The 115,343-nt window shown below is 66.8% G+C and carries 103 protein-coding genes and 4 tRNA genes (1 of these 107 running past the window's edge); 45 read left to right on the top strand and 62 right to left on the bottom strand.

All coding sequences use genetic code 11. The features are described from left to right. The 5 genes from E3T19_RS00970 to E3T19_RS00950 form a co-directional block, all read right to left on the bottom strand. Positions 1–748, bottom strand: the 5' portion of a protein-coding gene (locus E3T19_RS00970) for an ABC transporter ATP-binding protein (protein WP_088457283.1). The gene continues 74 nt to the left of window position 1, outside the view; the window shows 748 of its 822 coding nt (coding positions 1–748); its start codon is at positions 746–748; its stop codon lies off the left edge, out of view. A 128-nt stretch (positions 749–876) separates the two neighbouring features. Then, the gene (locus tag E3T19_RS00965; protein ID WP_088458120.1) at positions 877–1,416 is read right to left on the bottom strand and encodes a pyridoxamine 5'-phosphate oxidase family protein; all 540 of its coding nucleotides are present in this window, start codon (positions 1,414–1,416) and stop codon (positions 877–879) included. A 96-nt stretch (positions 1,417–1,512) separates the two neighbouring features. Continuing rightward, positions 1,513–2,712, bottom strand: coding sequence for an N-acetylglucosamine-6-phosphate deacetylase (nagA, locus tag E3T19_RS00960; protein ID WP_134407844.1), 1,200 nt, complete (start codon positions 2,710–2,712; stop codon positions 1,513–1,515). Between the two features lie 37 nt (positions 2,713–2,749). Beyond that, positions 2,750–3,223 carry a PTS glucose transporter subunit IIA gene (locus E3T19_RS00955; protein ID WP_088457285.1) on the bottom strand — a complete coding sequence of 158 codons (474 nt, stop codon included), beginning with the start codon at positions 3,221–3,223 and terminating at the stop codon, positions 2,750–2,752. Then, entirely contained in the window at positions 3,220–3,453 is a 234-nt protein-coding gene (locus E3T19_RS00950) for a glucose PTS transporter subunit EIIB (RefSeq protein WP_088457286.1), read from the bottom strand. The genes E3T19_RS00955 and E3T19_RS00950 overlap by 4 nt, the downstream gene beginning before the upstream one ends. Before the next feature lie 237 nt (positions 3,454–3,690). On the opposite strand from E3T19_RS00950, the gene E3T19_RS00945 reads away from it, so the two are divergent. From E3T19_RS00945 to E3T19_RS00935, 3 genes are all read left to right on the top strand, one after another. Then, positions 3,691–4,434 carry a GntR family transcriptional regulator gene (locus E3T19_RS00945; RefSeq protein ID WP_088457287.1) on the top strand — a complete coding sequence of 248 codons (744 nt, stop codon included), beginning with the start codon at positions 3,691–3,693 and terminating at the stop codon, positions 4,432–4,434. A 134-nt stretch (positions 4,435–4,568) separates the two neighbouring features. Continuing rightward, positions 4,569–5,810, top strand: coding sequence for a PTS transporter subunit EIIC (locus E3T19_RS00940; protein ID WP_088457288.1), 1,242 nt, complete (start codon positions 4,569–4,571; stop codon positions 5,808–5,810). Between the two features lie 97 nt (positions 5,811–5,907). Beyond that, complete coding sequence (locus tag E3T19_RS00935; protein ID WP_088457289.1) at positions 5,908–6,693, top strand: glucosamine-6-phosphate deaminase; 786 nt, start codon at positions 5,908–5,910, stop codon at positions 6,691–6,693. Here the strand turns inward: E3T19_RS00935 and E3T19_RS00930 are convergent. After that, positions 6,690–7,331 carry a hypothetical protein gene (locus E3T19_RS00930; RefSeq protein ID WP_134407843.1) on the bottom strand — a complete coding sequence of 214 codons (642 nt, stop codon included), beginning with the start codon at positions 7,329–7,331 and terminating at the stop codon, positions 6,690–6,692. The genes E3T19_RS00935 and E3T19_RS00930 overlap by 4 nt on opposite strands. A 68-nt stretch (positions 7,332–7,399) precedes the next feature. On the opposite strand from E3T19_RS00930, the gene E3T19_RS00925 reads away from it, so the two are divergent. The 5 genes from E3T19_RS00925 to E3T19_RS00905 all read left to right on the top strand — a co-directional run bounded on the left by E3T19_RS00925 (position 7,400) and on the right by E3T19_RS00905 (position 9,689). Continuing rightward, a complete protein-coding gene (locus E3T19_RS00925; protein ID WP_134407842.1) occupies positions 7,400–7,840 on the top strand; it encodes an Lrp/AsnC family transcriptional regulator in 441 nt (146 codons plus the stop codon). Positions 7,841–7,875: 35 nt separating this feature from the next. Continuing rightward, entirely contained in the window at positions 7,876–8,625 is a 750-nt protein-coding gene (locus tag E3T19_RS00920) for an AzlC family ABC transporter permease (RefSeq protein WP_103478451.1), read from the top strand. Continuing rightward, positions 8,622–8,933: an AzlD domain-containing protein gene (locus E3T19_RS00915; protein ID WP_088457293.1), complete on the top strand. Its 312-nt coding sequence runs from the start codon at positions 8,622–8,624 to the stop codon at positions 8,931–8,933. The genes E3T19_RS00920 and E3T19_RS00915 overlap by 4 nt, the downstream gene beginning before the upstream one ends. Before the next feature lie 237 nt (positions 8,934–9,170). After that, positions 9,171–9,380 carry an RNA polymerase sigma factor gene (locus E3T19_RS00910; RefSeq protein WP_088457294.1) on the top strand — a complete coding sequence of 70 codons (210 nt, stop codon included), beginning with the start codon at positions 9,171–9,173 and terminating at the stop codon, positions 9,378–9,380. A gap of 54 nt (positions 9,381–9,434) precedes the next feature. After that, entirely contained in the window at positions 9,435–9,689 is a 255-nt protein-coding gene (locus tag E3T19_RS00905) for a zinc-ribbon domain-containing protein (RefSeq protein WP_134407841.1), read from the top strand. A 164-nt stretch (positions 9,690–9,853) separates the two neighbouring features. Here the strand turns inward: E3T19_RS00905 and E3T19_RS00900 are convergent, their stop codons facing one another. Beyond that, positions 9,854–10,702, bottom strand: coding sequence for a methyltransferase domain-containing protein (locus E3T19_RS00900; RefSeq protein ID WP_166788756.1), 849 nt, complete (start codon positions 10,700–10,702; stop codon positions 9,854–9,856). Positions 10,703–10,877: 175 nt separating this feature from the next. Here E3T19_RS00900 and E3T19_RS00895 point away from each other — a divergent pair, with 175 nt between their 5' ends. Together E3T19_RS00895 and E3T19_RS00890 are read left to right on the top strand one after the other, a co-directional pair. Then, on the top strand, positions 10,878–11,408 hold the full coding sequence (locus E3T19_RS00895) for a TetR/AcrR family transcriptional regulator (RefSeq protein ID WP_134407839.1): 531 nt from the start codon (positions 10,878–10,880) through the stop codon (positions 11,406–11,408). Then, positions 11,405–12,073: a GAP family protein gene (locus tag E3T19_RS00890; RefSeq protein WP_166788755.1), complete on the top strand. Its 669-nt coding sequence runs from the start codon at positions 11,405–11,407 to the stop codon at positions 12,071–12,073. Before E3T19_RS00895 ends, E3T19_RS00890 begins: the two co-directional genes overlap by 4 nt. Positions 12,074–12,204: 131 nt before the next feature. Here the strand turns inward: E3T19_RS00890 and E3T19_RS00885 are convergent, their stop codons facing one another. Together E3T19_RS00885 and E3T19_RS00880 are read right to left on the bottom strand one after the other, a co-directional pair. Next, the gene (locus tag E3T19_RS00885; protein WP_166788754.1) at positions 12,205–12,666 is read right to left on the bottom strand and encodes an SRPBCC domain-containing protein; all 462 of its coding nucleotides are present in this window, start codon (positions 12,664–12,666) and stop codon (positions 12,205–12,207) included. Between the two features lie 486 nt (positions 12,667–13,152). Then, positions 13,153–13,695: a hypothetical protein gene (locus tag E3T19_RS00880; RefSeq protein ID WP_134407836.1), complete on the bottom strand. Its 543-nt coding sequence runs from the start codon at positions 13,693–13,695 to the stop codon at positions 13,153–13,155. Between the two features lie 94 nt (positions 13,696–13,789). On the opposite strand from E3T19_RS00880, the gene E3T19_RS00875 reads away from it, so the two are divergent. Beyond that, positions 13,790–15,013, top strand: coding sequence for a hypothetical protein (locus tag E3T19_RS00875; RefSeq protein WP_166788753.1), 1,224 nt, complete (start codon positions 13,790–13,792; stop codon positions 15,011–15,013). Positions 15,014–15,160: 147 nt separating this feature from the next. Here the strand turns inward: E3T19_RS00875 and E3T19_RS00870 are convergent, their stop codons facing one another. Together E3T19_RS00870 and E3T19_RS00865 are read right to left on the bottom strand one after the other, a co-directional pair. Next, complete coding sequence (locus tag E3T19_RS00870) at positions 15,161–16,105, bottom strand: hypothetical protein (RefSeq protein WP_134407834.1); 945 nt, start codon at positions 16,103–16,105, stop codon at positions 15,161–15,163. Between the two features lie 52 nt (positions 16,106–16,157). Continuing rightward, positions 16,158–16,661: an ImmA/IrrE family metallo-endopeptidase gene (locus E3T19_RS00865; RefSeq protein ID WP_134407833.1), complete on the bottom strand. Its 504-nt coding sequence runs from the start codon at positions 16,659–16,661 to the stop codon at positions 16,158–16,160. 456 nt (positions 16,662–17,117) lie between these two features. Between E3T19_RS00865 and E3T19_RS00860 the strand changes: the two genes are divergently transcribed. Next, positions 17,118–17,408, top strand: a complete 291-nt coding sequence (locus E3T19_RS00860; protein WP_134407832.1) for a hypothetical protein — start codon at positions 17,118–17,120, stop codon at positions 17,406–17,408. Between the two features lie 128 nt (positions 17,409–17,536). On the opposite strand, the gene E3T19_RS00855 is transcribed toward E3T19_RS00860, so the two are convergent. From E3T19_RS00855 to E3T19_RS00825, 7 genes are all read right to left on the bottom strand, one after another. Then, on the bottom strand, positions 17,537–17,752 hold the full coding sequence (locus tag E3T19_RS00855; protein WP_134407831.1) for a hypothetical protein: 216 nt from the start codon (positions 17,750–17,752) through the stop codon (positions 17,537–17,539). 46 nt (positions 17,753–17,798) lie between these two features. Beyond that, positions 17,799–18,371, bottom strand: a complete 573-nt coding sequence (locus E3T19_RS00850) for a hypothetical protein (protein ID WP_134407830.1) — start codon at positions 18,369–18,371, stop codon at positions 17,799–17,801. Beyond that, complete coding sequence (locus E3T19_RS00845; protein ID WP_134407829.1) at positions 18,371–21,448, bottom strand: type I restriction endonuclease subunit R; 3,078 nt, start codon at positions 21,446–21,448, stop codon at positions 18,371–18,373. The genes E3T19_RS00850 and E3T19_RS00845 overlap by 1 nt, the downstream gene beginning before the upstream one ends. Continuing rightward, the gene (locus E3T19_RS00840) at positions 21,448–22,518 is read right to left on the bottom strand and encodes a restriction endonuclease subunit S (protein WP_166788752.1); all 1,071 of its coding nucleotides are present in this window, start codon (positions 22,516–22,518) and stop codon (positions 21,448–21,450) included. The genes E3T19_RS00845 and E3T19_RS00840 overlap by 1 nt, the downstream gene beginning before the upstream one ends. 134 nt (positions 22,519–22,652) lie before the next feature. After that, positions 22,653–24,632 (bottom strand): class I SAM-dependent DNA methyltransferase, encoded by a 1,980-nt coding sequence (locus E3T19_RS00835; protein ID WP_134407827.1) that lies wholly within the window; start codon positions 24,630–24,632, stop codon positions 22,653–22,655. A 651-nt stretch (positions 24,633–25,283) separates the two neighbouring features. Then, positions 25,284–25,634: a helix-turn-helix domain-containing protein gene (locus tag E3T19_RS00830; RefSeq protein WP_166788751.1), complete on the bottom strand. Its 351-nt coding sequence runs from the start codon at positions 25,632–25,634 to the stop codon at positions 25,284–25,286. Positions 25,635–25,865: 231 nt separating this feature from the next. Beyond that, on the bottom strand, positions 25,866–26,477 hold the full coding sequence (locus tag E3T19_RS00825; RefSeq protein WP_134407825.1) for a helicase associated domain-containing protein: 612 nt from the start codon (positions 26,475–26,477) through the stop codon (positions 25,866–25,868). A gap of 385 nt (positions 26,478–26,862) precedes the next feature. Between E3T19_RS00825 and E3T19_RS00820 the strand changes: the two genes are divergently transcribed. The 4 genes from E3T19_RS00820 (at position 26,863) to E3T19_RS00805 (ending at position 29,696) form a co-directional block, all read left to right on the top strand. Continuing rightward, entirely contained in the window at positions 26,863–27,168 is a 306-nt protein-coding gene (locus E3T19_RS00820) for a hypothetical protein (protein WP_134407824.1), read from the top strand. A 196-nt stretch (positions 27,169–27,364) separates the two neighbouring features. Then, on the top strand, positions 27,365–28,324 hold the full coding sequence (locus E3T19_RS00815) for a metallophosphoesterase (RefSeq protein ID WP_134407823.1): 960 nt from the start codon (positions 27,365–27,367) through the stop codon (positions 28,322–28,324). Then, positions 28,305–28,649 carry a hypothetical protein gene (locus E3T19_RS00810; protein WP_134407822.1) on the top strand — a complete coding sequence of 115 codons (345 nt, stop codon included), beginning with the start codon at positions 28,305–28,307 and terminating at the stop codon, positions 28,647–28,649. The genes E3T19_RS00815 and E3T19_RS00810 overlap by 20 nt, the downstream gene beginning before the upstream one ends. 129 nt (positions 28,650–28,778) lie before the next feature. After that, the gene (locus E3T19_RS00805; protein WP_134407821.1) at positions 28,779–29,696 is read left to right on the top strand and encodes a hypothetical protein; all 918 of its coding nucleotides are present in this window, start codon (positions 28,779–28,781) and stop codon (positions 29,694–29,696) included. 4 nt (positions 29,697–29,700) lie between these two features. On the opposite strand, the gene E3T19_RS00800 is transcribed toward E3T19_RS00805, so the two are convergent. Then, positions 29,701–29,982 carry a hypothetical protein gene (locus E3T19_RS00800; RefSeq protein ID WP_134407820.1) on the bottom strand — a complete coding sequence of 94 codons (282 nt, stop codon included), beginning with the start codon at positions 29,980–29,982 and terminating at the stop codon, positions 29,701–29,703. 495 nt (positions 29,983–30,477) lie between these two features. On the opposite strand from E3T19_RS00800, the gene E3T19_RS00795 reads away from it, so the two are divergent. Further along, the gene (locus tag E3T19_RS00795; protein WP_134407819.1) at positions 30,478–31,143 is read left to right on the top strand and encodes a hypothetical protein; all 666 of its coding nucleotides are present in this window, start codon (positions 30,478–30,480) and stop codon (positions 31,141–31,143) included. Positions 31,144–31,169: 26 nt separating this feature from the next. Further along, the gene (locus tag E3T19_RS00790) at positions 31,170–33,059 is read left to right on the top strand and encodes a hypothetical protein (RefSeq protein ID WP_134407818.1); all 1,890 of its coding nucleotides are present in this window, start codon (positions 31,170–31,172) and stop codon (positions 33,057–33,059) included. Between the two features lie 245 nt (positions 33,060–33,304). On the opposite strand, the gene E3T19_RS00785 is transcribed toward E3T19_RS00790, so the two are convergent. Then, positions 33,305–33,394: transfer RNA gene (locus tag E3T19_RS00785), tRNA-Ser, on the bottom strand. Positions 33,395–33,470: 76 nt separating this feature from the next. Between E3T19_RS00785 and E3T19_RS00780 the strand changes: the two genes are divergently transcribed. Together E3T19_RS00780 and radA are read left to right on the top strand one after the other, a co-directional pair. Next, positions 33,471–34,253: an SGNH/GDSL hydrolase family protein gene (locus E3T19_RS00780; protein WP_088457298.1), complete on the top strand. Its 783-nt coding sequence runs from the start codon at positions 33,471–33,473 to the stop codon at positions 34,251–34,253. Positions 34,254–34,285: 32 nt separating this feature from the next. Continuing rightward, positions 34,286–35,650 carry a DNA repair protein RadA gene (radA, locus tag E3T19_RS00775; protein ID WP_134407817.1) on the top strand — a complete coding sequence of 455 codons (1,365 nt, stop codon included), beginning with the start codon at positions 34,286–34,288 and terminating at the stop codon, positions 35,648–35,650. 9 nt (positions 35,651–35,659) lie between these two features. On the opposite strand, the gene E3T19_RS00770 is transcribed toward radA, so the two are convergent. From E3T19_RS00770 to E3T19_RS00745, 6 genes are all read right to left on the bottom strand, one after another. Beyond that, positions 35,660–36,061, bottom strand: a complete 402-nt coding sequence (locus E3T19_RS00770) for a dehydrogenase (RefSeq protein ID WP_370291565.1) — start codon at positions 36,059–36,061, stop codon at positions 35,660–35,662. Positions 36,062–36,138: 77 nt separating this feature from the next. After that, positions 36,139–36,771 (bottom strand): DUF4232 domain-containing protein, encoded by a 633-nt coding sequence (locus tag E3T19_RS00765; protein ID WP_088457301.1) that lies wholly within the window; start codon positions 36,769–36,771, stop codon positions 36,139–36,141. A 53-nt stretch (positions 36,772–36,824) separates the two neighbouring features. Beyond that, positions 36,825–39,434, bottom strand: a complete 2,610-nt coding sequence (locus E3T19_RS00760) for a bifunctional UDP-sugar hydrolase/5'-nucleotidase (protein WP_166788750.1) — start codon at positions 39,432–39,434, stop codon at positions 36,825–36,827. 245 nt (positions 39,435–39,679) lie between these two features. Further along, positions 39,680–42,781, bottom strand: a complete 3,102-nt coding sequence (locus E3T19_RS00755) for an ExeM/NucH family extracellular endonuclease (protein WP_134407815.1) — start codon at positions 42,779–42,781, stop codon at positions 39,680–39,682. A gap of 287 nt (positions 42,782–43,068) precedes the next feature. Next, positions 43,069–43,581, bottom strand: coding sequence for an amino-acid N-acetyltransferase (locus E3T19_RS00750; RefSeq protein WP_088457303.1), 513 nt, complete (start codon positions 43,579–43,581; stop codon positions 43,069–43,071). 123 nt (positions 43,582–43,704) lie between these two features. Next, positions 43,705–46,230, bottom strand: a complete 2,526-nt coding sequence (locus E3T19_RS00745; protein ID WP_088457304.1) for an ATP-dependent Clp protease ATP-binding subunit — start codon at positions 46,228–46,230, stop codon at positions 43,705–43,707. Positions 46,231–46,537: 307 nt separating this feature from the next. Here E3T19_RS00745 and E3T19_RS00740 point away from each other — a divergent pair, with 307 nt between their 5' ends. From E3T19_RS00740 to E3T19_RS00725, 4 genes are all read left to right on the top strand, one after another. Then, positions 46,538–47,185: a hypothetical protein gene (locus E3T19_RS00740; protein ID WP_133159766.1), complete on the top strand. Its 648-nt coding sequence runs from the start codon at positions 46,538–46,540 to the stop codon at positions 47,183–47,185. Further along, positions 47,185–47,415 (top strand): helix-turn-helix transcriptional regulator, encoded by a 231-nt coding sequence (locus E3T19_RS00735; protein ID WP_088457306.1) that lies wholly within the window; start codon positions 47,185–47,187, stop codon positions 47,413–47,415. The genes E3T19_RS00740 and E3T19_RS00735 overlap by 1 nt, the downstream gene beginning before the upstream one ends. 111 nt (positions 47,416–47,526) lie before the next feature. Next, complete coding sequence (locus tag E3T19_RS00730; protein WP_103479280.1) at positions 47,527–49,050, top strand: hypothetical protein; 1,524 nt, start codon at positions 47,527–47,529, stop codon at positions 49,048–49,050. A gap of 9 nt (positions 49,051–49,059) precedes the next feature. Beyond that, positions 49,060–50,037, top strand: coding sequence for a pirin family protein (locus E3T19_RS00725; protein WP_088457308.1), 978 nt, complete (start codon positions 49,060–49,062; stop codon positions 50,035–50,037). Between the two features lie 21 nt (positions 50,038–50,058). On the opposite strand, the gene cls is transcribed toward E3T19_RS00725, so the two are convergent. The 16 genes from cls to tilS form a co-directional block, all read right to left on the bottom strand. Continuing rightward, positions 50,059–51,513, bottom strand: coding sequence for a cardiolipin synthase (gene cls, locus E3T19_RS00720; RefSeq protein ID WP_088458123.1), 1,455 nt, complete (start codon positions 51,511–51,513; stop codon positions 50,059–50,061). Between the two features lie 11 nt (positions 51,514–51,524). Further along, the gene (locus tag E3T19_RS18830) at positions 51,525–51,701 is read right to left on the bottom strand and encodes a hypothetical protein (protein WP_165787932.1); all 177 of its coding nucleotides are present in this window, start codon (positions 51,699–51,701) and stop codon (positions 51,525–51,527) included. Between the two features lie 42 nt (positions 51,702–51,743). Next, positions 51,744–51,896 carry a hypothetical protein gene (locus tag E3T19_RS18825; protein ID WP_165787931.1) on the bottom strand — a complete coding sequence of 51 codons (153 nt, stop codon included), beginning with the start codon at positions 51,894–51,896 and terminating at the stop codon, positions 51,744–51,746. 5 nt (positions 51,897–51,901) lie between these two features. Beyond that, the gene (lysS, locus tag E3T19_RS00715; RefSeq protein WP_134407814.1) at positions 51,902–53,443 is read right to left on the bottom strand and encodes a lysine--tRNA ligase; all 1,542 of its coding nucleotides are present in this window, start codon (positions 53,441–53,443) and stop codon (positions 51,902–51,904) included. 56 nt (positions 53,444–53,499) lie between these two features. Continuing rightward, entirely contained in the window at positions 53,500–54,375 is an 876-nt protein-coding gene (panC, locus tag E3T19_RS00710; protein ID WP_370028177.1) for a pantoate--beta-alanine ligase, read from the bottom strand. Between the two features lie 2 nt (positions 54,376–54,377). Then, on the bottom strand, positions 54,378–55,166 hold the full coding sequence (locus E3T19_RS00705) for a Rossmann-like and DUF2520 domain-containing protein (RefSeq protein WP_088457311.1): 789 nt from the start codon (positions 55,164–55,166) through the stop codon (positions 54,378–54,380). Further along, entirely contained in the window at positions 55,163–56,809 is a 1,647-nt protein-coding gene (locus E3T19_RS00700) for a PH domain-containing protein (protein ID WP_088457312.1), read from the bottom strand. The genes E3T19_RS00705 and E3T19_RS00700 overlap by 4 nt, the downstream gene beginning before the upstream one ends. Beyond that, positions 56,806–57,231 (bottom strand): PH domain-containing protein, encoded by a 426-nt coding sequence (locus E3T19_RS00695; RefSeq protein ID WP_370028287.1) that lies wholly within the window; start codon positions 57,229–57,231, stop codon positions 56,806–56,808. Before E3T19_RS00695 ends, E3T19_RS00700 begins: the two co-directional genes overlap by 4 nt. Positions 57,232–57,331: 100 nt before the next feature. Continuing rightward, the gene (locus E3T19_RS00690) at positions 57,332–57,820 is read right to left on the bottom strand and encodes a DUF3180 domain-containing protein (RefSeq protein WP_134407813.1); all 489 of its coding nucleotides are present in this window, start codon (positions 57,818–57,820) and stop codon (positions 57,332–57,334) included. Then, positions 57,817–58,467 (bottom strand): 2-amino-4-hydroxy-6-hydroxymethyldihydropteridine diphosphokinase, encoded by a 651-nt coding sequence (gene folK / locus E3T19_RS00685; RefSeq protein ID WP_088457315.1) that lies wholly within the window; start codon positions 58,465–58,467, stop codon positions 57,817–57,819. The genes E3T19_RS00690 and folK overlap by 4 nt, the downstream gene beginning before the upstream one ends. Further along, positions 58,464–58,859: a dihydroneopterin aldolase gene (gene folB, locus E3T19_RS00680; protein WP_088457316.1), complete on the bottom strand. Its 396-nt coding sequence runs from the start codon at positions 58,857–58,859 to the stop codon at positions 58,464–58,466. The genes folK and folB overlap by 4 nt, the downstream gene beginning before the upstream one ends. Next, entirely contained in the window at positions 58,856–59,662 is an 807-nt protein-coding gene (gene folP / locus E3T19_RS00675) for a dihydropteroate synthase (RefSeq protein ID WP_134407812.1), read from the bottom strand. The genes folB and folP overlap by 4 nt, the downstream gene beginning before the upstream one ends. Then, positions 59,659–60,237, bottom strand: a complete 579-nt coding sequence (gene folE, locus E3T19_RS00670) for a GTP cyclohydrolase I (RefSeq protein WP_174776268.1) — start codon at positions 60,235–60,237, stop codon at positions 59,659–59,661. The genes folP and folE overlap by 4 nt, the downstream gene beginning before the upstream one ends. 10 nt (positions 60,238–60,247) lie before the next feature. Then, entirely contained in the window at positions 60,248–62,260 is a 2,013-nt protein-coding gene (gene ftsH, locus E3T19_RS00665) for an ATP-dependent zinc metalloprotease FtsH (RefSeq protein WP_088458124.1), read from the bottom strand. Positions 62,261–62,344: 84 nt separating this feature from the next. Continuing rightward, the gene (gene hpt / locus E3T19_RS00660) at positions 62,345–62,905 is read right to left on the bottom strand and encodes a hypoxanthine phosphoribosyltransferase (RefSeq protein WP_088457319.1); all 561 of its coding nucleotides are present in this window, start codon (positions 62,903–62,905) and stop codon (positions 62,345–62,347) included. A 21-nt stretch (positions 62,906–62,926) separates the two neighbouring features. After that, entirely contained in the window at positions 62,927–63,922 is a 996-nt protein-coding gene (tilS, locus tag E3T19_RS00655) for a tRNA lysidine(34) synthetase TilS (RefSeq protein WP_088457320.1), read from the bottom strand. Positions 63,923–63,967: 45 nt separating this feature from the next. On the opposite strand from tilS, the gene E3T19_RS00650 reads away from it, so the two are divergent. After that, complete coding sequence (locus E3T19_RS00650; RefSeq protein ID WP_088457321.1) at positions 63,968–64,459, top strand: inorganic diphosphatase; 492 nt, start codon at positions 63,968–63,970, stop codon at positions 64,457–64,459. Positions 64,460–64,537: 78 nt separating this feature from the next. On the opposite strand, the gene E3T19_RS00645 is transcribed toward E3T19_RS00650, so the two are convergent. Further along, entirely contained in the window at positions 64,538–65,920 is a 1,383-nt protein-coding gene (locus E3T19_RS00645) for an NlpC/P60 family protein (protein WP_241979894.1), read from the bottom strand. Then, a complete protein-coding gene (locus tag E3T19_RS00640; RefSeq protein ID WP_134407811.1) occupies positions 65,913–67,358 on the bottom strand; it encodes a peptidoglycan DD-metalloendopeptidase family protein in 1,446 nt (481 codons plus the stop codon). The genes E3T19_RS00645 and E3T19_RS00640 overlap by 8 nt, the downstream gene beginning before the upstream one ends. 286 nt (positions 67,359–67,644) lie before the next feature. Between E3T19_RS00640 and E3T19_RS00635 the strand changes: the two genes are divergently transcribed. The 3 genes from E3T19_RS00635 (at position 67,645) to E3T19_RS00625 (ending at position 68,013) form a co-directional block, all read left to right on the top strand. After that, positions 67,645–67,717, top strand: a tRNA-Glu gene (locus E3T19_RS00635). A 78-nt stretch (positions 67,718–67,795) separates the two neighbouring features. Next, a tRNA-Asp gene (locus E3T19_RS00630) sits at positions 67,796–67,872 on the top strand. Positions 67,873–67,940: 68 nt separating this feature from the next. Next, positions 67,941–68,013, top strand: a tRNA-Phe gene (locus E3T19_RS00625). 128 nt (positions 68,014–68,141) lie between these two features. On the opposite strand, the gene E3T19_RS00620 is transcribed toward E3T19_RS00625, so the two are convergent. The 8 genes from E3T19_RS00620 to E3T19_RS00585 all read right to left on the bottom strand — a co-directional run bounded on the left by E3T19_RS00620 (position 68,142) and on the right by E3T19_RS00585 (position 78,915). Beyond that, on the bottom strand, positions 68,142–68,396 hold the full coding sequence (locus E3T19_RS00620) for a hypothetical protein (RefSeq protein WP_134407810.1): 255 nt from the start codon (positions 68,394–68,396) through the stop codon (positions 68,142–68,144). A gap of 492 nt (positions 68,397–68,888) precedes the next feature. Beyond that, the gene (locus tag E3T19_RS00615) at positions 68,889–69,632 is read right to left on the bottom strand and encodes a hypothetical protein (protein WP_241979887.1); all 744 of its coding nucleotides are present in this window, start codon (positions 69,630–69,632) and stop codon (positions 68,889–68,891) included. 143 nt (positions 69,633–69,775) lie between these two features. Next, entirely contained in the window at positions 69,776–70,294 is a 519-nt protein-coding gene (locus tag E3T19_RS00610) for a hypothetical protein (protein WP_134407808.1), read from the bottom strand. 47 nt (positions 70,295–70,341) lie between these two features. Further along, on the bottom strand, positions 70,342–71,121 hold the full coding sequence (locus E3T19_RS00605; RefSeq protein WP_134407807.1) for a hypothetical protein: 780 nt from the start codon (positions 71,119–71,121) through the stop codon (positions 70,342–70,344). A gap of 139 nt (positions 71,122–71,260) precedes the next feature. Then, on the bottom strand, positions 71,261–71,800 hold the full coding sequence (locus E3T19_RS00600; RefSeq protein WP_240632273.1) for a hypothetical protein: 540 nt from the start codon (positions 71,798–71,800) through the stop codon (positions 71,261–71,263). Positions 71,801–72,047: 247 nt separating this feature from the next. Further along, positions 72,048–72,818: a hypothetical protein gene (locus E3T19_RS00595; protein ID WP_134407806.1), complete on the bottom strand. Its 771-nt coding sequence runs from the start codon at positions 72,816–72,818 to the stop codon at positions 72,048–72,050. Between the two features lie 13 nt (positions 72,819–72,831). Next, positions 72,832–78,435, bottom strand: coding sequence for a DUF6531 domain-containing protein (locus E3T19_RS00590; protein ID WP_134407805.1), 5,604 nt, complete (start codon positions 78,433–78,435; stop codon positions 72,832–72,834). 198 nt (positions 78,436–78,633) lie between these two features. Then, positions 78,634–78,915, bottom strand: a complete 282-nt coding sequence (locus tag E3T19_RS00585) for a pyrophosphorylase (protein ID WP_134407804.1) — start codon at positions 78,913–78,915, stop codon at positions 78,634–78,636. Positions 78,916–79,144: 229 nt separating this feature from the next. On the opposite strand from E3T19_RS00585, the gene E3T19_RS00580 reads away from it, so the two are divergent. The 17 genes from E3T19_RS00580 to E3T19_RS00500 all read left to right on the top strand — a co-directional run bounded on the left by E3T19_RS00580 (position 79,145) and on the right by E3T19_RS00500 (position 104,077). Then, entirely contained in the window at positions 79,145–82,036 is a 2,892-nt protein-coding gene (locus E3T19_RS00580) for a hypothetical protein (RefSeq protein ID WP_134407803.1), read from the top strand. Then, complete coding sequence (locus E3T19_RS00575) at positions 82,033–83,364, top strand: ABC transporter substrate-binding protein (RefSeq protein WP_134407802.1); 1,332 nt, start codon at positions 82,033–82,035, stop codon at positions 83,362–83,364. Before E3T19_RS00580 ends, E3T19_RS00575 begins: the two co-directional genes overlap by 4 nt. 64 nt (positions 83,365–83,428) lie before the next feature. Continuing rightward, positions 83,429–87,745, top strand: coding sequence for an FtsK/SpoIIIE domain-containing protein (locus E3T19_RS00570; protein WP_134407801.1), 4,317 nt, complete (start codon positions 83,429–83,431; stop codon positions 87,743–87,745). A gap of 79 nt (positions 87,746–87,824) precedes the next feature. Continuing rightward, positions 87,825–89,792, top strand: coding sequence for a serine/threonine-protein kinase (locus E3T19_RS00565; RefSeq protein ID WP_134407800.1), 1,968 nt, complete (start codon positions 87,825–87,827; stop codon positions 89,790–89,792). Between the two features lie 104 nt (positions 89,793–89,896). After that, complete coding sequence (locus E3T19_RS00560; RefSeq protein ID WP_134407799.1) at positions 89,897–90,688, top strand: transglutaminase family protein; 792 nt, start codon at positions 89,897–89,899, stop codon at positions 90,686–90,688. Between the two features lie 163 nt (positions 90,689–90,851). Beyond that, positions 90,852–91,481, top strand: coding sequence for an acyltransferase (locus E3T19_RS00555; RefSeq protein WP_241979885.1), 630 nt, complete (start codon positions 90,852–90,854; stop codon positions 91,479–91,481). A gap of 241 nt (positions 91,482–91,722) precedes the next feature. Continuing rightward, positions 91,723–92,346, top strand: coding sequence for an acyltransferase (locus E3T19_RS00550; RefSeq protein WP_241979898.1), 624 nt, complete (start codon positions 91,723–91,725; stop codon positions 92,344–92,346). Beyond that, positions 92,343–93,041, top strand: a complete 699-nt coding sequence (locus tag E3T19_RS00545) for a hypothetical protein (RefSeq protein WP_134407797.1) — start codon at positions 92,343–92,345, stop codon at positions 93,039–93,041. Before E3T19_RS00550 ends, E3T19_RS00545 begins: the two co-directional genes overlap by 4 nt. Before the next feature lie 13 nt (positions 93,042–93,054). Then, positions 93,055–94,317 carry an MFS transporter gene (locus tag E3T19_RS00540; RefSeq protein ID WP_088457329.1) on the top strand — a complete coding sequence of 421 codons (1,263 nt, stop codon included), beginning with the start codon at positions 93,055–93,057 and terminating at the stop codon, positions 94,315–94,317. After that, positions 94,314–95,330 (top strand): hypothetical protein, encoded by a 1,017-nt coding sequence (locus E3T19_RS00535; protein ID WP_134407796.1) that lies wholly within the window; start codon positions 94,314–94,316, stop codon positions 95,328–95,330. Before E3T19_RS00540 ends, E3T19_RS00535 begins: the two co-directional genes overlap by 4 nt. After that, complete coding sequence (locus tag E3T19_RS00530) at positions 95,327–96,241, top strand: glycosyltransferase (RefSeq protein ID WP_088457331.1); 915 nt, start codon at positions 95,327–95,329, stop codon at positions 96,239–96,241. Before E3T19_RS00535 ends, E3T19_RS00530 begins: the two co-directional genes overlap by 4 nt. Before the next feature lie 277 nt (positions 96,242–96,518). Continuing rightward, positions 96,519–97,217, top strand: coding sequence for a hypothetical protein (locus E3T19_RS00525; RefSeq protein WP_134407795.1), 699 nt, complete (start codon positions 96,519–96,521; stop codon positions 97,215–97,217). A gap of 88 nt (positions 97,218–97,305) precedes the next feature. Then, positions 97,306–99,981, top strand: coding sequence for a WecB/TagA/CpsF family glycosyltransferase (locus E3T19_RS00520; RefSeq protein ID WP_088457333.1), 2,676 nt, complete (start codon positions 97,306–97,308; stop codon positions 99,979–99,981). A gap of 193 nt (positions 99,982–100,174) precedes the next feature. Continuing rightward, positions 100,175–101,173 (top strand): glycosyltransferase family 2 protein, encoded by a 999-nt coding sequence (locus E3T19_RS00515; protein WP_134407794.1) that lies wholly within the window; start codon positions 100,175–100,177, stop codon positions 101,171–101,173. Further along, positions 101,170–101,895: a hypothetical protein gene (locus tag E3T19_RS00510; protein WP_134407793.1), complete on the top strand. Its 726-nt coding sequence runs from the start codon at positions 101,170–101,172 to the stop codon at positions 101,893–101,895. The genes E3T19_RS00515 and E3T19_RS00510 overlap by 4 nt, the downstream gene beginning before the upstream one ends. After that, positions 101,892–102,734, top strand: a complete 843-nt coding sequence (locus E3T19_RS00505; protein WP_088457336.1) for a hypothetical protein — start codon at positions 101,892–101,894, stop codon at positions 102,732–102,734. Before E3T19_RS00510 ends, E3T19_RS00505 begins: the two co-directional genes overlap by 4 nt. Next, a complete protein-coding gene (locus tag E3T19_RS00500; RefSeq protein ID WP_088457337.1) occupies positions 102,731–104,077 on the top strand; it encodes an O-antigen ligase in 1,347 nt (448 codons plus the stop codon). The genes E3T19_RS00505 and E3T19_RS00500 overlap by 4 nt, the downstream gene beginning before the upstream one ends. 49 nt (positions 104,078–104,126) lie before the next feature. On the opposite strand, the gene E3T19_RS00495 is transcribed toward E3T19_RS00500, so the two are convergent. The 10 genes from E3T19_RS00495 to E3T19_RS00450 all read right to left on the bottom strand — a co-directional run. Beyond that, positions 104,127–106,040, bottom strand: coding sequence for a DUF4082 domain-containing protein (locus tag E3T19_RS00495; RefSeq protein ID WP_088457338.1), 1,914 nt, complete (start codon positions 106,038–106,040; stop codon positions 104,127–104,129). Between the two features lie 36 nt (positions 106,041–106,076). Next, positions 106,077–107,276 (bottom strand): glycosyltransferase, encoded by a 1,200-nt coding sequence (locus E3T19_RS00490; protein WP_134407792.1) that lies wholly within the window; start codon positions 107,274–107,276, stop codon positions 106,077–106,079. Then, positions 107,273–108,538 carry a glycosyltransferase gene (locus E3T19_RS00485; protein WP_134407791.1) on the bottom strand — a complete coding sequence of 422 codons (1,266 nt, stop codon included), beginning with the start codon at positions 108,536–108,538 and terminating at the stop codon, positions 107,273–107,275. Before E3T19_RS00485 ends, E3T19_RS00490 begins: the two co-directional genes overlap by 4 nt. Then, positions 108,535–110,064: a lipopolysaccharide biosynthesis protein gene (locus tag E3T19_RS00480; protein WP_134407790.1), complete on the bottom strand. Its 1,530-nt coding sequence runs from the start codon at positions 110,062–110,064 to the stop codon at positions 108,535–108,537. The genes E3T19_RS00485 and E3T19_RS00480 overlap by 4 nt, the downstream gene beginning before the upstream one ends. Further along, positions 110,055–111,161, bottom strand: coding sequence for a DegT/DnrJ/EryC1/StrS aminotransferase family protein (locus E3T19_RS00475; protein WP_241979883.1), 1,107 nt, complete (start codon positions 111,159–111,161; stop codon positions 110,055–110,057). Before E3T19_RS00475 ends, E3T19_RS00480 begins: the two co-directional genes overlap by 10 nt. Then, positions 111,158–111,793, bottom strand: coding sequence for an acetyltransferase (locus E3T19_RS00470; protein ID WP_088457342.1), 636 nt, complete (start codon positions 111,791–111,793; stop codon positions 111,158–111,160). The genes E3T19_RS00475 and E3T19_RS00470 overlap by 4 nt, the downstream gene beginning before the upstream one ends. Beyond that, complete coding sequence (locus E3T19_RS00465; protein WP_088457343.1) at positions 111,790–112,947, bottom strand: DegT/DnrJ/EryC1/StrS aminotransferase family protein; 1,158 nt, start codon at positions 112,945–112,947, stop codon at positions 111,790–111,792. The genes E3T19_RS00470 and E3T19_RS00465 overlap by 4 nt, the downstream gene beginning before the upstream one ends. Then, positions 112,944–113,939, bottom strand: coding sequence for an NAD-dependent epimerase/dehydratase family protein (locus E3T19_RS00460; protein ID WP_134407789.1), 996 nt, complete (start codon positions 113,937–113,939; stop codon positions 112,944–112,946). Before E3T19_RS00460 ends, E3T19_RS00465 begins: the two co-directional genes overlap by 4 nt. Beyond that, the gene (locus E3T19_RS00455; RefSeq protein ID WP_088457345.1) at positions 113,936–115,015 is read right to left on the bottom strand and encodes a Gfo/Idh/MocA family protein; all 1,080 of its coding nucleotides are present in this window, start codon (positions 115,013–115,015) and stop codon (positions 113,936–113,938) included. Before E3T19_RS00455 ends, E3T19_RS00460 begins: the two co-directional genes overlap by 4 nt. A gap of 93 nt (positions 115,016–115,108) precedes the next feature. Next, positions 115,109–115,343, bottom strand: a 235-nt coding sequence (locus E3T19_RS00450) for a DUF4082 domain-containing protein (RefSeq protein ID WP_134407788.1), incomplete at its 5' end; no start/stop codon positions are given.

The following is a 115,343-nucleotide window of genomic DNA, read 5'->3' as shown; positions in this document are numbered from 1 at the left end:
ACGCCTGGGTGGGGTCGGTGAGTTCCTGCACGAGTCGGCCGTCGGCGAGGAACAGGACCCGGTGGGCGTAGGCCGCCGCCCGGGCGTCGTGGGTCACCATCACGACCGTCTGACCGAGGTCGTCGACCGACCCGCGCAGGAACCGCAACAGGTCACCGGCTGATTTCGAGTCGAGGTTGCCGGTGGGCTCGTCGGCGAACACCACGGCCGGCCGGGCCACCAGGGCTCGGGCGCAGGCCACCCGCTGCTGCTGGCCGCCGGAAAGTTCGCTGGGACGGTGGTGCAGGCGGTCCTCGAGCCCGACCGCCGCGACGATCGCGGCGAGATGCGCCCGGTCCACCGGGCGCCGGGCGATGTCCAGCGGCAGGGTGATGTTCTCGGCGGCGGTGAGGGTGGGAATCAGGTTGAACGATTGGAAGATGAAGCCGAGCCGGGTGCGGCGAAGCGCCGTCAGCTGCCGCTGCGACATGCGTCCCACGTTCATCTCGTCTACGATCACGGTGCCGGCGGTGACGGTGTCCAACCCCGCCATGCAGTGCATCAGCGACGACTTCCCCGACCCCGACGGGCCCATGATCGCGGTCAGTTCGCCCCGGGCGAAGTCCACGTCGATGCCGTCCAGGGCGCGCACCTCGGTCTCGCCGGTGCCGTAGGTCTTGACCAGGCCCCTGGCGTACGCGATCACGGATGCCGGCGGTGCGGTGAGCGAGCGCGCAGGGTGGTTCGAGGTGAGCGTATGGGCGGTCATGTACGGTCCTTCACGGTCGGAGCGCGGGCGCGCTGGGGTCGATCCCCAGTGTTGCCCTTCTCTTCGCATCGCGGCATCGGGACGAACCCTGACTCGACCCTGAGCGAACCCTGAGCGCCGCTCGCGGGCTAGCCAGGAAGGTCGTAGCGATGGCGGATGTGCCGGCGGTCGGCGCTGGCCTGCCAGAACTCGATCTCGGTGGGGCGCAGCGCGTAGAGCTGCCAGGCCGGGTTCGGTGCCGCATCGGCGGCCGGGCGTGCGGCCCAGTCCCGGGCGGATGAGTCGGCAGAGAGCTCGACGACCGGGCCGACCAGTCGCACCTGGCGGCCGAGCTGGGACCAGTAAAAGTTCATCGCCGCCTGCGGGTTGGCCGCCAGCTCGCGGCCCTTGCGGGAGGTGCGTGCGGTGGCGAACTGCCATCCGTCGTCGTCGAGGTCTTTGAGGATGAGCATCCGCGACGACGGCGCCCCGGCCCCGGAGCCGGCGCTGGCCCCGACGGTGGCGAGGCTGAACGCGTGCGGCTGACGCACCCCGGCGGCGAGCGCCGCCTCGAACCAGCTGAGGAACAGCTCCACCGGGTCGGCCGGGGCGGTGGCCGGGTCGAATGCGGGCAGGTCGTCGGGGAAGTCGGGCAGGGCCCGCAGCCGCGCTCTCAAGGTGTCACTCACGTTCGCGAGCCTACCCATCCGCCGGCGAGCCGTGAGCAAAGCACCGAAAACTCGAGAATTCTGGGGCTTGACGCACGGTCCGCGAGTCCCGCGCGCCTAAACCCAGGCGCCCTCGAGGAGGGTCGCGTGCACGTGCAAGTCGGCGTCGAGCAGCACCAGGTCGGCGCGGAGGCCCGGCAGGATGCGGCCGCGGTCGACGAGGGCGAGCAGGTCGGCGGGATTCTGGGTGGCGGCCCGGATCGCGAGCGGCAACGGCACCCCCGCGGTGAACACGGCGTACTGCACTGCGTGGCTGAGGGTGAGGACACTGCCGGCGATGGTGCCGTCCATCAGCCGCGCCTGGCCGTCCACCACCCGCACATCCAGGGCGCCCAGTTTGTAGTCGCCGTCAGCGGCGCCGGCCGCGGCCATGGCATCCGTCACGAAAACCGGGCGGGCGGGACTCTCGGTGATCAGGCGTACGACGGCCGGGTGCAGGTGCACCCCGTCGGCGACCAGCTCGGCGAACACCGCGGGGTCGTCGAGCAGCGCCAGAGCGGCGCCCGGCGCGCGGTGGTGCAGCGGCCGCATGGCGTTGAAGACGTGGGTGCCCGCGGTTGCCCCGGCCGCGATCGCCGCCTGCGTGAGGTCGTAGTCCGCGTCGGTGTGGCCGACGGCGGCCACGGCGCCGTGCTCCACGATGCGCGCAACGGCGGCCAGGCCGCCCTCAAGCTCCGGGGCGATGGTGACCATGCGCACCGCGCCGCCGCCGGCCCCCATCAGCCGCTCGACGCTCGCCGGGTCCGGCAGCAGCAACAGGTGCTCGGCATGCGCGCCCCGGTGCGCGGGGCTCAGCCACGGGCCCTCCAGGTGGATGCCGGCCAGCAGCCCCTCGTGCACCAGCTCCGCGAGCGCCCGCACTAGGCACTCCATCTCGTCGATGGGCGCGGTCACCAGGCTGGCCATCATGGTGGTGGTCCCGTGGTCGCGGTGGGTCTGCGTGATCCGCCTCGCGACGACGGCGCTGTCCGCATCGTTGAAACTGACCCCGCCGCCACCGTGGTTGTGGGCGTCGATGAAGCCCGGCGCGAGCACCCCGGCCGGCAGCGAGACATCCGCGGACCGAGGTGGGTCGCCGGCTCCGCAGCCGACGATCAGGCCGCCGCGCACCTCGACCCAGCCGGGTGAGTACTCCCGGTCGGGCAGGATCACCGTGCCGGCGGCGAGAAGCAGCGGCGTCTCGGTGCCCGGTCCGGCATCGCCCGGCAGCACAGGTGCATGCTCTGCAGTGGCGGGTCGCGAAGTGAGCGGTGTCATGAACGGGTCTCCTGGGTTGTGATTGGCGAGCTGCGGGTCAGCCGCGGACGGTGAGGAAGGTGTCTCCGGCCGCGAGCTCCAGACCGGCGGCCACGGCGTCGGCCAGGGTGATGTTCTCCGCCTGGCGCTCCAGGATGATCACCGGCACGATCGGGTCGCGGCCGCTCGCGACGATGGCGGGAACGTCAAAGCTGACGATCACGTCACCGGCGGTGACGGTGTCGCCCTGCTGGGCGCGCAGGGTGAACCCCGCACCCTTCAGCTGCACGGTGTCGATACCGAGGTGCACGAGCACCCCGACGCCCTCGGGCGCCACGATCACATAGGCGTGCGGGAACACCTTGAGCAGTTTGCCGCTGATCGGCGCGATCGCGTCGACGACCTCGCGAGGAGGGTCGATCGCCCCGCCGGGCCCGACGATCGCCTGGGCGAAGGTGGGGTCGGGCACCAGGCCGAGCTCGACGGCCCGGCCGGGAACCGGCGCGAGCACGATCAAGGAGGCGACGCTCACCTGAGGTCCTCGATGTCGTCGGCGAGGTTCTCGGCCTCGGGGCCGACGATGACCTGCACGATGGTGCCGGACCTGAACACACCGTGCGCACCGGCGGCCTTGAGGGCGGGTTCGTCGACCAGCGTGGGGTCGGTCACTTCGGTGCGCAGCCGGGTGATGCACGCCTCGATGTCGACGACGTTGTCGGCGCCGCCGAGGCCGGCCAGGATCTGCTCTGCCTTGCTACTCATTAGTTACTCCTCGGAAATGTTTAAGGATCTGTGGGATGGATCGGTCGACAAGGAGGCTCTCATCTGCGAGACGCCTGTGCGGGCCGGCCCTTGACAAACCGACCGCCGCACCTCCATTATCGAGTAATTGGACCGTACCAGTACGGACCACAAAGCGGAAGTGGTCCGGTTGGTTGTCAGCTGGATCACAGAAAGCACGCTCACCGAACGCCAACACCCCGGAAAGGTGATGAAGTCGTGACACACCTCGACGGCCCGGTCCTCGCCAACGGCGCCGTGCCCAAGCACGTGCAGTTGCGGTCCATCCTGCTCGAACGAGTCGAGACCACCCTGGCACCCCATGCCGCGATCCCGCCGGAGCGCAAGCTCATGACCAAGTACGGCGTGAGCCGGTCAACGGTGCGGGAGGCGATCCGCCAACTGGTCGACGAGGGCGTGCTGTACCGCATCCAGGGCAAGGGCACCTTCGTCGCCGGCGAGCGCGTGCAGAGCGACCTGCACCTCGCCTCGTTCACCGAAGACATGCGCCGGCGCGGCCTCGTGCCCGCCACCGTCGTGATGGGGTCCAGGTTGATCGATGCGCCCCTCGAGGTGCGTGCGGCGCTGGGCCTGAGGGCCGGGGCGCAGGTGCAGCAGGTCGAGCGCCTTCGGCTCGCCGGCGGCATCCCGATGGCCTTCGAACGCGGCTACTACCCCACCGGCCTGCTGCCCGACCTTGGCAGCCAGGACCTCACTCGTTCGCTCTACGCCACCTTCGCCACCGAGTACGGCCTGCGCATCGACCACGCCGAACAGACCGCGTGGGCCGAGACCGCGAATGCCGAACTCGCCGAACCACTCGGCATCGACGTGGGCGTTCCCCTTCTCGTCTTCCTCCGTACCTCGTCGGCGGGGTCCACCCCCGTTGAACACGTCACCTCGTGGTACCGGGGCGACCGCTACCAGATCCACATGACCCTCGACCTCAACCACGAACTGTAAGTCAGCCTGCTCCGCCCCACCCGGGTGGCCTGCCGAGCTCATCGGCAGCGCCAGCATGCCTTCCCGCAGCCTCTGTCCGCACACCATTCACCCGTCCACAAGACACACCACGAGCACCACCACAGGAGGAATCCATGTCCAGCACCACCGTTGATGCCGGAACGGGACGAAAAGTCCCGGGCCTCGCCCAACTCCAGCGCGTCGGTCGCAGCCTCATGCTGCCCATCGCAGCCCTGCCCGCCGCCGGCCTGTTACTGCGTCTGGGCCAACCCGACCTGTTGGGCGCTATCCCTGGTTTCGAAACCGGCGCTGCGGTGATCGGAGCTGCCGGCGGCGCACTGTTCGACAACCTCGCGCTGCTCTTCGCGCTCGGTGTGGCGATCGGCTACGCCAAGAAAGCGGATGGCTCAACAGCCCTGGCCGCCGTGGTGGGCTACCTCGTTTTCACGAACGTCGGCAAGGCCATGTCGCCCTTCGTCATGGGCCTGCCCGCCAAGGGCGCCGAACAGGTGCTGGTTGACTACAACGTCCTCGCCGGTGTCCTCATGGGCGTCGTCTCCGCGGTGCTGTGGCAGAAATACCACCGCATCAAACTGCCCAGCTATCTGGCCTTCTTCGGCGGACGCCGGTTCGTACCGATCGTCACCGCCGTTGTGGCCCTGGTGCTCGGTGTCCTGCTCAGCTTCCTCTACCCGGCGTTCAGCGGCGGCCTGACCAACTTCGGCTCGTTCGTCAGCTCGAATGACGTCTGGGGCGGGTTCCTCTACGGCACCTCCAACCGGCTGCTCATCCCGGTGGGCCTGCACCACATCCTCAACTCCGTGATGTGGTTCGTACTGGGCGATTACAACGGCGCCACCGGCGACCTGCACCGCTTCTTCGCCGGCGATCCCACGGCCGGCTCCTTCATGACCGGGTTCTTCCCGATCATGATGTTCGCCCTCCCCGCCGGCGCCCTGGCCATCTGGCACGAGGCCAAGAAGTCGCAGAAGAAGATCGTCGGTGGCATCATGCTCTCCGGCGCCCTCACCGCCATGCTCACTGGTGTCACCGAGCCGCTCGAATTCTCGTTCATGTTCGTCGCCTTCCCGCTCTACGCCATCCACGCCGTGCTTACGGGCACCTCGCTCGCCCTGGTCAACTTCCTGGGCATTCGCGACGGCTTCACCTTCAGTGCCGGCGCGTTCGACTACATCCTCAACTTCGGCCTGGCCGAAAAACCGCTGCTGCTTATCCCCATCGGGTTGGCCTACGCGGCGCTCTATTACTTCCTGTTCCGGTTCGTCATCCGCCGCTGGAACCTGAAGACGCCGGGCCGCGGCGACGACATCGTGGAGGAGGGAGCCCCCGACTCCACCTCGAAGACCGCGGTCTAGCCCGCCCGGCCGGTGTCGCGAGCAGCGCTCGCGGCACCGGTCGGCACCATCGTTTCTCGCACCATCCACCATTTTCAAATCGCACCTGGAGCATCCCTTGGCTGAAGTAGTCGTCCTCGAATCCGAGACCAACGCCGGCATCATCGCCGCCGCATCGATCAGAGCACTGATCAGCCAGAAACCGGATGCCGTCCTCGGCCTGGCCACCGGCTCCACGCCGATGTCGCTGTACAGTGCCCTCGCCGAGTCGCTGCGGAGCGACCCGCTGGACGTGAGCCGGGTGCGCGGTTTCGCGCTCGACGAGTACGTGGGCCTGCCCAGCGGACACCCGGAGAGCTACCGGGCCGTCATCACCCGTGACGCTGTGCTGCCCCTGGGTCTCACCCCCGGCAACATCCGGGTGCCAAATGGCGACCTGGCCACCCTCGAGTCCGCGGGCAGCGAGTACGAGGCCGCCATCCGCGCTGCCGGCGGCGTCGACGTGCAGATCCTCGGCATCGGCCGCACCGGTCACGTGGGCTTCAACGAGCCCGGCTCCTCGTTCGCCTCGCTGACCCGGGTCAAGACCCTCACCGAGAAGACCCGGATCGACAACGCCAGGTTCTTCAGCTCCCCTGACGATGTTCCCGTCCACTGCATCACCCAGGGCCTGGGCACCATCCGCCGGGCACGGCACCTGATCCTGCTGGCTTTCGGCGAGGAGAAGGCCGAGGCCATTGCCGCGGCGGTGGAGGGTCCGGTCACCTCCAGCAGCCCGGGCTCCGTCATCCAGCTGCACCCGCACGTCACCGTGCTCGTCGATGAGGCCGCGGCCTCCCGCCTGGCCAACCTCGACTACTACCGGTACACCTACGCGAACAAGCCGGCCTGGCAGGTCATCTAACCGGCCACCAGGCCGAGCAGCGCCGCGACGACGGCGGCCGCACCGAGCAGCATCACCACGCCGTACCCGCAGGTGCTGAGCAGGGCCTGGCCCCGCACGCCGATCCGGCCGCCGGCGAAGGCCCCCACCGCGACCAGAATCAGTTGCCAGGCCAGGGAGGCCACCAGGGCGCCGGCCACGAACACGGCCGGCGTCCGGTGCAGGCCGAGGGACGGCGGCAACGCCGCCGTGAGCGCTCCGAAGTAGAGCAGCGTCGCCGGGTTGATCGCGGTGAGCCCGGCGAACGTCGCAAAGACCCGGCCCGGCGACGGCGGTCGCGGCTTGTCGCGCGGCACGGTCGCCGCGGGCCGGCGGCGCAGCCCGAGACCACCCAGCAGCAGGAGGATCAGCCCGGCGCCCACGGCCGGCGCCGCTCCCCACGAGGCGAAAACCGGTGCGGCGGCCGCACCGATCGCCAACGCGGCCACGCAGTAGAGTCCGTCTACCAGAGCCACCGCCAGCGCGGCCACGGCCCCGGCGCCGAAGCCGCCCGCCAGAGCCTCCCACATCAGGAGCACGCCGATGGCGCCGAGCGGCACGGCCACGCCCCACCCGGCCAGCAATCCGCCGACGAACAGTGGCCCCAGCTCGATCTCCATGCCCACGATCCTGCCTCGCCGCCGACCCGGCCCTTAGATTTTCGCGGCGGCACGGCTACAATCGCGGCATGGACGACCTCGACGGCGAAATCATCGGCATTCTGCGCACCGATGGGCGCATTTCTTTCAGTGCTCTCGGGGCCGCGGTGGGGCTGAGCACGAACGCGGCTGCCGCGCGGGTGCGGAAACTCGAAGCGACCGGGGTCATCGTGGGATATCGGGCCGTGCTGGCCGATGACGCCCCGCTGGGTCCACTCGGGCTGGAGGCCTTCATCGACGTGCGGCTCCGCGCCGACGCGGACTCCGACTCCTTCCTCCTCGCCGCGCTGGCCGAGCCGGAGGTGCGCGACGCCGCGCATGTGACAGGTCCGTATGATTACCTGCTGCACGTCTGGGTCAACGACACCACGCACCTGAACGAGTTGCTGCACCGCCTGAAAAAGCAGGCCGGGGCCGGCCAGACCCAAACCCGGCTCGCCCTGCGCCCACCCGCCACCGCCAGGGAATGACCCGCGCCGGGCGCCGCTTCGGCTAAAATCGGCCGGTGTCCACGTCCCTGCGCCAGTCCCCCGGAGCCCGGGTCGGCCTGTCCATCGCCGTGGCCACCGGCCTGTACGGCGTCTCGTTCGGCGCCCTGTCCGTCGCGTCCGGGCTGACCGTGTGGCAGACCCAGGCGCTGAGCCTGCTGCTGTTCTCCGGCGGCTCACAGTTCGCGTTCATCGGCGTCATCGCCGGCGGCGGCACGCCGGTGGCCGCCGCGAGCGCGGCGGCATTGCTGGGCATCCGCAACGCGGTGTACGGGATGCAGATCAACGTTCTGCTGCAGCCGCGCGGGTGGTGGCGCCTCGCGGCCGCGCAGGTGACCATCGACGAGTCGCTGGCCACCAGCACCGGTCAGACCGACCCTCTCGAGCAGCGACGGGGTTTCTGGGTGGCCGGGGTCGGCATCTTCGTGCTGTGGAACCTATTCACCCTGGTCGGCTCCCTGGCCGGCGACGCGCTCGGCGACCCCAAGCGGTGGGGCCTGGACGGCGCCGCTGTGGCCGCGTTTTTGGCCCTGCTCTGGCCGCGGCTGCGGTCGCGGGACGCCGGCGCGATCGCTGCGGCCTGTGCGCTCGCCACGATCCTTGCCGTACCGTTCGTGCCACCTGGCGTGCCGATTCTGGTGGCAGCCGTGGTGGCTGCCGCGGTCGGCTGGTTCGGCTACCGGGCCGGACCCGACGGTGAGGGCCTGGAGCCCGATATCGACCCGTATCCCGACACCGTGCAGACCGACCGGACGGACCCCTCGTGACCCTGTGGTTCTGGATCGTCGTCGCCTGCGTCGTCGGGTTCCTCACCAAGCTCCTCGGCTATCTTGTGCCGAAGAAGTGGCTGGCGAATCCTCGGGTGGCCCGGGTCGCCGGCACCCTCACCATCGGCCTGCTGGCCTCCCTCACCGTCGCCAACTCGGTGGCGACCGGGCAACAGCTGGTGCTCGACGCCAGGCTGGGGGCCCTGGTGGCCGCCGCCGTGGCCCTGTGGCTGAAGGCGCCGTTCCTCGTCGTGGTGATCGTGGGTGCGGCAGCGGCGGCCGGGCTCCGGCTGCTCGGCCTGCCGTAGTCCTGGGCGGGATCGGCCCCGCCCGTGTGCTAGTGTAGGAAGTTGCGCGTCGATCCTTACCACGATCCGACCACTCCGCTGCCCCAATCCATGGCCGGAGTCACGCACCGCTCGAACGGGTACTACCCGCTCGGACGCACTCGACCGGGACTTACGGTCGATCACCTACGCTGTTCGAATTTCGGCGCACGCAATGCTGCGCGCCGCCTTCACACGTCATAACGAAAAGTACGATTCATGTTCACAACCACTCATACCCTCGACCACGCCACGGACGCCATCGACACCCTGTCGCCGGAACACCGCCAGGCGATTCACCTCGCCTACTACTCGGGCTTCAGCAACAATCAGGTCGCCGACCTGCTCGGCGTGAGCGTCGACGTCGCCGATTCCCGTCTGAGCGAGGGCCTCACGCACCTGCGTTCGGCCCTGCGCGTCGCCGCCTGACTACTACCGGGAGTCGGGCAATCCTTCTCCTGACACCCTCGGAAGGAACCGACAATGTTTCTCCTCTTCGGCATCAATGCCTCGCAGAAGGTCATCAACGTCGTCACGTTCGTCTGCACATTCTGCGGGGAGCGAGCGCCGCAAAATGTCGTGAAGTCTGCGAACCGGTTCACGGTGTTTTTTCTGCCGCTGTTCTCGTTCTCCACCAAATATTCCAACGAGTGCACGAACTGTGGTGGACAGACCCGCCTCAGCGCCGACCAGGCGCGACATTCACTGGACTGGGTGCAGTCCCGCATGTCTTCCTAGACGCTGCGACAGGCGCTCCGGGCGCCTCGAGACCGGTGCGCCACCTCCTCGTCGCTCTCGGCTACGGTCACCTCTTCTAGTCCGCGCAACTGTTGCCCATCCGGGCACTTGCGCCCGGTACACCGGCAACAGTTGTCGGCGGGCTTCGGCTGCTGCAGAGCCGGCTACGGGGTTGATCGCTTCTCGAACACCCACAGGCCGTTCGTGGCCGGGAACCACGGCCGGTCGCCGCTTGTGACTCTGAGGCAAGAGAGGGCGTCGACGTATCCCTGCTGGGTGACCGCCTCGCTGTGCACGAGATCGAAGCCCAGGTCCCCTGCGTATTGGCTGTACCCGCCCAGAGTGAAGAGCTGATAACGCTCCAGGGCTTCCCGCGGGAAGGTCTCGATGCCCCAGGTGAGCGTGAGCAGAAACTCGGCGACGGCATGCCGGGTGCCGGTCAGGCTCCGCCCGCGCAGGTGCAGCGCCCGCAACAACGGGTGCGGGCTGCGCCGCAGGTAATCGTGGAACGCCTCGACGTCCTCGTCGGACAATCCGTCCACGGTCGCCAGCTCCGTGGGCCGTTCCGGCATGACACCGTCGCGGATGATCAAGCGGCCCCGACCGCGCAGGCTCTCGCGGCACCGGGTCACGGTGAGTGCCAGCGCGTCGTACCCGCGCAGGATTGGCTCGGTATTCGGCGACGTTCCGTAGGAGTAGACCTCATGCAGCAGGGCGCTCACGACGATCGTGTCGAACGGCTCGTCGAAGAGCTGCGGCACCTGCTCGGCGTAGCCGCGCCGCACCTCGTGCAACATCCCGAGCGCAGTCAGCCTGGTGATGGCGTCCGGCGCGGCGTCCAGGGCGGATGTCCGGAAGCCGGCACCCGCGATCGCGGCGGTGAGCTCGCCACCGCCGGCTCCGACATCCAGCACCAGGGGGCCACGCAGGTGCGGCAGCACCATCCGCGCCTTGTCACCGAGCGAGGAGCCCATCCGGTCGAAATAGCGAGGCTCCAGCGCAACTGTCGGCATGGGTAGGCGTGCTCCTCGCGGGCGGTGGTCGGGAAGGCTCAAGGCTAGCGAAAACGACGGGTCGACGTCCGGCTCCGGTGCGTCCCGGGCCGGCTCGCCACCTGCCGGGCGAACGCGGAGTGGAATCAACTGTGAAACCGACCGTCCGGACGGTCTTTCTTGATACGATGCTCGCATGGATCGCAAAGCACTCATTCTCGGCGCCGCCCGACAGCTCACACTAGATCGCGGAGTCGTCCCCTCGCTGAACGAGACGGCGAGCAAGGCCGGCGTCTCGAAGGGTGGCCTCCTGCATCACTTCCCCTCCCGGGCGGCGCTTGTGCAAGGACTGGCTGTGGCTGCCCTTGAGGAAATCGACGCCATAATGGTCGCCGCATCGACGGAGGGCCGAGCGGCGGAGACGTGGTTGCGAATCTCGGTGCCGGCCGGGGAGGACGTGGCGTTGTTCCGGGCGCTGGCCATCGCGCACCGTGCGGTCGAGACGCCCGGAGACGACGTCGCGGCCGCATCGCGGGAGGCGATCGCGCGGTGGGAGTCGATGATCCAGGACGACACGGGAGACGCAACTCGAGCGCGGATCATCCGTCTAGTCGGAGACGGACTCGCCGCGAACGTCGTCGCCGGCATCGAAACCGCCCCCACGGAGGCGGAGCTCGACGCCCTGATCGACGTCCTCGTACGCGGTCCGGGGCCGGACAGGCGGTGAGCGCGCCTCTTCTGCTCGCGATCGCCGGGCTCGCGGTGCTGGACTCGTTCAACCCGGCCACGATCGTCGCAGTGACACTGATCCTCCTTGCCGCCCCCCGGCGCCCCGCGCTGACGGCACTGGTGACGGTGCTCGGTGCAGCACTCACCGTGTTCGGCGCCGGCGCTGCTCTGTTCCTCGGCGCGGGCGCAGCTGCCGGAGCGGTCGACGGCATCGTACAGGGCATCCGATACGTCGCCTTCGCCGCCGCAGGCCTCGTGCTGATCCTCGCCGGCATCCGGCGGTTCCGCACCAGACCCCGCACCCCCATCGCACTGCCCGCTTGGTTCACGCCCTGGACGGCGCTTCCGTTCGGCGCGCTTCTGACCGGCGCCGACCTGCCCAACGCGTTTCCGTACTTCATCGCGATCGAACGCCTCCTCAACGCCGGTGTCACTACCGGGGCAGGGCTGCTGATCCTCGCTGGCTACGCCGTGATCTACTGCCTCCCCTGCCTCGTGCTTCTCACCGTGGGCATCCTCTCCCGCCGGCGGACGCACGCTTTGCTGTCCCGCATCACCACGCGCCTGGGCACCGGTGACGTCACGGCATCGCCGGTGATAGCAGTCGCGTTGATTCTGCTCGGCGGGGTGGTCGCCTCGCTGCCCTTCTGGGCGCTGCGCTGAACGTAGCGTCGATCCAGATCTCTTCGATGATGACCTGGACGCCGTCTCGGTAGCTCTCGATAACGCAGAACGAATTTCAGCAGTGTCCGATCTGCGGCCGACTCATCGAGCGACTCCCCCGTGATCGTGAACTACTGGGCAACATCCTCGAGGAGGATCGCGAGCTCGTCGAGTTCGACGTCCCAGCCCTCTCGGTTCTGCTCGAGACGTTCGCGACGGTAGCGGGTACCGCCGGGGAGCGTATCGAAGCCCGATTCGATCACCGTGACATCCGTCCCGGTACCAGCATCGGCGATGGTGAAGCGCACGTGCGTCGAGTACTCGTCGAGCTTTTCGGCGGGGATTCCGGACCAACGGAAGCCGAACGAGTCGTCGGGCACCACCTCGGTGATTTCGATCGGGAAGCTGCCGTAGTCATCCCAGTCGATGCTGCCGGTAGCGCCGGGCTCGAGCGCGGCGAACATCACAGCGTCTCCGAACCACTGGACCATCACCTCGGGGTCGGTCAGCGCCATCCAGACGCGCGCGCGCGAAGCCTCGATGTGGACGGTGCGGGTCACGGTGTGGCCCTTGATTCTTGCGTGATCAGACACGGTGTTTCCTTCACGTTCGAGCTGAGCGCGACGGGACATTGCCCGCCGAGCGGCGCGTGAACCAGTTCCGCAAACGCGCCTCATCGAGCGTACCCATGATTGCGAACCTGTTCACGGGCGAGAGAACCGCGCGAGCTCGATCAGTTGTGGGATTTCCGTGGGGTGTGACCGCGTCCGGGGACAAAAAAACCCCGTGATCACAAGGATCAACGGGGTTTTTCGTGGCGGGTTGTTCCTATAACTCACAGGCCGTTAGATCAGTGGGCAGTTATCCGGCACTTTCGCGCACATCCTCTGCGCTTGGCCGATTAATCCTCTCCGGTCCAGCCTGCACGGTTATTTTGGGTCTGCGCTCGGGCGCTGAGGCAAGTGGCTCTTTAGGGTCTAGCGGACCGGCCACCGCATTGATTCGGTTGTTTCAGCCACGACGGATTAGAGGCGGGCACGGTTTCACTAGCGGTGGCCTGTACCGACCGACCTACGGATCTACCGCAACCGCGCGCGGGCAGCGTCTCGCACCCTGGGGTTCGGGTCATCCGCAATGATCTCGAGGAGGATGTCACCTCCTGCCGCCTCCCGCACATACTGCAGTCGTTTGTCGGCACCGCGCAGCCCGATCAAGGAGAGCAGCTCGGGAGCGCCCCCTGGACCGCTCGGAGTCCAGTACGGTCGCGCGCCGAAGATCGGCAGGCTGTTGTCGACACCGTACGCCTGCAGCCACTGGCGTGCCATGACCGCGGGCATGCCGCCCATATCGGCCAGGTGCATTGCGACTTTGCGACTATTCTCCTTGGCAACCAGATCCTCGCCGTCAGTCAAGTCCTTCGGCGAGGGCTTGGACTGTGACAGCCCGGCGCCGCCAATGAGCAAACCGAGCGCCACTAAACCCCAAAGTACTCCTGCGCCGAGGCTGTTCTGCCCCCAGGCGACAATGCCAACAATCAGCGCGGCGATACCGAATACCCCACCGAAGAATGATCGCATGACGCTCATTGAAGCACACAGGATGGTCTGAGCGTGGATGGTCACAGATCCCGGTCAACTACGCGACCACACCGGGAGCACTTGGAAAGCGGGAAGCCGCTCCGCACTCCAGACGCGACAGCGACCTAAGCTCAACGGTATGAACCCGGGCCCTCCCTCTGCCAGCGCTCCCCATCCCGATAACGCGCTTGTCACAGCGCTCGTGGCAGCGGTCAAACAGCTCAACCGAACCCTCCTCCGAGACTTTGCCGGCCCGATTGGCGACGTCCCTGACTCATCGCCAACGTTCCGGCCTTCCGGTGCGCTCGCCGACGTGTCGGAGCTTGCAGAGGTTGTGCTCCGGGCCGCCGGCGGGATTGCCGATCCTTGGTTCGAGAAGACGCGTTGGTCAGTATCCTTCTCCTTCGACGGTGTCCCCTGCCGAATGCGACATACAAAGCTTGGAGTCCGTATCGATATGCACTCCGCGGAGGGCGTCGACACCGACGAGCTAGGCGCGAAAATCGACGACAGATTGACGAAGGCAGTCCATTTTCTCAATAGCAAGGTCGTGGCTCCTGCAATTGCGGCGCAGATCGACAGAGGCGCGGCGAGTGTCCAAAACCAGTACGCGCGCTACCGAGGAATGGTTGACTACTTCTCCAGCAAACTCGACGTTGCACTCGTCGCGCACACTCAAGGACTTACCGATTCCCCGACTACGCGCACCGGAGGTGGAAGCGCCGAATCCGCGATCGACTTCATTCAGAGCCTCATGGTCGCGGGTCGACGGGCCCAGCGACGCGAACACGAAATCGCCTACCTGGCCACCGCACTTGTCGCCGGCTATTTCTCCTACTTACAGCATGTCCTTATTCTGCTGAGTGGATTCTCGCCAAGAGCGCTCGAACCGGAATTCCGGTTGGTTGACCTGCTTGGCTCACGGTGGGCAGATCAATTCTCCATCGCATACAACGACGTTACCGAGCCAGAGACCAATCAAGTTCTCGCCGCTTTGAAGAGCCTCGCCAACGACTACCGCAACCCCTTATTGCACGGCAGCCGCCCCGAGGACGGCATCGTGGCCGAATGGGCCCCTGGCCGATTCAGCCTTGTCACGCGCGAAGGCCGACTCAGCGGTGACCACTACCTGTGGAGATCGGGGTTGGCCTTGGGGGATGCGCACGTGATCCTGGGAACGATTGGAAAAGTGGACTCCTTCCTGAACAAGCATCCGTATTGGGGCTGGGTCACAAGCGGCCTCCCTGTCCCGTTCGACCGGAGATCCGTCGCCCGTGCAATTCACGAAGCCGAGAACGGCCACGCCGGCCACTTCACGGACGTCACCAATGATGCATACGATCATTTCGTAAATATGGACTGACTTGTCCAAGGGCGGCCGAGCGCATGACCTCGGCAGGAGGTGTGCCCACTTTGAGCCGTAAAATTGGCATCGGCCTACCGACTACGTCTCTCCCTGGGGCGTGGCATTGATCTCGCCCAGCTTCACGGCTCGAGTGCGGGCAACTCCCTACCCGAGTGGCGCGCTGCTGGCCTCCAACGAAGTTCCCGGCTCGTTTTGAGGCACTTGGCTCTCGGCGCCCTCAAGCGAGAGTTCCACCTGGCGAAGAGCTCCCATCGCATCGATCGGCTCAGCGCGGAATGACTCCTGGCTGGAGTCGGGGAGGTACAGTGCAAAGGGCCAGTGCTGATCTGCACTGCACGCACGACAGACGTCGATGATCCCCATCGCCTCAAGAGGCTTCCCGTTAAGTTTCCCCATCGCGATGTTCACCGAGTCGTGGTGCTCTCGATCTACAGCGAAGACGGGGTACTCGCGGCTCTGCCAGACTCCCTTGAGGACGTGGGCGCCGCGGAAAACGAAGTCGGCAATGGTCTGAAGAGAGCTACCGGCCTTTGAGGCGTCAGCGTGGTGCGCCGCCAGCGCCATCGCCCACGCCACCTCGATGGATACCGTGAAGTAACGTCGCGACGCCAGTCCGTTAATCCTGAATCCCGTGTCGATGCTGGGCCCGAAATAGTCGTACATAAATGCAGTGTCCGAGCGCCGACCCTTGAGAGCTTTGTCGTTGAGGACCACGACTGCGGCATCCGACGCCTCCGTGCCCGGTTTCCTCGGAATAGTTGACTCGCTGTCCGGCCCTGGGAATGTTGCGATGAATGCCCCACCCTTCAGTGCCAGGTTCGCATCCTCAAGAACCTGGTCCTCATATTTCTTGACGGCGTCTAACCAGATACGAACGGCCCTACCTACGGCTTGCTCGTCCCTGACCTCGACCTCAAATATCAGTTCGTCGCCGATCGCTTTCCAGAGATGAAATTCCGTGCTCAACCCATCCTGAGCACTCTGCTGGCGCTCCGCATCATTCACGAACTGCGGAAACTCGCGATAAAAACTCAGAAATACTTTCTGCCAACCGGGCTTTGTCTGCTTGAAATGGGTCGATCCAACCAAGTCACAAGAGAGGAAAAGCTTTGACTTGTCGTTACTTCGTCGGGGCACCAAATTAGATACCTAAGACCTGCGCACGAACTTCGGCGGCCTTAGGCGATACGCCAAAAACGTTGGCCACTGCCCACCAGTCGGACCCATGGACGGCATGTGACGCCTTGAACTTGTCCGCAGGCATCAAGAGGGACGCAGCAAAGAAATTGGCTTGAGTCTCCGCTTTGTTGCGGGTGCCCCGCCCGAAGGTCCTGGGACCCTCGAAGGCTGGCTGCAGGTAATGCAAGAAGTAGTGCCCGAGTTCATGAGCCATAGTGAAGCGGTCGCGCCGATCGGATGTCATCGGGGGAAGGTGGACCGTGAAGTCGCCCCTTGTCCGAACGCTAAGTGCTTCACCGGCGTACACCGACGGAGACACGTCGACATGGCCGCCGAGAATCCCGATCAGCCGCTTCAAATCCGCTTGTCCAGTCTCTGAGTAGATACCGTGGTGCGTCCCTACGCGCTCGGCGTACTCGGAGATCGCACGATTCGAGAGAGGTGACTCAATCAGTACGTCGCTCATTATTCTCTCCTACCCCTGGTTACCTATTCTACGCTGCAGAGATCTCACCGATGGCGCCCTCGCATGCCACGAATCTCCACACGCCCAACATATCTAGCACCTGTGACATACCCAAGAGCGGCGGTCGCTTCGCCGATAACAGCCCATATGTCACCAGCCCCGACCCCGTCGAGGGGTCCGCGGGCACACAGACGGGCACCGCCCCGGGTACTGCGATCGCTTGCGCAACCGTAATTGTCTTTTTCGGGACACCTCCGCGATGGCGGAGAAAGTGGGGCGGCGCCCGGAATCGAGCGTAGCCGAGAGGCTCCGCGCCCCGGTCCGTCCTGCTCCCCCAGTCCGGGGCGCGTACTGCTCCCGGCCTGGCAGACCACACGCCCCAGGGGCAACGGGTAGGCGGAGAGCCTGGGCTGTGACCGCGCTTGGATCCGTCGATTCGTACGTTAGCCTGCACTTATGGGGCGACGACGCGGTGGGCTTGGGGCTGGCATCGTCGGCGCCGGCGTGTTGCTCAATGCAGCGTCGAACCTGCCGAAGAGAGCGCATCATCGGTGGATGGTTCCTCTATTTCGGCTGTCCGGTTGGAGCTTCGTGGCGGCGATGGTCGCATTCTTTGCCTTTGCTGTCGTCTCCGCCATCGAACCCCACTTCGGATTGCCGGTCCTCTACGTCATGGTTTGGTGCGCAGTCCTCAGCTTCTTTTTTCTCTGGGGCGCCCTGATCGCCGCGCTGAGCCCTCCCAAGTAACGTGTCGCTCCAGGCTCGTCAGGCTGGACACTAGGGCGTCGAGGCTCCCCCGCATTATGAGCAGTTAAGCCGGCTTTGCGTCGACCTCAGCGTCGCGGCGGCCAACGGCGGCCGCCTGAGAGATCGGCCTAGCCCTGCTCCACTGTCCAACCTCGATCAGCCGCCAGCACAGTCAGGTAGACGCGACGGATCTTCCAGAGGCCGTTCGCCTTGGCCGGTTCCTGCCACGCGCCCTCTGGGTCCAGGTCGCCATCAGCTTTCATCCCCCGGAGCGTGGCACGAAAGTGCTTGGCCGATTTGCCGACGATTTCTGCTGCCTCAGCCGCGGTGAGTTCATTCTTCATACCGGAAGCTTGTCATGCCGCCCCATTGCTTTGTCCTGACTGACTTCTACTTGACAGTTGTCCAGAGGGCTTTCAGCCCTTGGAAGAGTAGGACGACCAGCCCAATCGCTGTTCCCTCTGCGAAGCCTTCCTTTGCCCGTGACAGAGAACGGCGGCGGCGGCGCTCGCGCGGCACCTTGAATTGTGCCTGGGGTGGATGCAACTCCAATTCCGTCAGGAACCACTCATCCGGGACCGCTCCCTGACCCCACTCGACGAGCTTGCTCGCCACCTGCACGCCTATGTCGCGTGATCCGCGATCCGATGTCGCAGCCATCATGAGTTGCGCTTGGGACATCGTCCACTGTGCGACCGGCGATTCCTCATTCGGTAGCTCATGTCGCAGTCTCAGCACGGCGAGGGCGTAGTCGAGCTCCGGATTTGCGAACATCCTGATAAACACAGGCTTCTGTTGCCATCGAACGGCGCTCTCCATTGTTTGGAGCACGCGTGAGATTGCGTCGTGGGTGGCGGCCTTACGCGCCTCTTCGGCACGACGCCGACTTTCAACAGTGAATATGACGAGGGACACGACCACCGCTACAGCACTGATCGCCGCAGCAACCGCCGTCCAGTCCACTAGGCAGCGTCCTTGCAATCCCGGTACAGCGCCCGCCCGATCAGTTCAATAATCTTCGCGAGCTTCACATCACTGTTCAGCGCCTCCGCCACCATGGACTCGAAATTCGAGCCCGACGTGACGATCGCGTTGGTGACAGTGCTGCCCAGGTCGGGGCTGGACAGGAACTGTTGCTCGGTGTTCGCGGCGATCTGGGTGGTGATCTTTGCGTTCTCACCAGCCTTGCCCTTGACGTGAGCGTAGAAGCCCATCATGTCGGCAGCCGTCAGCCCGTCGCCGTCGAACAGTTGGTTGAGCTGGTTGACCGCCTCGAACAGCCGGGCGAGCACGGGATCCACGGGTTTCTTCGACCCAGACGCCGTCATCGGATCCAGCACGCCGTCATCGAGGCTGATGCTCTGCGTCTCGTGCTTCTTGATGCCGTAGCCGATCAGCTCGACGCCGGCCAGGTCGATCGGGCTGCGCCGGTTATCCTCCCGGATCACGCGTGCGAGCGCCCGGTAGTAGATTGCGTGCTTCTCCACCGACGTGTCTTCGTAGTTGATGATCTGCGACAAGAAGTCGTAGGCATTGACGAACGCAGTCAGGTCCCCACGAAAGAGGTCCAACCGATCCACCTCGACGCCGTCACCATCGAGAAGGGCCACGTCGTAGCGCTTGTTGAAGCGTTCCTTGCCCGGTGCTACGGCTGCTGTGAGGGCGTTATTGCCTTTCTTGAACACCTCAACGGATGCCGCGGCGTCGACCTCGTATTCTTCGTAAATGTGCATGGCATCGAGCTTGTCCTTGATGTCGTGCACAATGTTCGGGTCGGACACCGCGGACAGCTTCGCCTCCTTGAAGTACGGGTCGAAGGACTCGCGGATGACCTCGGGATCATTCACGAAGTCGAGCACGAACGTGGTGTCCTTGCCCTTGGCCATCCGGTTCAACCGCGACAGAGTCTGCACGGCGGTAACGCCCGAGAGCTTCTTGTCGACGTACATGGCCACGAGCAGCGGCTGGTCGAACCCGGTCTGGAACTTGTTGGCCACGAGCATGACCTGGAAGGAGTCGGTCTTGAACGCCTCCGGCAGCGACCGGCCCTTGAGCCCGGGATTCATGTTGATCTCCGTGAACGCGTCGGGGCTCAATGCCTCGTCCAGCACTTCCCCGGAGAAGGCGACGAGGGCGCGGACGTCCACGTGGCCCGTGCGTTTCAGGTACTCGTCGAAGGCGAGCTTGTAGCGCACGGCCTCCTTGCGGGAGCCGGTGACGACCATCGCCTTGGCCTTGCCGTTCAGCCGCCAGCCGACGTTCTCGCGGAAGTGCTCGATGATGAGCGCAGCCTTCTGGGTGATATTGAACTCGTGCAGCCGCACCCACTGCATAAGCTCCTTCACCGCCTGTGTCTTTTCGACCAGCGGGCCCTCGGAATCGTACTCCTGGCCGTTGTGGGCCAGCTTGAACGCGACCTTGTACGGGGTGTAGTTGCGCAACACGTCGAGGATAAATCCTTCCTCGATGGCCTGCTGCATCGTGTACAGGTGGAACGCCTGCGGCAGCTCCCCACCCTCAGGAACACGGCCGAACAGTTCCAGGGTCTTCGCCTTCGGCGTGGCCGTGTATGCGAAATAGGAGATGTTCGACGCGTTCGCACGGTTCTCCATGTCGGCCGCGAGCAGCGCCTCCATGTCGATTTCACCGCCGTCAGCGAGATCCTTGAGCTCCTCAGAGTTCAGAACGGACTTCACCTTGTTCGACGTGGTGCCAGTCTGCGAGGAATGGGCCTCGTCCGCGATGATCGCGAAGTTGCGGCCGGCGAGGGTGCCCTCGAGTTTGGCCAGTTCGGCCATCGCGAATGGGAACGTCTGGATGGTGACAACGATAATCTGTGCGCCCGTGGTGAGCGCCTCCGCGAGCCTGGACGACTTCGACCCGGCAGCCTTTCCGTCGATGCCGACGACCACGCCGGTCTTTGCGTCGATCTGCTTGATCGCATCCTGCAGCTGGGTGTCAAGCACGGTGCGGTCGGTGACCACGATCACCGAGTTGAACACCTTGCTGCCATCAGCCCGGTGCAGAGTCGACAGCTGATGCGCAGTCCACGCGATCGAGTTCGTCTTGCCCGACCCGGCCGAGTGCTGGATCAGATACCGGTGTCCCGGCCCCTCGGCCTTGGCGGCTTCGATGAGCTTCGTCACCGACTCCCATTGCTGGAACCGAGGGAACAACAACGTTTCCGTCTTCTCGACTACCCCGGTCACCGGGTCGATGGTCTTCTCCACCTGCAGGTGCATGAATTGGCCCAGGATTCCCAGCCACGCATCCTTCTGGAACACCCGCTCCCACAGGTACGCCGTCGCCGACCCGTTCGGGTTCATCGGGTTGCCGGCCTTGCCGTCGTTGCCCTTGTTGAACGGCAGGAAGAACGTGTCCTGACCGCGTAAATGCGTGGTCATGAATACTTCGGAGTTCGACACCGCGAAGTGCACGAGCGCCCGGTGGCCGAACGAGAGAAGCGGTTCCCCCTTGGGATTCCGATCCGTGCGGTATTGCGCGATCGCGTCCTGCGCGCTCTGCGTGAAGTCCGTCTTCAGCTCCAGGGTGGCCACCGGCAGGCCGTTGACGAAGAAGACCAGGTCGATGCTCTTCTTGTTCACGGTGGAGTAGAACACCTGCCGCATCACCCGCAGGCGCATCTTGCCGTAGTCAGCGGTCGTCTTCGGGTTTAACCCGTCCGCTGGTTTGAACTGCGCCATGCGCAAGGACACCGGCGTGAACTTGAACCCCCGCCGCAGCACCGACAGAGTTCCACCCTGCACCCCACCCACGCTATCGAACGGCGCGTCGAGCGACTTCACCAGCCGGTCGAGCAGCACATCGCGCGACTTCTGCTGAACCGATGCCGCGTCCGCCGGCTTCACAACCTTCGCCAACGCGTCGGGCTGAGTGTCGGTCAGCCACCCGAACACATCCGCCGGGAATAGGGCCCGATCCTTGTCATACCCGGTGCTAGTCGGCGAGTACTCCCACCCCTGCGACTCCAAATACAAAGCCAGTTCCTCTTCGAATGGCTTCTCGTTGTGCTGCCCCATCAGAGCCCCCTCACATCAATCTTCCCCGTGACCGCCGCACTGATCAGAGCTTGTCGGCGCTCCATGAGAACTTCGGCCATCTGACGCGCCTTGACGCTCAAGGCCACGAATTCCTGGCGAGCCTCAACGAACCTCTTCAGTACGGCCTTTTGCTCATCAAGTGGCGGAAGCGCCAACCGAGCCTCTCGAACCACTGCCGTATTGAGTCGCGATCTCGTTGAGCCCCTACTAAGGACTCGAAACTGCTCACGCAATTGCGGCGACGAAAGCATCCACGCGAGGAACTCCGGAACCAGGACAGAGGTTGGGCGGACTCTGTAACAGTCGGCTTTCACGATCGCCGGCCCGAGACCAAGGGGAACAATGGTGGCTCTTCCCAGCGGCATTTTTTCGTCGCCAAGGCCAGCAACGAGCACGTCACCCGCAACAACCGCATGGTTTCCCAGCTGTGCGGCATATTCCAGTGGGATGAAAGCTTCGTCGACACTCTTGAACTCAAACACGCCTATGTTGCCCAAACGAATGACACGAGCGCCAGAGTCGGAGTAGTGGGCCGACGTGAGGGACGACCCGAATGGTCCATCAACAATTGAAGACACGACGCGACGAAGCTGAACTATCGGACACTCGCGCTCGAGGCCTGCCACCAGACCCGACCATTGGGCGTCTAGCCGCTCGGTCAGTGCCTCGACCAGTCGCTCCTGCTTGGCGATGAGCGCGTCAATCTGCCCGGTCTCCCGATCCAGATACTCCGCAATCTGCCCCTGCTCAATTGGGCGGGGGATGTATGCGTCAACGGTTCGCAGCGCGCTAAATGGAACTTCCGTCGTGCGGACACCAGAATTCCCCCCCGCCCCAATGCCACGTTCGCGTCGGATAAGTTCTCCTGTGAAGTGCGATGACTTCATGAGGTACATGATATAATGCGGATTTGTTCCAGGACAGGGCCGCATCACCTCGTAGTGGTAGGTGACTAAACCATCTTCAGCTGCGACCCCCATCGCTCCGGAGCGAATACTCATCTTGTTGAATACGATGTCGCCTCGGCGGCAGACCTTGTAGGCGTCCAATGAATCAGCCCGAGGTGGCCGATTCATCAGCTCACTTTGGCGGAGAACTCCTCTGGTTTGAGAAACAGACAAGAGCGGCAAGTCAATTCCTGGGCATCGCTCGTCTACCCTCCGAACGGCCGAACCGAAGCGTGTCACTTACTTTCAACCTCCGCCAGCAGCACCGTGATCTCCTGCACGAGCGTGTTGAGGTCCGCGTCGATGTCTGCGAGGGGGCGTGGCGGTACGTATTTGTAGAAGTGTCGGGTGAACGGGATTTCGTAGCCGATTTTGTCCTTGGTGCGGTCGACCCAGAAGTGCTCTACGTGTGGGGCGACTTCTCTTGCAATGTAGGCGTCGATGTCCTCGGTGAGTGGCACGTTTTCCGTGTCACGAAGGTTGGTGTCGGGAACCGGCTTGCCTTTGCTGTCGGTGACTACCGGCGCGGTCTCGTCTCGTTCGGAGAGTCCCGCGATGAGGGCCTTCAACTGCGGCGCGGTAAGGGTGACGCCGGCACCGGCTAGAGCCTTCTTGATGCGGGTGGTGAAGACGGCGGCATCCGTCGTGGGCTCCCGAGCTGTGCTGAGATCCAGGAGTGCGAGCTCGACCGGCTCGGCCACTGCGGCGAGGTTCTTGGCTACGAGGGCGAGCTCCAAGCGTTCCGGGGTCACTTCCCAGTTGAATTGCTGGGGCCGTTCGACGGTGATGGTGGTGTAGCCGAAGTCGTCAATCGCGAAGATCTTTGAGGCGTCAGTATTCATCGCTTCTGCGTCTTCGCCGTTGGTGCCGTAGAGCTGGACGATGTGTTCGATTTGTTCGGGATTGATGAGGCGGCGTTTGGAGCCAAGACTCTTACGCATTTTGACCCACTGGTCAGTGGCATCGATGAGCTGCACCTTGCCTTTGCGACTGGTGGGTTTGTCGTTGTCGAGAATCCAGATGTACGTGGCGATGCCGGTGTTGTAGAACAGGTCGGTGGGCATGGCGATGATGGCGTCGAGGAGGTCATTCTCGATGACGTACTTGCGGATGTTGGACTCGCCGGAGCCGGCACCGCCGGTGAAGAGCGGGCTGCCGTTGAGGACGATGCCGACCCGGCCGCCGCCTTCGGCTTTCGGGCGCATCTTCTTCACCAGGTGCAGGAGGAAGAGCAGCGAACCATCGGAGACGCGCGGGAGACCCGGTCCGAAGCGGCCGTCAAATCCGCGCTGGTCGTATTCCTTCTGAACGAACGCCTGCTGTTTCTTCCACTCGACACCGAAGGGCGGGTTACTGATTCCGTAGTCGAAGGTCTTCCCGAGGTGGCCGTCGTCGGTGAGGGTGTCTCCCCAGATGATGTTGTCGATCGCCTGGCCTTTGATGACCATGTCAGCTTTAGCGATAGCGAAGGACTCGGCGTTCAGCTCCTGACCGACAAGGGTGAGAGACGCTTGCGGGTAGTGGTCACGCACGTAGTCGTCGGCGACGCTGAGCATCCCGCCTGTTCCCGCGGTGGGGTCGTAGACGGTGCGGACCGCGCCAGGCACGCTGAGTGACTTGCTGGGGTCTTCATCGGGGTGCTCGGTGAAGAGAAGGCTGACGATCAGGCGCACGACCTCGCGCGGGGTGAAGTGCTCTCCCGCAGTTTCGTTGGAAGACTCAGCGAATCTGCGGATGAGTTCCTCGAAGATGAGGCCCATCTCGGTGTTGCTGACTCGGTCGGGGTGCAGGTCGACGCCAGCGAACTTCTGGACGACGAGGTAGAGCAGACCGTTCTCATCGAGCTTGGCGATCTGGGCCGGGAAGTCATACCGGTCGAAAATGTCCCGCACGTTGGTGGAGAAGCCGTCAATGTAGTTGAGGAGGTTCGCGCGCACGTTTGCTGGATCGCCAGTGAGCTTCTCGAAGCTATACAGGCTGGTGTTGTAGAAGGCGTGCTCGGAAACCGCCGGGAGAAGCTTCTCAAGCGGGATATTGCCGTTCTTCCGCTTCTCGTACTCAGTAAGAACGGCATCCTTCGTAGGATCCAGCACGGCGTCGAGGCGACGCAGGATCGTAAAGGGAAGAACGATTTTGCCGTAATCGGATTGCTTGTAGGTGCCACGCAGCAGGTTCGCGATCGACCAGATGAATGCCCCGTTGTTGTTCTCGGCCATGTGGCGCGTACTTCCCCTCGTATTACCTGTTGCTCAGCCTATTGGCGAGGGGCGACAGCGGCGCGCGCTGATGCGCACCGGAAATCCGTCGTGAGTCGTCGCCGGCGCTAGGATCTCGACGCCGTGTATCGGCCGGTGGTCACTTTCAATCACGTCGACTCATCGCGGTGGACTGCTATCGATCCCACTTGGCACGGTCATTTCGCGCAGCGGTGATGACCACATCGATCTTCCCCGCCCGCATCAGCTCCGCAGCGGATCGATTGTTGAATCGATGGAGGGCCGCATTGAGCCATAGCGCGTCACCCCAAGGATCAACCAACCCCGGGTCCAATACGTACAACACGTCGCTCAGACCCGCTAAGGGCTCTCCTGCGGGCCCGAACTGAAAACACGGGTAGAGTCCGTCGCCGTCCTGTGTTCTGGTCCGAAGGATCCTTCCAATTCTGGAGAAATGCTCCAGCTGATGCCAGGACAAGTGGGACAGACGCATGGCTCCGGCGCGATCGTAGAACGGGCCGATCAACGAGTCCCAGATCTGTGCCTCGGGCGACCCTTCGCCGTTAGGCACTGCGTTCGTTTTCTGTGAGTGGGCCGCCTCTGGGGCCGTCGACGAGGGATCTATAGAATCGCGGCCCCTCTTGCCCCTGGTCACCAGAGGGCTTCCATGTGACTGTGAGCGGCGGCCAACAACAGTTCAGGTTCGTGCAGGTGATCCGCCGGCCGGTCCTCTTCCTCGAACGAAGTGGTTGGTCCGAGCATCCAGAGAGTCAAGCTTTCATTCGACCACCCGTTATCGCGGGCCACCGCGACGAGGGGCCTGATGACGGGGAGGATGGCACGGCTGGCTCGATCGAACTGGAATCCGGGATATCGGACCGAGGGACCACGCTTTACTGCGATGATCCTGCCGGAGTTGCGAAGCCGGATCAGGTTGGTGGACGTGACCCCCAGGATTTTGGCCACCTCGCTGTCTGTCAGCAGCCCGAACTCGGCTTCCATTCGGTCCCAAGCCAACTTGGTGGCGTGAAGGCTCCTAGCTACCTGCGGCGAGGCGTGCGACTGGGTTTCCGCATCGGGTATTTCTGGGCTAGAGGCGGAGTCGCCCGCAGAGCGTGGTGCACCTTGACGCTCGGTTCCGTCTCCGTCGTCACCGTCATTCATCCTTCTATCCTGCGCTCGTCCGCCGTGGGAAACTCAGGGAGCGTCCGAAGTGTATTCCTGCACGTGAGGTCACGTTCGACGGCCTGGGGCTCCCCAGGCCCAGAAGTTGAGTTCGTTCAGGGTCGCGACCTTGGCCGGCGAGAGCGTTCCGGCCCGGCGTGCCATTCGGGTCTTTGCCGCCCACCGGGCGAGGGCCTGTTCGGCGTCATCGGTACTGCGCAGCCTGGGTGCGTGTCCGTGCGCGGTAGTGAAATGGGCGTAGGCGGCGTAGTTCGCCCGCCATCTGTCCTCTGTCGGGTGGAAACTGAACTCGGGGACGCAGAGCAGCCGGCGCACTTGGTAGGAGCAGAGGCGCCCTGCAGCGTAGCTTCGGCGCTGGGCGCGAATGCTGTTGTTGCTCCGTTTCTCCTCGGCTGAAATGGCGCCGGGGGGTAGGCGTCGGTTCTCGCGCGGCAAGCGGCCCTCGGAGCGCACAAAGGCTTCCAGTGCGGCCATGCTGCGGATCCAGTCGGCGATGTCTCGAGGGGCGGTGTCGGCTATGTCACCGGTGTCGCGCCAGGTTTGTTCGGCGCTGTAGATGGTGAGAGACCTTTTCTGATCCTGCGTGAGGGTGTTGGGGTCCTGGCGGTGAAGCTGGGCATATTCGGCGTGGAGTGCTTCAAGCGGGCTTGGTTCGGACATGGGGCCTTCCCGACTCGCACGGCGTGCGATGTCGGATAGGTCATGCGCGGCGCAGGTGCAGCGGCGTTTCGGAGGATGTATTCCTGCACGGATCCGCCGGCGGGCAGGACCGGGCTACCGTCCCAGCACCGACCGGTCATCCGACCGGCGCGACACTCGGAGGTGCGCGAATGCCCGACCAAATGCCGCCCGAAGCAGGCGCTCAGACACCACACGAGGTCCTCAACGTGCGAACCACCACACCGGCCGTGACAGCCGTTGCCAATGACGTCGTGTGCCAGCCTGAACGAGGCAGCACGCTGCACGCCCCCTCCGCCGCCACCTCCGCCGGCGCGCTGGTGCACACCGAGCAGCGGTCGCCGTCATGCTGCTGATGACGTCTCTGATGGACGAGGTTTCCGGGCAGTTCCGCGTCTACACGGCGTCGGGGTCGACGTATTGGTTGGACCTGGACCGGTACGAGATGTGCCGGATACCGGTGCGGAATGATCCTGGGCGCGAGCATTCCCTGCGTCGGGACGGTGCCACCGTGCGAGTGCTGCGAGTCGTGGAGTGCACGGTGGGCCGTCGGATGCACCTGCTCATCGACCTCGCGGTCGAAGGCGTGGACGCGACGATTCGTCTGTCGACGCCGGTGGTGGCGATCGACCGCGATGATCCGGACCCCGAAGACGCCGGAGCAGGATCATGACCCCCGAACCATTGCCCTCCGCCGGTGAGCCAAACGCGATGAGCACCAATCAGACGCCCGCCGCGCAGTGCTCGACGATCTCGGTGGTCCGCCGGCTAGGCGCACACCAGCGAACCCCAGCGCCCACTGCGGAGTCCTCCCGATTTGGCGGCGGGTACATCAACGGCGGGATCATCCCACGCGTCAGGTGCACCCCATGATCGCGCCCGAATCGGTGCCACCACCCCCGGACCTGCGCACGGATGTCGACCCGCGTGAACGTGCGCACCGCCCTGTCCAGGATTTCTCGTCCACGCCCTACGCCGTGCCGTCACTGTCCACGGTTCGCCGAATCGGGGTCATGGGCGATCTCCACGGTGACCTCGAGCACGCGATGCAAGCGGTCCAGACTTTCGCTGACCGCGGGGTGACCTGTGTCATCCAGCTCGGCGATTGGGGCGTCCTCTGGCCGGGCACAAACTGGCAGATCGCATTACGCAAGATTTCACGTGCCCTCGCCCGCCACCAGATGGCCATGCTCTTCATCGACGGCAATCACGAGTACTTTCCGAAGCTCCTGGAGTTTCCGATCTCAGCAGACGGCATCCGGTGGATTTCCGCCAACATCGGTCACCTCCCCCGCGGGTATCGCACACAAATCGGTACGCAGTTCACCCTGGCTGCTCTGGGCGGCGCCAACAGCATCGACCGCCGGTTCCGCCAAGAGGGCGTGAGCTGGTGGCCCGAGGAACAAATCACAGCCGCCGACCTCCGCCAGCTCGGCTCAGACCATGCCGACGTACTCCTCGGCCATGAAGCACCGCTCATGGACGAGCACGCACTGGAGAAGAGCGCCCGCAACGCGGGTTACTTACCCGCCGATATCGCCTATGCGGCCGGCAGCCGGGTCATGTTTCGCCGGGCGGTCCTGCAAACTCGCCCGCGCTTGACTCTCGGAGGCCACTACCACCGCCACTACGACGAGACACTGTCGCTGCCGGGCCAGCCCCACCCCACCCGCGTGGTGGTGCTCGATATGAACGGGAAGCACAGGGTGAACCTCGCGATTCTCAACACCACCACCCTCGACCTGGAACTCCTCTACCGGAACGGCGCACCCGCCGAGCCCGACACCAACGCACCAGAAAGGACCGACAATGACCGACCGCAACGTTGAACCCGACCAGGTGAGCGAGCTCACCGGAGATGAGGGCGGGCTGTGGCGAGTGTCAACGCGCGACAGTGACCATTACTTTGATCTGGAACGGGGCACTGTCACCCGCGTCCCCGGCGCCAACGCCCCGCCGACCGTCAACGACCGAGCAAGGCCCTTGCGCACAATCACCGCCATCAAAGTCGGTCACCGAGGCCGGTGGACGATGCACACCGACGGGTGGGACGACGAGATCGACTTCTTCTGGGCGAACACGTCTCTGATCGCCGCGATTGAACGCATCAGCCGTGATGATTTCCCGGGAGCGGGCGGTGACCTGCCTGGGTGAGGTCGGGCCCACCCGGGTCCACCTCGTGATCTCTGGAGAGTCGCGCTGCCCCAATTGTGGGTTGCGATCATTCCAGTGTGCAGATCTGCCCAGTCGGGTGCGTGCCGGCCGCACGTGCGTCTGCGCCCGATGAAGGAAGACGGCGGGAGCGCCTATCTACCCCAGATCGATGCGAGGTACTGGACTCATATCGGAAATTTCGTACGCGCCGCGGTGGTGGACGCGGCACCCAGCACGGCCTACTCCGAGAGAGAACTGTATGCCGCTGCGACACCGCTGACCCTGTGGGCCTGGCAAACGGCCGCAATGCCCCTTGAACGTGACGTGATTTTCGCCATCTCCACGATCGAACGGTTCATCGGGGTTGGTCTTACGAATTATGGGAGCAAGGCAAGTCGGAACACCCTGCGATCCCGGCTCCTCAGGATCTCGGAAGCGCTACTCGACGCGCCGTTGGCGCCGCCCGTCCTGCGGCCGCTAGGCGGATCGGATCCGTCACCGCCGTACACCGCCCGAGACGTTGTCACCTTGAAGAGCTGGGCAATCGCCCAGACCACTCATGAACGCCGGTCGAACGCGGAGGCATTACTCGCCCTCGGTCTGGGCGCGGGACTGTCCGGGCGAGAGATCGTCAATCTTAGGATCGGGGACATCAACGCCGACGACCACGGCGTCCTCATCAGGGTACGTGGCGAGCGGTCTCGAGTGGTCCCCGTCTTGCGTGAATGGGAGCGAGCCTTGGCAGCTCGGGTCGATCCCGGTCAGACCGAGACCTGGGCATTCCGGGAGCAGCACGCCGGTGCCAACCGGAACCTGATCACGGACTTCGTCTCTCGGGCTGAAGGGAAGATCCGGCTGCAGGCCCGAAGAATGCACGCGACTTGGGTCGTGCAGCATCTGGAAGCCGGCACCCCGCTCATCCCGTTGATGCGAGCTGCCGGGCTGCAGTCTCCAGAGGCGCTGGACCGGTTCTTCAAGTTCGTGAGAGAACCGGACTCCGGGTACTACCGGAACGCGCTGCGAGATGCGGTCGCTACCCCGCGGTAACGCCTCAGCGCTGAACCGGACTCTCACCTGGAGCAGCGCGTCGTTCCCTCAGCTTGAGGTTGCGCTCCGCATTCACCAGATCTTCTACCCTGACGACCACGTCGCCTCGAAGGATCCGTCCCAGGCGGGTCTTGTCGATTCCGTTCGCCTTGGCATACGACGCGATCGTCGCACCGTCCGCTGCCAGAGCGGCGCGAACTTGCTGAGCATGCGCGTGCTGAAACTTGGCTGTTCCCAGTTGATCAAGCGCGCTTTCGGTCATCCCAGCGGGGCTGTCCCAGGTCACGGGGCGCGGTGTTCCGAAGTTCGTCGAGGGCGCACAGGAAGCTCTCGGAAGAAAACGCGGATCGGTCACCGTCACTCATGCTATCGGTTTTGGTGCCCTAATAGGGCACTTCGTCCTGGGATGGCCCGGATCCTCCGCATGTCAATTTGGTATGAGCATCCTCCAGCCCACATCCCCCACCACACGACCATCCCACAGCTCCCTGCCCACCTCTCGGCCCTGCACGGGCCAGGCATGAGCGCCGTCAGCCCGCCCGGAGTGCAGCGCGTCATCGACAACTATGTCGCCGAGATACCTGCCGCGCACTGGGCCGAAACCGAAGTTTTCGTCCGAAACAGCGTGACCGGCCTCGGGCTCCAGACTCGGGGTGTCGCTCGGAACTACCTTGCGGCAACCTCGAAGTTTGCACAGTGGCTTTGGCAGACAGCGGCTGCGGACCTCGACCCTGCAGTAGCGTTCCGCCCATCGCTTGTCCGTCGATTCGTGTGCGAGGTCATGCCAGACCACGGCGAAACCTACCGACAGCAGACGGCGCAACGCCTGAACACACTCGTTGCGCACTTCACCACCACCACGCCCGACCGCCAGACCCGGAAGGACCCGGCATCGGTTCGCCCCTACGCCAGCCGGGAGCTCGTAATCTTCCGAAGCTCCGCCGCTCGACGCACCAACGTCGATCGGCGGGCGAACGCCCACGTGCTACTCGCCCTCGGTGCCGGCGCGGGCCTGCGTGCCGAAGAAATCGCCCTATCCCGCGTCAGCGACGTCACGGCCGATGGTGAGGACCTTCTAGTCAGCGTGCACGGCAGGCACCCTCGCACGGTCCCCCTGCGTGTGGAGTGGCGACGCACATTGGTCACGGGCATCAACGACAGGGCGCCGGGCGACTGGCTCTTTTCTGGATACCGCCTGCCAGAATACCCGGCTCGGGTGATCCACCAATTCGGCATCGACGCCCCCGAGGAACACACCCCATCGGCAACGAGGCTCCGTGCCACCTGGCTAGTGGGCCAGCTCAACGCCGGGCTGCGACTGGACACCCTTCTCTACCTGGCCGGCCTGACGAGTCCCACCTCTCTTGCCCCCTACGTGCGGGCGATGACTCAGGAGGACCAAACCGGACTCCGCCGTCTCATCACCGGAGCGGTGGTCACTTCATGAGAGGCATCGCCGCTGCCCCTCTCACGATGACGGACGAGGAATCGGAGGGCAATGAATTCGAGCACCTCCTCGACGACTCGATCGGCACCACTTCGGGGCGGACGTCAAAATTCGACATCGACGATGTTCGCAGGACCGCCACGATGGTCGATGAATCCAAGACGGTTCAACACATCGTCGCCTGGCGTCGCGAGGATCGCGGGAACAATCACGCCGGCGGTCGTGTTCCGTTGGTCGATGACCGCACGGTCCTCGTCGTACTACTGCTCCTTGGACGCGAGCACGCTCCGCAGTCTGCCCGGGAGATGGGAAACCTGCTGCACCAGCGTCTGACCACTGAAGCGCGCACGTACTTGGGCCTGCCCGTCACACTGTCTGGCTCGCAGAAGGGACGCATTGAAGCAAGGCGCTGGTACAACGCGGCCTGGAACTCGTTCCATCGCCTTATCGCAACCATGGACCCATATCCCGACACGCAGCATTACCGGCTCCAGAGCCGAGCCGATCGCGAACGCGTCCTCCGCTTGCGCGATCACAGTCTCGTCGACCAGCGGCGCAAACGCCTCAACTGGTACAGCGACGCCTTCCTCGAGATGACCTTTCGCCTGCAGCCTCGTGACGTCCGACGCCATGTGAAACAGCGCGTGACGATTGGAATCGACCAAACAACGATTGCCGCAACCAGCCCCCGAGGTCGCGCCCCGATCGACCCCAAAACGGGCATGGAGCGCAGGTTCAACCCCAAGACGAAGAAGGAATACAAAGACAAACTCGTCATTGAAACTGACGCGGGGTGGAACGCCAAATCACCGGAGAAGCGAGATGGATCCGGTCCCGAGAATAGGAATGACACTGAATACGTCTGGGGCTGGGCTGGAAACGTCGCCGTACTTGTGCCGAACACTCGCAGCACCGAATCAGAGTTTGCCAACATCGCAATCGGTTACTCAATGAGCATGCCCGGTCATCACCTCGCCCGTGACACAGTAGCGGTTGCCCAATCAATCATCGATCGCGGATATACCCCGGGCACCATCGTCGCCGACCGCGAGTACTTCGCGAACCTACTTCCTGAAACACTGCACGTACCGATTAAGAAAATGGGCTTTGACGTCATCACCGACTATCAGGTGACGCGCATGGGGGTTCGCGGAGGAAAGGCCGGTGCCATCCAGGTCGAAGGGCGCCACTACTGCGCCGGTACAGGTAAGGATCTCCTCAACGCCTCGAACGATGCCGCCGCACACAGAATCGACGAAGAAACCTATCGGACTCGGCTCGAGGAACGGACAGCGTTCGAACTTCGTCGGAAAGAGCTGCCCGACGACCGCGGGCATGTCCCGATGATGTGCCCGGCCGCCGGACCCAATCCCGCCGTCACCTGCCCGATCCGAAAGATCCACCCCAAGGCACCCGATAAGGTCCGCCCGAGCGTCCAAGACAAGAATGTCCCTGAAGCCCCCGACCTAATTTGTACGCAAGGCACCGTCGACTTCGGCCCTACGGACGGCATCCGCGACGCCCAGCTCTTCCGCTACCAGTCGAAGGAGTGGAGCGATGCCTACCGCGTCGGCCGAAACACTGATGAAAGCTTCCACGCCTACGTGAAATCCAAAGGCCACGAGGCACTTGACGTTCCAGCGCGCCGACGGATCCGCGGTTTCGCCGCCCAGCAAGTACTGACGACGATCCTGCTCGTGTCCGCGAACATCCGGAAAATCATCAAGTTCCTCACTGACCGTGCCACACGGGCAGCGCAAGGCAAACCGACCGCCTCAACGGGCATGGGGCCAGTACGAGCAACCACTCGACGCCGGGACCGCGAAGGTCACTCCAACTACAAAGCGAAGTGGCCACTCAAGGTGCTCCCTGGCGCCCCGGACGGTTCGGAACTCGACCCGCCGCTCAGAACATAACCGCGCGCTGCAACCGGCCGTTCATCACTCCACCGCACGACTAGGACAAACCGCAGCGCCGAAAATCGGCCGCTCGGGCATACCTGGTCGTGCTTTGTCGTTTAATCGGCGCCCGCCAGCCGGCATGAGCGGGAAACCAGACGCTACCCGCTCCAGAAACGACGAATGGCCTCCGAAACCTCGGAGGCCATTCGTTTTGGGACCAGTTCTTGGAACAGAATCAATCAGTTCCAGGAACAACCCCGTGGCGGTACCGGTGGGATTTGAACCCACGGTGGAGTCTCCCCCACACAACTTTTCGAGAGTTGCACCTTCGGCCGCTCGGACACGGTACCGAGAGCGATTGTAGTTGAGAGGAGGGGTCCGGCGCCAATCCGGGCAATTGTCAGAGGCCGGCGGTACTCTCGCGGGGTGACAAACGACAGTTCCACTCCCCGCACTCTTGCCCTCGCCGCCGGCGCCCTGGCCACCACCGCCGGCATCACAGCGGTGGCGGTCGCCAACTACAGGCGCTTCAAGCTGCACCTGGCCGCCAACGCCGCCGAGCTCAACGAGACCTTGCCGATCAATTCGCTCTGGTGGCGCACCCACGCCAAGGAGAAGGGCGACCTGCTTTACGTGGCCATCGGTGACAGTGCCGCGCAGGGCATCGGCGCCAGCGCGCCCAACCGTGGTTATGTCGGCATCCTGGCCGACCACATCCGTCTGGCCACAGGCCGCACCCTGCGGGTGATCAACCTCAGTGTCTCAGGGGCCACCGTGGAGCTGGCCGTGCGCGACCAGCTGCCGCGGTTCGCCAAGCTGCAGCCCGACTTCGTCACCGTCGCCATCGGCGCCAACGACATCGCCCAGTGGGATGCGGAACGCTTCGAATCCGGCATTCGCACAGTGTTCGCGGCCCTGCCGCCGCACGCGCTCGTGGCCGACCTGCCGTGCTTCCACCTGCCCCACAACGAACGCAAGGTGGCCGTGGCCAACCAGATCGTGCGCGACGTGGCCGCCGAGCACGGCCTCACCGTCGTGCCGCTGCACGCCACCACCAAACGACAGGGCTGGCGGAGCGTGCTGACGCAGGTGGCCAACGATATGTTCCACCCGAACGACCGCGGCTACCGCACCTGGGCGGAGGCCTTTCTGCCCCTGCTCAGCTCGGCCGTGGCCCGACGGGTCCCCCAGGAGGCCCTGACCGAGTGAGGCGTGTCGGCGGCCGCGGCTAGGCTCGCAGCATGGCTAAACCCGTCTCCAACTTCCGCTGCACCGAGTGTGGTTGGACCACCCTGAAATGGGCGGGCCGCTGCGGCGAATGCCAGCAATGGGGCACCGTGGTGGAAACCGCGGAGAAGACTGGCATCAGCCGGTCGGTCGCTCCCTCCGTTGTGAGCGGCACCGGCGTAGCCCGGCCGATCACCCACGTCGACACGACGGCGGTAGCGCACTGGCCCACCGGCATCAACGAGTTCGACAGGGTCCTCGGCGGCGGCATCGTGCCCGGCTCGGTGATCCTGCTTAGCGGCGAGCCCGGGGTGGGCAAGTCCACCCTGCTGCTCGAGGTGGCGTCCAAGGCGGCCGTAGCCAAGTCCCGGGTGCTCTACGTCAGTGCCGAGGAATCGGTGGCGCAGGTGCGCCTGCGCGCCGAACGCACCGGGGCACTGCAGCCGGAACTCTTCATCGCCGCCGAGACCGATCTGGCCACCATCCTCGGCCAGATCGACGCGGTCAAACCCGATTTGGTGATCATCGACTCCGTGCAGACGGTGTCCAGTTCCCTCAACGACGGCCAGGCCGGGCAGCCCGGCCAGGTGCGCGAGGTGGCGTCCACCCTCATCCGGCTCGCCAAGGACCGCAACCTGCCCGTGCTGCTGGTGGGGCACGTCACCAAGGACGGCACCATTGCCGGCCCGCGGCTGCTGGAACACCTGGTGGATGTGGTTTGTCAGTTCGAGGGCGACAGGCATACTGCGCTGCGGTTCGTGCGGGCCCTCAAGAACCGCTTCGGCTCCACCGACGAAGTGGGCTGTTTTGAAATGACCGGTGACGGCATCAGCGAGGTCGCTGACCCGAGCGGGCTGTTCCTCAGCCGCGGCACCGCCGCGGTCTCCGGCACCTGTGTGACCGTGGCGATGGAGGGACGTCGCGCCCTGCCGGTGGAGGTGCAGGCGCTCGTGATCGACACCGCCATGCCCAACCCGCGCCGGGTGACCAACGGCGTGGACGGCTCCCGCGTGGCGATGCTGCTGGCGGTGCTGGAGAAGCGGGCGGGCTATCCGCTCTCGAAAAAGGACGTGTACGTTTCCACGGTGGGCGGGGTACGGCTGGTGGAACCGGCCGCGGACCTGGCCATCGCGATCGCGGTCGCATCGGCGCTCAAGGACGAACCCATAGCGCACACCGTGGTGGCGTTTGGCGAGATCAGCCTGGCCGGTGAGATCCGTCCGGTGTCCGCGGCCAAGCAGCGCGCCGCCGAGGCCGCCCGGATGGGCTTCAGCACCCGTATCGACGCGTCCAGCAGCACCGTGCAGACCGCGGTGAACCGGGCGCTGGGCACGGGTGTTTCCCGGCGGGACGCCGAGCTGGACGACGCGTTCCGGTAGCGGGTCGGGTCAGTCCGTCGACGGCTCGATCGGTCCGAGTGCGCGCAGCAGGTCAGCCGGAGCCGCCTGCATCACGGCGGGGCCGGCCACGTCGAAGAAGACCATCTCCAGCGTCTCGCTGTGCACGGTGAGGAACTCCCGCAGCCACTGCCCGTCGGCCACCATCACCTGCGGATCGACCTCGTCGGGGATCATCCGGGCGTAGTTCTCGCCGGAGGAGAAGAGCAGCAGGGTGCGCTTGTCGCTGCCCTCCCGACCGAACACCCGCACCTGCTCGGCGGAGCCCTTGACCACGAGCAACGGCGCGATCACTACATCGTTGCGGAGCGCGTACGCCACCGCCGCGACATCCTGCTTGGCCAGGGCGCTGGCCAGGGCATCCGATCGGGTATCTGAAGTCGCGTCTGTCACGTGCTCCATTCAATCATTCACGGCCGGAGCGGGGCCACTCGAGGCCTCAGCCCGGAGCGAACACCGCGGGCTGGCGGTCAGTTGAGCAGGAACTGGGTGGGGCCGGCCGATTCGACGCCGCCCACGCTCACAGAGAGGTAGTACGACGCGCCCTCGCCGGGCACGGGCTCCCGGTCGATGATCTCGCAGGTCTCCGGGCTGGAGCGGGTACGGTCCCAGGTGAGCGGCGTCTTGGTGCTCACCGCGACGCCTGGCTGCAGGGTGACCTCGGCGTCTGCCGGGTCGGACTGGCAGTCGGTGGAGGACCAGTACACGTCGGCGCCGCTGGTGATCGTGAACACCTGCGTGGCGGTGCCGGCGTTCAGGGTGCAGGGTGTGCTGCCGGTGTTGGTCACGCTCAGGGAGAGCTCGGGTTCGTCGCCCGCGTCGTAGGCGTCCTGGTCGGTGATCGCCTCGACCTGCACGGCCGCCGGGTCGCACGCCGCCCCGGCGGCGCCGGGGGCGGCCGGGTCGGCGGTAATTGCCGGATCGGCCGCGTTTCCGGTCGGCGTCGGCGCCGCCGTCGATGCCGGGTCACTGCCGCCGCCGGGGCGCACGACGATCAGGATGACGATCAGGAGCACGGCGAGCACACCGAGGCCGACCACCAAACGACGGCGCCGGTAGACGGTGCTGGCCTGGGGGCCGACGGGATGCTTGATCGTCGACATGGTCCAAGGCTAGCGAGGTCTACCGGCGCCGCCGGTAATGCTCTGCGTGTCGGTTACGAATCCATCGAAACCCGGCGACGACTCACCAGAACCGCACCGAGCAGCAGCATCAGCGCGCCGCCGGCCAGCCACGGGCTGGCGTCCAGTCCGGTCTGGGCGAGTGTCGCGGCCGGGGTGACGCCGGTGACGGTGATCTCGGTCCAGCCGATCACGGCGCCCGCGGCATCCTGCACGATGATGCTGTGCGTACCGGCGGCGAGACCGGCCGGCACCACCGCGGCGACGGTGCCCGCGGCGCTGACCCGCTGCCAGCCGCCCAGGTTGATCGGCGTGGAGCGAACCCAGACGGAGACGTACTGACCGGCGAACGCGGTTCCGACGCCGATGGTGAGCTTGTCACCGGCGGCCACCGTGGAGTCATTGACCGTGATCTTGTTCTGCAGGGCCTTGGTCAGAGCGGACTCCGCCGCGGCCGTCGGTGCGCTCGTGGGAGCGGACGATCCGGTCTGGGGAAGCTCGGTGGGGGCGGGGGTCGGAGCCGTCGTCGGAACCGGGGTCGGAGCCGTCGTCGGCACCGGGGTCGGCTCGGTCGTCGGCACCGGGGTCGGCTCGGTCGTCGGCACCGGGGTCGGCTCGGTCGTCGGGACCGGGGTCGGCTCGGGCGTCGGGACCGGGGTCGGCTCCGTCACCGGAACGGTGACGGCCAGGGGCACCCGCACCGTGGTGCCGGATTCCTTGGCCATGAGGGTGATCTCACTGGCGGCCGCGGCGTCGGTGGGCACTGTGACGGTGACCGTTGCGGCGCCGGTGGCGTCGACGGATGCCGGAGCGAAGACCGTCTTGCTGCCAGCCCAGGTGACGGCGAGTTCGGTGTTCTTCGGGGCACCTGTGGAGGTCAGGTTGAGCTGCGACACGGTGAAGCTCACGGTGTCACCGGGCTTGACCGCCGTGCTCGGCACCCCGGTCACGGAAGCCTGGTTGGCGGCGAATGACGGCGACAGCGGGCTGTTGGCCGTGATGTAGGACATCCAGGCGTCGCGGTCGACGAGGGCAGAGTCGGTGGTGCCGGTGCCCTCGGTGAAGACGCGGAAGTTGTCTCCACCGGTGAGCAGGAAGTTGAACGAGCCGATGGTGTAGCCGGCGGCCGGGTCGATGGGCTTCCCGTCGACCCAGATGCCGGTGATCCGGTCGCTCTCTGGACGGGTCGCGTCGAACGTGTAGTTCACATTGTCAGAGAGACCCAGCTGCAGGTAGGGGCGGCTGGGCACGGCGCCCTTGCTGTCGCGCTGCCACTGCTGTTCCAGGGCGATCTTGAACTGGGCTCCGGTGAGGGTGGTGGTCCACAGGTTGTTCGCGAACGGCAGAACGGCGTTTGCTTCCGAGACGCTCACGTCGGTGTCCGGTGTGGTCAGGAGGTCCTTGCGCAGTCCACCGGGGTTGACGACACCGATATCAGCGCCGCCCTTCTTCTCGTCGGACAAAGTCGCGAGCAGTGCGTTGGCCACCAAGGTGCCCATGGTCGACGGGGCGGCCCGGTCCTCGACAACGGGGGTCGCTCCGCCGATGGAGGCGCGGGTGATCGGCGCAGAGATGGTGCCGACACTCACGCTGCCTGTGACGGCCGCCTTGGCGATGGCCGCGTCGGTGATGTTCTTGACGGTGGCGACCCTGGGGAATGCGCTGACCAGAGCGGCGTCGGCGGCCGTGCTGCGCTTGACGTTCTGGTTCGTGACCGTGGTGGTGGCCCCAGTGACGGTGTCGTAACTGAGCACAACTTGGCCGATGTTCTCACCATAGTTACCGGTCTGCAGCACCGGGCGGGTCACGCCCGTCGCGGCACCGGGGACCTGGGCGTTCCAGGCGTACAGCTTGTGGGTGTGGCCGGTGAAGATGGCGTCCACCGCCGCTGAGGTCTTCGTGACGATCTTGGCGAAGGCGCTGCCGGTGAGGGCCAGCTCCTGCTCGAGGGTGGCGTTCTCCACGGTGCCGGCACCGGCGCCCTCGTGGTACTCGGCGATGATGACGTCGGCCTCGCCGTTGGCATCGTCGCCGTCGGTGAGCTGGCCGGCGACCCGGTTGACCGCGTCGACAGGGTCACCGAAGCTGACGGATGCGATGCCGTTGGGCGAGACCAGGGTGGGGGTTTCCTCGGTCACGGTACCGATCACTGCAACAGTGACGCCCTGCACCTCGCGGAGCGCGTACTCCTGGAGAGCGGGCGTCTGGGTGCCCACCTTGTAGACGTTGGCACCGAGGTAGTCGAAGTTGGCTTTCTCCGAGACCCGACCGGTGAGGTCGTCCATGCCCTGGTCGAATTCGTGGTTGCCGACCGCGGAGGCTGACAGCTCGAGGGCGTTCAGTACGTCCAAGGTCGGGGTGTCCTGCTGCGACGCCGACTCGTAGGGCGAGGCGCCGATGTTGTCTCCGTCGGAGAGGAACAGGGTGCTCTCGGGGTGCTGGGCGCGCAGGGTCTCCACGGTCCCGGCAAATTTCACGGTGTTGGCATCGATTCGCCCGTGGAAGTCGTTGATGTTCAGCAGGTTCAGCTGCACCGGGAGCGGGGCCGCGACGGCCGGGACGGCAACGACGGGCGCGCCCACCAGGCACGCTCCGATCACTGCAGCGAAGGCCAGCCGGAGCGGGCGGGACGGGTTGAGCGACATTGTTCTCCTCGAAAGTGGTGCCGTGGGGTGACGGGGATGCAGATGAAGGGCCGGTGTGGCGCGCGTGAAAATCGGCGACAACAGCGGACGGACTGACTGTGGGGGCAGCCTAACGACGCCGGATGTCCGGCGGGTTACGGCGAGGCAACGTGCTCAGATGAGCACAGGAGGGCAGACGAGGCCAACTTCTGAGCGGTGGGGAGCGGGCGTCCCCCGGCTGGGGGATGCCCGCTTGCGCCGGCCGGTTAGGCGCTCGGCAGGGTGGAGCGGCGACGACGGGCGAGCAGCGCGCCGAGCAGCAGCAGGAGCAGGGCCCCGGCCAGCAGTGGGGCGCTCTCCACACCCGTGCTGGCGAGGGTGCCGGCCGCCGCAGAACCGGGGGCGACGATCGTGATCTCGGTCCAGCCGATGACCGCGCCCGCTGCATCCTGCAGGATGATGCGGTGCGTGCCAGCGGCCAGGTCCGTCGGCAGCGCCGTGGTCACGGTGCCCGCAGCGCTGACCTGCAGCCAGCCACCCAGGTTGACCGGGGTGGAGCGCACCCAGGCCGACACGAAGTCACCGGTATACGCGGCACCGGCCGTGATGGTGATCGCCGAGCCGGCCGAGTAGCGCGACGCGTTGGTGCTGATCTTGTCGCGCAGGGCGGCGGTGAGGGCACTCTCCGGCGCCGCGGTCGGGGCAAGCGTCGGTGCGGTGGCTGCTGGGACCGTGGGCGTCGACGTGGGTTCGGTCGTCGGGACAGGGGTCGGCGCCGTGGTGGGAACCGGGGTGGGCTCGGTCGTCGGGACCGGGGTGGGCTCCGTCGGACTGGCCAAGTTCAGGCCCAGGATCGCCGGGTCGTGGTCCGAGGACCTGAAGGCGTCTGCGACATAGAAGTCGGTCACGTTGTTGTTGTACCGGCTGTATTCCAGCGCCACGGATTCGACCGAGTTGATGTTCCAGACGTCCACATCGGTCACGACGGCATCCGCTTCGGGGGAAGCGAAGACGTGGTCGAGCGAACCGACCGACCCGCCGAACGCGTAGGTGTATTCGCCGCTCTTCGCTTCCTGGTTCAGGTAGCCGGCGTCGGTGATCACCTTGATCGGGTCTTCTTGGTCGTAGGCGTTGAAGTCGCCGGTGAGAAACACCCTGTCGATGCCGGACTGAGCCGAAATCGTGTCGGCGAACGCGACAAGCGCGGTCGCCTGGTTGACGCGGGAGGCGTTCGAGGCGCCCTGACCGTCGCCCATGTCGGCGTCCACGCCGGTGCCCGACCCCTTGGACTTGAAGTGGTTGACGATCGTGAGGAAGCGGCTGTCGGTATCGCCGACCAGCTGGAAGGCCTGGGCGAGCGGCTGGCGGGCGTTGCTGAACGCGGCGGATCCGGTGAGGATCGTGGATCCGCCCACGGTTTCGACAGCTGCCTTCTGGTAGATGAAGGCGGTGCGGATGACGTCTTCGTTGGCCGGCAGCGCGGCCGGGGACGGCACGAACGCCCAGGCATCCTGGCCGAGGTCGGCGTTCAACGCGGCGACCAGGGTGGCCAGGGCGGTGTCCCGGTTGGCGCCGAAGACTGCCGAGTTCTCGATTTCTTCGAGTGAGATGACCTGCGCGTCGAGGGCGTTGATGGCCGCGACAATCTTGGCCTGCTGGCGCAGGAAGTTCGCCTGGTCCGCCGCGCCGCGGGCGTCGCATCCGCCGCTGACGGTGATCTTGGCGCCGGCACGGTCGGTGTAGTACTGGCACCCGGTGAGGGTGTCGCCGGTGGTGGAGAAGTAGTTCAGCACGTTGAAGGTGCCCAGGCGGATGTCGCCGCCCACCTTCTCCGGCGCCGAGCTGCGGGTGTTCTCGAAGGTGGCCGGCTGCACGATGGCGGCGTTGGCGGGCACCAAGGCTGTTGTCGGCTGCAGCTTCCAGGCGCTGTTGCGATAGTCCAGGATCGTCGGCTTGGTGAAGGTGACCGGGGCGCCGATGCGTACCGGGGCGGTTGTGGAGAGGTACGGAACCGGCAGGCCCTTGTTGGACGAGCTGAGGTAGTTGGTGCTCGCGCCGTCGTCGAGGGTGACTGCCCGCGCCGCGTTGGCAGCGATGGCGGCCGTGTAACCGGCACTGCCGGGGCGGTCGGTGACGGTGGGGTTGACCAGGGGCGTCGTGCCGGCGGCGAGGCCGATTTCGGCGTACTGGTTAGTGGTGTAGTTGTTCGTCACCGTGAACGCACCAGCGGGGGCGACGAGCATGCCCTCCAGGCGTTCGCGGTCTGCGTCAGCTGCCGGGAGCCGGAGTTCGGCGGCGACCGGGGCGGTGATGCCGGCGCCGTCGAGCCGGGTGATGTCGCCGAGAGCGTTGATGGTCAGCTGGGTGAGTCCGTAGTACTCGCTGACGGCGCCCGTGACGCTCACGTAGTCGCCGACAGCAACGTCGACGCCGAGGGTCTTGGTGTAGACGAAGATGCCGTGCGAGGCGGGATTGTTGGCACCATCGGTGCCGGGGGTCTGCAGGTAGAAGCCGGCGAAGCCGCCGGTGGGGTAGGCGGCGGTGACGACGCCGACGGTCTTCACGGTGCTACCGGCCAGCGGGCTGGCATCCGCGGTGCCCTGGATGGCGCTGATCGCGGTGGTGTCGGTGGGCGGGGCCGTCGTCGGGGTCGGGGTGGGCGTGACGACGGGCGGGTCGGTCGGGGCCGGTGTGGGTGTTCCGCCGGTCGGGCCGGCCGAATTGGTGGGGGTGATCGTGGCCGACAGGGTGATGTCTGCGGCGTTGTTGTCGGTGTCGGCGGCGACGCTGCGGTTGAGCGACTTGACGTCGGTGTTGGAGCTCGGCGCCGGCGCGACGGCGCCTTCGAAGGTGAGGGAGGCGCCGTAGCCGACCAGGTCGATCACGTTCGGGTTACCGGCGGCGTTGCCGGACTCGAGGCTGAGCGGCGTGGTGGAGTTGGCGAGGATCAGGGTGCCGGTGGTGCCGCTGGGGTTGAGGGTGGAGACCTGGTCGGGGGTGGGCAGGGCCGCACCGTTCGCGCCGTTCGCATTCGACCCGCCGGAGACGAGATAGTACCCCTTGGCCGGGATCGTTCCGGTCAGAGCGACGGCCGCCGGGCTGTCGGTGACGACGCCGGTGGCCTTGCGGTACTGCAGCGACCAGGCGGAGAGGTCGATGGCGGTGTTGGTGGGGTTGTACAGCTCGACGAACTTGGCCGAGAACGCCGCGCCGGCGCTGCCGCCGCTGAGGTAGGCCTCGTTGATGACGACGCCGGTGCCGGCGGTGTTGGCCTGGGCGGGGAACGCGACGACCGGGGCGACGGCGAGGCACGCTCCGATCAGCGAAGCGAGGGCCAGCCGAAGCGGGCGGGGCGGGGCGAGCGACATGGAGTCTCCTGGGTGGGTGCGATGAACGGTCTGGCGGAACAGAGAGCAGGGCAGGGCAGGGCGCAGGGCAAGGCGCGGTGGAGCTCGGGTTTCTGGCACGCCGAACGAGCCGGTAGGCGCGCAACGAACCCCGCAGGGCGGGCGGCGCACAAACCGTGCGGGTCGGCCGGAGTGCTTCGGGGGGCAGCCTAACGACCGACTATGTCCGGTTGGTTACGGCGCAGACAACATGCTCAGATGAGCAGAGAAATGCCGACGGCGCCCACATCTGAGCGGGCCGGGGGGACTCAGGCCAGGCGCTTGAGCATTCGGGTGTTGCCGAGGGTGTTCGGCTTGACGCGGGCGAGGTCGAGGAACTCCGCGACGCCCTCGTCCGGGGAGCGCACCAGCTCGGCATAGATGGCGGGGTCCACGGTTTCGGTGCCCATGTCGACGAACCCGTGCCGGGTGAAGAAGTCCACCTCGAAGGTGAGGCAGAACAGGCGCGTCAGGCCCAGTTCCCGGGCGTCCGCCTCCAGTCGGCCGATGAGCGCGTGCCCGATACCGCGCCCGAGCCAGTCCTCCGACACGGCGAGAGTGCGCACCTCGCCGAGGTCCTCCCACATCACGTGCAGGGCGCCGCAGCCGACGAGGTTTCCCTCGAGGTCCTCGACCACCCGGAACTCCTGCACGGCCTCATAGAAGACGACGCGGTCCTTGCCGAGCAGGATGCGTTGCTGCACGAGAGGTTCGACGAGCGCCTGGATGCGCGGCACGTCGCGGGTCTGCGCCCGGCGCACGATGAACTCCTGGTGTGTCACGTCCGCCCGCTCCCCTGGCCGCCAGCCGCGACCGATTCTGTTGTGTCGGAAGGTCAAGTCTAGGGGCGGACGACAAACGGCCCGGCGGATGTCCGCCGGGCCGTTCGTGTGGAGCTGTTGTGCCTATTCGCTGGTGATGGCCAGATCGGGCGTGCCCGGTCCGGTTCCGACAGCCGCGGCGGTATTGATGCCCACCGAGACGGCCTCGTTGCGGTTCGTCGTGGTGAACACGTACTCCCCGTCGACGAAGTCCACGTGCACGTGGTCGCCGGCGTTCAGTTCGCCGTGCAGGATCTTCTCGCTCAGGCGGTCCTCCACCTCACGCTGGATCGCGCGACGCAGCGGCCGGGCGCCCAGGGCGGGGTCGAAGCCGACCTCGATGAGATGCTCCTTCACCGCGAGGGTGAGGTCGATGGTCATGTCGCGGTCGAGCAGCCGGTCGCCCAGGCGCTTGATGAACAGGTCCACGATCTGCAGCAGTTCGGGCTTGGACAGCTGCGGGAAGACGATGATCTCGTCGACGCGGTTGAGGAACTCGGGCTTGAAGTGCTTCTTCAGTTCCTCGTTCACCTTTCCGCGCATCCGGTCGTAGCTGGTGGCCGTGTCGCCCTCGAGCTGGAAACCGACGGGCGAGCCGCTGATGTCCCTGGTGCCGAGGTTGGTGGTCATGATGATGACGGTGTTCTTGAAGTCGATCACGCGACCCTGGCCATCCGTCAACCGGCCCTCTTCCAGAATCTGGAGGAGCGAGTTGAAGATGTCGGGGTGAGCCTTCTCGATCTCGTCGAACAGCACAACGGAGAAGGGCTTCCGGCGCACCTTCTCGGTGAGCTGGCCACCCTCTTCGAAGCCGACGAACCCGGGAGGAGCACCGAACAGGCGCGAGACCGTGTGCTTCTCGCCGTACTCGCTCATGTCGAGCGAGATCATGGCGGCCTCGTCGTCGAAGAGGAACTCCGCGAGCGCCTTGGCCAGCTCGGTCTTGCCGACACCGGTGGGGCCGGCGAAGATGAACGAACCGCTCGGACGCTTCGGGTCCTTGAGTCCCGCACGGGTGCGACGGATGGTCTTGGCGAGTGCCGAGATGGCCTCTTCCTGACCGATGACCCGCTGGTGCAGTGCCTTCTCCATGAAGACCAGCCGCGAGGACTCTTCTTCAGTGAGCTTGAAGACGGGGATGCCGGTGGCCTGGGCCAGGACCTCGGCGATCAGGCCCTCGTCGACGACCGCGGTGGTCTTGACGTCGCCGGATTTCCACTTCTTCTCCAGACGCAGACGCTCGCCGAGGAGGTTCTTCTCCTCGTCGCGCAGGCCCGCGGCCTTCTCGAAGTCCTGGTCCTCGATCGCGGTTTCCTTGGCGGCACGCACCACGGCGATCTTCTCATCGAATTCGCGCAGCTCCGGCGGGCTGGACAGGATCGACAGGCGCAGGCGTGCGCCGGCCTCGTCGATCAGGTCGATGGCCTTGTCCGGCAGGAAGCGGTCCGAGACGTACCGGTCGGCGAGGTTCGCCGCGGCCACGAGGGCGCCGTCGGTGATGGACACCTTGTGGTGCGCCTCGTACCGGTCGCGCAGCCCCTTGAGGATGTTGATGGTGTGCGGCAGCGACGGCTCGTTCACCTGGATGGGCTGGAAGCGGCGCTCGAGCGCGGCATCCTTCTCGAAGTGCTTGCGGTATTCATCCAGCGTGGTGGCGCCGATGGTCTGCAGTTCACCGCGGGCCAGCAGGGGCTTGAGGATCGACGCCGCGTCGATGGCGCCTTCGGCGGCACCGGCTCCGACGAGGGTGTGGATCTCGTCGATGAACACGATGATGTCGCCGCGGGTGCGGATCTCCTTGGTGACCTTCTTCAGGCGTTCCTCGAAGTCACCGCGGTAGCGGCTGCCGGCGATGAGCGAGCCGAGGTCGAGCGAGTAGAGCTGTTTGTCCTTCAGCGTCTCGGGCACATCGCCCTTGACGATCGCCTGGGCGAGGCCCTCGACGACGGCGGTCTTGCCGACGCCGGGTTCACCGATGAGCACGGGGTTGTTCTTGGAGCGGCGGGAGAGGATCTGCATGACCCGCTCGATCTCCTTCTCGCGCCCGATGACGGGGTCGAGTTTGTTGTCGCGCGCCGCCTGGGTGAGGTTGCGCCCGAACTGGTCGAGAATCTGGCTGCCCGCGGGGTTGGCCGCGGTCTCGTTCGCACCCACCTGCACCTGCTCCTTCCCCTGGTAGCCGGAAAGGAGCTGGATGACCTGCTGGCGCACCCGGTTGAGGTCGGCGCCGAGCTTGACCAGCACCTGGGCGGCCACGCCCTCGCCCTCGCGGATGAGCCCGAGCAGGATGTGCTCGGTTCCGATGTAGTTATGGCCAAGCTGCAACGCTTCGCGCAGGCTCAGCTCGAGGACCTTCTTGGCGCGCGGCGTGAACGGAATGTGCCCGGTCGGCTGCTGCTGACCCTGGCCGATGATGTCCTGCACCTGTTCGCGCACGGCATCCAGCGAGATGCCGAGGCTCTCCAGGGCCTTGGCGGCCACGCCTTCACCCTCGTGGATGAGCCCGAGCAGAATGTGCTCGGTTCCGATGTAGTTGTGGTTGAGCATCTTGGCCTCTTCCTGGGCCAGGACGACGACACGACGAGCTCGGTCGGTAAATCTCTCAAACATATGAACACTCCCTTGGCGCCAGGGCGGTTATGGCACCGATACAAAGAGAGTAACCAGCGGATGCCCGGATGCGTGCCTCTGTTCGCCATGGGCGTGACACATGTGACTCCCGCGCTCGCCTCCGTCTCCTGCAGCACCGGCGGTTCCGCGGCATTTTCCCCGACCTGCCCCCGTTCGGACGAGTTGCGCCGGCGCACCGGAGCAGGTGGACCGCAGCGGGGCAGCTCGACTGAGGCCCTTGCTCAGCACAACGAAAAACGATATGGTCATGATCGGTATTCATATCGATAATCGTTAGGAGCATCTCGTGATGAAAACAGCCCAGGCCGAGAGGGCGCAACGCACGTCCCGGCTGGAACACCGGCTCGGCAGGGTTCTCACCTGGCTGGTACTGATCGGGGCCGTGCTCTCGGGGCTTCTGGCGACCGGCATCGGCGCCGTCACCCTGGTCCGGCAGCTCCTCACCGACAGGTTCGTCGTCACACTCTTCGCGGATGCTCCCCTGCCGTCGGCAGCGTCAACCGGCACCGCGCAGATCCACGGCGGCAGTTTCGACACGGCCGAGGTCACCGTCACCGGGCTCAGCGCACTGCCCAGGTTTCTGCTCACACTGGAGGGCTCCACCGCGTTGGCCACGGCGCTGCTGGTCTCGGCGACGGTCTTCTATTTCTGCTGGAGCGTACTGCGCCGCCGCCCGTTCAACCGTCCGGTCTTCTGGCTGGTCGCCCTGGTCGGCTACGCACTGCTGCTGGGCACCGTGCTGGGGCAGGGCTTCGGCGGGCTGGGCCGCATGATCGCCGCGGGCGAGCTGAACGGCGACGCCCCCGACGGCTTCTGGCCACAGGCCACCCTCGTCGACCTCGCACCCGCCGGCACCGGACTCGTGCTCCTCGTCGCCGCCGCCGCCATTTCCCTCGGCCAGCGTCTGCAACGCGAGACCGACGGACTCGTCTAGTGGCGCCCGCCGCCGACGACGAGGCCACGGGCATCCACTGCCGGCTCGACGCGCTGCTCATCGAGCGCGGGATGACACTCACCAGGCTCAGCGAGCTTGTCGGAGTCAGCGTGGTCAACCTGTCGGTCCTCAAGAACGACCGGGCCAGGGCCATCCGGTATTCGACCCTGGCCGCGGTCTGCGCCGCCCTGGACTGCGAGGTCGGCGACCTGCTCGTGCGCGCCGACTGAGTCAGGCCAGCAGCGTGAGGCCCTTGCGAGGGCACCGGACTGCGCAAATACTGTGAGCACTCAGGCTCCACGATTTTGCGACCTGCACCCGCAGGCGAAAGGCGGCGGCACATGGACGGCTCCTCGAACCTCGCCAAACCGGCTCGCACGAACGGCCGCGCCGACCCCGCCGCCGAGATCGCCCGGCTCTCCGCCGAGAACGCTCGGCTGCGCGGACAGCTCGGCCCGGCCGCCGAACACCGAGCGTCCGCCAGGTGGCGGGCGTTTTTTGCGGCGCTGCTGATCACGATCGGGGTGCTCCTGGCCCCGGTGAGCGTGGTGGCCTATTGGACCAAGGGCTACATCAATGACACCGACAGGTTCGTCGCCTCGCTCGCCCCGCTCGCGGACGACCCCGCGGTGCAGGCGTACCTGGTTGACGAGATCGTCGCGGTGGTCAACGAGAACGTCGACATCAACACCATCACCAGCGATCTCTTCACCGGGCTGGAGAGCCTCGACCTGCCGCAGGCCGCCAAAGACGCCCTGGCGCTGCTCGAGACACCCGCCGCGCAGGGGGTCCAGCAGCTGATCGAGTCCGCAGCCACCAATATCGTCGCCTCGGATGCCTTCGCCGAGCTGTGGGAACAGGCGCTGCGCACCAGCCAGACCCAGGTCATCGCGGCGCTGGAGGGTGACACCTCCACGGCGCTGGTGATCAGCGACACCGGCGAACTCGGCATCCAGCTCGGGCCGATCATCGCAGAAGTGAAGAAGGAACTGGTCGACCGGGGCTTCTCGTTGGCGACGAACATCCCCGAGGTCGATCGCACCATCGTGGTGGCCCAGTCCGACTCGTTGGTGCAGGCGCGCACCGGGTATCAGCTGCTGAACGTGCTCGGTTTCGTCCTGCCGCTGGTGAGCCTAGGCCTGATCGTCCTCGGCGTGCTGGTGGCCAAACGACGCTCCCGCACCATGATCTGGGCCGGACTCACCCTGGCCCTGGCCATGGCCGTGCTCGCCGCCGGGATCGCGGTGGGGCGGATCCTCTTCATCAGCGCGCTGTCGCCCACGTACCTCCCCAACAACGTGGCCCAGGCGCTGTATGACGCCGTGGTGCCGTTCATCAACACCACGGCCCTGTCGGTAGGGCTCGTCGGCTTCACCGTGGCCGTGGTGGCGTACCTGGCCGGGCCGTTCCGTGGGTCGACGATCGTGCGGCGGGCCACCATCGGCACCAGCGCCCGGCTCCGGGCGGCGGCGGCGAACGCCGGGGTCACGACGGGCAGCTTCGGGGACTTCCTCTATCACTACCGGCGCCTGGCCCACGTGCTGATCGGGCTTGCTGCAGCCGCGGTCGCGATCTTCTGGCGCCCGCTTGCTGTACCGGTGATCATGTGGACGGCGGTCCTGGCGCTGATTGCCGTTCTGCTCGTCGAGTTGCTGCAGCGGCCGCCGGTCGCGCCCGGGATTCCAACGGTCCCCGGGACGAGGCCGGACACGCCCCCGGGGCCGCAGGAACCGACGGCCGCGGCCGGCACCGAACCGGTCAACCCCACCCTCCCGTTGCCGCCGGCAGACCCCGACGATCTGCGCGGGCAGACCGGCCCGACCGAGCCCCTCGAACCGCTACGCACCCCGGCACGCCCGGAATAAGCTCACAGTGTGAGCAACCTCGAAACCGAACCGGTCGAACTCGTCTGTGACCCCAGCACGACCACCGAGGTGGATATTGTCATCCTGCAGCCCCGGGATGTTCCCCTGGGCGGTCTGCGGGCGATGGGCGTGCGTCGCACTCTCCCCCAGCGCGCGAGAAGCCTGATCGGCGCCTGGTGCTTCGTCGATCACTACGGCCCGGACGACGTGTCGGTCACCGGCGGGATGGTGGTGCCGCCGCATCCGCACACCGGGTTGCAGACGGCGAGCTGGCTGTTCGCCGGCGAGGTCGAGCACCGTGACAGCGTCGGCAGCCTCGCCCTGGTCCGGCCGGGCGAGCTGAACCTGATGACCGCGGGTTCCGGTATCAGCCACTCCGAGGTGTCCACACCAGACACCACGGCGCTGCACGGGGTGCAGCTGTGGATCGCCCTGCCCGAGCTCACCCGACACCAGGCGCCGCACTTCGAGAACCACGTCATCACACCGGTGACGCGCGGCGCGGTCACCCTGCACGTGTTCCTGGGAACCCTGGCCGGACAGACCGCCGCCGCCACCGGGGACACCCCGCTGGTCGGCGCTCAGATCGACCTGCCGGCCGGGTCGTCGATCGACCTCGACGTCGACCGGTCTTTCGAACACGGGGTGCTCGTCGACGTCGGCACCGTCAGTGTCGGCGGCGCACCAGTGCACCGGAACGAACTGGGCTTCATCGACAGCGGACGTCCGGTCATCCGCCTGGAGAACACCGGCGACAGCCCGACCCGGGTGCTACTGCTGGGCGGTGAGCCGCTCGGCGAGCAGATCGTGATGTGGTGGAATTTCATCGGCCGCAGCCACGAGGAGATCACCGCCTGGCGGGACCAGTGGCAGGCGGAGGTGATCGACGGCTCGGATGCCGCCGGCCGGTTCGGCCACGTCGCGTACCATGGTGCTCCGCTGCCTGCGCCGATGCTGCCCACCGTGCGGCTCAAACCCCGCCGCTGAACCGCGGTTCGCCGGCCGCGGCTACTGCACGGCGGAGGTCAGCCTGGCCAGGTTGTCGAGGATCGTCGAGCGCAACGGCTGCTTCATCCACTCTTCGAGGGTGAGCTCCCGACTGTCTGCCCGGTAGCCGTCCTCCACCGCCCGCAGCGCCTGCACGAATGACGCCCCACGCACCATCAGGGACACCTCGAAGTTGAGGCTGAACGAACGCATGTCCATGTTGCTCGAGCCGATCACGGCGACGTCGTCGTCGATGGTGAAGTGCTTGGCGTGCAGAACGTACGGCGCTTTGTACATGTAGATCTTCACGCCCGCCTGCAGCAGTTCCTCGTAGTAGGAACGTTGTGCGTGGTAAACGAGAGCCTGGTCGCCGATCTCGGAGACGAAAAGTTCCACGTGCAGGCCGCGCTGCACGGCTGTCGTGATCGCGTACATGATCGACTCGTCCGGCACGAAATACGGGCTGGTGATCACGATGCGTTCCTGCGCGTAGTACAGCAGCGCGAGGAACAGGCGCAGGTTGTTCTCGCCCTCGAAGCCGGGTCCGCTGGGCACGACCTGGCAGTCGATGGCATCCGAGATGTCCTCGGGGTGCACGGGCTCGATGTCGCGGGTGAGCAGCTCGTTGGTCTCGCTGTACCAGTCGGTGATGAAGATCGCGTTCAGGCCCGAGACGATGGGGCCTTCGAGCCGCACCATCAGGTCTTTCCATTTGAGGCCGCGGCGGATGTTGCTCTTCATGTTGTAGGTGCGGTCGATCACGTTCTGCGAGCCCATGAACCCGACCCGGCCGTCGACGATGACGAGTTTGCGGTGGTTGCGCAGGTCGGGCCGCTGCCACTGGCCCTTGAACGGCTGCAGCGGCAGCATCAGCTGCCACTGCACCCCGGATTCGGTGAGCCGTTTCTTGGTTTGTTTGAAGCCCGGCTTCCGCATCGACTGGATGTGGTCCATCAGCACCCGCACCGTCACGCCGCGCTTGACGGCGTTCTCCAAAGCGTCGAAGAACGGCGTCGTGGTGGGGTCGAGGGAGAGGATGTAAAACTCGACATGCACGTACTTCCGGGCCTTGTCGATATCGGCGACCATCGCGGCGAAGGTCTCCTCATAGTTGCCGTGCAGCCGCGCCCGGTTGTCGCCGACGAGCGGCATCGCGCCGAGATTGCGGTTGAGCGCGACCACGGATTCGAGCCAACCCGGCCACGGGTGGTCGCGTTGCACGCGTTCCATGCCGGCGGTGCTGTCGAGGATGAACTGGTTGATCTCGGCCTGCATTTCCACCCGACGCTTGGGCAGGGTGCGATAGCCGATCAGCAGGAAGAGCAGGAAACCGAGGTAGGGGATCAGGAAGATCGCCAGCAGCCACGCCATGCCGGAGGTGGGCCTGCGGTTGCGGGGTACGACGATGATCGCGATCACCCGGATGGCGAAGTCAACAAGGAATGCCACCACGAGAAGGATGGTGGAAAGGTCAATACCGAACACGGTTAGGCGGCCGGTTTGTCAAGGCCGAGTCTGGCCCGCTCCTCGGCTTCGACCCGCGCGTAGGCGTTTCGTTCGGTGCGGTCTGAACGGATGATGGCGCGCACGATGATCCAAAAGAGCACCCCGACCAAAACCGTGGGCGCGAGCGAGTACAAAGCGTTGGCCCAGAAGCTATCCATAGTCCCTTCAGCCTACGCGATCTGGACGCGCCCGCCGCCGGGCTACTTGGTGAGGATGCCGAAGATCCCGGAACCGAGCAGGTACAGGCCGACGCCACCCACCACGATCCAGATCATGATCCGGTTGGTCGACGGGCCCTTCTTCTTGCCGTCGTCATCCGGCTTCAGCTGGTCCTTGGGCAGAAAAGTCATCATGCGGGTTACTTTACCAACGGGAACAGAATGGTCTCCCGGATACCGAGGCCGGTCAGGGCCATCAGCAACCTGTCGATGCCCATTCCCATGCCACCGGTGGGTGGCATGCCGTGCTCCAGGGCCCGAAGGAATTCTTCGTCCAGACGCATCGCCTCCGGGTCGCCGCCGGCGGCGAGCCGGGCCTGCTCCATGAAGCGTTCGCGCTGCACGACGGGGTCGACGAGCTCGGAGTAGCCGGTGGCCAGTTCGAAGCCGCGGATGTAGAGGTCCCACTTCTCCACGACGCCGTCGATCGAGCGGTGGCCGCGCACCAGCGGGCTGGTGTCCACCGGGAAGTCGAGCACGAAGGTGGGCCGGACCAAGTCGCCCTTGACGAAGTGCTCCCACAGCTCTTCGACGTACTTGCCGTGGATGGGGTGGTCGACCTCGACGCCTTCGGCGGCGGCCAGGGCCTGCAGCTCGGCCAGCGGGGTGGCCGGGCTGATGGTGCGTCCCACGGCGGCGGAGAGGCTGTCGTACATGCTGATGCGGTCCCACTGGCCGCCCAGGTCGTACTCGGTGCCGTCGGCCCAGGTGACCACGTGCGAGCCGCCGGTGATGGCTGCAGCAGCATCCTGGATCAGGGTCTGGGTGAGCTCGGCGATCGAGGTGTAGTCGCCGTAGGCCTCGTAGGCCTCGAGCATCGCGAATTCGGGCGAGTGGGTGGAGTCGGCGCCCTCGTTGCGGAAGTTGCGGTTGATCTCGTAGACCCTGTCGATGCCGCCGACGACGGCGCGTTTGAGGAACAGCTCCGGTGCGATGCGCAGGAACAGTTCGGTGTCGAACGCGTTGCTGTGGGTGGAGAACGGCCGGGCCGAGGCGCCGCCGTGCAGGGTCTGCAGCATCGGCGTTTCGATCTCGAGGAAGCCGCGCGCGGTGAAGGTGGCGCGCAGGCTCGCGACGGCCTGGGAGCGCTGCACCACGGTGCGGCGGGCCTGCTCACGGGCGATGAGGTCGAGGTAGCGGCTGCGCACCCGGGTCTCTTCGCTGAGTTCGGAGTGCAGGTTCGGCAGCGGCAGCAGTGCCTTGGCGGCGATCTGCCACTCGGTGACCATGACCGACAGTTCGCCGCGGCGGGAGGAGATGACCTCACCGGCGACAAAGACGTGGTCGCCGAGGTCGACGAGGTCCTTCCAGGCGGCCAACGATTCGTCGCCGACGGCGGCGAGCGACACCATGGCCTGGATGCGGCTGCCGTCGCCGGCCTGCAGGCTCGCGAAACAGAGCTTGCCGGTGTTGCGCAGATGCACCACCCGACCGGCCAGGCCCACGGTCTCGCCGGTGGCGGCGTCCGCTTCGAGCTCGCCGTACCGGGCGCGCACGGCGGGGATGGTGTGGGTGACGGGCACCGACACCGGGTAGGCGCCGCCGGCCGGGCTGGACGCGGCCGCGTTCAGGCGGTCACGCTTGGCCAGACGCACGGCCTTCTGCTCGGTCAGTTCGGCCGCGGCCTGTGCGTCATCGTTGCTGGGCGTGTTGCCGGGCACGGCGTCGGGGGTGGTGCTCATGCGGTTCTCCGTCGGTGGGCGTACACGGGCCAGGCCCGGCACCCCGTTGAAAGCGGTTAGGGGATGTCCAGTGAAATGTTGTCGATCAACCGGGTGCTGCCGACCACCGCGGCGACCAGCATCCTGGCCTGGCCGCGGTAGTCGTCGTCGACCGGCAGGAAGGTGTGCGGGTGCACGACAACCAGATAGTCCAGTTTAACCAGAGGCGCGGCCCCGATCACCGCGTGGGCGGCAACTATCGCGACGGGAACCCCGGAGTGGGCCGCGGCCGCGGCCGCGGTCAGGCCCACGAACAGCGACCTGGCCGCGGTGCGGGCGGGCTCGTCGAGGTTGCGGTTGCGGCTCGAGCGGGCCAGGCCGTTGTCTTCCCGCACCGTGGGCACGACCTCGATGCGCACCCGCAGATTGAGGTCGGCGACCATCCTCTCCACCAGGAAAACCTGCTGGGCGTCCTTCTGACCGAAGACGGCGATGTCGGGTTCGACGATGTTCAACAGCTTCGCGACGACGGTGAGCATGCCGTCGAAGTGGCCGGGCCGGGCGGCACCCTCGTAGAGACCGCCGACCGCGCCTGCGGTCAGTCGGGTCGACGAGGCGCCGTCCGGGTACATCTCCTGGGCGTGCGGGGCGAAGACGAATGCGGCGCCCTCCTCCGCCAGCGCCGCCACGTCGGCGTCGAGGGTGCGCGGGTAGGTGTCAAGGTCTTCGTTCACCCCGAACTGCAGCGGGTTGACGAAGACCGACACGACCACGATGTCGCCGACGGCGACGGCACGCCGCACGAGCTCCCGGTGCCCGGCGTGCAGGGCGCCCATGGTGGGAACGAGCACGACGTGGGCATCGCCGCCCCTGGCCGCGGCGTTCTGTTTGGCGAGGCAGAGGCTATTACGCAGCTCGTCTATCGTGTCGATGACTTCTGGCTTGGTGAGCACGGTCACTGGTCCTCCGGGTCGAACGGGTGGGGCGGGTGGGGCGGGTATGGCGGGTCGAGCAGGTGGGTGGTGTCGCCCAGATCAGCGAGGTCGTCGAGCGGATGCCTGGCGCCGGTGCGGGTGAGGGCGTTCTCGATGGCCGAGCGCACCAGCGGCGCGATCACGGCTCCCGGCGCCTCGATGCCGATCTCGCTGAGCAGCCGGGTGGATTGGTCGACGATCGAGCTGGAGAACGCCGTGGCGGTCTCGATGGCCTCGGAGTAGACCTCCCGGTCGCCCTCGGCCACGATCACCGGTTCGCCGCCCATCTCCACTACCAGGGCCTGCGCGATCGGCAGCACGGGGGCTGGGGCGGTCACGGCAAAGTAGCTGTCGGCCAGGCGGCTGATGTCCAGGCTGGTGCCCGTGAACGCCATCGCCGGGTGGATGGCCAGCGGGATCGCGCCGGCCCGCTGGGCGGGCAGCAGCACGTTGGTGCCGTAGCGTGCGGAGGTGTGCAGAACGAGCTGGCCGGGCTGCCAGGTTCCCGTGGCCGCGAGGCCGGTCACGAGGCTGTCGAGCTGGTCGTCCGGCACCGCGATGATCACCAGTTCGCTGCGCTCCACCACCTCGGGCACGGTGAGCACGGGAACGCCCGGCAGGATCGCTTCCGCGCGGTCGCGGCTGGCCTGCGAGATCGCGGAGATCCCGATCAGGGCGTGCCCGGCTCCGGCGAGAGCGGCGGCGAGGATGGGTCCGACATGGCCGGCGCCGATGACGCCGATCCCCAGACGGCCCGGTCGCACCGTCACGAGGTCACCTCCGCGGCGGCGGCGGGACCGACCGGGCTGGCGGGTCGCGGGGTCGGCGCTGGGTCCTGGTCGATGCGACTCCAGTGGTGGCTGGTGTCTGACTCCGCGGACGCGACGGCACCGGCGGTGACGGTCTCCAGCAGGCGCACGGCCTCCCCCACGTCGAGCACGCCGAGGGTCGCGGTCACCGGTCCGGTCACGGTGTGCAGCCTGGCGGTGGCCAGTCGAAGACGGCGTCGGACGGGTCCCTGGTTGATGCCGACGCTTTGCAGACGGGCCAGGGGCACCAGAACGAGTTCCCTGGACAGCACGCCGCGGCGGAGCAGGACGGCGCCGGCGGATACCGCGTAGCCGGTGCGGCGCCAGGAGAACGGTCGCAGCCAGGCCGCCCGGCGGGGCGCGTTGCGGAAGCCGTCGTCGCCGCCGCGGGAGATGAGGCCGTGCTGGATCAGGATCCGCTGCTCGTCGAGCGCGAACCCGGGCAGGATCAGCTCGAGGACCTTCGCCACGTCGGTCAGCGACCCGACAGGCAGCACCGTGGTCGCCGCCTGTCCGGCTGCGCCGTCGTTGGTGGAGTGGCCGGCCTTGTTGATGCTGATCTGCCACCATCCGAAGGGCCGCCAGGCCAGCGGCTGGGTCACGCCGATGGCGTGGATGCGTCCGGGCGGCAGGGTCTCGTTGCTCGTGGTGAGCAGCCCGAAGCCCACCCGCACGCCGTCCCTGGTACCGGCGATGCTGTACCGCAGCGATTTGGTGAACCTGGAGACGTAGTATCCGATGCTCGCGATGAGGCCGGGGAAGATCGCGATCAGCAACCACTCGCTGCCGCCGACGATGACGCTCACGATGAGAGCGACGATGGCCACGGCGACGAAGACCGTGAAGCCGCTGAACACTATCGAGCCGATCAGCCGCAGCACCGGGATCCGGACGACCGACTCCGGCGGGGCGGCGTCAGGGTCCAGTTCGGGTGCGAGGAATTCGCCCACCCGGCTGGTGGCGTAGTCGTTCAGGGCCTGGCGGCGGCCGGCGTGCGCGGCGGTCGCCGTGTCGGCGGGGATCTGTGCGGGGTCGCCGGCCGGCAGCGGCGCCTCTGGCACGCTCTCGCCCGCGACGGGCCGGGGCTGGCGTGCACCGGAGGCCAGCTGCAGGATGTCGCGGCGCAGCCCGTCGGCCAGCGCAGAGCCGAGATAGGCGAGCTGCACGTTTGCGTCCTGACCGGCCACGCTCACCTCGAGCTTGGCCGCACCGAACAGCCTCGGGATGAGGGGGCGCACGATGTTAACGCCCTGGATGCGGTCCAGGCGCGCCTGCCGGTGGCTGCGGAACAGGATGCCGCTGCGGACCTCGACGGATTCGTCGCTGACCCTGAAGGTGTGCATCCGCCAGGACAGGGTGAACGCGATGAGGATGACGATGAGGATCGCGGCGGCGATGAGCAGCGCCCAGCCCACGGCGCCGCGCTCGTAGATCTCATCGAGGGGGTCGCCGGATTGCCGTGGGATCCCGAAGACCACGTCGACGAAGCGCTCGCGCAGGTTGGCGATGACGAAGCCGAGCAGGGCGAAGACGAAGATGCCGCCGCGCAGCACCGGGCTCGCTGGATGCAGGCGGTGCCAGTCCCCGTCGGCGAGGGAGGTCACAGCCCGGCCCGCCTGCTCTCGGCCAGTTCCACCAGGCGGTCGCGGAGGGCATCCGCGTCGGCCTCGGCGAGGCCGGGGATCGCGACGCCGGAGGACGCGGCGGCCGTGACGAACTTGAGGTCGGCGAGGCCGAGCAGGCGCGCGACCGGGCCGCGGGTGATGTCGACCAGTTGCATGCGGCCGTAAGGCACCGACACGAACCGCTGGTACATGATGCCGCGCCGAAAGAGCAGGTCGTCGGCGCGCAGCTGGTACCCGATCGAGCGCACCCGGCGGGGCTCGAATGCCAGCGAGACCATGGTGATCAGCGCGATCAAGCCGCCCACCCAGGCGGCCCAGACCTGGTCAAGCAGCAGCCAGAGGGCCCCGGCGGCGGCGCACACTATGAGCAGGAAGATGACGGTCCCCACGATTTCGACCATGACGTACTTCGGCGACACGCGCTTCCATTCGCCCGCCTCCGGCAGGTCGAGGCGGGCACCGACGGGCGCCACGGCCTCGATGGGATCGCTGCCGGGGTAGTCAGGCACGGGCTGCTCCGCCATCGTTCGGTCCCCCATCGTCGTGATCGTGGTCGTCCGGCGGCAGTGTGCAGAAATGCTCCGCTACGAGACCGCCCGCGAGGAGGAGCACGGCGCCGAGCGCCATCCCGATTGCGAGCCACAACGATGTTACCGCCGGTACCACCGACCGGGTGAGGATGAAAGCCACGATGCCGAGGCCCACGCCGAGCAGGAGCGCACTGGACAGGCTGGATGCCTTGGCGAGCAGGGCGATCCGCATTGCCAGGAACGGGTCGACGCGTTTTGTCGCCCGACCTCTGGTGGCCTGGCGGATGGGCCAGGCCAGGCAGACGAGGATCACGGCGATCAGGATCAGGGCCAGGGGCAGGGTGAACGGCGGAACTATGATCGGCGCGCTCCAGGCCGTCGCCGCCAGTTCGACCAGGAACCCGACGACGAGCCCGGCCAGGCCCAGCGCGATCAGCGGGGTGGGGTGGGTGCGCTTCATCGGCGATCGTCCTCGTCCTCGGGGAGGTCTCCGGTGGGGTCGTCCGGGGTGCCCGGTCGCGGTCGGCCCGGTGTCTTGTGCAGGGTCTCGGTGTGGGCGACCTCGGTATGCGCGGGGTCGGTGCTCGCGGTCACCGGATGCGCCCTGGCGGTGCGTGCGGTGACGGCCAGGAGTTCGCGCACCCGGCCCCGGCCGGGCAGCTCGGCGTCGGGGTCGATGTCGAGCCAGGGAGCCAGCACGAAGTCACGTTCCGCCGCGCGCGGGTGCGGGAGGGTGAGCCTGTCGTCGTCGATGCGGAGGTCGCCCAGGCAGATCAGGTCGATGTCCAGGGTGCGGTCGCCCCAGCGTTCCTCCCGGACCCGGCCGTGGTCGTTTTCGATGGCGTTGACGGCGTCGAGCAGGGCGTGCGGTTCGCCCGTCCAGAGCACGCTCACCACAAGGTTGAGGTAGCCGGGTGCGGTGAGGTCCACCCCGTCGGGCTTCACGGCGTCGGAGGCGTACACCGGGGAGATCGCGGTGAGTTGCGCGCCCGGCAGTTCGGCGACGGCGCGCACGGCGGCGGCCAGGGTGCCCTCGCGGTCACCGAGGTTACTGCCCAGTGCGAGCACGGCGGTGCGCGCCGGAGCGGCGGCTGCGGCGTCGGTCATGCGCGGCTCCCTTCGGTTTGCGTGCGTTCGATTCGCGTGCGTTCGATCTGCACCGACACATCCTCGAAGGGGATCTCGATGGGAGCCTGCGGCTTGTGCACTGTCACCTGCACGCGTTCGGCGGCGTCGTGCGCGAGCACCACGTCGGCGATGCGCTCGGCGAGGGTCTCGATGAGATCGACGGGGTCGCGGCGCACGGCGTCGGCGACCTCCTCGGCGAGTTCGCCGTAGTGGATGGTGCGGGTCAGGTCGTCACCGGACGCCGCCGCACGGAAATCCAGCCAGACCGTCACGTCGATGACGAACTCCTGGCCGTTCTCGCGTTCGAAGTCGAAGACACCGTGGTGCGCGGTGATCCGCAGCCCGGTGAGGGTGATCGAGTCGGTGCTCATGACCCTATTCTGGCCGAATCGACCCGGGCGAGCACGTTGAGGGCGGCCCGGGTACCCGCCACGTCGTGCACCCGAACGGCCCAGGCGCCCGCCTGGGCGGCGAGCACGCTGAGCACGGCGGTCGGCAGATCCCGGTCGAGGATGGTGGCGTCTTCCGGCAGCACGCCGGCCAGGAATCGTTTGCGGGAGGCACCGACCATGACGGGTAGGCCGAGCGGAGCGAAGGCGTCGAGCCTGGCGAACACCCGCCAGTTCTGCTCGGCGTCCTTGCTGAAGCCGAGTCCGGGGTCCACGACGATCTGGCTGCGCGCCACCCCGGCAGCCTCGAGCACGGCGACTCGTGCGGTCAATTCGGCGACCACGGTGGCGACCACGTCGTCGTACTCAGCGAGGGTGTCCATGGTGCGGGCGTGGCCGCGCCAGTGCATCGCGATGTATGTGAGGCCGGTGCGGGCGACCACCGCCGCCATACCGGGGTCGGCCAGGCCGCCGGACACGTCGTTGATGATGTCGACCCCGGCGTCGGCGGCCCGTTCGGCGGTCTCGGAGTTGAGAGTATCGACACTGGTCATGATGCCCAGCCGGCGCAGCTCGGTGATCACGGGCAGTACCCGGTCCTGCTCGACCTGGGGCGACACCCGGTCGGCGCCGGGCCGGGTGGATTCCCCGCCGACGTCGATGAGGTCGGCTCCCGAGGAGTGCAGGTCCACGGCGTGCCGCACGGCAGCGTCGGTACTCGCCCACCGGCCACCGTCGCTGAACGAGTCGGGAGTGACGTTGAGCACACCCATCACCAGGGTCACCGCACGACCTGCGTCCCGCCGATGAGGGCGATGATCTCCGAGCGAGCAACGGGCAAGGCCAGGTCGCCACGGCTGGCCATGGTCACGGTGGAGCTGTGGGTCTGGCGAGGGCCCCTGGTGGTCACGCAACCGTGGCTGGCATCGAGGACCACCAGGATCCCGCGCGGCGCCAGCCCGGTCTCGAGGGTGTCGGCGATCTCTTCGGTGAGCCGTTCCTGCAGTTGGGGCCTGGCGGCAAGGGTCGTCACGACGCTGGCCAGTTTGCCCAGTCCCACGATGCGCTCACCGGGCAGGTAGGCCAGGTGGGCGGTGCCGAGGAACGGCAGCAGGTGGTGTTCGCAGACGGAACGGAACTCGATGTCACGCAGCAGCACCAGTTCACCGGTCCGGTCTCCGACCGGCACGGTGTCTCTCAGGTGGTCGAGCGGGTCCTGGCCGAGACCGGCGAAGAACTCGGCGTAGGCCGACGCCACCCGCTCCGGGGTCGACGCCAGGCCGGCCCGGCCGGGATCCTCACCGATGGCGGCGAGGATCTCGGCGACGGCCGCTTCGATGCGTGGCTGGTCGACTCCCACGGGGGCCGGTCTACGCGGTTGCGGGGCGCGGTTTGAGTGCGGGGGCGCGCTTGGGCTTGTCCGCATCGGCGCCGCCGCTGGTGACGCCACCGTCGACCGCCGCACCGTCGATGGGCGCCTTCGGCGTCGGCATCGCGATGGGGGGCAGGTCGGAAACCGGGCGCTTGTCGCTGGAGAGCCACTGCGGGCGCGGCGGCAGCTTCTGCACGTCGGCGAAGATCTCCACCAGCGCGGTCTGGTCGAGAGTCTCGTGTTCGAGCAGCTTCGCGGCCAGGTCGTCGAGGATCGCCCGGTTGGCGTTGATGACCGTGTAGGCCTCGTCGTGCGCGTTCTCGAGCAGCTGGCGCACCTCGGTGTCCACCCGCTCCGCAAGCCGCTCCGAGTAGTCGCGCTGGTGGCCCATGTCGCGGCCGAACATCATCTCACCGGAGGCCGAACCGAGCTTGAGCGGTCCGACATCACTACTCATGCCGAACTCGGTGACCATCTTGCGAGCCGTGGCGGTGGCCTTCTCGATGTCGTTCGAGGCGCCGGTGGTGGGGTCGTGGAAAATGATCTCCTCGGCGACCCGGCCGCCCATGGCGTAGGCGAGCTGGTCGAGAAGCTCGTTGCGAGACACCGAGTAGCGGTCCTCGAGCGGCATCACCATGGTGTACCCCAGGGCGCGGCCGCGGGGCAGGATGGTGATCTTGGTCACGGGGTCGGTGTTGCGCATGGCCGTGGCAACGAGAGCGTGCCCGCCCTCGTGGTACGCGGTGATGAGCTTCTCCTGGTCGCGCATCACGCGGGTGCGGCGCTGCGGACCGGCCATGACCCTGTCGACGGCTTCGTCGAGGGCGCGGTTGTCGATCAGCTGGGCGTTGGAACGCGCGGTCAGCAGTGCGGCCTCGTTGAGCACGTTCGCCAGGTCGGCGCCGGTGAAGCCCGGCGTCTTGCGGGCGAGCACCTCGAGGTCGACGCCGGCGGCCATCGGCTTGCCCTTGGAGTGCACCTCCAGGATGCGCTTGCGGCCGAGCATGTCGGGGGCGTCGACGCCGATCTGACGGTCGAAACGTCCCGGACGCAGGAGCGCCGGGTCGAGGATGTCGGGCCGGTTGGTGGCCGCAATGAGGATCACGTTGGTCTTGACGTCGAAGCCATCCATCTCCACCAGGAGCTGGTTGAGGGTCTGCTCGCGCTCGTCGTGGCCGCCGCCCATGCCGGCGCCGCGGTGGCGCCCGACGGCGTCGATCTCGTCGACGAAGATGATCGCCGGGGAGTTCTCCTTGGCCTGCTGGAACAGGTCGCGCACCCGGCTGGCACCGACACCGACGAACATCTCGACGAAGTCGGAACCGGAGATCGAGTAGAACGGAACGCCTGCCTCGCCGGCGACGGCGCGGGCCAGAAGGGTCTTTCCGGTTCCGGGAGGACCGTACAGCAGCACGCCCTTCGGGATCCGGGCGCCGACGGCCTGGAACTTGGCCGGTTCCTTGAGGAAGTCCTTGATTTCTTGCAGCTCTTCGATGGCTTCGTCCGCGCCGGCTACGTCGGTGAAGAAGACCTGCGGGGTCTCCTTGGAGACGAGTTTGGCCTTCGACTTGCCGAACTGCATGACCTTGTTGCCGCCGCCCTGCATGCCGGAGAGCATCAGCCAGAAGAACGCACCGATCAGCAGGACCGGCAGGAGGATGCCCAGCAGCGACAGGAACCAGCTGGCCTGGGGAACCTCGTCAGTGAAGCCGTCCTTCGGGTCGGCGTCGGTGACGGCGGCGACGACCTCTTCGCCGCGGGGGGCCACGTAGTAGAACTGCACCTGCTCGCCGTAGGTCGAATCGGCCTTGCTGAGGGTGAGGTCGACGCGCTGATCGCCGTCGACGATCTTCGCCTCAGACACCTTCCCGTCCTTCAGGAAATCCAGGCCCTGCTGGGTGGAAATCTCGCGGAAGCCAGACATGGTCAGGAGGCTCGACCCCACCCAGACGGCGATGACAGCCAGGATGATGTAGAGGAGCGGCCCGCGCAGAAGTTTCTTGACGTTCATGGTGGTCACAGGCTACCGCTCTCGTACTGGGGGAACACCGAGTGTTCGCCCAAAGGTGAACTGGAGGACGTGGTGCAGCGGAGCCTACTCGCCGGTGGAATATACGTGTGGAGCCAGCACCCCGACGCTGCGCAGGTTGCGGTACTTCTCGGCGTAGTCCAGACCGTAGCCGACAACGAACTGGTTGGGGATGTCGAAGCCCAGGTACTTGACGTCGATCTCGACGCGGGCCGCGTCGGGCTTCCGGAGCAGGGCGCAGATCTCGAGCGAGGCCGGCCCGCGGGACTTGAGGTTCGCCATCAGCCAGGACAGGGTGAGGCCGGAGTCGATGATGTCCTCGACGATGAGGACGTGGCGGCCGTGCAGGTCGGTGTCGAGGTCCTTCAGGATCCGCACGACACCGCTGGACTGGGTGCCTGACCCGTAGGAGCTGACGGCCATCCAGTCCATCGTGACGGGGTGCACGAGTTCGCGGGCCAGGTCGGCCATGACCATGACCGCGCCCTTGAGCACGCCCACCAGGAGCAGGTCCTTGCCGGCGTAGTCCGCTTCGATCTGCCGCGACATCTCGGCCAGGCGAGCGCGAATCTCGGTCTCTTCGATCAGGATTTCGGTGAGGTCGCCGTCAATGTCACGAGGTTCCATGGGAGTGGAAGAGTCCTTTGTTTAGGTGGGTCGAGGAGCAGAAAACACGAGCGTTCCCCCCAGACGTTCCACTCTAACGCCTGGCAGGTCGAGCGCATTCTGCCCGTGCCAGTCGGTGACGAGCCTGGCGACGGCCAAGGTGTGGCTGCGTTCCCAGGCAACCCCGAACTCCCGCGCCACCACGTGGCGGATCATCCGCTGGCGGAGGGCCGCCGGGTGCACGGCCAGCGCGGCGACGGACACCCCGATGCCGGCTTCGGCCGGTTCGCAGATCTCCTCGACGAGGTCCCGCACCAGGGCGTCGAGGGCGTCGGCATCCTCACGCAGCGTCTCGGCGGTACGGGCGAGCGCCTCGGCGATGCCCGGCCCGAGCTCGGCCTCGAGCACCGGCAGCACCCGTTGGCGCACCCGCACCCTGGCGTAGCGGGGGTCGGCGTTCTGCGGGTCGGACCAGGCCGGCAGGCCCGCATCCAGGCAGGCCTGCCGGGTCACGACGCGGCGGATGCCCAGCAGCGGCCGCCGGTACGGCCCGCTGATCGACGCCATGCCCTGCAGGCTCGTCGCCCCCGAGCCGCGTGCCAGGCCTAGCAGCACGGTCTCGGCCTGGTCGTCGAGGGTGTGGCCGAGCAGCACCGCGATCGCGCCCGTGCCGGCCAGTGCCTGCTCGAACGCGGCGTACCGCGCGGTCCGCGCGGCGGCTTCGGGGCCGTCGCCGGCGTCTGGCGTCACCGTCACCGGCACGATCAGCACCGGATCCAGGCCGAGAGCCTGAGCCTGTCCGGCCGCGACGGCGGCGGTGTCGGCCGAGCCGGCCTGCAGGCCGTGGTCGACGATGACGGCGCCGGCAGTGAGCCCGGCCCGGGGCGCCTCGAACGCCGTCGCCGCGGCCAGGGCCAGCGAATCCGCTCCCCCGCTCAGCCCCACCAGGACCAGGCCGGCCTCCGGCAGCAGCTCGCGCACGGCACGGCGCAGGTCGGCGATGGCCGGCGACAGTCGCGGGCGGCGGGTGGACTCCATCCAGTAACGTTATCCGCAGACTTCGAATAAGGGAGATACCAGGCCATGGCCGAATACGACGCAGTCATTGAAATCCCACGCGGTAGCCGCAACAAGTATGAGGTGGACCACGAAACCGGTCGGGTCTACCTCGACAGGGTGTTGTACACGAGCTTCGTGTACCCCACCGACTACGGGTTCTTCGAGAACACCCTGGGCCTGGACGGCGACCCCGTCGACGTTCTGGTGCTGCTCGACTTCCCGTTGTTCCCCGGCGTCGGCGTGTCCGTACGCCCCGTCGGCGTGTTCAACATGACCGATGACGGCGGCTCAGACGCCAAGGTCATCGCGGTTCCGGCCGGCGACCCGCGCTGGGACTACATCCAGGACGTCACCGACATCCCGGAGTACACCCGCAAGGAGATCGAGCACTTCTTCGAGCACTACAAGGACCTTGAGCCGAACAAGTGGGTCAAGACCGAGGGCTGGGGCGACGCCGCCGAGGCCGACCAGATTGTGCGCGACGGCCTGAAGAAGCTCGTCGACGAAGGTCACTGACCCACAGCGACGCGCTGAACCGACAGAAGCCGCCTCCCATCAGGGAGGCGGCTTCTGCTGTGTGCCGGGGTCTGTTGCTTAGGACGGTCGGCCGACGTACGGCGCGACCTGGCCTGGCGACCAGATGCTGTGCACCCGAACGGGCTTGCCCACGTCCGGCGCCTCGAGGATCTGTCCGCCGCCGACATAAATGGCCACGTGATAGTAATTCCCCGGCGAACCCCAGAAGACGAGGTCGCCCACCTGCACCTGCGAGAACGAGACGAGCTTGCCCTGACCGGCCATGGTGTTGTACTGGTTGGTCGCCGAGTGGGTGCCGATGTAGATGCCCGCGGCTGCGTAGGCGGCCTTGGTCAGACCGGAACAGTCCCAGACGTCGGGGCCGGAGCCGCCGAGCTTGTAGGCGTCGCCGAGCTGCGCACGGGCGAAGGCGATGACGGTGCCGACGGCTGAAGCGTTGGGTGCGGCCGGGGCGGACTCGACGGGCGGCGGCGCCGGAACAGCGGGAGCAGGAGCAGCGGGAGCAGGGGCGGCGGGAGCCGGAGCAGCGGGAGCCGGAGCAGCGGGAGCTGGAGCCGCGGGAGCCGCCGGAGCCGCAGCGGCCGGAGCATCGGGTGCGGAAGCGGCCGGCGGATTGTTCTTGACGGCGGCCGCAGCGACGGCCTGGGCCTTGGCCAGCGCGGCGGCGGATGCGGCGGCGTCCAGCCCGGTTTGGTACTCGCGCTCCACGTCGGCGGTGGTGTCCTTCAGCAGGGCCAGCTGTTCGTAAAGCTCCGACGACTTCTTCAGCTCGACGTCGAGCGCGGCCTGGGCGCCCAGCGCGGCGTCGCTGGCCGATTCGTACTTCTCCTTGGACTCGGCGCTGAGACGCTTGCGTTCCGCGGTGGCGGCGGCAGCCTGGGCGATGAGCGATTCCGCGGTGTTCTTGTCCTGCACGGCCTGCCGGTAGATGGTCTCGGACTGCTCGCTGAGCTTGCTGGCCGTGCCGAGCTGGCTGAGCAGGTCGTCGGCGGTATTGCCGTTGAGGAACAGGTTGAGGGAGAGGTCCTGGGCACCGGTCTTGGCCAGGTGTGCGGCAATTAAGCCGGCGCGCATCTTGGACGTGTCAGCGGCCTTCTGCGCCACCGCGGACTGCTTGTCCAGGCTCTCCTCCCGGGCCGTGGCTGCATCGAGGTCGTCCTGAGTGACCCTGTAGGCCTCCGCGGCCATCTGGGAGCCCTGCGACGCCACCGCCGACGACTCCTGCAGGCCCTTGAGCAGTCCGGTGAGGTTCTCGATTTCCTTCGCCTTGGTGGCCTCGCTCAGCTTGGCCTTGGCAACTTCGTCCCAACTCGGGTAGTCCTCGTCGGCGAAGGCCGGCACGGCCACGCCGGCCGCGGCGGTGACGGAGCCGATCATCGCTGCCGACAGCAGCGCGGCCGAGGTACGCCGCGAGCGGCGGGTGGACGTGTGCTCAGCCAAGAGGCGCTCCCCTGTCGGACATGAACGGAACGGCGTTGATCCGGTTGCCGCCGCTGAACACCTCGAAGTGCAGGTGGCAACCGGTGGAGGCGCCGGTGGTGCCGGAGCTGGCGATGTTCTGGCCGACCGAGACCTGCTGGCCGACCGAGACGAAGATGCCACCATCGCGGATGTGGGCGTAGCCGGTCATGATGCCGTTGCCGTGGCTGATCTGGACGAAGTTACCGTAGGTGCCCTTGCGGCCCGCGTATTCGACGGTTCCCGATGCTGCCGCGTAGATCGGAGCGCTGCAGCCGGTGCCGATGTCGGTGCCGTAGTGGAAACCGCCGCTGCAGCCGCCGCTGCCGCAGAGGACGGCGCGGGCGCCATAGCCGTCGGTGATGCGTCCGCCGGCGGGAACACCCCAACCCTGGCTGCCGACCTGGCCGCCGCTGAGGCCTGCGCCGGGAGATCCGGTTGAGCCGCCGGACGAGGGGGCCGGTCGGGAGGCCGCGGCGCGTGCGGCTTCGGCCGCGATGGCGGCGAGGCGCGCCTTTTCGGCTTCCGCGGCGATCCGGGCCCGTTCTGCGACGCCGGCCTCGTAACCCGCGGTGGTGGTGGCCTGGGCGTCCTGCATGAACTGCAGTTGCTGCTCGAGGATCACGCTCTGCGCTTCGGAGTCGGCCAGCGCACCGGCTGCGGCGTCCGCCGCCTCCTGGGCAGCCACCATGGCGGCTTCGGCCTCGATTCGGAGGGCCTCGCGCTCGGCCTGGGCCACAGCGGCCTGGTCGCCCAGGGCCTGAGCGGTGTTGTTGGCGGTCTGGGCCTGGTCGTAGACGTCGGTGCTGCGTTCGACGAGTTTGCTCATGCTGCCGAGCTTGGACAGCAGCTCGTCGGCGCCCGCGCCGCTCTTCTGCCCGTCGATGAAGAGGTTGACGCTGAGGTCAGTGCCGCCGGTGCGGTACAGCTGCGCGGCAAGCTGACCGGCCTGGGTGGTCGCGGCGTCCGCCTCGGTCTTGCTGGTGTCGGCCTGAGCCTGCAGGTCGCCGGCGCGACGGCTGGCGTCGTCAAACTTCTCCTGGGCGGTCTGGAGCTCGACTCCACGCGCCTCGGCTTCCGCCTGGGTGCGTTCCACCTCGGTCTGCAGGCCGGCGATGAGGTTCTGGATCTCGGTGACCTGGGCGGCGGCAGCGTTGGTGTTGGACTTGGCGGCCAGCACGTCTGGCCAGCTCGGGTAGTCCACGGCCATGGCCGGGCTGATCGGGCTGGCGAGCGTCACCGCGAGGGTCAGGGCGGCGGCGAAGCCGGTCACGCCCATCGTCGCCCGGCGAACGCCGATGCGCCCGCGTCGGGGCTGCTGCCGGTTCGGCCGCAGCCGGCTGAGGCCGGCGTTGACTCCGCGGCTGATCACGGTGGCCGTGCGCTTCATAACTCCCCGATCGGGCTCGTGCTTTGTCACATTTGTCACTGTGGTAACTCTCGTCACAATAACAAACCCCGCTGAGTGGCCAGGGTTCGAATAAAACCTAACCCCCGGGTGCTCCGGTTTGCCGCCCATTCGTGGGCGCGGTGAAAAGCGACACGCCGAGCTGAGAATCGGGTCGGATTCGGGTTCTGGCCCGGAATCACGCGGCGAACGGGCCCTCGGCCCGGCCCCGCGGGCAGCGGCCACTATGGCCGATTTGAACTATCGCTCCGCCAACACTTATGATTATGCGTCGGAAGTCATCAGCTTCCGGGAGTTCGGCCCCATCGTTTAGCGGCCTAGGACGGCGCCCTTTCACGGCGTTAACACGGGTTCGAATCCCGTTGGGGCTACGCATACTGTATGTTGTACTCGGCACAAAAAGTTAGACAGCATCACACAGCAGCATCGCAAGAAAAGCATCAAAGTTTGGCCCTGTAGCGCAGTTGGTTAGCGCGCCGCCCTGTCACGGCGGAGGTCGCCGGTTCAAGTCCGGTCAGGGTCGCCAAGGCGACAAGCCCTTTCGAAAGAAGGGGCTTTTCGTCCTTTCGAAGGCGTCTCTCGAGCCGCGTTCGAGGCCCTGTAGCTCAGTTGGTAGAGCGTTCGACTGAAAATCGAAAGGTCACCGGATCGACGCCGGTCGGGGCCACTTGGCCATCTGCGGGCTTCTACCGCGGGTGGCCATTTTTTTTGCCCGAAACAGGCGAGCTCATCCCGGCCGAGTCGAGCGGATGCGTGTCAGCCGAACTTCAGATCCAGCACCTGACCACCCGATGTCTATGTGAGCTCCGGATCCGGACCCCGGTAGTGGAAAAACCCCGACAACGCCCCCTTTGTAGCCTCCAGATCGACCACGACCCCGCTGGGCGCGTATGCACGGCCTGAAGGAATGCGAATCTCCGTCTCATCCGTTCCTTCGATTGAACCCAGGATGCGCCACTGGTTCGTCTCCTGAGCGTTCGCTACGCAATGCACGATGAATCCCGTCGCCGGATCGCCTATCGCCTCGAACACAGCGTCATTGCGTTCCACATAGAACCTCCCGGACTCAGCGCTATTCCACGATGCAAGAGCAGCCAGCGATTTCGTCTTCGCTCGATCTGTCCGGGGCTCCTCAACACCGTTGATCAACCACACATCAGGGAGTTTCGGCTTGGCCGCACGAATCCGTTGTCTTGCGATATCTCCCACCTTGACCCCAAGAGCATTGGCTAGCACTAGCACCAGCCATAGGCCGGACCAAGCCGAGGGAGTTGGGAAAGAAAAACGGACTCCACCACAACGAGAACGATGAACACAAGCATCACGTTGCGATCACGAACGAGACTTCGAACCGTGCCGCCTCCGACGAGACCCGCAATGACTACGACGAAGATCTCCAAGCCGTAAAGGCCGTTGAGTGTTTGAAGCACGGCCCAATAGATGCCTACAGCGAAAAGTATTGCAACACCGAGTTTTATCTATGTGTCGCGGATAACACGTTGACGCCGCTGCGGTTTACTCATGCCGTGAAAGCTTCCTTCGCTAATGTGTCGTCAGACGTGTCGACTCAGCTTCGATGCCCACCACCCATTCCGGACCGAACGACGAGGCCTCGGGGTTTGCGAGGAAATCGGCCAATGCCGTTTCAACCGAAGCCAGGTCATGAACCAACCGCGCCGGCATGAACCCCTGTACATCTCCCATCGGAACTTCCACCGACTCATCCGCGACGCCCGCAGATTGCAGCACAGCCCAGGAATCGTCGTCGGTCGAATCAGCATTCCGATGACACACCATTCCCGGATCCACCCCACCCGCCACTTCAAAACGAGCGGAACCATGCTCAACGGACACCCGCCCGGATTTCTTGCTGTCCAAGGAACGCAGCGCGGCTATGGCCGCCGACCGGGCCTCCTCCACAGTCGTGAATCCTTTCGCATCCACGGTCCAGGGCGCAGCCGCCTGAACTGTGCGATTCGCTACAGCACGCCCCCATGCCACTCCCGCAAGCGTCCCCGCAAAGAACCCGCCGAACCACGCGTATCCAGACGAACCCAGAATCACGCAAACTGCGACAAACAAAACGAGAACGACAGAACCGATCCACGGCCGCGGGACACCAAATCTCGTTAGCCAGGCGCCGACGCCCAGTCCCGCGAGCATTGCTCCAACCTCAAGAAGCACTCGCTCCCTCGGCACGAACACCACACCCGCGATCGTCGCCAGCAATACCACCCCGCTGAAAATGAGTGCCCCCTTCCAGGGACGCCGACGAGTTGTTGTCACGATATCCAACTTTCTGTGCCTGTCTATCACCAGCCCAGCCAATTTTGAACCAGCTCTCCGCCGTATCCGACGCCGCTGCCAACTAGGCCACCATTCCAGAGCCCAGCAGTATTCGTCTGATTCGTATTAAACGGAGCCGTCACTTATCCGACGAAATATCCACCTGCAGCCAGGATCGCGTCACCCATGATCCACTGGCCGACGACACCTGCCACAACGATTGCCGTTCCGAGGATAAACAACCCAACGCGCGACCCCTTCCGCATGTGATGCGCGTCAGGTTTTCTTCCTCCCCACCAAAATCCAAAGAGAACTACGAGGCACGGAAGCATAGCGATCTGCATGGGAATCCCACTCCCGCTCCGGTCGTACTTCCCGTCATACGGCATTCGAGTGCCCCAAGGGACATTCATGAATACGAAAATGCCGATTCCGAGACAAACCACGAACCCCGCTACACAGAGTGCACGCACAAACTTCGCGGCAGTCTTCCCTAAGAGCAGATCCTGCTCGGTGAAACCGGCACCCTCAGCTTTGTCCCCTAGGTCCGGGTCCACACCATCAGCTACCACAGCGTCACTCCGGTCTCTTCGGCCACAAACCACGCTTTCAACGAAAGCCCCGGCACGAACTCCATCGTAGGCAGGGAAGGAGCGGGTCACCCGTCCAGGGTCAGACTCAACTCCGAGGCTCCAGGAACCGTAAAAAGCTAGCCGAACTTCAGATCAAGTGCGGCATCTCCAGACGTCCAGGCAAGCTCCGGGTCAGGGCCCCGGTAATGGAAGAAGCCGAGTAAAGCCCTGCCTGCAGTTTCGAGATCGACCACAGCACCGCTGGGAGCATGCGCAGCTCCCGAGGGTATTACGATCTCGGTTTCTTCATTGCCGTCAACCGAGCCGAGCATCCACCACTCCTTCTCTTCCCGGAAATTTGCTGCGCAATGCACGATAAAGCCCGTCGCCGGACTTCCCATCGCCTCGAACAAACCCATGTTGCGCTGCACATAGAAACGTCCCGCCCCCGCACTATCCCAGGACGAAAGCGATGCGGTCGACGCACTCTTCGCGCGATCAGTCAACGGCACCTCCACACCATTAACAACCCATACATCACGGATGACTTCCCGTTTACTATCTAATGCTGCGAGGCGGATTACATTGCCGACCATTACGCCAATTGCTGTCGCGGGAACCAGCACTGGCCAGAGGCTAGACCAAGGAGCGGTGGAATGGGAAAGAAGCAGCCCTTCCACTGCGACAACGAGGACAAGTATCGTCGTCACCCAACGCGCTCTGACGAGCCCCCGGACGAGGCCCCCCACAAGAATGCCGGCAGCAAGCAGTAAACCGATCTCCAGACCGTGCGCCCCTGTAGTCAAGGAGAGTGTGGAAAAAAATATCCCCCCGGCAAAAAACAGAACCATCACCCACAGAAGCCACGCTGCCCGGAGGAAATGAAGAAAAGATGGCCAGCCCTGCATATCTTTCATATCCTCAATCGCTTGCAATTAGAGGCTTCACGTAGCGGTTCGGACCCTAGTTTTCATTCCCCGGTCTATACGTGTTCGGGTGCCAATCACTACTCGTCTCACCGGATGCCCCGGGTCGAGAGTGCGGCGGCTGATGCGTTCAACCGACAACGTCCTGTGGGTCGACTGCAGGGTGGACGGGCCAGTGGCCGGTGGCGTCGCGGATCTCGATGGCGCGCAGCAGCGGCGTCATGTCGTAGATATTGGTGTTCAGGTTGAGCTTTACCCCCTTTGTGGACCTGATGTATACAAACGGAGGCATCGCGCTGTAACGGTCGATGTCGGTGTAGGTGATGACACGTTCCTTGCCGAGCATGGTGCGGAACGCAACCTCGTAGTCGCGTGGAGCAACGTAAAAGTTCCGGTACATCAGCAGAAACCCGGTTCCGCCCAGGAGCATTGCCACCGAAGTAATGTACTGACCCAGTGCATCTCCGTCGGCAAAACTGGCGAAGATAGTCATGAGGGCTCCCACGATCACAACGAGCCAGCCGACGATCGGAATGAACTTCACCATTCGGCGCCGATCGGGATGTTCCTTGGACCGGTTGGGGTGCTTTCGTGCCCACCACCGAACGGCCACGATAAGTAGTACGGCAAACGCGATGATGACGAACTTCAAACCGGTTTCAGCGGACATGTCTGTTGTCTTTCGTGTGCATCATAAGTGGTGAATCGATGGAGGCTGTGCGCGGTCGTCACTTGCCCTGGGTGGCTATTCCGCATTGGTGACGGGGAGTTTGTGTGCTGGCGGTCACGCGGGTGCCGTCATCTACACGAAAGGGAAAAATGGGAAACAGTCACCGCTCCCGCACCCAGCCGTGGCCGGCAGCACCGCGCCGGCGACATTGCCGAGTTCGTCAAAGACCGCTCAAGACGCATGAGTATCAGCCGAATTTCAGATCCAGCACCTGATCACCCGATGTCCAGGTGAGCTCCGGATCCGGCCCCCGATGATGGAAGAATCCCAACAATGCCGCCTTTGCAGTCTCCAGGTCGACCACAACGCCGCTGGGCGCATATGCAGGGCCTGAGGGAATCGAAATCTCGGTCTCAGCCTTTCCGACGATGGAACCGAGAATCCGCCACTCGCCCTCTTCCTGCCGATGTGCTGCACAGTGCACGATGAAACCGGTCACCGGGTTACCCATCGCCTCGAACAATCCGTCCTTGCGTTCAACACGGAAACACCCTGACTTCGCGCTGTCCCACAAAGAGAGGGCATCCAATGAAGCTGTCTTCGCACTCTCCGTCCGTTGCTCCTGAGCACCATTGATCACCCACACATCACGCAGTACCTTTGGCCGACTCTCACGTAATCCTTCGCTGACGGTGTTGCCGACCATCACGCCGATGGCGTTGGCTGGTATCAGAACCGGCCAGATCCTGGACCAGGGTTCAGGAGACTGAGAAAGAAGCGCGCACTCCGCAATAACTAGGACGAAGAGAACAACCGCCACCAAGTTTTCGCGAACGAAAGCTCGGACTGAACCGCCCCCTACAAGGCCAAGGACAATCAAGGCGGCGATCTCCACACCTTTGGAACCGTTAGTCAGGGAAAAGAGGACGAAAAAGGTCCCTAATGCAAACACCAGTGCCGTGGCCAGGAGAGCCCAGGTCCCTCGAACAAAGCGAGAAAGCGGCGACGAATTCTGCATATCTCTCATATCCTCAATCACCTACAAGCAGGAAGTTCGCGAGATCGAATCCGCCCCCAAGGGAAGTTCCTACAGCTGCCGAGCGCACTAGTGCAGTTCCGTTCACGCCGCCGCGAAGTCCCGACAACGTGCTGGCGTTGGTCCGAGCCGCCTGGGCCAGGGTACTCGACGGAGAAGGGCCGCCGGGGACATGAGTCAGAGCGCCGCCAGTAAAAGCAGACAACGCCACGTCTCCAATCTGAAGCTGTTCCCCGGATATCGCCCTATCCGCAGCAATTCCAGCTACGCCACCGCCGCTTCCAATGGCAGTCATTATCAACCGTGCTGGCGCTCGGGCAATAAGTCCTGCAGCGGGCGAATTCGCTGCGAAACCAGCGGCTTTGGCCAGAGTTCCGCCCGCCGGTCCCGCTAAACCCCCAACAGCTCCGCTCACGCCGCCGCCAACCATGGCACCAGCGAGACCTCGCCAGTCCTGGACGCCTCCGTTCTTGGCAGCGTAGATGACCCCACCGCCAACTGCACCCGCGGCTCCGTTGACAGCTGCGTTGATAGCGACGTATCCACCCAATCTGGTTACGCTCGACGCGGCAGCCATTGTGATGCGAGCAGCAGCGACGCCAGCCCCTCCCAGAGCGCCAGCGGCACCGCCCGCAAGGGCTTCCACGCCCACTTGTCCCCAATTCACGGCACCGTTCGCTGCTTTCTGGGAAATCGTCGATATGCCCCCACTCGCCAATGCCCCGGATACTGCACCAATCAGCACCATGCCAGCCGGGCCGCCCACCCCAGTGCACATCAGCGCAACTCCGGCAGCGATCGCTAACCCACCGGCAACGTATTCCCAGTGGCTCCCAGCCGCCTGATCGTGGGCCTCGAGATCCGCGTCAGTAAGGGGGCGCAGCCCGGCGGGGTCGGTGGTGTTCAGCGGGTTGTTGCCAGCGTAGGCGTAGGGGTTGCCGTCCCAGCCCGCACCCAGGATCGGGGACAGGGGGTCGGTGGAAAGGAAACCACGGCTGGCCGGATCGTAGGCGCGCGCGCCGAGCCACTCCAGTCCCGCGATGTCCAGGCCGCCGTTGCCGGTCAGGGTGATCCCGGCCGGCAACAGTCCGGCCAACCCGGCAGAACCAGCACCGGGCGTGCCTCCGGGTGCCGGGTCCGGGATGGTCGGTGAGCCGATAACAGCCCACGGGTCGGTCTGATCGGTCGGGCGGGCCGCACGCCAGCCCGGCGCCATCCACGCGTCCCCGAACCCGGTGACACCGCCCGGTAACGACAAAACCTGCCCGTCGCCGATACCGGCCAGCACCGGGAACGGGCTGGCGGTGTCCCACCACAGCTCCGTGCCGTCAACGCCAGCCAGCTCACCCAGGGCATCCACCCGCAGCTCATGCCGGGACATCGCGATCCCGTCGGGCGTGCGGTCCGTGGTGGTGTTGAGGTGGCCGGTGGGTCCCCAGGCGTATTCGGTCCAGGACCCGTCGGTACCGATCAGTCGGGTCCGGCGACCCAACCCGTCATGCACATACTCCGTCCGGGACCCGTCCGGTTCCGTCACCGACACCAACTGCCCGGCGGTGTCGTACTCGTAGGTTCGGGAACCGCCCGGGGCGGATTCCTGCACCAGACGCCCGCCGGCGTCATACACCCACTCCGACACCACAGCCGGAACGGACGTATCCTGCTCCCCGTTCCGGGTTGTGGCCGCCGAGACCATCTGCCCGGCACCGTCGTAGCCGTACCGGGTCACCGCCCCAGCCCGGGCCAGCCCGGTGATGCGGCCGTCGCCGTCCCGACCGAGCAGTGTCACATCAGCCGTGCCCGGGTCAGAACGGTCCGCACGACTGTGCTCGGCCAGGCTCCCGTACCGGTATACCCACTCCTGCACCAGCTCCCCCGCCGTGGCAGAGAGGATGCGCCCCGAACGGTCGTGCGTGAAAGTGGCCTCGCCGAGGGCGGGGTTACTCACGGCGGTCACCCGGCCGGCAGCATCCCGGCGATACGTGGTGGTAGTGCCGTGCGCGTCGGTGAACGCAGTCCGGTTGCCATCGGCGTCGTACGCCCAGGACAACCCGCGGGGCCCGCGGGTGCGGGAGGTCAGCCGCCCGCACCGGTCAAAGCCCAGCTCGTGCTCCACAGCCAGGCCCTCACCGCCCAGTGAATCCGAAATCACCACACGGCGGCGGAGCCGGTCCCGGCTGATCGAGGCGAGGAGCTTCCCGTCCACCGAGGTGGTTGCTTCCTGCCCGGCGGCGTCGTAGGTCCAGGTGGTGGTGTGGCCGTCCGGGGTGGTCTGGGATAGTTGCCGGCCGGCGGGGTCGTAGGTCGCGGTGGTGACCCGGCCGAGGGGGTCGGTGACCGCGTCGACCTGGTCGGTGGCCGTGTAGGTGCGGGTCGTCACCCCGCCGAGGGGGTCGGTGACCCGCACCAGGCGCCCGCGAACGTCGTACTCGAACCGGGTGCGCCCGCCCACACCGTTGACGGTGCCGGTCAGTTCCCCCGCGGTGTTGTACGTGAACCGGCGGGTTCCGTACCAGGTGTCTTGGGAAAAGCTCAGCCGCCCAGCCTTGTCGTACCCATACCGGGACACACCCTGGCCGGGGCTCCGGCGCGACAGGAGCCGCCCGCAGGGGTCGTACTCGAAGGTCTCGACCTCGCCCGTGGGCAGGGTGCGCGCACTGACCCGCTGGTCGGCGTCGTAGGTGAGTTCGGTGACCGCGCCGAGCGGGTCGGTGGTTTTCCAGGGCCGGCCGCATCCGTCGTACTCGTACTGCGTGAGCGCGCCGGCGGGGGAGGTGATCGAGGTGATCTTCCCGGCCACGTCCCGGCCGAGCACCGTCAGGCCGCCCTCACCATCGACCAGTTCCACCGGGTTGCCGGCCGGGTCATAGGAGATGAGTTCTGCGGAGCCGTCTTCACCTTGCACCCGGGTGGGGCGGCCGTAGGTGTCAAAGCTGTAGGTGGCGCTCCCGAACGCGTCTGCCAGGGTGGCCGTGCCCGACTGCCGGTCCGTGGTGGCGTCCGTGCGCACGCCGGTGGGGTCGATGACGGCGCTCAGCGCACCGACCTGGTCGTACTCCCGCGCCCAGTCGTGGCCGGCGGGGTCGGTGATCCCCACGAGCCGGGACAGCGTGTCGTGCACGAAGCCCCACCGGGCGCCGTCGGGCAGCACGGCGGCGGTGACGTTGCCGAGTTCGTCGAAGACCCGCTCGATGCTGCGGCCCAGGGGGTCGATGGTGCGCACCAGCTCACCGTTGCCGGCGTATTCGAGTTCGGTGCGTCCGCCGTCCGGGGCGATGGATGCCGTCGTGCGCCCGGCCAGGTCGTGTTCAAACGTCCAGACGGCGCCGTCGGGGTCTTCCCGCCGAACTAGCAGCCCCGCGAGGTCGTAACCGAAGCGGGTGTGCGCACCGGAGGGGGTGATGGCCGCCACCGGCCGGCCGGCCGGGTCGCGGACGATCCTCGCGATGTCTCCGACCGCGTTCTGGGTGGCGACGAGGTCACCGAAGTCGTCGTAGTCAAAGCTGACGGTCACCCCTGCCGGGTCCAGCACCCGGACCAGTTGCCCGTTCCGCCACACCAGCTCGGTGCGCCCGTCCAGCGCGTCCAGAATCACCGAGGGGTCCCGGGTCACCGCGTCGGCGTACTCGAAGGAAATGACCGAACCGGTTTCGGTGACCAGGGTATCGATGCGGTCGTGGTCGTCCCAGCCGTAGGTGAGGTCGGCGCCTTCCGGGGTGACGGTGCGGGTTCGCCGGCCCCGCCCGTCGTAGCCGTGCACCGTGACGGTTCCGTCGCGCTCGGTGAAGGAGACGAGGTTTCCGTGGCCGTCATACGCCATCGACTGCCGGTGGTCGTGGGAATCAAGCACCCCGACCAGGCGGCCCTTCGCGTCGGCGATCCACGAGTTGGAGCGGGTACCGTCCTCATCCGAGACCACGGTGACCCGGCCCGGCAGATACGCGAACCGGGTTCGGCGCCCGTGCTGGGTGACCTGGAGCACAACCCTGCCGTGCTCGTCATAGGTGTTTTCCGCTTCGAGAACCCCCGCGCAGGAGAAGACCGCCTCGATCAGGCCCTGCTCGTTCCACCGGTACGTTCGCGTGCCCAGGTCCGTCACCACGCCGGTCAGCTGGCCGGCGTCGTCGTAGGCGTACTCCACCCGACGCCCGTCCGACGCCCGCACCACGGCCACCCGCCCGTCCAGGTAGTCCACCTCCAGGAACCGGCCCCGCGCATGCGCCAGCCGGGTCACCGGTCCCACCGTGCCGTCGTCGGCCGGCGCATCCCGCACCGCGGACACCGTGCGGTCCGCACCCGATCCGGACCCGAGCCAGACCCCGGCCAGGCTGTAAGCCCACCAGGAACCCTGGTTGTCCCGGACCACCAGAACCTCCGGGGTCCCCACTGTCAGGTGGCGCAGCTCGGCCAGGTCAATGGTCGCCGCCGGTTCTTGGCTCAGCCAGAAGTTCTCGTTCACCGCCCGGCCCCAGCCGGACCCCTCGCGGGGGAAGTCGACGGCGCGCCCATCGGCCAGCACCCACCGGCACCCCTCGTCGGAGACCGCGAGGTGCTGGTCGAGGACCGAGGCCCAGCCGGGACCGAACACGCCAGGCACCTCCAGTCCCGACGCCAGCGAGTTATACATCCGCGACAGAACGACGTTGGCGGCCATGCCGGTGAACCCCAGATCCGATTCCGGCTCGATGAAGTTACCCGTGGCTGTGTTCACCGGGTCGTTGGCGTACCCGCTGGTGGGAATGGCCCCGGCCGCCTTCGGCGCAGCCACGACCAGCGCCGTGCGGCTGGCACCGACACCTGCCGCAGCCAGCGCCGCAGCCACGCCCGCATCCGAGACCGTCGAGATGTTTCCCTCGCCACCAGCGGCAGCGAACGCGTCCGCCACGGTCACGGCCCAGTTCGCATCGTTTTCGTTGGCGGTCAGATACGCACGGTAGGCGCTGACCACGCCGGCGGCATCGATCGTGCCCCAGTTGCAACTGGACGCAAAGTCTGAGAGGTGGCCTTCCAGCGTGCCGGGGGCTCCAGCCAAACCGTCATCCAGGCTGCGGGAGCTAGCCGCGAACGACCGCAAGGACTCGGGCCGCGCCGAGGACGTCCCTCCCGCGGATCCGCTGCCGGGCGATGGCGTGTCCCGCGACCCGGTACTGGGCACGGTCGCACCAAACTTGGGGGCGCTGGTCGGCTCCATGTCGGGCCGCGCTTCGCCACCTGACCACCAGTCACCGATCTGCTCGAACACGTCCCGGTCGTTGTAATCACGGACCCACGCGTTGTTCTTGACGCGCCGCGCATCCTCTTTTATCGCATCTGACGTCATGGCGTTGATGTATCCGGCGACGGTCCGCATGGCCTCTGCCAACGCTGACGCGTCGGTGACCGCCACGCCCGCGTTGGCTGCGAAAACAGTTGAGAAATGTCCCTGGAAGTCTTCCATCGCCGACGTGACATGCGTCCCGCGCGAACCCGACTCTTCCTCAACCCTGAGTGCCGCCGACTCGAACGCCGACTTCACCGTTCCGGCCACGCCATAATCAAACTGCCCACCGTGGGCCGCATCCGAAACCGGCAACAACGGCATCTCTACGAAATCGGTCACTATCAAAGCCCCCCACTGGACACGAACTGCAACTGAAACAGAAAACTAAAACGCAGGTACTAACCCCCGGGCCCTGGAACACCCACAACCGGTGCAGGGACACATCCCAGACCGGCCGGATACCGCTGTGCGTCACGGCCAGGTGGCCCGCTCACCAGAGCGGCGCGACTACCCGGCCGTGACGCGGTCACGTCTGACTCAGGCGCCGCCGCCCGCGGAGAAGATATCCTGCGAGATCTTCTGCAGCTGCCCGCGCAACTGCTCCAGCTCCTGCTTGGCCTTATCCAGAGCAGCCTTCGTTTCGGGCCACGTCGAACCGCGGAACTCCGCAGCGAGCGGGCCGTCCCACACATTCGGATCCGACAAAATTCGGCCCTGTGAATCCAGCGCTGAAATCTGGTCTGTGAAACCCCCGTTGATGATTGACTGCACCTGCCCGATGGCAGACTTCGCTTGCTCAGTAGACAACACTCGCGACATAAACATTCCTCCCAATGAGTACCGCTTGTCCGCCGGACTCTTAACAGCCGGCGACAGGACGGTGCTGACGCTACCAACACATCGACCACAAAACCCAATAAAGCGCAAAAAAATTGCTGACCACAACTCATTATTGAGCTAAGACCTGCACTGCTGGACCCCGATTAGTACTATCGCAGGCGCAACCCCCTATCATGCAGGAGGCACAGTGAAACCAGGGGGGACGATCATGCCTAGATTTACCAGCACCTACCAGCTCTTCGCGGGGAAGCGCAGCGGGTCGCGTCGCGCTCTGAGCGCGGTCGTCATCTCCATCGGCCTGCTCGTGACCACATCGTGTGCCTACGCACCCCAGCCGGCGCCTATTGCCGACCCGGTCAAGGTCCTGCAGAACGTCCGCGTGAGCCTGACACCGTCAGCCGAAATCGAGACGGTCGAAGGGACCACGATTTCGGTGTCGGCGACCGGTGAATCGTCCTCCGAGGACACGACGTACGACGCGGAAAAAGTCGTGGGGGAACTGCCAGTACGGGTGAGCCTGCAGTACCGGGCGGGAACCAAGTACGGCTCCGATCTCACCGAGCTGCGCGGCCACACCGGGCCGGTCGAGATCACCCTGACGCTGGAAAACCTCACCGTGAAGCCGCAGGCCATCGAGTATGACGCCGCCGGCCAGACCCGCGTCGACACTGCCCTCGTCGGGGCCCCACTGACAATCGCCGCCTCGACGCACCTCACCGGTGTTCGGGCGGACCAGGTCACTGCTGGTTCCGCGGATGGCACGACGGGCACCAATGGCGTGCTGAGCGAGACCGAGGATGGCGCGGCGGTCGTGCAGTGGGCGACCATACTGGCCCCGCCTCGTTCTGGTGCGAGCACCACACTGCGGCTCGTCGCTGACGTCACAGACTTTGAGGTTCCCACCATCGACGTTGCCGTCCAGCCCGGCCTCAACACTGACCTCAGCGCTGACGGTGTGCTCGCTGGCGCGTTCTCCTCCGGCGCCGGGTCGGAGCTGGAACTGCAACGCCGCACCATCGCGCTGGTCTCCGACGTCAATACCGTGCTGACGAAGGCCGGATCGACCATTACCGATGTGCGGCGGAACCTGCAGGAAACCTCGCAGACACTGGGCACAACGACCGCAAGCGATCTGCGGGATAACTCCCAGGCGCTGGCCGGAACCATGTCCGGGCTCAAAGCGCAGCTGGGAAGCCTGGGCACCGACTTGGAGTTCGCAGCCAAGGCCACCCAGTCCACGACGTCGTCCCAGCTCCAGCAGACGGTCGCCGCCGTGGACGCAATGCTGGGCGACACTACGGCAGTTGCCGCGCCGGTGCCCATCACTGGCGTCGGCTGTACCGCCGAGGTGACCCAGTCGGAGAAGACGACAACGGTCTACTCCAGCATCCTGACCATGGCCTCGCAGCTCGACGCCTACGCGACGGTGAGCGCCGGATGCCGCGACATTGTGGCGGGTGCCCTTGAAGCCACGATGGGCCCCGAGAATCCCACCGCGCAGGACTGCGCAGAGCAAGGCTCCATGACGTGCTCCCTTTACGGATCCGCCGTGACCGTGACCGCGGCGCTGCTGGGTCTGGTGCAGACGGGCGATGAGCTCGTGGCCGACCTGCAGCCGCAGTTGGTCCAGGGCGCTATCACCGACCAGGCGGCGTCCACTGCCACGCTCGAGCAGGTTCGCACGGATTTCGCGGTGATCCTCGACGGCGCTGAGACTCCGGAAGATTACAAGACGAGCCGCGCAAACGTGGATGAGGCGATCAAGACTTCCCGGGTCTCCGTCACCGCCGCCAGTGACGCGGCAGCGGCGGCCCGCAGCACAATCGATGGACTGCGCCAGAAGCTGATCGATATCCAGGCGACCGCAGAGGACGCCAGGACCGAGTCGGGTGACGGCTTGGGGCTTGACGGTTCGATGGTGAATCAGAGCCAGCAGCTGGCCGCGGAACTGTGCACGATGGCCGATGTCGATACCGATACCGGTCCCGGTACCGGTACCGCCGCCCTGCCCGGCGTTGGACGACTGTCATCTCAGGATGTGGAGCACCTCCGCTCCTACTTAACGGACGTTCCGTGCGAGACCTCAGAAACTCTCGAAAATCCGGCACCGGCGTTGACCCCGCCGACCGGGTTCGAGGCCCCGTTGGATGCCCGGCTGAAGGCGCAGACGGCCGCCTGGGACGCCGTGCTCCTGGCCACCGACACCGCCGCGCAGGACCAGTTGATCGGGCAGGCGTTTGCTGCGCTCGAGACGGCGCATGCAGACGTCGTGGCCAAGCTGGACGCGATAGAGGCGGCCGTGAAGGCGCTGGACGGCACCGCCACGGGCAATGTCGCCGACACGAGACTCCTGCTTGACGCCGTGAATGCCGCACTCGCTGACGCCATCGAATCCTCCGGCCAGGTGAGCTTGGCGCTGGTGAGCCTTCAAGAGCAGCAGGACCAGCTCGGCGAAAAGATCACACAGTCTCTCGGCGAAGTCTCGGCTGAGACCGCTGCCGAGGTTCTTCAGAGCGTGGACGAACAGGTCCGCCAGGTTGCCGGGATCGGCGACGCCGGAGCGGGCGCCGTGACCGCAGCTTTCAACCGCTCCATCTCCGGGTTGAAGGCCACCTCGGATGAGGTGGTGTCCGACGCCGCGGGCACGGTCGACAAGCAGCGCGGTGAACTGTTCGAGCAAAGCGACGCCCTCTCCGCCTCCTTGGACAAGAGCACGCAGTCATCACTTGCGAGCATCGCCTCGAGCACATCCGGTTCGACCCGGGACGTCGAAGGCGCAAACGCCCTCCTGTCCTCCAGCTTCAACGGGCTGATGCTCGATCTCGGTGATCGCTCGGTGAACGGGTCCGGTCTCCTCGGCGCCATGGCCACCAGCGCCGCCAAAGCAGACACCGCCGATTATCAACTGGCGTTGGCCTCGCAGAACGCTGAGGGGTACACCAACATCCGCTCCCGCGATGTCGCCGGGCTGCTGTTGGGGCAGGCGCAGTTCAAAGCCTCGCTGACCGCAATCGATGAACTGCCCGCGTTCCACCTCGAGGTGCCGGCCGGCGCGACGTCGAAGACCCTGTACACGCTGCAGATCGGCGGCACCGAATGAACCGCCGCAGCAGGCTCGTGATCATCGTCTCCGCTGGCGCCATCCTCGTCACTGCGGCGACGATCGCCCTCACCGGCACCCTCAACCGCCCCGACGAGACTTCGGTAGCCGTGACGGTGCCTGTTGCGCTCAAGGCGGATGGCCTGCCGAAGAACTTCTCCATCGGAATCGTCCTCACCCTGGGCCAGTCCGGCGAGCCCGGCTCCGAATACAACCGGGCGGCCCAGGGCGCGGTCGTCGCCACGCAGCGCTTCGCCCAGGGCGGCGCTGCCATCACCCTGTTGGCCCAAAACGACAGCGGCTCGGTTGACGGTGCTCGCGCCGCTGTCGAGACGCTCGCTGATCAGGAAGTGGCCGGCGTTATCGTGACCAGCACGGGCCCGCAGGCGCAGGCCGCGGCGAAAGCGGCCGAGGAACGCGGCATCCCGGTCATCTCGCCGTACGCCGACGTGACGGAACCCGGACAGGCCACCTGGACTACCGGACCGTCGGGCCCGTCCGTCGAAGCCGCCATCCACACGGCGCTGCAGGGCAAGACCAGGGTGCTCCTCGTCGAAGACGGCGGCTCGGTCCCCGCGTCAGTCACCGTCTCGCAGACACTGAGCCTCACGGGCTTCGAGGATGTGCCGGCTCTGGCTCAGGAGGCCGCCATCCAGACCGGCGATCAGCTGCGCCCCACTGCCGAGGATGCTCCCGCCGACGCCGAAGCCACGAGGATCGCCGAGCCTGCTGACGCTGTGGTCGTCGTGGCAGCCACCCCGCAGCGACTGGCCCGGCTGATCCAGGCCCTGCAGGCGCGAAACGTGTCCGTCCCCCTGATCATGCCCAACGGTGCCACGGCCCCGGCCTTCGCCTCTACGCTCGCCGAGCTCGACGGTGACGGCTCCGGTCAACTGGTCAGCATTGCCGCTGACGGAGGTGACACCACCGCGCTCCGACAAGACGCCCAAGGGCGGGGAATGTCTGCTTTCCTTTCCGCCGTGCGCCTGACGTCAGGCAACTCGGACATCATGAACGTGACCGCCGACGCCCCCTTCGCCGCAGACGCCTGGGCTGCGGACTCACACAGCCACGACGCCGTCATCGCACTGGTGCGGGCCGGCGCGCTGGCCGGAAGCGTAGATCCTTCGAAGGTGGGCGCGGCACTAAGCACGCTGTCGCTCGGGCCCGACGAGGGCCTCGCCGGTCCCGCTCTGGACTTCTCGCACTCCGCGGCGCTGTCCGTTGAGCCGCTGCTGGTCTATGCATCCCCGCAGGACCTGGGCCTGCGACCGGCCGACGAAGCCGCCCCGCGGTTGATCTGGATGCCGGCGCCGGCAGGTTCCTGACCCGCTCTCCCCGACCTCGCCCCTGAGCGGACCGAACTTAGCTTCACCACGGAAGGACCGCTCTATGCGTGTGTTGATCGACTTGGACGAGCGTCGTTTTGAGTGCGAGGTGGCATACGCCGCGCCGTCCACCACGCTGGCAGACTTCCTGGAAACCGCCGGCGGTCCGCGGCTGGCTCCTGATGAGGCGGTCTTCGTCAACGAGAACGAGGTGCGCGGGGCAACCCCGCTCTCGGAGCTGATCTTCCTGGAAGGCAGCCGCATCGCGCGAGCTCCATGGCACAATCCGGAGCGAGTGCGCGACTGGAGTGTGACGCTCGCCGGCGGCCAGCGTGCCGGCGGGGTGATCAACGTTCCGCGAGGACGCGAAATGCTCATTGGCCGGTCTCCGCACGCGGACGTGAGCCTTCACACCGAGAGCGCGTCGTGGGATCACTGCCGCCTGCGCCGGGAGGAGGACGGGTTGCGGGTTCTGGACGGCGGTTCCACGAATGGCACTCTGGTCAACGGCGAGCCGATCACGGAGGACGGCATCCTGGTCACGGGCTCTGCCACGATCACCGCGGGCGGCACGGTGCTCCTCCTGCGCCGGTCCCTGGACGAGACTCCTGCACCGCCGCCTGGCAGCCTGCACAACCTCACCCCTGCGGCAACGGCGCCGTTCAACCGGCCTCCCCGCCCGGGGCAGACCCCGGCAGGCGACCCGCTGACCCCGCCGAGCCGCAAGGATGTGCCGCCGGCCGGCAAATTCAGCTACATCTCGGTGCTCGCACCCCTGGTGATGGCTGCGGCGATGGTGGTGATTCTGCGGGACCTGCGCTTCGCCATGTTCGCCCTGCTCAGTCCGGTGATGGCCGTAGGCATGTGGTTTGAACAAAAGCGTCGCCACGCCCGCGGCCTCAAGGACGAGGACAAGCGATTCGTCCAGGCCCTTGAGGAGTTCGAACAGCAGATCCGCACGGCCGCAGCGGCGGAGTCCGCGCGACTCCACCGCATGATCCCCGATCCTGCGACTGTGGTGCGGCGAGCGTCCCTGCCCACCACGTCCCTGTGGCAGCGCCGCGCCGACTCCCCCGACTTCCTCGCACTGCATGCAGGCACGGGTGACGTGCCGTGGCAGCCCGAAATGGACCGCGCTGGCGGATCCCGCCTCGACGAGAAAGTGAAGGACTCCTTGACGTCCGCGCGCTTGCAGGCCGCGCCCGTCCTGGTGGACCTGACGGATGCCGGCGTCGTTGGCATTGTCGGTCCCCGCGATGGCGCGTTGGCGCTCGCGCGGTCCCTGCTCGCCCAGGCTGCGGTGCACGTGGGTCCGGCCGATCTCACGATCGGTGTCTTCTGCGACGCCGGGCGCGCCGACGAGTGGGAGTGGGCCTCGTGGCTGCCGCACACCCGGCAAGCCGGCAGCAGCACCGGCGAGCGCTGGATGTCCATGCACCGCGAGACCAGCCTGGCCATGCTGCGCTCACTCAAGGACACCGTCCAGGAGCTGCCCACACCGGCGATGCTGGTGGTCCTGGACTCCGAAGTGCTGACAGAGGGCAGGGACTCCCCGGCTCGTGCGCTGCTCGGCATGGGCCGCTCCGAGCCCGGGATCCATGTCGTCCCGCAACGGCGTGCGTCCCGGGTGGCGGGCATCGTCATCGCTACCTCGGAGGAGCAGTTGCCGGCCAGCTGCACCACCATCATCAGGGTGGGAGCAGACGCCGCTGCCACCGTGGACCAGCCGGAAACCCGGAGCCGGGTGGAGGACGTCATCTTGGCGGGCCTGGACCAGGACGAGGCCGTTCGCTGCGCGATGAGCCTGGCCCACTTCGATGATCCGGAGTTGAGCGTGCCCGGCGCCTCCCTGCCGTCCCTGGTTCGGCTCCCTGCGCTGCTTGGCTACGATCGTCCGGACGCGGCGACGATCCGTCGCCTGTGGCAGGCCCCCACGGGAGTTTCCACACCGATAGGCGCCGGCGAGAACGGGCCACTGACCCTCGACCTGGTCAAGGACGGCCCCCACGGCCTGGTCGGCGGCACCACCGGATCGGGCAAGTCCGAGTTCCTTCGCTCGCTCGTGGCCGGCCTCGCGGCACGCAACGATCCGACCCGCCTGAACTTCATCCTGATCGATTTCAAGGGCGGAGCGGCGTTCAAGGCCTGCGAACGCCTGCCGCACACCATCGGCACCATCTCCAACCTGGATGAACAACTCGCCGACCGCGCCCTCCGCTCTTTGGAGGCGGAGATGGAGCGGCGCCAGCGGGTGTTCGCCGGGGCCGGCGAGGGCGTCGACAATCTGGATGCCTATCTGGCCACGAACCCGGCCGAACCGATGCCCCGGCTGCTGCTGGTGATCGACGAGTTCGCCATGCTCGCCAAGGACTTCCCGGACGTGCTCAAAGCGCTGGTCAGCGTGGGTGCCGTGGGCCGCACCCTGGGGGTGCACATGATCCTGGCCACGCAACGCCCGGCCGGGGTCGTCAGCGAGGACATCCTCGCGAACACGAACCTGCGGGTTGCGCTCCGCGTGCAGAGCCGCGACGACTCCACCAACGTCATCGGTGTGCCCGCCGCCTCGGCGATCGGCCGGGCCCAGATGGGGCGCGCCTACGTAAAACTGGGCCAGGACGACATCACCCCCGTGCAGACCGCCCTCGTCACCGGTCAAGCGCAGCTCGGCGGCACCACCGTGGACGTGCGCGGTATCCGCCAGTTCGGTGTTCCGGTGCCCGCGGTGGCGACGCCTCGATCTGCGGACGTGGACGAGAACGACCTCGACCTCCTCATCGACGCGGTGATCGAAGCCAACACTGAGGCCGGGTACGCCCGGCCCCGGCAGGTCTGGCCGGAGGCCCTGGGTGAGCGGGTGGAGCTGGACGGTTTCCTCCCCCTGCCGCCCGAAGAAGCCCCTGCCGCCCTGCCCAGCGCCCTCACCGGCCTGGAAGCCCCGCTCCTGCCGATCGTGGGCGCCGTCCGCAACTCCTCCGTCCTGGTGTCCATCGTGGATGAGCCGGCGCTGCAGCGGCAGTCCCCGGCGGGATGGGACATGTCCGTCGGGAACCTGATGCTCATGGGCGTGGCCGGCTCCGGTACGAGCACCACGCTGGCCTCGATCGCGCTGACCCTGGCGAAGGAGTGTGATCCGGCGGACCTGGATCTGATGATTCTCGACATGGGCTCCCGCGAACTTGAGCCCCTCGAAGCCCTGCCACACACGGTGGCCTACGTGGGAACGGGTGCCGGCGCCAAGGAGCAGCAGGCCCGATTCTTGCGGCATCTGCACACGGAGCTGGAGCGCCGCCGCGCCGAACCCGGCGGCCACCGCCGCACCGTGGTGCTGCTGGACGGTCTGGCGTCGCTGCGGGATGAGTTCCAGGATTTCGATGGACAGCAACTGCTGGCTCTGCTGTACGGCGCCTACGCGGACGGCCCCGCCCTGGGACTCTCGTTCGCTGTCTCGACCACCCGCGCCAAGGCGGTGCCTTCGGCCATGAACGAGGTAACCCTGCAGAAGTGGCTCTTCCGGCTGGCAGACACCTACGACTACTCCTCGCTCGGTGTGCGAGGCAAGGAGATCCCCGCTGCGTTCCCCGGACGCTGCGTCGACCCCCGCACCTCACTTCAGATGCACGTGGCCACACCGGGCATCGGACTGGTCGCTGCGGTGGACCGGGTTCGGCAGCAGTGGGCACACGTGCCTGCGAAGAACGCCATGGTCAGGCGCCTGCCCACTACGGTCACGCTGCCCGAGTTGGGTGTTGAACCCCAGCTGGAGGGCGAGCCCTGGCGTATCCCGGTGGGGGTCGGCGAGATGGACCTCTCCCCTGCCTTCCTGGACGTCTACGAGGGTGAGCACGTGCTCATCGCGGGGCCTGCCCGTTCGGGCAAGTCCACGCTGCTTCTCGCCCTGGCCGGAGCGGTGCGTGGCGCCGCCACCGACCGGGGTCCGGCGCAAGTGTGGGGCATCTGCGATCGCCGATCGCCGTTGGCCACCGCCGCGCTGGACCGAACGGCCATCGGCGCGGACGACGTGCCTGCCCTGCTGGCTGCCCTGCGCCTCGAGCGCGGCACGGTATTCCTCCTGATCGACGACGCCGAGCGCTTCGAAGACGCCGATCAATCCATCGCGGCTGTGGTGGCATCCAGGCGGGCCGGGCTGTGCGTCATCGCCGTCGGACGCGCCGCCGATCTCCGCGGGCTGTACAGTCACTGGACCAAGACACTCCGCAAATCCCGCCTCGGCGTGCTTCTGCAACCGGATGTTGACTACGACGGCGAACTGCTGGGCGCGATCCTTCCCCGCAGAGCGCCCGTGGCGCTGACGGTGGGGCGCGGGTACATCGGGGTGGGCGGACAAATGGCACTGATCCAGTCGATGAGCCCAGCGGGTTAGCCCCGGCGTCTGGTGCCCCCGCGGGGGCCGTGACCGGGACTGACGTGAGAATCGGATGGATGCAGCGAGAGGGTACGGGATGCAAATCGCACAAGCGGGTCAGGCGCTGGGAGCGTCCTATCGCTTCGGTGAACGGGTGGGTTCCGGTGCTGTCGGCGAGGTGTGGACGGTCACGTCCACCGACGGCGAGACGTTCGCCGCGAAGGTTCTGCGGCCGGAGCACGCCGACGATTCCGCGCTCGTCGAGCGGTTCGTTCGAGAACGCTCGGTACTGCTCGGGCTCCTGGACTCCCGAATCGTCACCGTGCGCGACATGGTGGTTGAGGGCGCGCGGCTGGCCATCGTCATGGACTACGTCGCGGGCGGGTCGCTGCGGGATGCGGTGAACGCGGCCGGCACGTTGCGTCCCGTGGACGCGCTGCACCTGACCATCGAGGTGTTCGACGCGCTGGCTTTCGCCCACGCCCGGGGCGTGACGCACCGCGACATCAAACCGGACAACGTGCTCCTCGCCCGGCCATGGCCCGACTGCGGTGTGGGCGACGTCCGGGTCTCCGACTTCGGCATCTCCGACGTGGTGGGCGAACGGATCCGCCAGACCACCGGCCTGATCGGCACCCCGCAGTACATGCCTCCCGAGCTCATCAGCCGAGGCCTGTCCGGGCCTCCGGGCGACGTGTACTCCACCGGGGTCATGCTCTATGAGCTCCTCGCCGGGCGCACTCCCTTTGCCGGGCCGGGAACGGATTTCAGCGTCGCCTATCGCCACGTTTCGTCGCGCCCGCCGAGAATTCCCGTCGACGATGCCGTCTGGGACGTACTCGACCGGCTGCTGTCCAAAGACCCCGCACAGCGCCCCACCGCGGCCGAGGCTGCGTCAACGCTCCGGCGTCTGGCTCCCCGTCTCGCCGGCAGCCCCGCCATCGCTCGCGGGGAAGCCCCCGCCGACTTTGCCGCCGCCGACCACGCAGCCACCGTGGTCCGGGGCGCCTTTACGGATGCTGAGCTCGCTGCCCTCTCGGAGCCTTCGCTGTCCGTGGCCGATGCGGAGGCTCCGGAACTCGGGAACGCGGGCAGCGCCACGATCGCCCGGCCGATCCGGCGCGTCGTGGTGCGGCCGCCGGTGGAAGTCCGGCCTGAGGAAACCCCGGCGTCCCCGTTCTGGCGCACGCGTAAGGCGCTGGTTCTCGCCGGCACCGCTGCCCTTCTGCTCGTCGCGATGGTCGTCGGCTTCGTTGTCTTGGTGCCGGGAAACCGGGAGAAAGCGCCCGAGGCTTCCGGCGACCAACTGTCCGCACAGGTGCAGGACACAGCCCTTCCCACCGGCCTGACCATCTCGCGGACCGCCTCCTACGACCCCTCATCCGGCCAGATCCGCGTGACGATCGCGTATGCGGCACAGAAGGCGCCGTTGTCCGGCGATTTTCTCGAGGTGATCCCAGGTGTGGCCGAGGGCGACACCTGCCCGGCGGCCACGTGGGATGGGGCTTCAGCGACCCGCAACCAGCCCTCGATCACCGGCCTCGACGTTGAGTGCGGCTGGAAGGTCTCAGGGGTGGATATCCCGGCAGGAGGTTCCGTCGACGTGACCGTGACGGTGCCGGCATCGCCCGCAGATCAAGAAGCGCTTGACGGGTGGTTGCGCGCCGGGTCTGAGTCGACGACGGCCGCGACGCAGGATCCGGGCGTCATGGGCACCGTTTACCCGGTTCAGCGTCTCATGAGTGTGGAAGTGCGCACTCCGGCCCGTGTCGTGACGCCCAGCCCCCTGAAGATCACCCTGGTTCCCGTCTGGTACGGCGGCGCCGACGAGCTGAACCCCATGTACATCAGCCCGGCGTCGGGAAAGCCCTCCCAGATACTTACCGCGGTGAGCGGCGGCGAGCAAGGGGTGCGGTTTGCCGACGGCTGCGGCGGGGCGTTGGCGGTGGACAGTACCGGGCTCACTGTCACGGCCCTGCAGATCACGCCCGAGTGCACGGTGCTGGCCAGCGTCGGGAACTTCACCCAGCTGCAGTCCCCGAGCTTCGGGATCACGTCCCGCTAGACCCCGCCCGCTAGACCCCGCGAACCGTGAGTTAAGCACCTAAAACCCGAGGCACGGGTTGGGTGCTTTTCTCACGGTTCGCGGATGTATGCCACGATGTGGGCATGAAACGCTCCGCTTCCGCGCATCTCGAACTCGTTGCACACGGGCCCGCTGAGCTGGTTCTGTCCGTCGCCGTCGCCGCGGACGCGAGCGCCACGGAGCTGCTCGCCATCGTGCAGAACGACACCGCGCTCACCTACCGGGACGTCCTCGACGCGCACGGCACCCGGCTCCAGCTCGTCTCGGTACAGGCCGGCCGGATCGACATCGACTACACGGTCGAGGTGTCGGGCGAATCCGGGCCCGCAGAGGTGTCCGACATCGACCTCGTGCGTTACCTCCGGCCCAGCCGCTATATCGAATCCGACCATCTCTGGCCCACCGCGCACGCCGAGTTCCGCGGGCTCACCGGCACCGACCTGCTCAACGCGATCACCTCCTGGGTGGGCACGCACCTGAGTTACGTGCCCGGCGCCAGCCTGCCCACGGATGGTGCGGTGCGCACCCTGCTGTCCCGGCAGGGCGTCTGCCGCGACTACGCCCACCTCGTCATAGCCTTCCTGCGCGCGCACGACGTGCCGGCCCGCCTGGTGTCGGCCTACGCTCCCGGCCTGTCACCGATGGACTTCCACGCCGTGGCCGAGGCGTATCTCGACGGCGCCTGGCAGGTCGTCGACGCCACCGGGCTCGCTCCGCGCCAGTCGCTTCTGCGCATCGCCACCGGCCGGGACGCCGCAGACACCGCCTTCCTCTCCTCGGCGGGCGCCGCAATTCAGCTGAACGTGCTCACCGTCACCGCCGTCGCCGACGTGCTGCCGCGGGACGACGTCACCAGGCTGGCCCGGCTGGCCTAGACGCCACCCCTGGAGTGGTTACAGCGGGGCCGGAAGGCACGCGCTATGGTCCCTGCAGCGCACAACAGACCTGAGAATAACTCACTCGTACCTGTCGCCCCTGTCAGGCCGATGACAGCACGAGCCTCCGCGGCATCCGGCTCCCAACTTGCAAGGGATACTCGTGACGACTGACGCCGGCGCCGTGAGGGCGCTATGGATAGCACCGTCCGCGGACGTCGACCCCCGCGCGGTGCTCGGCGCCGGCAGCACGGTGGCGGACCGCGCCCAGGTCCGCGAATTCGCCCGGGTCGGCCCCGGATGCACGGTCGGGTACGCCGCGTACCTCGGGCCTGGCGTCATCCTCGGACGCCAGTGCACAGTGCAGGATTTCGCCCTTCTCTACGAACCGACCCTGCTGGAGGAACGGGTGCACGTCGGACCAGGGGCCGTGTTCACCAACGACAGGTTCCCCCGAGCCGTTTCGCCGATCGGCCGCCTCAAGACCACGGCGGACTGGGACCTCGTCGGTGTCACCGTGCGCACCGGGGCATCCATCGGCGCCAACACGGTCTGCGTCGCACCCCTCACCGTCGGGCGCTGGGCCGTGGTGGCCGACGGCTCCGTGGTGACCGCCGACGTGCCCGAGTACGCCCTGATGGACGGGATTCCGGCCAGGAGGGTGCACTGGGTGGGACAGAGCGGCGCCCGCCTGGATCGCGTCGGCCCCGACCTTTTCAGATGCCCGGTGACCGGCGCGCTCTACGGCGAACACAACGGCGCCCTCCGCCCACTCGGAATTGCCCCCCGATAAGGTCACAGCGACACCTTCCCAGCCCGGCTATGGTCACGTCGTGAGGACCTGGGCGTGCGCCAGGTCTCGTCAAGAGTCCGTCTCCGGCTTGCGCTATTGCCGGCGTCGGGCTCTGTCCGAGCTGCACCTGTACACCCGACATGCAGGGATGGAACGTGAAAAGAAGTACTTTGCGGCGACCCCTCCGTGCGGCCGGCTGCCCCGCAGCCTCCCACCGCCCCGCGAAAGGTCGACGCTCGTGATACCCGCACCGGAGACGGCCGGGCACCCCCTCATCGAAGCGACCGCCGACGTGGACCCCACCGCGGAGGTCGGCGCTGAGACACGCGTGTGGCACCTCGCCCAGGTGCGCGAAAATGCCTCCATCGGCAGCGGCTGCATCCTCGGGCGTGGCTCGTACATCGGACCCGGCGTCATTCTCGGACGCAACTGCAAGGTACAGAACTACGCACTGATCTACGAACCGGCGGTCCTGGAAGACGGCGTCTTCGTCGGTCCCGCCGTGGTGTTCACCAACGACATGTTTCCGCGGGCCGTCAACCCCGATTTGAGCATCAAAATGGCAGAGGACTGGCATCCGGTGGGTGTGCACGTCGGCACGGGCGCGTCCATCGGTGCGCGGGCCGTCTGCATCGGACCGGTCAGCATCGGCCGTTGGGCGCTCGTCGCGGCCGGCGCCGTGGTGACGAAGGATGTCCCGGACTACGCCATCGTCGCCGGCGTACCGGCCAGACGCATCGGCTGGGTCGGTCGGTCGGGGATCCCGCTGCGGAGAGCTGAGGACGGCCGGCTGACCTGCCCGGCCACCGGTGAGCACTTTTACGAACGTGACGGCGTCCTCCTGGCAGAACGTGAGTCCGGATGAACAAGCGTCAGCTCGGGCTCACCGCGCTCGCCCTCACCGTGGCAGTGGCGACGGCCGGCATGATCGTGGCCCAGCTGCTGCCGGCAGCCGACCGGATTCGCTCGGTGGCGGAATCCACACCGTCGGCCACGGCGCCACCGACAGCCGCCGAGAGCGGCGCCCCCACGCCCACGTCGACCGCGCGGATCGACGAGACGGTGCCGCCGGCTCCAGAGAGACCGCAGGCCGACCCCGCACCCGACACCGATACGGAGGCGGGCCCCCGCACCTCAACCGAAGTGCTCCCGCCCGGGCAGGTCGACGTCACCCTGCCGCCGTCGAAGCCCCGGTCCGCGCTCGTCTCGCTGCCGCTCCCCCCAACCGTGAACTCTCTCGGCGACGTTGTACACGGGTTCCCCACCGATGTCATGCCGGGGATCCCGAACTCACTCGTCGACAACAGCTCGGTGGCGACGCAGGGCGACCGTCTGCAGGCCGCGTTCAAGGCAAGGACCACACTCGGCACCGACGACGTCCTCAGGTTCTACCGGCACCATTTCGCGCCCCTGGGACTCCTTGAAACCCCGGTGACCACGACCGAACGCGGGACAACGCTCAGTTTCGCCCGCGACGACGATTCGGTGACCCTGTCGGTCACCGCCGTCGCCGGCGGATCCAGCTACGTGCTCTTCGGCGTTTTCACGGCGCAGGGTTGACGGCGGCCGGCCCGTGTACATCTCTTTTTCCGACCGGGGATCGGCACAAGGAACGGCATCCCCTCCCGGACGCCCCGTCGCGACGCGGGTCTCGTCCGTCGTCATCGCGCTGGGAATCGTCAGCCTGGTCACTGACGTCTCCTCGGAGTCGGTGTCGGCGATCCTTCCGCTGTACATCACGGGAGTGCTGGGCCTGTCGACAGTCGCCTACGGGCTTCTCGACGGGATCTACCAGGGCGTCAGCGCCATCGTGCGCATCGCCGGCGGCTGGGCGGCGGACCGGGGGGACCAGCCGAAGTGGATCGCGTTCTTCGGGTACGGTCTGTCAGTCCTGGCCCGCACCGGACTTCTCTTCGCAACCGGATTCACGTCCCTGGCGGCCGTCATCGCTGTCGATCGCCTCGGTAAGGGCGTCCGGACCGCCCCGCGCGATGCGCTGATTACAGCGTCATCGCTCCCGGAGAACCTCGGTAGGTCTTTCGGAGTGCACCGCATGCTGGACACCGTCGGGGCCGCGGTCGGGCCACTGCTCGCCTTCGCGATCCTGTTCGCCATCCCGGACGGCTACGACACTGTTTTTGTCGTATCGCTCGCCTTCGCGATCGTCGGCGTCTTTGTGCTCGGCCTGGTCGTACCGAACACCCGTCCTTCGGCAGAGCGCGCCGCACCCGGCACCTCCCGGGCGTCGTTCAGGTGGGCTCAGCTGAGGGATCCGCGGCTGCGCCGCCTGCTCCTCACCGCGGGACTGTTGGGCATCGTGACCATCGGTGACGGGTTCATCTACCTGGTCCTGCAGAGCCGGGATGCCTTCGCGGCGGCCTGGTTTCCCCTGCTCTACGTGGGCACCAACGTCGTCTTCCTCCTCCTTGCGATCCCGCTGGGCAAGCTCGCCGACAGGTTCGGCCGCGCCAGGGTCTTCGTTTGCGGCCATCTCGCGCTCCTGGCTGCCTACGCCTCTGCAGCGGTCCCCGTTGCCGGGCTTCCGACGACGATTCTCTGTCTGATAGCCCTCGGTGCGTTCTATGCGTCCACCGACGGCATCCTCGCGGCGCTCGCGGCCCAGTCGACGTCTGAGGCCAGCCGTGCGACAGCCATCGCCTCCGCCCAGACCGTCGTTGCCGCCACCCGGCTGATCGCGTCCACTGGATTCGGTGTGCTCTGGTTCGCGGTGGGCCGCAACGACGCCATGCTGATCATCGCGGGCGCACTCGCCCTGCTGATCCCGCTGGCCGCTCTCGTCCTGCGCGGCGCGTTCGACCGGACGCAAACGACATGACCGCACGCAAACGCACCATCGCCGCCGTGCTGGTCAGCGCGGTGCTCCTCGGCGGAGCCGGAGGCTACGGCATCGTGGCCTGGGCAGGCTCCCAGGAACGACGGACCGGCGGGAACGCCGTGCAGGCGGTCACCACCGACACGGCGGCGACAGGAGACCGGATCGTGTTCCGCAATACGGCATCCGGCGACGGGTACGGGCTGGTCGCCTTCGTCCCGCTCGCCGATCCCGCCGGTGAGCGCTCGGTGACGGCCCAGGCGTGCGACAGGGTGTACGCAACCACAGTCGTGGAGATGTGCCTCCACATCGACCGCGGGATCGTCACGACGTTCGCGGCCACCCTGCGCGGTGCGGACGCCGCCGAGCTCCGCACCTGGCCGTTACCCGGCATCCCCAGCCGCACTCGGGTATCCGCCAACTCCCGCCTCGTCGCCGTGACAGCGTTCGTGACCGGGGAATCATATGGGACGGTCGCGTTCTCGACTCAGACGACGATTTCCACAATCGACGGCACCGACTACGGCAATCTCGAAGACTTCGCTCTCTTGGTGGACGGTGAGCGCATCACAGCGGCCGACCGCAACATCTGGGGCGTGACCTTCGGCAGCGACGACACCACCTTCTATGCCACGGCGGCCACGGCCGGACGCACCTGGTTGGTGCGGGGCGACCTGACCGCCCGCACCCTGACGGCCATCCGGGAAAGCGCCGAGTGCCCGTCGCTCTCCCCCGACGGTCGTCATATCGCCTACAAGAAGGTCGTTACCGGCACTGCGTCGCCGGTCTGGTCCATCGCGGTGCTCGATCTCGAGACGGGGGTGGAGACTCTCCTCCCCACCCCCGGCAACGTCGACGACCAGGTGGAATGGCTGGATGATTCGACACTGCTCTACGGGCTGGCCCGCACCGACGTCGTCGGTGACAGCGATGTCTGGTCCATCTCCATCGACGGGGCCAGCCAACCTCGCCTTTTCATCCCGCACGCCTGGTCTCCATCGGTGGTGCGCTCATGACTGCCAAACGCGGGCAGAACGCGACACGTCTGGACGACCCCGCGACGGCGCCCCCCACGGTCGATCACGTCCTGATCACCAGGTTCAACCTGCCGACCCCGGGCCCAGAGGGTCGAGTGCGCCAACGCGAGGGATGGCTCACCGGCCGCGCCGACCTCTTCGAGAAATACTGCCTGCCGTCGGTGCGCGCTCAAACCAACCAGAACTTCCGCTGGCTCGTTTACCTCGACCCGGACAGCCCCGAATGGCTCGTCCAACGCCTGGCACCGTTCGTGCGGGACCAGGTCTTCGAGCCGATCTACCGGGCAGAGGTCACCCCGGCCATCATTCTCGACGACATCCGCGCTGGGCGAACCACACCGTCCGCCGACCTGCTGACCACGAATCTCGACAACGACGACGGGCTCGCCGCCGATTTCGTCGACCGCCTACAGCGAATCCCTCCAAGGGGGCCGCGCTCGGCGCTGTACCTCGCGTCGGGACTGATCCTCGGTCCCGACGGGTTGTTCCTCCGCGTCGACAAGCTCAACGCGTTCTGCTCCGTCAGGGAGACCTGGAACGATCCCGTCACCTGTTGGGCGGACTGGCACACGCTGCTCCCTCGGTCCATGCCGAGCGTTGCGGTATCCGGCCCACCGGCGTGGCTGCAGGTCGTGCACGGCAGCAACGTCAGCAACCGGGTTCGCGGCCGGCTCGTCGCGTCGAACGGCTACGCCGCCCTGTTCCCCACCCTGCCCACCGATCTTGACCAGCCGACGCGTACCGACCTGCTCCGCGACCGCCTGTTGAGCGGGCCAGCCAGGCTGCTGCGGGAATCCTCTCGCGCCGCCGTGAAGTCCACCCTGCTATTCCTGGTCGGCAAGCGCGGGGTCGACCGAATCAAGGAGTGGCGCAGCGGGACGACGAAATGACACCAGTCCGCCCCGAGCCGCGTCACTTTACCCCCCGATAAGGTCACAGCGGCTCGTCGCTTGCCCGGCTATGGTCACCTCGTGAGGACCTGAGCCTGCCTCAGGTTTGAACACGAGTCCGTGCCGGGCCTTACCCTTCCGGCCGCGGGCTGTATCCGAGCTGAACCTGTACACCCGAAATGCAGGGATGGAACGTGACCACAACCATTATTTGTCGACCCCTCTGTGCGTCCGGCTGCCTCGTAGCCGACCGCTTCCTCGTTCGACGGCGACGCCGATGAACAAGCGTCAGCTCGGCCTGGCAGCGCTCGGCCTCACGGTGCTGGTGGCCAGCGCCGGCGTCGTGGTCGCGCAGCTGCTGCCCCCGACCGACCGGATCCAGAGCGTGGCGGAGTCGACGCCGCCCACCGCGCAACCGACCTCCGAGCGGAGTGTCACCCCGACGCCGGCCGACACCGACGGTGCGACGCCCGCTCCGGTTGAGGAGGAGCCGACGGACACCGGCGCGGACGGCGAGCGCTGGAGCGAAGCCGACGCCGCGCCGCGCACGTCGACCGAAGTGCTCCCTGAGCAGCCTGAGAGCGTCATCCTGCCACCATCGAAGCCCCGGACCACGTTCGTTTCGTTGCCGCTTCCCCCCACCGCCAGCTCGACCGGAACCGTGGTCGGCGGGTTCCCCACGGACGTCATGCCCGGCATCCCGGAGTCGGTTATCGACAACACGTCCGTCGCGACCGAGGGCGACCGTATGCAGGCCGCGCTGGAGGCCAGGACGTCACTCGGAACCACCGACGTCCTGGCGTTCTACCGGCAGCATTTCGCTCCGCTGGGTCTTCTGGAGTCTCCGACCACCGCCGCCAAACGGTCGACGACGCTGAGCTTCGCGCGAGGCGACGACTCCATCACCCTCGCCGTCACCGCCGTCGCCGGCGGGTCCAGCTACGTGCTCTTCGGCGCATTCACCGCGCAGGACTGACAGGCAGGCCCGTGTACATCTCGTTGTCCGGCCTCTGCACGCCCCTCCCTTCCCTTGTCCATGCCTGGTCTCCCTCGGTGGTGCGAACATGACTCTTGATACAGCCCGAATCGTCCTCGGCGGGTCCGCCGTGGACCTGCTCGAATTCAGCGACTCCATAGAACGGATAACCGAGCACCTCGAGGCGCCTGACATCCCGCCCCTGGCGGTCACGTCGATCAACCTCGACCATGTGCATCACTTCGGGGCGGGTGCCGACTGGTCGGGAACGCTCGACGACGACGGACCGGCGCCGGAGGCGGGGCACAGCCAGCTGACCTGGCTGAACCTCATCGATGGTGCCCCGCTCGCCGCGCAGGCCGGCCGCATCACCGGCCGCGCCTGGCCGCGCCTGGCCGGCAGCGACCTGATCGGACCGATCTTGGCGCTATGCGAAAGCCGCGGCACCCGCATCGGCTTTCTGGGCGGGACGGCCGACACCCACGACCGTCTTCTCGCCGAGCTCGCCGTTCGATACCCAGCGCTGTGCGTTGCCGGTCTCTGGGCTCCCGCTAGGGACGAACTGAACGATTCGGTGCGGTCGGAGGCGATCGCCCGCGAGATCCACGATGCCGCCACCGAGCTCCTGATCGTCGGACTCGGAAAGCCTCGGCAGGAGCTGTGGATCGCAGAACACGGGCTGGCGACGGGCTCCCGCGTGCTGCTGGCCTTCGGCGCCGTCGTCGACTTTCTCGCCGGACGGGTGACCAGGGCTCCGCACTGGATTTCCGCGCACGGACTGGAGTGGGCGTGGCGGCTCGCACTGGAACCCCGGCGCCTGTGCACCCGGTACCTCGTGCAGGGCCCACCTGCCTACCTCGCGGTGCGGCGGCGGGAGTCGATCGCCGCCCCCTGGACACCCTCTCCGGCGGTGATCGGAGTCCACCCCCACGATGGTGCGCCAGAGAACCGATTCGTCGGCTTCGCCGACCCGGACGAGCACGCCGACGTGGCCGTCGTTGTCGTCGCCGACAGCACAGTCAGCGTCCTCCCGCTGCTCGAGGAACTCCGAGCGGAGTGTCAGGACCTCCGACTGCGCTGCATCGTGACCGGCGGGGACCCCGGTCGCACCTCCCGGCCCGAGCTGCTGCTCCAACGGGACGTGATCCTGGTGCCGACGGAACGAAACCGCGGCCATGCGGCTTCGATCAATGCCGCCAGAGCCCACATCGGCAGGGCGGACGCTGTGCTCGTGCTCGACGGCACCGGGGAGGTGGAGCGTGGCGCGCTGCGAACCATGGTCGACCGGATGAACCGCGCCGGCGCCGGCGCGGTGGTACCCCGCTTGCTCACCGGTGATGGCGCCACCCGTCGGCACCTGCCCAAGGAACCCACGGTGAGCCGGGCCCTCCTCAGCGCAACCGTCGAAAAGGACGATTCCGGCTCTGGAGGCCGGTTCAGCTCGGTGTACACCGACGCTGAGAGCTACGAGCATGCGCATCAAGTGCGCTGGGGGTTCGACACCGGGCTCCTGGTGCGCCGGGACGTCGACGACCTCGTCGGCGACAGGGACGAGCGGTTCACCGCCGCCCAGGAGTCGGACTACTTCCGCCGCGTGCGTGAGACGGGGGCGCCGATCTGGTACGAACCTGCCGCGCGTATCAGGTCCGAAGCCAGCCCCGGCGTCCGCACGCCCGCGCTGGCGGCGCTGCTCGCCGCGAACCAGGTCCGCTTCACCCGCCGCTATCGGTCCTTCGGTTACGCGCTCGCCTTCCAGGCTGCCTTGGCCGTGACCGCCGCCCGGCACTGGACCGACCCCGCCCAGCGCACGATCGTGCGCGCCCTGCTGACGGGATCTGTCTGGAGGACGGCGCCGGCCGCTCCCCCAAAGCCGGTCGCGGTCACCACGACAGAGCCCGGCCCGTGGGGCAGGTCCGCCACGCCGGCCGGCACCATCATCATCCCCGCCCACAACGAGCGCGCGACGATCGGACGTACCCTCGCCCTGATCGCCCCGATGGCGGCCCTGAACCAGGCGGAGATCATCGTCGTCTGCAACGGCTGCTCCGACAGCACGGCGTCCGTCGCCCGCCGGTTCCCCGGCGTCGCGGTGTACGACATCGAGACAGCATCCAAGACCGCGGCCCTCAACGTCGGCGACGCCGCCGCCCACGCCTGGCCGCGTCTCTACCTGGACGCAGACGTGGCGATCGAACCCACCACGGTGCGCGCGATCTTCGACTCTCTCGGGACCGGGCGCATCCTGGCCGCACGCCCCGAGTACACCTATGACACCACAGGCGCGTCGGCCCTGGTCAAAAGCTACTACCGCGCGCGGCGAAGGATACCGACCAATCGCGACGCCGTCTGGGGCGCCGGTGCCTATGCCGTGAACGCGTCAGGGCACGGCAGATTCGACCGCTTCCCCGACGTCACGGCCGACGACTCGTACGTCGACAGCCTCTTCCGCTCCGACGAGAAGGTCGTCGTACCGACCGGCTCTCCCGTGCGGGTCTTCACACCCCGGACCGTCGCCAGCCTCGTCGCCGTTCTCGCCCGCCAGTATCGGGGGGTCTCGGAATTGGGGACCGAGTCCACGACCGCCGGAAGCATCAGGTCCCTCGTCGCATCCGTGCGCGGCCCGGCGAGCGCGGCCGACGTGGTCTGCTACGGGCTGCTCACGGTGCTCGGCCGGCTCAGGGCCCACCGTGTCGTCAGCCGAGGCCGGGCGGGCTGGGAACGCGACCTGTCCAGCCGAGCACTCCCTCCGGACCTCGCGGCGTGACCCTGACGACTTCGGCCAATCACCCCCTCTTTGGGGTCCGACGGTCTGCCTCGACCGGGATACTGTCTGCTCCGACGGGGACCCTGGTCCCGTCGATTGCATCATGGGTCTGGCTCGTAAAACCTGCCACATCCGATCCGAACCAAGGGGGTGAACGCGTGTACTCATCACGTCGACCCTGCCCGTTCCTGCCATGACCGCGTTGACGCCCGACCGGTCGCCGTCGCCCGCCCCCGGGCGCGACACCTTCGTCAGCGCTGACCAGCCGGCCGATGTCGCGGTCATCATCGTCACCTACAACAGCGAGGCAGACGTCGGGCCGCTCCTCGCCAGTCTGAGAGGGGCCACGCCGTCGGTTCGGATGTGCGTCGTCGTCGTCGACAACGATTCGACCGATGGCACCCTCGGTGTGCTTGCCGAGCACGCCGACATCACCGTGCGCTCCAGCGGCGGCAATCGCGGCTACGCCGGCGGAATCAACGTGGCGTTGAGGCTTGTCGGCCGTGCACGCAGCATTCTGGTGCTCAACCCGGACCTGGTGGTTCGACCGGGCAGTGTGCGCGAGATGCTCAACTGCTTGGAATCAACCGGCGCCGGCGTCGTCGTTCCCCGCCTGGTGGATTCCCTCGGCGTCCTCCAGGCGTCGCTCCGCCGCGAACCGACGGTGCTGCGGTCGTTCGGCGAAGCGCTGTTCGGCTCTCGGGCCCGGCGGAGGCCGGGCTGGCTCTCCGAGACCGTCTACGACCAGGAAAGCTACCGGCGCGCGCACGTCGTGGAGTGGGCCACCGGAGCCGCCCTGCTGATCGACCGGGCGCTCGCCGAGCGCCTCGGTGATTGGGATGAGCGGTACTTTCTCTATTCAGAGGAAACCGACTACTTCCGCCGCGCCCGGAACGCCGGCGCAACGGTGTGGTACGACCCGGCAGCGACCGTCGCTCACCGCCAGGGCGGCTCAGGTGTGTCCGCCGGGCAATCCGCGTTGATGTCCGTGAACCGGGTGCGCTACGCCGAACGGCACGGCACCCCCGCCGCCGCCGCGCTCGTGCACGTTGCGGTCACGCTCCATGCGGCCCTCCGGGCCCACCGGGCGGCCGATCGCTACGCCCTGGCCGTGCTGCTGGATCGTCGCCGGTGGAGGACCCTTCCTCATGCGACGAACACCGCCGCCTCTCCGATCGGGATGGGCGAATGACCGCCGCCGGCTTGCTGCGAGTTCTCCTGCGGCGCTGGTATGTCGTCGTGGCCGTTTTCGCCGTCCTGGGCGTCACGTTCGTCACCCTCGACGAGGCCGGCGGCGCTTACGTCTCGCAAACGAAGGTGGTCTTCGTGGTTCCCGATGCCGCAGCCGTCGGCGTCTTCGACGACCGACAGCGGGACACCCTGTTGGAATTCGTCGGGGCCATCGAGCAGGAGATCAACGACGGAAAGCTGCCCGACCGTCTCTCGCCGGACGCCCCACTCTTCGGTGCGGGAGTCTCCGAGGGGTATCAGGTCGTCATACCCAACACCGGCGGGCAGTGGGAGTACAGCTTCCCCGACCCGGTGTTGTCGGTACGGGTCGCCGGTCAGGATCCCGACAGGGTCAGAGTGACCCTCAACACTCTCCTCGACCGGATCGACGTTCTCACCGCCGACCGGCAGAGCACCCTGGACCCCCGGGATGCCATCAGCACTGAGCGGGTCCCGGCCGAGGCCACGGTCAGTCACGTCGGCGGATCCCGCAGAACACAGGCCAGGGCCCTGCTCGTACTCGGGCTGGTCGGGCTCGGCGTGGCCGCGACCGCGGCAACGCTCGTCGACCGGCTCGCCGGCCGGACTCCCAGACCCCGCCGCCAGGACGGGTCGGCCGGCCAAACCCTGCCGCCCACTATTTCACCGGGCACAACCGCCCAGCAAACGGAGCGTGTGACATGACATTGAAGAACTTCCTGCGAGGCCTCGGACGGCGCTGGTACGTCGTGCTGATCGGTCTGGTACTCACCGGCGTCGCTGCCGGCGTCGTGTATTCCGAGGTGCAACCCACCTACCAACGCAACGCGACCCTGCTCCTCATGCCCGCGGCCTCGAGCGTTCCCGAAGGAGAGAACCCCTACCTGTTCCTCGGCGGCCTCGGCCAAGCCAGTGACGTGTTGGTGAACACGATGGCCTCGCAGACCGTGCGTGAGTCGTTGTTGGATGGGCATCCGGCCGCGGACGCCACCGTCCAGCGCATCGCGACCAGCAGCGGTCCGCTCCTTTCCGTCACCGCCACCGGCAGCACCAACAGTGAGGTTGCCCTGGTGCTCGACCGCGCCCTCTCCGGCGTGCAGACAAACCTCAGCTCCCTGCAGACCCGAGCCGACGTTCCGGAGGTTGAGCGCATCACCGCGATGCCTCTCACCACAGACGAAACCAGTACGGTGATCCAGAAGAGCCGGCTGGAAGCCGTCGCCGCAACAGCTGCCGCCGGCTTCGCTCTCACCCTGCTCCTGGCCGGGTTGGTGGACGGGCTGCTGCTGTCCAGGGACAGGAGACGCCGGTTGGATCCGCCCGTTGCCGATTCCGCCGGCACGCCGGATGACGTTGAGCTCGAAGACGGCCGGGCAACCGAGGACTTCGACGACGACCTCGGCGCACCCCAGGGTCCGAGGCACCCGGACCTGTCCCGTTCCGGCGACCGCCGGGTGCTCGCCGGCGTCCCGGACGGCTTTGACGACAGCACGATCCCCGTCAAGCACGGCGCAGACGCACGCGCTCCCGAGCACGCCGAATGAGCAGGCCGGCGCCCGCGGCGACCCGCGCCGCCGCGACGGAGCGAGGTCCCCATCGGGGGATCGACGGACTGACTGTTCTCACCGTGTACGTGGTTCTGCTGTTCGCGGTTCCGTCCGGACTCACGATCACGGCCCTGGGGTCGGCGGGACGGCCCGCAACGCTCTGGGCCCTCGGCGCGGGACTCTGGTGGTGCTGGCATCAGCTGCAGCGTCAGTCCCCTCTGCCACCGGGCCCGCGACGCGTATCCGCGGCGTTGTTCGCCCTCCTCGCGGTGGCGGGCTTCAGCTACGCCTGTGCCATGCTTCGCGGGCTGCCCACCGACGAGGTCAGCCCGGCCGACAACGGGCTCCTGCGACTGCTGGCGTGGGCCGGGATCCTGCTCGTCGGCATCGACGGTCTCCCCAGCGTCGGCGAACTACGGGTCCTGCTGCGCAGGCTCGCGTGGGCGGGCGGCGCGATGGCGACCCTGGGCATCCTTCAGTTCCTGACGGGCAACCTTCTCCTGGAGTTCTGGCACTTCGTGCCGTTCACGATGTGGGAGGGCCCCACCTCGGACGCACTCGACCAGCGAGCCGGCTTCATCCGCGCGTCGGGAACGGCGATCCATCCGCTTGAGTACGGAGTCGTCCTGGCCATGGCTTTTCCGATCGCCCTCGCCCTGGCCGTCGAGAATCGCTCGGCGCATCGGCTGATCCCCTGGCTGCCTGTCGCCATGATCACTGTCGCGTCACTGCTCTCGGTCTCCCGGTCAACCCTGATCGGCCTCGCCGTGGGACTGATCATCATGCTGCCGACCCTCTCCCGCAGCGTCCGGATGCTCATTGTCACGGTGGGCGGCGCCCTGACCGTCGCGATCGGGGTGCTCGTCCCCGGGATGATCGGAACGATCCGCGGTCTGTTCACCGGACTGGGGTCGGACCCGAGCACCGCATCGCGAACGACCAGCTACGACATCGCCATCGACTACATGAGCCGGTTCCCTGTCGTCGGCAAGGGATTCGGCACCTTCATCGCGAAATATCACATCTTCGACAACCAGTACCTGCTCCTGGCGATCGAGTTGGGAATCCTGGGCGTCATCGCCTTCCTCATCCTGGTCGTCGCCGGCATCGTCAGTGCGGCGCAGGCCCGCCGCACGGCCACCGACAGCCTGGACCGGCAGCTGGCCCAGGCCCTCGTCGCGGCGCTCGTCGCGGGCAGTCTGCTGATGGCCTTCTTCGACGGTTTCGCGTTCTCGATGTCTGCGGGGATGCTCTTCCTCGTCCTCGGCCTGGCTGGGGGTGCGCGGCACCTGCTCGCTGCAGGGCCTCCCGTGCCCGGTCAGCCGGTGGCGACCCGATAGGACAGCTGGACTCCTCCGGGCAGTCGGCGGTTCAGCCCGCGGACACCCGCTACTCGCTGCCCGCCCCTGCCGTGAGGGGCACCCGGTAGATGTGGTAGCTGAATTCCTCGGCGAAGGCGTCGGTGAATCGTCCCTTGCCGTCGACCGCCAGGCTGCGATCTTCTCCCAGCACCTCGACGTTCTTGCCTTCGACCCCGGGCGGCAGGGTGAGAGTGCGCTCCCCCGGGCCGGCAGAGCCGTCGACCATCGCGAAGATGTAGGCCGACCCTGCATAGGTTTTGAGCATGGTGTCGAGCTTCGGACCGAAGGTGTACTCGTAGGACTGGGTGTTGAGCACCGGGGCGAGTGAGTGAATTTGAGCGTTCACCGACTTCACTGCGGCGACCTGAGCATTGCCACAAAAGCCCGGGCTGACCTGAGATTGGCGGAAAACGTTGCTGCTTTGGCACGTTCCACTGAGGCTCTGATTGAAATAGGCAATCCCTCGGGCTTCGTTGATGATCGAGTTCATCACCGCCCCCGTGAGCTGCCCCGGGGTGAGGTAGGACTTCGGCGCAGCATCCGGCGGACCGCCGTTCAGGTTCTCCACCCATTGCCAGAGTGGTTGCAGTTTTCCGTCTGCGGCGTCCTGGGCGCGGAGGGAGTTCATAGTGGCGCCGTAGCTCGACGCGGTGCGACAGGTCGCCTGCGCGACCGGGGTCAGATACACATCCCGATACGGGGTCTGGTCGCAGAAGGGGATGCTGTACCAGTACATGTCCACCGACACCACATCGGTGTATCCGTTCACGTACTGGCGCGCTGCCTCCTGCGGGAGGTCACTTGCGATCACCATCTGGGTGAAGTTCGCGTAGCGGAAGCGCCCGTCGTCGGGGAGGGCGTCGACCAACCCCTGGAGGTGCTTGTGGCCGTCTGCTGGGGTGAATCGGCCGTCGACCTCATCGTCAAGGAACTGGCCCACCCAATTGCCGCTGTCGGCGGTGAAGCCGTCGTTGAGCTTTCCGCCGATCCAGAACACACCGTTGTCGGCAAAGAGCCGGTACGGCGTGCCATCCCACATGCCGCTGTACGTGTTGATGCCGAGTGACTTGTCGTAGGCGACCTCGTCATCGGTGCTGAAGTTGCCGAACCAGGAGACGATAGGGAAAAACGTCGGGTCGTCCCAACCGGCCGCGTCGGCCTTGCTGAACTGTTTCCAGTAGGCCGGCCCTCCTTCCCAGGGAATCCGCGGAAGGGCCAGCGAGGTCCCGGTGTCGCTCGGGGGCACCGAGATCGGGTCGGGCGCAGCAGGGGTCGGGGTGGAGGACGATTCGGCCGGGGCCGAGGGACTAGCGGCCCGCGGGTGGTCTTCCGGCACCGTTTCACCCGGGGCGGCGGGGCGGAACCTGACGTCGACGTAATAGTTGGTGTCCTCGAACGACGCGGTCGGGAAGCCTCCGGACCCGTAGCGGAAGACGCCGCCGCCGGCCGGAACCGACAGCGCGCCGTTGGTATGCGGGTCGGCTAGCGCGCCGGCATCCGAGGCGTAGTGACCCCGTGGCGCGAAGTAGGAGGCGACATAGCTGTGGCCGCGGTGAACCGGCACCGGTTCGGCGAAGGTGGCTTCCTGCCATCCGCTGGAGGATTCTCGGGTGAATTCCACCCGAGTCAGCGGGTTCCCGTCACCGTCCCACAGAGTGCCCAGGTGTGGTCCGGAGTTGCCTGTGCCCTTGTAAAACCGGAGACCGGTCACCCAGCCATCCCGGGTGCTGGTGAAGCGGACGCCCACTTCCACCGACGCATCGTCCGATGCTGCGGCCACAGTGGGGGTCGGTGAACCGAAGATGTTGGCCTCTGCCCGTGCCTGTCCTGCGACGCCGGCCACCAGCGACAGTGCGGCCACAACGACCACGACGCCCGCTGCGACGATCACCGCCCACCGCCGGCGGCTCGCCGTGATGACGGTGGTCTGTTCCGATGGCATGTGCTGCTCCCTCGCGATGGCCGAACTGCCGGGTGCTCAGGTGAGCGCGCCGGATGCTGCGGGTCGTGATCGTGGCGTCGCGGGGACACCTGAGCTGCCCGCGGGGAGGACGAGGTCCAGGAGCCGCCCCGCCCGGACGTCCCAGCTGTGGGATGCCGCAAATTCGATCCGGCGTCGGCGGTCGGTCTCAGCCTCCGCGCCGCGTGCCGGATCGGAAACGATTCGCTGCACGTGCTCAGCGAACTGCCGCGGATCAGTCCCGACGCTGATCAGGTCGGTGTTCAACCACTGGACTGCCGGCAGATCGGTCGACACCACCGGCAGCCCGTTGGCCAGGTATTCCAGGGTTTTCAAGGGAAAGCTGGCTCGGTTGAATGACGTGATGCGATACGGAGTCAGGCCGACCACCGCCCCCACGAGGTGACCGGGTAGTTCCGCAAACGGAACCTCCCCGAGCCAGGTCACCGTCTCTGCGGCGAGAAACGCGTCGAGGCGGACCGTGATCTGAGGATCACGCTCAGTACGCGGTCCGACGACCAGGATCGGCACCCCGGTCGCCAGCACCGCTTCGAGCACGTCGAAGTCCAATCGCTCATTGAGTTGTCCGACCAGGGCGGCAGCGGCTTTCGGGTCCCCGCGGTCGGGTTGACGCCGGCCGGCAGACACAACAGGTTCGCAGCCGTTGGGCAGGACCTCGACCGTGCGGTCGACGGCGAGACCGCTGACTGTTGCGGCGAGCTCCGGGGTGACCGCGGCGACGACGTCCGCCCGGGACACATTCCTTCGGAGGATCCGGGAAATACCAGACTGGGGCAGATCCAGCAGGGCAGCGCCGGCCACCCAGTCGTCGGTGAGGTAGAGCAGCCGACTACCCCGTACCCGTCTCGGGAACCGTGCCCGGGGAGTCGCCACCACGACAGCGGTCACGTCGGCGTTGAGCTTCTTGACCGCCCAGCGGACTGCCCAGGCGCCCAGGGCACCCGCGATGGAGAGCATTGCCCGCTTCGACGCGAACGGCACGGTGACGCTGCGCAGCCGAACGATGTTCGGGCCCTCGGAGACAAGCTGAGGCAACGGCCAGCGGTAGTTGCGGCGCAATGTCCTGTGCACCGCCACCGGAGGGTCAACCCAGAGGACCGGGATGCGTCGGGCCAGCGCCGCCGTGAGACGCCGGTCGGTTCCCGGAACGGCATCCCATTCGGCGCCGGCGATGTAGACGAGGTACGGCGGTGTCACGAGCCCGCTCCCGTCGTCACCGGCAGGCTTCCGGGCCGGACACTCGCCGGACGGGCGTTGAAGTCGTCGGTCTGCTCGGTTCCGATCAACCGGCGCACACGTTTCCCCGCGTAGTACCGGGCGTACCGGGTCAGGGCCGCAGCATCGTGCCGGACCTGCTGCCCGCGCGTGACCCGCAGCTGGAGTGCTGCGCGATAGATGGCCAGCTGGGTCACGGCTGCGGCCTCCACCGAGAACCGCCCGTGCACGGTTGCCAGGCCGAACGCGCCGACTTCCGCTCGAAGACCGGCGTCCTCGAGCAGTTGCCGGAGGATGCCCTCCAACCGGGCCGGACCCGTTTCGGCCGATTCTCCCACCCCGTACCACCCGGCCCAGAGGAATTCCGGCAGGGTATCCGGGGTGAGAAGCTCCCAGTATCCGCCCTCCCCCTGCACCACCAGCGGTTTCGCGAAGGCGAGCGCTTTCAACGCAGACCCGCCCATGCCGAGCATCACATCGGCTGACTCGTAGACGGGCCGGGGATCGGTCACCTCGCCCAGCAGGACCACGGTGCCGGCACCCGAGTCCGCGTTGACGTGCGCGGCACGGGCGACCACCTCCTCGCGGGCGGGCCCGTCCCCGGCGATGACGAGCCGAATGGCCGCGTGCCGGGCCAGGGCTCCGACGGTGTCGATCGCCGTGAGGATTCCCTCCAGCTTCAGCTGATGGGCGAACCTGGTCACCATGCCAACCGTGAACCGACCGTCGTCGCCGGCTCCGAAGACCCCGGCGGGCACCGCACCCGGATGATTCTCCGTCAGGTCGACCGGCGGCTCCAGCAGGCTGACCGAGGAGCGACCGAAGGCACGCTCGGCGGCGGCGATCGCCTCGGTCCCGACCGCGAGTGGCATGCACTTCGGAAGGAACGGTGCGACAGCCATCGACATCACGGTGGACACCGCGACGGCGGATGGCTGCAGCCGGCTGGCGAGGATGCACTCCAGCGCCGGTGGCCACTCGTAGCCGTGCAGCACATCGATCTTCCGTTCCACCACGAGGTCGGCGAGCGCACGGGCCACCCGGGGTGACGGGCGCCGGCCCGGTCGTGGAGCCGCGATGAATTCGAGACCCAGATCGGCGATTCGCTGCACAAGCGCACCCGGGGTGCCGAAGACAATAACCCGGTGACCACGGCGCTGCAGCGCGGCCGCAATCTCAATCGCGTTGAGCTGGCTCCCGCCGATCCCGAGGTCGTGCGGGTAGACGAGCACCCCGAGCGTCATGCGCGCCCCCCGGTCATGCGCCGGGCCAGCCAGCTGGACGGCCAGGCGAGGCCGGCCAGAACCCGGCCGAAGGTTCGGGAACGGCGAAGCGACGGCGGCACAAGCGGGAGAAGCAGCGGTGCGGTCAGCACCAGGTAGAGGATGCCGCCGGCCAACCCTCCGAGCAAAAACTTCGCCGGAGCCGCTGACACCAGCATCGCCACGGCCCACGCTGTCCCTCCGGCCGCGGTGCCGGCACACACCGGCCAGGCAATCGCCCGAACCATCACACCGAACGGTCGAGGGATCGTTCGTCGCAGCATCAGGAGATACAACGGGAGGATGACTCCCGCGCTCACCAGAATGTGGGCCAGTCCCACGCCCACCAGACCGCCGTATCGGACACCGACCGCCATGGCGGGCAGGAGCACCGCGAGAGCGGCGACCTGCACGAGGAGCAGACCGCCGGTGCGGCCGGTGGAGATGATGATGTTCGCCAGGAGGAGGCCCAACACGAAGATGACCCCGTAAACGGCGAGGACGACGAGGGCCGGTGCGGCTCCCGTCCACTGGGTTCCATAGATGGTGGTGAGCAACGGCTCGGCGAGGGCGAGGGTGAGTCCGCCGATCGCGCAGGCCACCAGGGCGACAGTTCGGCAGGCCTGAAGCAGGGCGCCGCGAAGGTCCCCGCCTTCATGACGCACTCGGGAGAACGCGGGTTGAACGATGCCGTTCAGAACGGATCCGATCACGGCGGTGGACCAGGCGGCGATGGTGAACGCCAGAGAGTAGAGCCCGGTGGCTTCAACGCCCAGGGTGCGGCCGACGAAGACGTAATCCACATTGAGCAACGCCTGGCTGAGCAGGTTGGCCAGTGCGAGCGGCAGTCCGAAGCGAATCAGCATTCCGATCTGATCCCGCCGAAATCCCGGCCAGTAGCGTTTTTTCACCTTCATGGTGAGGATCACCCCGGTGACCAGCTGCGCCGCGACCCGCGACCAGGCGAACGCCAACGCCCCATCACCGGCGAGTGCCACCAATAAGAGGACCGCGCTGCTCGGAACGAACGCGATCGCTGCCGCTCGAAAGATCACATCCTGCCGGAAGTCGCGTTGGATCAGCGCCCCCGGCACCACGAACGGCCCGATGAGTGCCACCGAGAGCGCCATCACCCGAAGCGGCCCTGCCGCATCCGGGGAGCCGAGGGCAGCAGCGAGAGGGTCGGCGAAAACGGCCATCGCGGTGCCCAGCACGAGGCTCGTGATGATCGAGACCGTGGCGATCGTCGGCGCGATGCGGTCGGGGTCGAGGTCGTTACGGAGCAGCGCCGAAGAGATGCCGAGTTCGGCGAGGCTGACGACGACCCCCTGCACGACCATGGCCAGGGCGAACACCCCGAACGCCTCCGGGGCCACGATCCGGGCGACGACCGCCATGATCGCGATGTTGGCGAAGCGCAGGAACAGGGTGCTGCCGGCCGACCAGAGCGCCCCCCTACGCACCTGATCGCCGAGGACCGAGCCGGGTGAGGCGTCGGTCACAGGCATGATTGCAGGGTGTCGACCACCCGATCCTGCTGCTCGTCGGTGAGGCCGGGGTAGATCGGCAGCGAGAGGATCTCCCCGCTCAGGCGTTCGGCGACGGGGAACGTGCCCTGCCCCCTGGCCACGTCAGCGAAGGCGGGGAGCTGATGCACCGGGACCGGGTAATGGATGCCCACGCCGATACCCGCGTCGCTCATGTCCTGATACGTCCGGTTCCGTTCCGGCACCCGCACCACGAATTGGTGGAACACGTGCTCGTTCCCTGGCGCGGTTCGGGGGGTGACCACTCCGGGAGCCCCGTCGAGCAGGGCGGTGTACCGGGCGGCAAGGCGTCGGCGTTCGGCGTTCCACCCGTCGAGCAGGGCGAGCTTGGCGGAAAGCACCACGGCCTGCAGGGTGTCGAGCCGGGAGTTGGTCCCCACGCTGAGGTGCTCGTACTTGTGCACTCCGCCGTGGTTACTGAGCGCACGCACCTCGGCGGCGATCGCGTCGGAGGATGTGATCACGGCACCTGCGTCACCGTAGGCGCCGAGGTTCTTGCCGGGGTAGAAGCTGGTGCCGGCCACGTCCCCCAGGGACCCGGCGCGCCGACCATGGGACCGCGCCCCCTGGGCCTGCGCCGCGTCTTCGACCAGGACGACGTCGGGGCCGACCAGCAGACGGAGTTCGTCGACCGGCGCGGCTTGACCGTAAAGGTGCACGGCGATGACCGCTCGGGTCTGGGCGGTCATCCGCTCGCCCACACTCACGGGGTCGAGGAGGAAATTCTCGTCGCAGTCGGCGAAGACCACCCGCGCACCGGCGCGCAGAACGGCTTCGGCGCTCGCCACGAAGGTGTTGGCGGGAACGATGACCTCGTCGCCTGCGCCGATGCCGCTGGCGCGCAGTGCGAGCTCGAGCGCGTCGGTGCCGTTACCGACACCGATCACGTGCCGGCTGGTGCAGTAGGCCGCGTATTCCCCTTCGAACCGGGCGACGTCGGGGCCCTGGATGAAGGAACTCGCCGCGATGACCCGGTCGAAGCCCTGCCGAACCACGTCGGCGATCTGCTGATGCTGCCCGGCCAGGTCGAGCATCGGGACTCGTTCGGTGGTCTTCACACTGCGCTCCTCTGATAGACGGACCGGGCGGGGACACCGGCCCAGGTTTCTCCGGCCGGCACGTCGGCGATGACAGCGGCGCCCATCCCGACGATCGCTCCGGCTCCGACGACGACGCCCTGCCGAACGGTGGCGTTCATGCCGAGGTAGGCACCCTCGTGCACTGTGACTCCCCCGGCGAGGGAGACTCCGGCAGTGAGAGTGGCAAAGTCACCGACGACCACGTCGTGCGTGAGGGTTGCCTGCGGCATGACCACGACATGACGGCCGACTCTGACGTCGGCAGTGAGCACGGTGTGCGCAAGCAGCACACTGCCCCGGCCGACAGTGCAGGAGGCGGGGACACGTGCCGAGGCGTCGATGACCGTGACATACCGCTCCGGTTGCACCTCCAGGGCGGCCAGCCGGTCAGCCACCCGGCGTCGCCCGGCGCCGGAGCCGACGCAGATCAGCAGCCCGGTCCGGTGCCTCGCAGCGAGTTCCAATCCGCCGATCACGTCGATTCCAGCCACGCGGCTGCCGTGCAGCTCCTCATCGTCGTCGAGAATTGCCACCCAGCGGAATTCACGCTGTTCCGCCGAGACGACCTCTCTCGCCAGGCCGCTGGCGGCGAGCAGGATGACGTCTCTCATGCGGCGCCCCGGCGACGGGTGGACGAGACCTGCACCACGGCATCGATCACACGGTCCTGTTCAGCATCCGCCAGCTCGTGATAGAGCGGCAGGATCAGCGTGTTGTCGTTCAGGCGCTCGGTGACCGGAAGCGGAACGTTGTGCTCGACCCAATCCCGGTAGGCCGGTTGGCGGTGTGCCGCCATGATGCCGCGGCGGGCCGAGATGTCCGCATGCGCCAGCGCCTCGACGAGGCCCTCTCGATCCGTGGGAAAATCCGGGAGCACTTCGACCCAGTAGGACTGGAAGTTCGAGGTTCCCCACTCCGGGTCGCTGACCACGCGCAGACCCGGCACTGCGGCCAGGGCGATGCTGTACCGCTCCGCCAGCTCCCGTCGCTTGCGCACGACTTCCGGCAAGCGTCCGAGTTGCACGATCCCGATCGCGGCCTGAAGGTCGGTCATCCGGTAGTTGAATCCGATCTCCCGGTATTCCTCGGCCGGTGAAAGCACACTTGCCTGGCGGCTGGCGGCCGAGAGGCTCATCGAGTGCTCCCGAAGCTGCCGGGCGCGGGTCGCCCACGCCGTTGTCGACGTGGTCAGCATCCCGCCCTCGCCGGTGGTGAGGAGCTTGCGCGGGTGGAAGGACCACGCGGCGATGTCAGCCCCGGCACCGACCGGGCGCCCCCGGTAGGTGGACCCGGCGCCGCAGGCCGCATCTTCGATGACGAAGATCCCGCGCAGTTCGCACACTGCACGGATCGCGGCGAGGTCAACCGGGATCCCGCCCTGGTCCACCACGATCACCGCTCGTGTGCGATCGGTGATGACCGCGGACACGGTCTCCGCGGTGAGGTTGCCCGTCGCCAGGTCCACGTCGGCGAAGACCGGGCGGGCGCCGACGTACGTAGGCGCGTTGGCGGTCGCGATGAACGAGAAGGAGGGGACGATCACCTCGTCCCCGGCCTGGACGCCCGCAACGACGAGTGCCAGGTGCAGGGCCGTGGTGCAGTTCGACGTCGCCACGGCGTGCTCGGCGCCCATGGCCGTCGCGAATTCCTCCTCGAACCGGGCCACCCGGGGTCCCTGCGCGACCCAGCCGGATTCGATCACTTCGGTGACCGCCTGGATCTCGTCGGCGCCGATCCACGGCTTCATGACATTGATGCGGCTCATGAGGTCACCAGCGTTCGGCCGGCGGCGATTTCCTCGCGGAGGGGTGCCCACCAGGCGACGAGTTCCCGGAGCCCCTGATCGAGCCCGACCCGGGCTTCGAACCCGAGATCCCGCCGGGCTGCGGAGACATCAGCAAGTCGGCGCGCCACTCCGTTAACTGCCCGGTCGGGGCCGTGCTCAACCGGCAACGTCGAATCCATCGCTCGCAGGAGGTGCTCAGCCAGTTCGAGCAGGCTCGTCTCCACCCCGCTGGCGATGTTGTACACGCCGTCACGGCTGTCACTGGTCGCAGCGAGCAGGTTCGCCCTGGCGATGTCGGCGGTGAACACGAAGTCCATGGTTTGGCGGCCGTCCCCGAAGATCAGCGGTGCTTTCCCGTCGATGATGCGCTCCATCCACCGCACCAGGACTTCGGTATAGAGGCCGTGCACGTCCATCCTCGGACCGTAGACGTTGAAGTACCGCAGCGCCACGAAGTCGAGGCCGCGCATGGCTCTGAAGCTGCGCAGCATGCCCTCATTGAACGACTTCGCCGCACCGTAGAAGGTGTCGTTGTTGTGGTGGTGGTGGCGCTCCGAGGTGGGGAAGTGCTCCGCGAGTCCGTACACCGAAGCGCTGGACGCGGTGATGAGCTTCTCGATGCCCCGGTCGGCCGCCGCCTCGAAGACGTTGAAGGTGCCGTCGACGAGCACCTCGAGGGCCAGGCGCGGATCTTCGGCGCACTGAGTGATCCTGAGTGCTGCCTCGTGGAAGACCAGGTCCTTGCCCGCGACGATGTCATGGACCAGGTCACGGTCACGTAGGTCGCCCTCCACCAGAGTCACCCGGCCAGACGCCAGGGCCCCGGCGAGGTTGTCGCGCCGGCCCCTGACCAGGTTGTCGAGCACGTCAATGTGCGCCGCACCGGCATCAAGGAGCTGGTCGACGATAGCCGATCCGATGGTGCCGGCGCCGCCGGTGACAAGGACAGTCGCTCCGACCAGGGCGCTCATGACGCCTCACCGATCAGGCTCAGGTCATCGGCACTGGCACGGATGTCGGCAACGGGTGCGAGTTCGGCCGCCGCCAGGCTCCTGGTCGCCGCCTCCAGCACCGCCAGTACCCGCAGTCCCGACTCCCCGTCGGTCCTGGCGGGACGTTTCTCCCGGATGCTGCGGGCGAACTCCGTCGCCATCGCACCGAGGGCCTCGTGTTCGGGGAGGGCGGGCGACCACGTGTCACCCAACCGATAGGAGATCGTCGACTCCCGACGCGCCTCCCCGCCGACGGCCTGCAGCGACAGGTCGACGCCGCGGTCGTAGACGCTGACCCGTTGTTGCGGGTTCAAGTCGTCCCAGACCAGGGTTCGTTTGGTGCCGCCGATGATCATCTGGCGAATCTTGGTGGGGCTGAGCCAGTTCACGTGCACGTGGGCCATCGCCCCGTTCGCCAACGGCAGCGCGAGGTATCCCACGCACGCCTTACCCGCCCCCAGCGGATCAGCGCCGTGGGCCGACACCGACAGCGGCCGCAGCCCGCCGGGAAGCACGAAGTCGATGATAGACAGGTCGTGAGGGGCGAGGTCCCAGAAAACGTCGACGTCGGGCTGGATCAGGCCGAGGTTCACGCGCACCGAATCGATGAACAGGATGTCGCCGAGCGCTCCCTCCGCGACAAGCTCCCGGATCTTCAGGACGGCGGGCGTGTAGCAGTAGGTGTGGTCGGCCATGAGGACCAGTCCCCTGTCGGCGGCCACTCGAACCATGTCCCGGCCCTTGACCCCGGTGTCGGCGAGAGGTTTCTCCACCATCACGTGCTTGCCTGCGCTCAGGGCGGCCCTGGCGATGCCGTGGTGGGTGGAGGCCGGCGTGGCAATAGCCACGGCGTCGATGTCATCGGATTCCAGCAGGTCCTTGAGCGATGTCACCACGCGGGCGCCGCCGACACCGTCGGCGACCCGTTGGGCGCGGTCCCTGTCGAGGTCACAGATCGCGACCAGGTCCCATTCCGGGTTAGCTCGGAAGTTGCGGGCGAGGTTCGGCCCCCAGTATCCGGCGCCGACGACGGCGATTCGAAGTTTCGTGTTCACTGATACCCCCAGGGTGTTGTGGGCGTTCAGGACCGCTCGGGTGACGGGCCTGTCATGCGAGGCTTCACCGCGGGTTCGGTGAAACCGAATTCTCTAGCCGGATCGTGTGAAAACCACGTCGACGAAGTAGTTCTCCGCCTGCCAGCTGTTGGTCGGGAAGCCGCCGGCGGGTCCGTAGAGGTACCGGCCGTTGGACGTCGTGCCGGCGGTCAGCGGACCGACGGTGCGCGGGGTGGCGAAGTAGTTCGGCGTCGCGGAGTACCGGCCGTTGGGTGCGAAGTAGGACACCACGTAGGTCTGGCCGGCGGTCAAGACCACGGGTGTCGCC

Origin of the sequence: Cryobacterium sp. TMT4-31, assembly GCF_004403385.1 — a bacterium.
Classification (GTDB): domain Bacteria; phylum Actinomycetota; class Actinomycetes; order Actinomycetales; family Microbacteriaceae; genus Cryobacterium; species Cryobacterium zongtaii.
Note: the sequence above shows the minus strand (reverse complement) of the source record. Positions and strands in the feature narration are given on the sequence as shown.

Coding starts and splice junctions, on each gene's coding strand:
- nagA (WP_134407844.1), bottom strand. CDS start 2,712: ATGACACCGCTCACTTCGCGACCCGCCACTGCAGAGCATGCACCTGTG.
- E3T19_RS00950 (WP_088457286.1), bottom strand. CDS start 3,453: ATGAGTAGCAAGGCAGAGCAGATCCTGGCCGGCCTCGGCGGCGCCGAC.
- E3T19_RS00940 (WP_088457288.1), top strand. CDS start 4,569: ATGTCCAGCACCACCGTTGATGCCGGAACGGGACGAAAAGTCCCGGGC.
- E3T19_RS00930 (WP_134407843.1), bottom strand. CDS start 7,331: ATGGAGATCGAGCTGGGGCCACTGTTCGTCGGCGGATTGCTGGCCGGG.
- E3T19_RS00925 (WP_134407842.1), top strand. CDS start 7,400: ATGGACGACCTCGACGGCGAAATCATCGGCATTCTGCGCACCGATGGG.
- E3T19_RS00910 (WP_088457294.1), top strand. CDS start 9,171: ATGTTCACAACCACTCATACCCTCGACCACGCCACGGACGCCATCGAC.
- E3T19_RS00905 (WP_134407841.1), top strand. CDS start 9,435: ATGTTTCTCCTCTTCGGCATCAATGCCTCGCAGAAGGTCATCAACGTC.
- E3T19_RS00900 (WP_166788756.1), bottom strand. CDS start 10,702: ATGCCGACAGTTGCGCTGGAGCCTCGCTATTTCGACCGGATGGGCTCC.
- E3T19_RS00895 (WP_134407839.1), top strand. CDS start 10,878: ATGGATCGCAAAGCACTCATTCTCGGCGCCGCCCGACAGCTCACACTA.
- E3T19_RS00875 (WP_166788753.1), top strand. CDS start 13,790: ATGAACCCGGGCCCTCCCTCTGCCAGCGCTCCCCATCCCGATAACGCG.
- E3T19_RS00865 (WP_134407833.1), bottom strand. CDS start 16,661: ATGAGCGACGTACTGATTGAGTCACCTCTCTCGAATCGTGCGATCTCC.
- E3T19_RS00860 (WP_134407832.1), top strand. CDS start 17,118: ATGGGGCGACGACGCGGTGGGCTTGGGGCTGGCATCGTCGGCGCCGGC.
- E3T19_RS00855 (WP_134407831.1), bottom strand. CDS start 17,752: ATGAAGAATGAACTCACCGCGGCTGAGGCAGCAGAAATCGTCGGCAAA.
- E3T19_RS00845 (WP_134407829.1), bottom strand. CDS start 21,448: ATGGGGCAGCACAACGAGAAGCCATTCGAAGAGGAACTGGCTTTGTAT.
- E3T19_RS00835 (WP_134407827.1), bottom strand. CDS start 24,632: ATGGCCGAGAACAACAACGGGGCATTCATCTGGTCGATCGCGAACCTG.
- E3T19_RS00830 (WP_166788751.1), bottom strand. CDS start 25,634: ATGGAAGCCGAGTTCGGGCTGCTGACAGACAGCGAGGTGGCCAAAATC.
- E3T19_RS00825 (WP_134407825.1), bottom strand. CDS start 26,477: ATGTCCGAACCAAGCCCGCTTGAAGCACTCCACGCCGAATATGCCCAG.
- E3T19_RS00820 (WP_134407824.1), top strand. CDS start 26,863: ATGGACGAGGTTTCCGGGCAGTTCCGCGTCTACACGGCGTCGGGGTCG.
- E3T19_RS00815 (WP_134407823.1), top strand. CDS start 27,365: ATGATCGCGCCCGAATCGGTGCCACCACCCCCGGACCTGCGCACGGAT.
- E3T19_RS00810 (WP_134407822.1), top strand. CDS start 28,305: ATGACCGACCGCAACGTTGAACCCGACCAGGTGAGCGAGCTCACCGGA.
- E3T19_RS00805 (WP_134407821.1), top strand. CDS start 28,779: ATGAAGGAAGACGGCGGGAGCGCCTATCTACCCCAGATCGATGCGAGG.
- E3T19_RS00795 (WP_134407819.1), top strand. CDS start 30,478: ATGCCAGACCACGGCGAAACCTACCGACAGCAGACGGCGCAACGCCTG.
- E3T19_RS00790 (WP_134407818.1), top strand. CDS start 31,170: ATGACGGACGAGGAATCGGAGGGCAATGAATTCGAGCACCTCCTCGAC.
- radA (WP_134407817.1), top strand. CDS start 34,286: ATGGCTAAACCCGTCTCCAACTTCCGCTGCACCGAGTGTGGTTGGACC.
- E3T19_RS00765 (WP_088457301.1), bottom strand. CDS start 36,771: ATGTCGACGATCAAGCATCCCGTCGGCCCCCAGGCCAGCACCGTCTAC.
- E3T19_RS00760 (WP_166788750.1), bottom strand. CDS start 39,434: ATGTCGCTCAACCCGTCCCGCCCGCTCCGGCTGGCCTTCGCTGCAGTG.
- E3T19_RS00755 (WP_134407815.1), bottom strand. CDS start 42,781: ATGTCGCTCGCCCCGCCCCGCCCGCTTCGGCTGGCCCTCGCTTCGCTG.
- E3T19_RS00745 (WP_088457304.1), bottom strand. CDS start 46,230: ATGTTTGAGAGATTTACCGACCGAGCTCGTCGTGTCGTCGTCCTGGCC.
- E3T19_RS00730 (WP_103479280.1), top strand. CDS start 47,527: ATGGACGGCTCCTCGAACCTCGCCAAACCGGCTCGCACGAACGGCCGC.
- E3T19_RS18830 (WP_165787932.1), bottom strand. CDS start 51,701: ATGGATAGCTTCTGGGCCAACGCTTTGTACTCGCTCGCGCCCACGGTT.
- E3T19_RS18825 (WP_165787931.1), bottom strand. CDS start 51,896: ATGATGACTTTTCTGCCCAAGGACCAGCTGAAGCCGGATGACGACGGC.
- lysS (WP_134407814.1), bottom strand. CDS start 53,443: ATGAGCACCACCCCCGACGCCGTGCCCGGCAACACGCCCAGCAACGAT.
- E3T19_RS00695 (WP_370028287.1), bottom strand. CDS start 57,231: ATGGTCGAAATCGTGGGGACCGTCATCTTCCTGCTCATAGTGTGCGCC.
- E3T19_RS00690 (WP_134407813.1), bottom strand. CDS start 57,820: ATGAAGCGCACCCACCCCACCCCGCTGATCGCGCTGGGCCTGGCCGGG.
- folK (WP_088457315.1), bottom strand. CDS start 58,467: ATGACCGACGCCGCAGCCGCCGCTCCGGCGCGCACCGCCGTGCTCGCA.
- folB (WP_088457316.1), bottom strand. CDS start 58,859: ATGAGCACCGACTCGATCACCCTCACCGGGCTGCGGATCACCGCGCAC.
- ftsH (WP_088458124.1), bottom strand. CDS start 62,260: ATGAACGTCAAGAAACTTCTGCGCGGGCCGCTCCTCTACATCATCCTG.
- hpt (WP_088457319.1), bottom strand. CDS start 62,905: ATGGAACCTCGTGACATTGACGGCGACCTCACCGAAATCCTGATCGAA.
- tilS (WP_088457320.1), bottom strand. CDS start 63,922: ATGGAGTCCACCCGCCGCCCGCGACTGTCGCCGGCCATCGCCGACCTG.
- E3T19_RS00650 (WP_088457321.1), top strand. CDS start 63,968: ATGGCCGAATACGACGCAGTCATTGAAATCCCACGCGGTAGCCGCAAC.
- E3T19_RS00605 (WP_134407807.1), bottom strand. CDS start 71,121: ATGAAAGATATGCAGGGCTGGCCATCTTTTCTTCATTTCCTCCGGGCA.
- E3T19_RS00600 (WP_240632273.1), bottom strand. CDS start 71,800: ATGTCCGCTGAAACCGGTTTGAAGTTCGTCATCATCGCGTTTGCCGTA.
- E3T19_RS00595 (WP_134407806.1), bottom strand. CDS start 72,818: ATGCAGAATTCGTCGCCGCTTTCTCGCTTTGTTCGAGGGACCTGGGCT.
- E3T19_RS00585 (WP_134407804.1), bottom strand. CDS start 78,915: ATGTCGCGAGTGTTGTCTACTGAGCAAGCGAAGTCTGCCATCGGGCAG.
- E3T19_RS00580 (WP_134407803.1), top strand. CDS start 79,145: ATGCCTAGATTTACCAGCACCTACCAGCTCTTCGCGGGGAAGCGCAGC.
- E3T19_RS00575 (WP_134407802.1), top strand. CDS start 82,033: ATGAACCGCCGCAGCAGGCTCGTGATCATCGTCTCCGCTGGCGCCATC.
- E3T19_RS00570 (WP_134407801.1), top strand. CDS start 83,429: ATGCGTGTGTTGATCGACTTGGACGAGCGTCGTTTTGAGTGCGAGGTG.
- E3T19_RS00565 (WP_134407800.1), top strand. CDS start 87,825: ATGCAAATCGCACAAGCGGGTCAGGCGCTGGGAGCGTCCTATCGCTTC.
- E3T19_RS00560 (WP_134407799.1), top strand. CDS start 89,897: ATGAAACGCTCCGCTTCCGCGCATCTCGAACTCGTTGCACACGGGCCC.
- E3T19_RS00545 (WP_134407797.1), top strand. CDS start 92,343: ATGAACAAGCGTCAGCTCGGGCTCACCGCGCTCGCCCTCACCGTGGCA.
- E3T19_RS00535 (WP_134407796.1), top strand. CDS start 94,314: ATGACCGCACGCAAACGCACCATCGCCGCCGTGCTGGTCAGCGCGGTG.
- E3T19_RS00530 (WP_088457331.1), top strand. CDS start 95,327: ATGACTGCCAAACGCGGGCAGAACGCGACACGTCTGGACGACCCCGCG.
- E3T19_RS00525 (WP_134407795.1), top strand. CDS start 96,519: ATGAACAAGCGTCAGCTCGGCCTGGCAGCGCTCGGCCTCACGGTGCTG.
- E3T19_RS00520 (WP_088457333.1), top strand. CDS start 97,306: ATGACTCTTGATACAGCCCGAATCGTCCTCGGCGGGTCCGCCGTGGAC.
- E3T19_RS00515 (WP_134407794.1), top strand. CDS start 100,175: ATGACCGCGTTGACGCCCGACCGGTCGCCGTCGCCCGCCCCCGGGCGC.
- E3T19_RS00510 (WP_134407793.1), top strand. CDS start 101,170: ATGACCGCCGCCGGCTTGCTGCGAGTTCTCCTGCGGCGCTGGTATGTC.
- E3T19_RS00505 (WP_088457336.1), top strand. CDS start 101,892: ATGACATTGAAGAACTTCCTGCGAGGCCTCGGACGGCGCTGGTACGTC.
- E3T19_RS00500 (WP_088457337.1), top strand. CDS start 102,731: ATGAGCAGGCCGGCGCCCGCGGCGACCCGCGCCGCCGCGACGGAGCGA.
- E3T19_RS00495 (WP_088457338.1), bottom strand. CDS start 106,040: ATGCCATCGGAACAGACCACCGTCATCACGGCGAGCCGCCGGCGGTGG.
- E3T19_RS00485 (WP_134407791.1), bottom strand. CDS start 108,538: ATGACGCTCGGGGTGCTCGTCTACCCGCACGACCTCGGGATCGGCGGG.
- E3T19_RS00480 (WP_134407790.1), bottom strand. CDS start 110,064: ATGCCTGTGACCGACGCCTCACCCGGCTCGGTCCTCGGCGATCAGGTG.
- E3T19_RS00470 (WP_088457342.1), bottom strand. CDS start 111,793: ATGAGAGACGTCATCCTGCTCGCCGCCAGCGGCCTGGCGAGAGAGGTC.
- E3T19_RS00465 (WP_088457343.1), bottom strand. CDS start 112,947: ATGAGCCGCATCAATGTCATGAAGCCGTGGATCGGCGCCGACGAGATC.
- E3T19_RS00460 (WP_134407789.1), bottom strand. CDS start 113,939: ATGAGCGCCCTGGTCGGAGCGACTGTCCTTGTCACCGGCGGCGCCGGC.